General features: G+C 57.3%; 107 protein-coding genes and 1 pseudogene (2 of these 108 running past the window's edge). 54 read left to right on the forward strand and 54 right to left on the reverse strand.

Features of this window, described 5'->3' with window-relative positions:
• The 8 genes from BLT38_RS17340 to BLT38_RS17375 form a co-directional block, all read right to left on the reverse strand.
• Positions 1 to 1,597 carry the 5' portion of an acido-empty-quinoprotein group A gene (locus BLT38_RS17340; protein ID WP_083346311.1) on the reverse strand. It extends 65 nt beyond the left edge of the window, so 1,597 of the gene's 1,662 nt are visible here — the first part of the coding sequence; its start codon is at positions 1,595 to 1,597; its stop codon lies beyond the left edge, outside the window.
• A complete protein-coding gene (locus BLT38_RS17345) occupies positions 1,597 to 2,448 on the reverse strand; it encodes a c-type cytochrome (RefSeq protein ID WP_083346312.1) in 852 nt (283 codons plus the stop codon). The genes BLT38_RS17340 and BLT38_RS17345 overlap by 1 nt, the downstream gene beginning before the upstream one ends.
• Positions 2,449 to 2,497: 49 nt before the next feature.
• Positions 2,498 to 3,190 (reverse strand): 3-keto-disaccharide hydrolase, encoded by a 693-nt coding sequence (locus BLT38_RS17350; protein ID WP_231966588.1) that lies wholly within the window; start codon positions 3,188 to 3,190, stop codon positions 2,498 to 2,500.
• A 191-nt stretch (positions 3,191 to 3,381) separates the two neighbouring features.
• Positions 3,382 to 4,659, reverse strand: coding sequence for a sugar MFS transporter (locus BLT38_RS17355; RefSeq protein ID WP_047491574.1), 1,278 nt, complete (start codon positions 4,657 to 4,659; stop codon positions 3,382 to 3,384).
• 92 nt (positions 4,660 to 4,751) lie between these two features.
• A complete protein-coding gene (locus BLT38_RS17360) occupies positions 4,752 to 5,960 on the reverse strand; it encodes a M23 family metallopeptidase (RefSeq protein WP_083346313.1) in 1,209 nt (402 codons plus the stop codon).
• A 79-nt stretch (positions 5,961 to 6,039) separates the two neighbouring features.
• Positions 6,040 to 7,491, reverse strand: coding sequence for a DUF1214 domain-containing protein (locus tag BLT38_RS17365; protein WP_231966589.1), 1,452 nt, complete (start codon positions 7,489 to 7,491; stop codon positions 6,040 to 6,042).
• Positions 7,492 to 7,550: 59 nt separating this feature from the next.
• Positions 7,551 to 9,032, reverse strand: coding sequence for a DUF1254 domain-containing protein (locus BLT38_RS17370; RefSeq protein WP_083346314.1), 1,482 nt, complete (start codon positions 9,030 to 9,032; stop codon positions 7,551 to 7,553).
• Between the two features lie 147 nt (positions 9,033 to 9,179).
• Complete coding sequence (locus BLT38_RS17375) at positions 9,180 to 10,277, reverse strand: DUF1254 domain-containing protein (protein ID WP_083347165.1); 1,098 nt, start codon at positions 10,275 to 10,277, stop codon at positions 9,180 to 9,182.
• Positions 10,278 to 10,434: 157 nt separating this feature from the next.
• Here BLT38_RS17375 and BLT38_RS17380 point away from each other — a divergent pair, with 157 nt between their 5' ends.
• On the forward strand, positions 10,435 to 11,298 hold the full coding sequence (locus tag BLT38_RS17380; RefSeq protein WP_083346315.1) for a 5'-3' exonuclease: 864 nt from the start codon (positions 10,435 to 10,437) through the stop codon (positions 11,296 to 11,298).
• A 37-nt stretch (positions 11,299 to 11,335) separates the two neighbouring features.
• On the opposite strand, the gene BLT38_RS17385 is transcribed toward BLT38_RS17380, so the two are convergent.
• Positions 11,336 to 13,990: an ABC transporter permease gene (locus BLT38_RS17385; protein ID WP_083346316.1), complete on the reverse strand. Its 2,655-nt coding sequence runs from the start codon at positions 13,988 to 13,990 to the stop codon at positions 11,336 to 11,338.
• Positions 13,991 to 14,617: 627 nt separating this feature from the next.
• Between BLT38_RS17385 and BLT38_RS17390 the strand changes: the two genes are divergently transcribed.
• The 7 genes from BLT38_RS17390 (at position 14,618) to BLT38_RS17420 (ending at position 20,955) form a co-directional block, all read left to right on the forward strand.
• Positions 14,618 to 15,988: a bifunctional folylpolyglutamate synthase/dihydrofolate synthase gene (locus tag BLT38_RS17390; RefSeq protein WP_083346317.1), complete on the forward strand. Its 1,371-nt coding sequence runs from the start codon at positions 14,618 to 14,620 to the stop codon at positions 15,986 to 15,988.
• Positions 15,985 to 16,770, forward strand: a complete 786-nt coding sequence (locus tag BLT38_RS17395; RefSeq protein WP_083346318.1) for a lysophospholipid acyltransferase family protein — start codon at positions 15,985 to 15,987, stop codon at positions 16,768 to 16,770. The genes BLT38_RS17390 and BLT38_RS17395 overlap by 4 nt, the downstream gene beginning before the upstream one ends.
• A gap of 56 nt (positions 16,771 to 16,826) precedes the next feature.
• Entirely contained in the window at positions 16,827 to 17,570 is a 744-nt protein-coding gene (locus tag BLT38_RS17400; RefSeq protein ID WP_083347166.1) for a gamma-glutamyl-gamma-aminobutyrate hydrolase family protein, read from the forward strand.
• Between the two features lie 3 nt (positions 17,571 to 17,573).
• Positions 17,574 to 18,203, forward strand: coding sequence for a 16S rRNA (guanine(527)-N(7))-methyltransferase RsmG (rsmG, locus tag BLT38_RS17405; protein WP_083346319.1), 630 nt, complete (start codon positions 17,574 to 17,576; stop codon positions 18,201 to 18,203).
• 107 nt (positions 18,204 to 18,310) lie between these two features.
• The gene (locus tag BLT38_RS17410) at positions 18,311 to 19,141 is read left to right on the forward strand and encodes a ParA family protein (RefSeq protein ID WP_083346320.1); all 831 of its coding nucleotides are present in this window, start codon (positions 18,311 to 18,313) and stop codon (positions 19,139 to 19,141) included.
• Between the two features lie 37 nt (positions 19,142 to 19,178).
• Complete coding sequence (locus BLT38_RS17415) at positions 19,179 to 20,096, forward strand: ParB/RepB/Spo0J family partition protein (RefSeq protein WP_083346321.1); 918 nt, start codon at positions 19,179 to 19,181, stop codon at positions 20,094 to 20,096.
• An 85-nt stretch (positions 20,097 to 20,181) separates the two neighbouring features.
• On the forward strand, positions 20,182 to 20,955 hold the full coding sequence (locus tag BLT38_RS17420; RefSeq protein WP_083346322.1) for a methyltransferase family protein: 774 nt from the start codon (positions 20,182 to 20,184) through the stop codon (positions 20,953 to 20,955).
• Here BLT38_RS17420 and BLT38_RS17425 read toward each other — a convergent pair.
• Both BLT38_RS17425 and BLT38_RS17430 read right to left on the reverse strand, forming a co-directional pair.
• Positions 20,952 to 22,028, reverse strand: a complete 1,077-nt coding sequence (locus tag BLT38_RS17425) for a family 43 glycosylhydrolase (protein ID WP_083346323.1) — start codon at positions 22,026 to 22,028, stop codon at positions 20,952 to 20,954. The genes BLT38_RS17420 and BLT38_RS17425 overlap by 4 nt on opposite strands.
• Before the next feature lie 104 nt (positions 22,029 to 22,132).
• Positions 22,133 to 22,441 carry an HU family DNA-binding protein gene (locus tag BLT38_RS17430; RefSeq protein WP_083346324.1) on the reverse strand — a complete coding sequence of 103 codons (309 nt, stop codon included), beginning with the start codon at positions 22,439 to 22,441 and terminating at the stop codon, positions 22,133 to 22,135.
• A 355-nt stretch (positions 22,442 to 22,796) separates the two neighbouring features.
• On the opposite strand from BLT38_RS17430, the gene BLT38_RS17435 reads away from it, so the two are divergent.
• Together BLT38_RS17435 and BLT38_RS17440 are read left to right on the forward strand one after the other, a co-directional pair.
• Positions 22,797 to 23,183, forward strand: a complete 387-nt coding sequence (locus BLT38_RS17435) for a hypothetical protein (protein ID WP_083346325.1) — start codon at positions 22,797 to 22,799, stop codon at positions 23,181 to 23,183.
• 147 nt (positions 23,184 to 23,330) lie between these two features.
• Complete coding sequence (locus tag BLT38_RS17440; RefSeq protein WP_172838329.1) at positions 23,331 to 24,104, forward strand: TIGR03435 family protein; 774 nt, start codon at positions 23,331 to 23,333, stop codon at positions 24,102 to 24,104.
• A gap of 7 nt (positions 24,105 to 24,111) precedes the next feature.
• Here BLT38_RS17440 and BLT38_RS17445 read toward each other — a convergent pair whose 3' ends face one another.
• Positions 24,112 to 24,807, reverse strand: coding sequence for a DUF2461 domain-containing protein (locus BLT38_RS17445; RefSeq protein ID WP_083346327.1), 696 nt, complete (start codon positions 24,805 to 24,807; stop codon positions 24,112 to 24,114).
• 140 nt (positions 24,808 to 24,947) lie between these two features.
• Between BLT38_RS17445 and BLT38_RS17450 the strand changes: the two genes are divergently transcribed.
• The 4 genes from BLT38_RS17450 (at position 24,948) to BLT38_RS17465 (ending at position 28,441) form a co-directional block, all read left to right on the forward strand.
• Entirely contained in the window at positions 24,948 to 25,889 is a 942-nt protein-coding gene (locus BLT38_RS17450) for an SPFH domain-containing protein (RefSeq protein WP_083346328.1), read from the forward strand.
• Positions 25,890 to 25,983: 94 nt separating this feature from the next.
• Positions 25,984 to 26,838 (forward strand): SGNH/GDSL hydrolase family protein, encoded by an 855-nt coding sequence (locus BLT38_RS17455; RefSeq protein ID WP_083346329.1) that lies wholly within the window; start codon positions 25,984 to 25,986, stop codon positions 26,836 to 26,838.
• A gap of 13 nt (positions 26,839 to 26,851) precedes the next feature.
• Positions 26,852 to 27,235 (forward strand): gamma-glutamylcyclotransferase family protein, encoded by a 384-nt coding sequence (locus tag BLT38_RS17460; protein ID WP_083346330.1) that lies wholly within the window; start codon positions 26,852 to 26,854, stop codon positions 27,233 to 27,235.
• A 36-nt stretch (positions 27,236 to 27,271) separates the two neighbouring features.
• Positions 27,272 to 28,441 carry a cation:proton antiporter gene (locus BLT38_RS17465; protein WP_083346331.1) on the forward strand — a complete coding sequence of 390 codons (1,170 nt, stop codon included), beginning with the start codon at positions 27,272 to 27,274 and terminating at the stop codon, positions 28,439 to 28,441.
• Here BLT38_RS17465 and BLT38_RS17470 read toward each other — a convergent pair.
• The 3 genes from BLT38_RS17470 to BLT38_RS17480 form a co-directional block, all read right to left on the reverse strand.
• Entirely contained in the window at positions 28,431 to 29,384 is a 954-nt protein-coding gene (locus tag BLT38_RS17470; RefSeq protein WP_083346332.1) for a DUF2950 domain-containing protein, read from the reverse strand. The genes BLT38_RS17465 and BLT38_RS17470 overlap by 11 nt on opposite strands.
• 31 nt (positions 29,385 to 29,415) lie before the next feature.
• Complete coding sequence (locus BLT38_RS17475) at positions 29,416 to 30,831, reverse strand: DUF3300 domain-containing protein (RefSeq protein ID WP_083346333.1); 1,416 nt, start codon at positions 30,829 to 30,831, stop codon at positions 29,416 to 29,418.
• 181 nt (positions 30,832 to 31,012) lie between these two features.
• Entirely contained in the window at positions 31,013 to 32,083 is a 1,071-nt protein-coding gene (locus BLT38_RS17480; protein WP_197674903.1) for a GlxA family transcriptional regulator, read from the reverse strand.
• 82 nt (positions 32,084 to 32,165) lie between these two features.
• Here BLT38_RS17480 and BLT38_RS17485 point away from each other — a divergent pair, with 82 nt between their 5' ends.
• Positions 32,166 to 32,987 (forward strand): alpha/beta fold hydrolase, encoded by an 822-nt coding sequence (locus BLT38_RS17485; protein ID WP_083346334.1) that lies wholly within the window; start codon positions 32,166 to 32,168, stop codon positions 32,985 to 32,987.
• Positions 32,988 to 33,037: 50 nt separating this feature from the next.
• Here BLT38_RS17485 and BLT38_RS17490 read toward each other — a convergent pair whose 3' ends face one another.
• The gene (locus BLT38_RS17490) at positions 33,038 to 33,619 is read right to left on the reverse strand and encodes a hypothetical protein (RefSeq protein WP_172838330.1); all 582 of its coding nucleotides are present in this window, start codon (positions 33,617 to 33,619) and stop codon (positions 33,038 to 33,040) included.
• 769 nt (positions 33,620 to 34,388) lie between these two features.
• Between BLT38_RS17490 and dnaN the strand changes: the two genes are divergently transcribed.
• From dnaN to BLT38_RS17515, 4 genes are all read left to right on the forward strand, one after another.
• The gene (dnaN, locus tag BLT38_RS17500) at positions 34,389 to 35,555 is read left to right on the forward strand and encodes a DNA polymerase III subunit beta (RefSeq protein ID WP_083346337.1); all 1,167 of its coding nucleotides are present in this window, start codon (positions 34,389 to 34,391) and stop codon (positions 35,553 to 35,555) included.
• A 206-nt stretch (positions 35,556 to 35,761) separates the two neighbouring features.
• Positions 35,762 to 36,220 (forward strand): hypothetical protein, encoded by a 459-nt coding sequence (locus tag BLT38_RS17505; RefSeq protein ID WP_156785187.1) that lies wholly within the window; start codon positions 35,762 to 35,764, stop codon positions 36,218 to 36,220.
• A gap of 307 nt (positions 36,221 to 36,527) precedes the next feature.
• Positions 36,528 to 38,417, forward strand: coding sequence for a hypothetical protein (locus tag BLT38_RS17510; RefSeq protein WP_083346339.1), 1,890 nt, complete (start codon positions 36,528 to 36,530; stop codon positions 38,415 to 38,417).
• Between the two features lie 60 nt (positions 38,418 to 38,477).
• A complete protein-coding gene (locus BLT38_RS17515) occupies positions 38,478 to 40,535 on the forward strand; it encodes an alpha-galactosidase (RefSeq protein ID WP_083346340.1) in 2,058 nt (685 codons plus the stop codon).
• On the opposite strand, the gene BLT38_RS17520 is transcribed toward BLT38_RS17515, so the two are convergent.
• The gene (locus BLT38_RS17520; protein ID WP_083346341.1) at positions 40,536 to 41,096 is read right to left on the reverse strand and encodes a GDYXXLXY domain-containing protein; all 561 of its coding nucleotides are present in this window, start codon (positions 41,094 to 41,096) and stop codon (positions 40,536 to 40,538) included.
• Positions 41,093 to 42,355, reverse strand: coding sequence for a DUF2157 domain-containing protein (locus tag BLT38_RS17525; protein WP_156785188.1), 1,263 nt, complete (start codon positions 42,353 to 42,355; stop codon positions 41,093 to 41,095). Before BLT38_RS17525 ends, BLT38_RS17520 begins: the two co-directional genes overlap by 4 nt.
• A 36-nt stretch (positions 42,356 to 42,391) precedes the next feature.
• On the opposite strand from BLT38_RS17525, the gene accD reads away from it, so the two are divergent.
• From accD to BLT38_RS17560, 7 genes are all read left to right on the forward strand, one after another.
• A complete protein-coding gene (gene accD, locus BLT38_RS17530) occupies positions 42,392 to 43,231 on the forward strand; it encodes an acetyl-CoA carboxylase, carboxyltransferase subunit beta (RefSeq protein WP_083346343.1) in 840 nt (279 codons plus the stop codon).
• A 171-nt stretch (positions 43,232 to 43,402) separates the two neighbouring features.
• Complete coding sequence (locus tag BLT38_RS17535) at positions 43,403 to 46,840, forward strand: protease pro-enzyme activation domain-containing protein (protein ID WP_083346344.1); 3,438 nt, start codon at positions 43,403 to 43,405, stop codon at positions 46,838 to 46,840.
• Between the two features lie 209 nt (positions 46,841 to 47,049).
• Complete coding sequence (locus tag BLT38_RS17540) at positions 47,050 to 49,869, forward strand: S53 family peptidase (RefSeq protein ID WP_156785189.1); 2,820 nt, start codon at positions 47,050 to 47,052, stop codon at positions 49,867 to 49,869.
• Between the two features lie 79 nt (positions 49,870 to 49,948).
• On the forward strand, positions 49,949 to 50,806 hold the full coding sequence (locus BLT38_RS17545) for a class I SAM-dependent methyltransferase (protein ID WP_083346346.1): 858 nt from the start codon (positions 49,949 to 49,951) through the stop codon (positions 50,804 to 50,806).
• 28 nt (positions 50,807 to 50,834) lie between these two features.
• Positions 50,835 to 51,347: an SRPBCC family protein gene (locus BLT38_RS17550; RefSeq protein ID WP_083346347.1), complete on the forward strand. Its 513-nt coding sequence runs from the start codon at positions 50,835 to 50,837 to the stop codon at positions 51,345 to 51,347.
• 21 nt (positions 51,348 to 51,368) lie between these two features.
• Positions 51,369 to 52,292: an NADP-dependent oxidoreductase gene (locus BLT38_RS17555; RefSeq protein WP_083346348.1), complete on the forward strand. Its 924-nt coding sequence runs from the start codon at positions 51,369 to 51,371 to the stop codon at positions 52,290 to 52,292.
• Positions 52,293 to 52,328: 36 nt separating this feature from the next.
• Positions 52,329 to 53,447 carry a glycosyltransferase gene (locus BLT38_RS17560; RefSeq protein ID WP_197674904.1) on the forward strand — a complete coding sequence of 373 codons (1,119 nt, stop codon included), beginning with the start codon at positions 52,329 to 52,331 and terminating at the stop codon, positions 53,445 to 53,447.
• On the opposite strand, the gene BLT38_RS17565 is transcribed toward BLT38_RS17560, so the two are convergent.
• From BLT38_RS17565 to BLT38_RS17600, 8 genes are all read right to left on the reverse strand, one after another.
• A complete protein-coding gene (locus tag BLT38_RS17565) occupies positions 53,444 to 54,085 on the reverse strand; it encodes a hypothetical protein (RefSeq protein WP_083346349.1) in 642 nt (213 codons plus the stop codon). The genes BLT38_RS17560 and BLT38_RS17565 overlap by 4 nt on opposite strands.
• A gap of 167 nt (positions 54,086 to 54,252) precedes the next feature.
• Positions 54,253 to 55,698, reverse strand: coding sequence for a chromosomal replication initiator protein DnaA (dnaA, locus tag BLT38_RS17570; RefSeq protein WP_083346350.1), 1,446 nt, complete (start codon positions 55,696 to 55,698; stop codon positions 54,253 to 54,255).
• A gap of 462 nt (positions 55,699 to 56,160) precedes the next feature.
• Positions 56,161 to 56,613, reverse strand: coding sequence for a Holliday junction resolvase RuvX (gene ruvX / locus BLT38_RS17575; RefSeq protein ID WP_083346351.1), 453 nt, complete (start codon positions 56,611 to 56,613; stop codon positions 56,161 to 56,163).
• Between the two features lie 18 nt (positions 56,614 to 56,631).
• Positions 56,632 to 57,432, reverse strand: a complete 801-nt coding sequence (locus BLT38_RS17580) for a TIGR03435 family protein (RefSeq protein ID WP_083346352.1) — start codon at positions 57,430 to 57,432, stop codon at positions 56,632 to 56,634.
• Positions 57,432 to 58,223, reverse strand: a complete 792-nt coding sequence (locus tag BLT38_RS17585; RefSeq protein WP_172838332.1) for a TIGR03435 family protein — start codon at positions 58,221 to 58,223, stop codon at positions 57,432 to 57,434. Before BLT38_RS17585 ends, BLT38_RS17580 begins: the two co-directional genes overlap by 1 nt.
• Before the next feature lie 33 nt (positions 58,224 to 58,256).
• Complete coding sequence (locus BLT38_RS17590; protein ID WP_156785191.1) at positions 58,257 to 59,111, reverse strand: TIGR03435 family protein; 855 nt, start codon at positions 59,109 to 59,111, stop codon at positions 58,257 to 58,259.
• 71 nt (positions 59,112 to 59,182) lie between these two features.
• Positions 59,183 to 59,992: a TIGR03435 family protein gene (locus BLT38_RS17595; protein WP_231966591.1), complete on the reverse strand. Its 810-nt coding sequence runs from the start codon at positions 59,990 to 59,992 to the stop codon at positions 59,183 to 59,185.
• A 97-nt stretch (positions 59,993 to 60,089) separates the two neighbouring features.
• Positions 60,090 to 60,932, reverse strand: a complete 843-nt coding sequence (locus BLT38_RS17600; RefSeq protein ID WP_172838334.1) for a TIGR03435 family protein — start codon at positions 60,930 to 60,932, stop codon at positions 60,090 to 60,092.
• A gap of 148 nt (positions 60,933 to 61,080) precedes the next feature.
• Here BLT38_RS17600 and BLT38_RS17605 point away from each other — a divergent pair, with 148 nt between their 5' ends.
• The gene (locus BLT38_RS17605; RefSeq protein ID WP_083346356.1) at positions 61,081 to 62,664 is read left to right on the forward strand and encodes a DUF5060 domain-containing protein; all 1,584 of its coding nucleotides are present in this window, start codon (positions 61,081 to 61,083) and stop codon (positions 62,662 to 62,664) included.
• Between the two features lie 72 nt (positions 62,665 to 62,736).
• Here the strand turns inward: BLT38_RS17605 and BLT38_RS20820 are convergent, their stop codons facing one another.
• A complete protein-coding gene (locus BLT38_RS20820; RefSeq protein WP_197674905.1) occupies positions 62,737 to 63,360 on the reverse strand; it encodes a septal ring lytic transglycosylase RlpA family protein in 624 nt (207 codons plus the stop codon).
• Between the two features lie 475 nt (positions 63,361 to 63,835).
• Between BLT38_RS20820 and BLT38_RS17615 the strand changes: the two genes are divergently transcribed.
• The 5 genes from BLT38_RS17615 (at position 63,836) to BLT38_RS17635 (ending at position 69,707) form a co-directional block, all read left to right on the forward strand.
• A complete protein-coding gene (locus BLT38_RS17615) occupies positions 63,836 to 64,045 on the forward strand; it encodes a hypothetical protein (RefSeq protein ID WP_083346357.1) in 210 nt (69 codons plus the stop codon).
• Between the two features lie 4 nt (positions 64,046 to 64,049).
• Positions 64,050 to 65,186 (forward strand): Gfo/Idh/MocA family protein, encoded by a 1,137-nt coding sequence (locus BLT38_RS17620; protein WP_083346358.1) that lies wholly within the window; start codon positions 64,050 to 64,052, stop codon positions 65,184 to 65,186.
• 120 nt (positions 65,187 to 65,306) lie between these two features.
• Positions 65,307 to 65,579 (forward strand): DUF2164 domain-containing protein, encoded by a 273-nt coding sequence (locus tag BLT38_RS17625; RefSeq protein ID WP_083346359.1) that lies wholly within the window; start codon positions 65,307 to 65,309, stop codon positions 65,577 to 65,579.
• Between the two features lie 176 nt (positions 65,580 to 65,755).
• Complete coding sequence (locus BLT38_RS17630; protein ID WP_231966592.1) at positions 65,756 to 67,129, forward strand: hypothetical protein; 1,374 nt, start codon at positions 65,756 to 65,758, stop codon at positions 67,127 to 67,129.
• Between the two features lie 118 nt (positions 67,130 to 67,247).
• Entirely contained in the window at positions 67,248 to 69,707 is a 2,460-nt protein-coding gene (locus BLT38_RS17635; protein WP_083346361.1) for an ADOP family duplicated permease, read from the forward strand.
• A gap of 22 nt (positions 69,708 to 69,729) precedes the next feature.
• On the opposite strand, the gene BLT38_RS17640 is transcribed toward BLT38_RS17635, so the two are convergent.
• Positions 69,730 to 70,497, reverse strand: coding sequence for an SDR family NAD(P)-dependent oxidoreductase (locus tag BLT38_RS17640; RefSeq protein WP_083346362.1), 768 nt, complete (start codon positions 70,495 to 70,497; stop codon positions 69,730 to 69,732).
• 95 nt (positions 70,498 to 70,592) lie between these two features.
• Between BLT38_RS17640 and BLT38_RS17645 the strand changes: the two genes are divergently transcribed.
• Positions 70,593 to 71,117: a TetR/AcrR family transcriptional regulator gene (locus tag BLT38_RS17645; protein WP_083346363.1), complete on the forward strand. Its 525-nt coding sequence runs from the start codon at positions 70,593 to 70,595 to the stop codon at positions 71,115 to 71,117.
• Between the two features lie 40 nt (positions 71,118 to 71,157).
• On the opposite strand, the gene BLT38_RS17650 is transcribed toward BLT38_RS17645, so the two are convergent.
• Positions 71,158 to 71,511: a nuclear transport factor 2 family protein gene (locus tag BLT38_RS17650; protein ID WP_083346364.1), complete on the reverse strand. Its 354-nt coding sequence runs from the start codon at positions 71,509 to 71,511 to the stop codon at positions 71,158 to 71,160.
• Between the two features lie 71 nt (positions 71,512 to 71,582).
• Positions 71,583 to 72,767, reverse strand: a complete 1,185-nt coding sequence (locus tag BLT38_RS17655) for an FAD-dependent oxidoreductase (RefSeq protein ID WP_083346365.1) — start codon at positions 72,765 to 72,767, stop codon at positions 71,583 to 71,585.
• Between the two features lie 100 nt (positions 72,768 to 72,867).
• Between BLT38_RS17655 and BLT38_RS17660 the strand changes: the two genes are divergently transcribed.
• Entirely contained in the window at positions 72,868 to 73,575 is a 708-nt protein-coding gene (locus BLT38_RS17660; RefSeq protein WP_083346366.1) for a TetR/AcrR family transcriptional regulator, read from the forward strand.
• A gap of 265 nt (positions 73,576 to 73,840) precedes the next feature.
• On the opposite strand, the gene ruvA is transcribed toward BLT38_RS17660, so the two are convergent.
• Entirely contained in the window at positions 73,841 to 74,452 is a 612-nt protein-coding gene (gene ruvA / locus BLT38_RS17665) for a Holliday junction branch migration protein RuvA (protein WP_083346367.1), read from the reverse strand.
• On the reverse strand, positions 74,453 to 75,283 hold the full coding sequence (locus BLT38_RS17670) for a hypothetical protein (protein WP_083346368.1): 831 nt from the start codon (positions 75,281 to 75,283) through the stop codon (positions 74,453 to 74,455).
• Positions 75,284 to 75,322: 39 nt separating this feature from the next.
• On the opposite strand from BLT38_RS17670, the gene BLT38_RS17675 reads away from it, so the two are divergent.
• Positions 75,323 to 75,646 carry a hypothetical protein gene (locus BLT38_RS17675; protein ID WP_156785193.1) on the forward strand — a complete coding sequence of 108 codons (324 nt, stop codon included), beginning with the start codon at positions 75,323 to 75,325 and terminating at the stop codon, positions 75,644 to 75,646.
• 20 nt (positions 75,647 to 75,666) lie between these two features.
• Positions 75,667 to 76,974, forward strand: a complete 1,308-nt coding sequence (locus BLT38_RS17680; protein WP_083346370.1) for an MFS transporter — start codon at positions 75,667 to 75,669, stop codon at positions 76,972 to 76,974.
• A 55-nt stretch (positions 76,975 to 77,029) separates the two neighbouring features.
• On the opposite strand, the gene BLT38_RS17685 is transcribed toward BLT38_RS17680, so the two are convergent.
• The 4 genes from BLT38_RS17685 to BLT38_RS17700 all read right to left on the reverse strand — a co-directional run bounded on the left by BLT38_RS17685 (position 77,030) and on the right by BLT38_RS17700 (position 81,664).
• Entirely contained in the window at positions 77,030 to 77,818 is a 789-nt protein-coding gene (locus BLT38_RS17685; protein WP_083346371.1) for an SDR family NAD(P)-dependent oxidoreductase, read from the reverse strand.
• A gap of 308 nt (positions 77,819 to 78,126) precedes the next feature.
• On the reverse strand, positions 78,127 to 79,164 hold the full coding sequence (locus tag BLT38_RS17690; RefSeq protein ID WP_083346372.1) for a galactitol-1-phosphate 5-dehydrogenase: 1,038 nt from the start codon (positions 79,162 to 79,164) through the stop codon (positions 78,127 to 78,129).
• Between the two features lie 105 nt (positions 79,165 to 79,269).
• Complete coding sequence (locus tag BLT38_RS17695) at positions 79,270 to 80,391, reverse strand: Gfo/Idh/MocA family protein (RefSeq protein ID WP_083346373.1); 1,122 nt, start codon at positions 80,389 to 80,391, stop codon at positions 79,270 to 79,272.
• 148 nt (positions 80,392 to 80,539) lie between these two features.
• Entirely contained in the window at positions 80,540 to 81,664 is a 1,125-nt protein-coding gene (locus BLT38_RS17700; RefSeq protein ID WP_083346374.1) for a Gfo/Idh/MocA family protein, read from the reverse strand.
• Between the two features lie 180 nt (positions 81,665 to 81,844).
• Here BLT38_RS17700 and BLT38_RS17705 point away from each other — a divergent pair, with 180 nt between their 5' ends.
• Entirely contained in the window at positions 81,845 to 83,677 is a 1,833-nt protein-coding gene (locus BLT38_RS17705) for a M20/M25/M40 family metallo-hydrolase (protein WP_083346375.1), read from the forward strand.
• A gap of 65 nt (positions 83,678 to 83,742) precedes the next feature.
• On the opposite strand, the gene BLT38_RS17710 is transcribed toward BLT38_RS17705, so the two are convergent.
• From BLT38_RS17710 to rpmH, 6 genes are all read right to left on the reverse strand, one after another.
• Entirely contained in the window at positions 83,743 to 84,132 is a 390-nt protein-coding gene (locus tag BLT38_RS17710; RefSeq protein WP_083346376.1) for a VOC family protein, read from the reverse strand.
• Positions 84,133 to 84,396: 264 nt separating this feature from the next.
• Positions 84,397 to 85,026, reverse strand: coding sequence for a CatA-like O-acetyltransferase (locus tag BLT38_RS17715; protein WP_231966594.1), 630 nt, complete (start codon positions 85,024 to 85,026; stop codon positions 84,397 to 84,399).
• 5 nt (positions 85,027 to 85,031) lie between these two features.
• Positions 85,032 to 85,487, reverse strand: coding sequence for a GNAT family N-acetyltransferase (locus tag BLT38_RS17720; protein WP_083346378.1), 456 nt, complete (start codon positions 85,485 to 85,487; stop codon positions 85,032 to 85,034).
• Positions 85,488 to 85,538: 51 nt separating this feature from the next.
• Complete coding sequence (gene yidD, locus BLT38_RS17725) at positions 85,539 to 85,763, reverse strand: membrane protein insertion efficiency factor YidD (protein ID WP_083346379.1); 225 nt, start codon at positions 85,761 to 85,763, stop codon at positions 85,539 to 85,541.
• Between the two features lie 35 nt (positions 85,764 to 85,798).
• A complete protein-coding gene (gene rnpA, locus BLT38_RS17730) occupies positions 85,799 to 86,236 on the reverse strand; it encodes a ribonuclease P protein component (protein WP_083346380.1) in 438 nt (145 codons plus the stop codon).
• 64 nt (positions 86,237 to 86,300) lie between these two features.
• Positions 86,301 to 86,456 (reverse strand): 50S ribosomal protein L34, encoded by a 156-nt coding sequence (rpmH, locus tag BLT38_RS17735; protein ID WP_083346381.1) that lies wholly within the window; start codon positions 86,454 to 86,456, stop codon positions 86,301 to 86,303.
• A gap of 263 nt (positions 86,457 to 86,719) precedes the next feature.
• Between rpmH and BLT38_RS17740 the strand changes: the two genes are divergently transcribed.
• Positions 86,720 to 87,802 (forward strand): WD40/YVTN/BNR-like repeat-containing protein, encoded by a 1,083-nt coding sequence (locus BLT38_RS17740; RefSeq protein ID WP_083346382.1) that lies wholly within the window; start codon positions 86,720 to 86,722, stop codon positions 87,800 to 87,802.
• A 59-nt stretch (positions 87,803 to 87,861) separates the two neighbouring features.
• The gene (locus BLT38_RS17745) at positions 87,862 to 89,340 is read left to right on the forward strand and encodes a CehA/McbA family metallohydrolase (RefSeq protein ID WP_156785194.1); all 1,479 of its coding nucleotides are present in this window, start codon (positions 87,862 to 87,864) and stop codon (positions 89,338 to 89,340) included.
• Positions 89,341 to 89,345: 5 nt separating this feature from the next.
• Here the strand turns inward: BLT38_RS17745 and BLT38_RS17750 are convergent, their stop codons facing one another.
• The 3 genes from BLT38_RS17750 to thrS form a co-directional block, all read right to left on the reverse strand.
• The gene (locus BLT38_RS17750) at positions 89,346 to 89,849 is read right to left on the reverse strand and encodes a DUF2062 domain-containing protein (RefSeq protein ID WP_231966595.1); all 504 of its coding nucleotides are present in this window, start codon (positions 89,847 to 89,849) and stop codon (positions 89,346 to 89,348) included.
• Positions 89,850 to 89,924: 75 nt separating this feature from the next.
• Positions 89,925 to 91,892: a DUF2075 domain-containing protein gene (locus BLT38_RS17755; protein ID WP_197674906.1), complete on the reverse strand. Its 1,968-nt coding sequence runs from the start codon at positions 91,890 to 91,892 to the stop codon at positions 89,925 to 89,927.
• Between the two features lie 92 nt (positions 91,893 to 91,984).
• Complete coding sequence (thrS, locus tag BLT38_RS17760; protein ID WP_083347173.1) at positions 91,985 to 94,033, reverse strand: threonine--tRNA ligase; 2,049 nt, start codon at positions 94,031 to 94,033, stop codon at positions 91,985 to 91,987.
• A gap of 62 nt (positions 94,034 to 94,095) precedes the next feature.
• Between thrS and BLT38_RS17765 the strand changes: the two genes are divergently transcribed.
• The 3 genes from BLT38_RS17765 to BLT38_RS17775 all read left to right on the forward strand — a co-directional run bounded on the left by BLT38_RS17765 (position 94,096) and on the right by BLT38_RS17775 (position 96,129).
• Complete coding sequence (locus BLT38_RS17765) at positions 94,096 to 94,698, forward strand: class I SAM-dependent methyltransferase (protein ID WP_156785195.1); 603 nt, start codon at positions 94,096 to 94,098, stop codon at positions 94,696 to 94,698.
• 51 nt (positions 94,699 to 94,749) lie between these two features.
• Entirely contained in the window at positions 94,750 to 95,247 is a 498-nt protein-coding gene (locus BLT38_RS17770) for a cupin domain-containing protein (protein WP_231966597.1), read from the forward strand.
• 597 nt (positions 95,248 to 95,844) lie between these two features.
• Positions 95,845 to 96,129 (forward strand): hypothetical protein, encoded by a 285-nt coding sequence (locus BLT38_RS17775; RefSeq protein ID WP_083346385.1) that lies wholly within the window; start codon positions 95,845 to 95,847, stop codon positions 96,127 to 96,129.
• 15 nt (positions 96,130 to 96,144) lie between these two features.
• On the opposite strand, the pseudogene BLT38_RS21220 reads toward BLT38_RS17775, so the two are convergent.
• Together BLT38_RS21220 and BLT38_RS17790 are read right to left on the reverse strand one after the other, a co-directional pair.
• Positions 96,145 to 96,920 (reverse strand): annotated as a pseudogene (locus BLT38_RS21220) (TIGR03435 family protein).
• Positions 96,921 to 97,056: 136 nt separating this feature from the next.
• Positions 97,057 to 98,514, reverse strand: a complete 1,458-nt coding sequence (locus BLT38_RS17790) for a M20/M25/M40 family metallo-hydrolase (protein WP_083346388.1) — start codon at positions 98,512 to 98,514, stop codon at positions 97,057 to 97,059.
• 311 nt (positions 98,515 to 98,825) lie between these two features.
• Here BLT38_RS17790 and BLT38_RS17795 point away from each other — a divergent pair, with 311 nt between their 5' ends.
• The 6 genes from BLT38_RS17795 (at position 98,826) to BLT38_RS17820 (ending at position 103,202) form a co-directional block, all read left to right on the forward strand.
• A complete protein-coding gene (locus BLT38_RS17795; RefSeq protein WP_083346389.1) occupies positions 98,826 to 99,563 on the forward strand; it encodes an energy transducer TonB in 738 nt (245 codons plus the stop codon).
• 125 nt (positions 99,564 to 99,688) lie between these two features.
• The gene (locus tag BLT38_RS17800) at positions 99,689 to 100,444 is read left to right on the forward strand and encodes a MotA/TolQ/ExbB proton channel family protein (RefSeq protein WP_047494591.1); all 756 of its coding nucleotides are present in this window, start codon (positions 99,689 to 99,691) and stop codon (positions 100,442 to 100,444) included.
• A gap of 122 nt (positions 100,445 to 100,566) precedes the next feature.
• Complete coding sequence (locus BLT38_RS17805; RefSeq protein ID WP_047491391.1) at positions 100,567 to 100,989, forward strand: ExbD/TolR family protein; 423 nt, start codon at positions 100,567 to 100,569, stop codon at positions 100,987 to 100,989.
• A 116-nt stretch (positions 100,990 to 101,105) separates the two neighbouring features.
• A complete protein-coding gene (locus BLT38_RS17810) occupies positions 101,106 to 101,537 on the forward strand; it encodes an ExbD/TolR family protein (protein ID WP_083346390.1) in 432 nt (143 codons plus the stop codon).
• Positions 101,538 to 101,576: 39 nt separating this feature from the next.
• On the forward strand, positions 101,577 to 102,011 hold the full coding sequence (locus BLT38_RS17815) for a biopolymer transporter ExbD (protein WP_083346391.1): 435 nt from the start codon (positions 101,577 to 101,579) through the stop codon (positions 102,009 to 102,011).
• Positions 102,012 to 102,383: 372 nt separating this feature from the next.
• Positions 102,384 to 103,202: a tetratricopeptide repeat protein gene (locus BLT38_RS17820; RefSeq protein ID WP_083346392.1), complete on the forward strand. Its 819-nt coding sequence runs from the start codon at positions 102,384 to 102,386 to the stop codon at positions 103,200 to 103,202.
• Positions 103,203 to 103,281: 79 nt separating this feature from the next.
• Here BLT38_RS17820 and BLT38_RS17825 read toward each other — a convergent pair whose 3' ends face one another.
• From BLT38_RS17825 to BLT38_RS17855, 7 genes are all read right to left on the reverse strand, one after another.
• Complete coding sequence (locus BLT38_RS17825) at positions 103,282 to 103,842, reverse strand: AAA family ATPase (RefSeq protein ID WP_231966598.1); 561 nt, start codon at positions 103,840 to 103,842, stop codon at positions 103,282 to 103,284.
• Between the two features lie 67 nt (positions 103,843 to 103,909).
• Positions 103,910 to 104,476, reverse strand: coding sequence for a Maf family protein (locus BLT38_RS17830; RefSeq protein ID WP_083346393.1), 567 nt, complete (start codon positions 104,474 to 104,476; stop codon positions 103,910 to 103,912).
• Complete coding sequence (gene rpiA, locus BLT38_RS17835) at positions 104,473 to 105,186, reverse strand: ribose-5-phosphate isomerase RpiA (RefSeq protein ID WP_083346394.1); 714 nt, start codon at positions 105,184 to 105,186, stop codon at positions 104,473 to 104,475. The genes BLT38_RS17830 and rpiA overlap by 4 nt, the downstream gene beginning before the upstream one ends.
• A gap of 31 nt (positions 105,187 to 105,217) precedes the next feature.
• Entirely contained in the window at positions 105,218 to 107,113 is a 1,896-nt protein-coding gene (locus tag BLT38_RS17840; RefSeq protein ID WP_083346395.1) for a hypothetical protein, read from the reverse strand.
• A gap of 75 nt (positions 107,114 to 107,188) precedes the next feature.
• Positions 107,189 to 108,124 carry a D-hexose-6-phosphate mutarotase gene (locus BLT38_RS17845; protein WP_083346396.1) on the reverse strand — a complete coding sequence of 312 codons (936 nt, stop codon included), beginning with the start codon at positions 108,122 to 108,124 and terminating at the stop codon, positions 107,189 to 107,191.
• Positions 108,125 to 108,463: 339 nt separating this feature from the next.
• Entirely contained in the window at positions 108,464 to 109,228 is a 765-nt protein-coding gene (locus BLT38_RS17850; RefSeq protein WP_231966599.1) for a GAF domain-containing protein, read from the reverse strand.
• A 266-nt stretch (positions 109,229 to 109,494) separates the two neighbouring features.
• Entirely contained in the window at positions 109,495 to 110,490 is a 996-nt protein-coding gene (locus tag BLT38_RS17855; protein ID WP_083346398.1) for a CPBP family intramembrane glutamic endopeptidase, read from the reverse strand.
• A gap of 148 nt (positions 110,491 to 110,638) precedes the next feature.
• Between BLT38_RS17855 and BLT38_RS17860 the strand changes: the two genes are divergently transcribed.
• The 6 genes from BLT38_RS17860 to BLT38_RS17885 form a co-directional block, all read left to right on the forward strand.
• Positions 110,639 to 111,514 (forward strand): LysR family transcriptional regulator, encoded by an 876-nt coding sequence (locus BLT38_RS17860; protein ID WP_197674980.1) that lies wholly within the window; start codon positions 110,639 to 110,641, stop codon positions 111,512 to 111,514.
• Positions 111,515 to 111,695: 181 nt separating this feature from the next.
• Positions 111,696 to 112,418 (forward strand): SDR family NAD(P)-dependent oxidoreductase, encoded by a 723-nt coding sequence (locus BLT38_RS17865; protein WP_083347177.1) that lies wholly within the window; start codon positions 111,696 to 111,698, stop codon positions 112,416 to 112,418.
• 4 nt (positions 112,419 to 112,422) lie between these two features.
• Positions 112,423 to 112,902, forward strand: coding sequence for a RidA family protein (locus BLT38_RS17870; RefSeq protein ID WP_083347178.1), 480 nt, complete (start codon positions 112,423 to 112,425; stop codon positions 112,900 to 112,902).
• Positions 112,903 to 113,875: 973 nt separating this feature from the next.
• Positions 113,876 to 114,262 carry a PAS domain-containing protein gene (locus BLT38_RS17875; RefSeq protein WP_172838335.1) on the forward strand — a complete coding sequence of 129 codons (387 nt, stop codon included), beginning with the start codon at positions 113,876 to 113,878 and terminating at the stop codon, positions 114,260 to 114,262.
• Between the two features lie 9 nt (positions 114,263 to 114,271).
• Positions 114,272 to 114,820, forward strand: coding sequence for a GGDEF domain-containing protein (locus tag BLT38_RS17880; RefSeq protein WP_083346400.1), 549 nt, complete (start codon positions 114,272 to 114,274; stop codon positions 114,818 to 114,820).
• Positions 114,821 to 115,061: 241 nt separating this feature from the next.
• On the forward strand, positions 115,062 to 115,343 hold the start of the coding sequence (locus BLT38_RS17885; protein ID WP_156785197.1) for a family 16 glycoside hydrolase. It continues 897 nt past the right edge of the window; the window shows 282 of its 1,179 coding nt (coding positions 1-282); its start codon is at positions 115,062 to 115,064; its stop codon lies off the right edge, out of view.

Genomic DNA, 115,343 nt, shown 5'->3' on the forward strand with positions numbered 1-115,343 from the left:
GCACAAACGTCTGCGGTGCATTGGTGATGCTGCCAATGTGCGCGTGCCACAGCGGATTACCATTCGCCGTATCGAACGCCACCAGGTTGCCAGAGCCATCGCCGCTGAACAGCAGACCACCAGCCGTGGCCAGCAATCCACCGCCGCCCGTGCCCTGTCCATACAACGAGTGACGCCACCGCGCCTTGCCCGTCTTGTAGTCGATACCCGAGATGTAGTTCGAGTACGTACCGATGGAAAGCTCGTCCTTACCGCCCAATCCCATCGCACCACGCGGATCAGGATCAGTCAGGAACGCATCGGAGAATCCGTTGTTCTCATACTGGTACAGCAAGCCCGTCTGCGGCGAGTAAGCCGGAGGCTGCCAGTTCACGGTGCCGCCCGAAGCTGGCGAAATCAGGCTGCCACCAATCGAAGCATCCTTCTCCGGATCAGGGTACGGTCCACCACGCGGCGTCAGCTTGTTCGACCAGTTCGTCGTCTCGCCATACTTCGTCGTCAACAGATGCTCACCCGTCACGCGATCCACCACAAAGAAGTAGCCGTTACGAGCCGCAGTCACAGCCATCTTCCGCTTGCGTCCGTTGAACACACCGTCCACCAGCACCGGCGTCTGTGCCGAATCGTAATCGTGCGTGTCATGCGGCGAAGTGGACACGTACCACTTCAGCTTGCCGGTATCCACATCCAGCGCCACCAGCGAGCACGCGTACAGATTGTCGCCATCGCCACGGTTGCCGTTCGTCCAGCTCGGTGTGGGATTGCCCGTGCTCATGATGTAGTAGTTCGTTTCGGGATCGTATGCACCCGTCACCCAAGTACCGCCACCACCATGACGAGCAGCATCCAGGTTCTTCCACGAATCAAGACCCGGATCGCCAGGGTTCTGCGGCGTCACGTACCACGTCCACTGCAGCTCGCCCGTCTCCGGATCAAACGACTTCAGGAAGCTCGGCGCATCAATGTCGTTACCCACACCTGCAATCACATGGTTCTTGATCACAATCGGCGCTGGTGTGGCGAAGTATCCGCCCTCAACATCGGCCAGCTTCTTATGCCAGCGTTCCTTGCCCGTCTTCACTTCCAGCGACACAAGATAGTCATCCGGCGTCTCGAAGAAGAGATAGTCCTTATACAAAGCAACGCCGCGATTGCCAATGTGCGTACCGCCGCGCGTCTTCCAGTAGTAGTGCCACAGCACTTCACCACTGCGCGCATCCACGGCATACGTATTGTCCGGCTGCGTTACATAAAGAATGCCGTCGCGCTGCAGAATGGTGCCCTTGATACCACCAGCACCCAGTCCGCCCGCGCCTTCACCACCCGTGATCAGTGTAGGACGCACCTTGCTGTATCCGGTCAACGGCGCAAGCTGATCCCCCGGCGTCATCTTTGAAGTCCACGCCAGCGTCAGGTGCTTCACCGTCTGCTTGTTCACAGCGGTCAACGCACTGTAGCGACGCGCGGTGTAATCACCGTTGTACGTCAGCCACTCGTTCTGCAGGGGCTTTGCGAGATCCGCGTTGGTTACATTCTGCGCAGGCGCCAAAGGAGCCAGTAGCAGGGCAGCAGCAAAAGTTAGAAGTCGTCGCGCCATCACTTCAGGGTCACCAGGTAAGCCGTTATGTCGTGAATGTCTTTGTCCGTGTACTTGGGCAGCAGGTTGCGGTGCGCATCCAGCGGATCCTTCACCACCACCTTCGGCACCGCGCCGTTACGCTCAAACGTCTGCTGCGTGCCGTCATCCACCTTCAACGTCACCAGGAAGTCATCAATGTGAATCAGCGTTCCGTTTACCGCAGGCTTGCCGGGTTCCGTAACAGTCGCTGTCACCACAACCGGCGTCGCTCCCAGATAAGTACCGCGCAGCCACGCAGCCTGCATCAGCTTCGGCGAAGCTACCTTCTTGGCAAATCCCTTCAGATCGCCTTCCGCGGAGTGGCAGGAACCGCACGTCTTATCAAACGTGGCCTTACCCGTAGTCGCATCGCCCACCACAATGTTGGGCTGCTTCATCGCGTCATACGGCGCACGACCCTGGCTTCCAATCAGTGCCAGCATGCTGCGCACATAAGCACCCACCGCCAACGCATCTGCATTGGAGATGTCTACCTTATGCGATTGCATACCGGTCCACTGGCCCAGCATGATCGGCGTCAGATGATCGTTGCCATGATCGGTCAGCGCGGGCTGCGAACGCAGAATGTTCACGCCCGTATCCGTGCCGCGCAGATCGGCAGCGTGGCACGATGCGCACTTCTGCGCATAGACCTGCTTGCCGTGCTCCACAGCCTTCGGGTCTTCCGCAGGACGCTTGGGCGACTGGTTAAACGTGGACGTTTCGATATGCTGCGCTGCCGCATAAGGCGCGCACGCTGCAACCGTGAGAAGAAATGCACCCGCCACAGAAAGACGGTGAACACTTCGATTGAAATTCCATTTCCGCATTCAGAAAATCCTTGGCAAAGAAACAGTGTTGCTCGCGACCCCAGAGCAGTTAGCGCTTGGAAAGATCGCGAATCCAGATGTCCTTGAACTGCATGTTGCCCGCGCCGCCCGCATGAAGCTGCAGAGCAATCTTGCCATCTGGAGCGCCCGGCTTCGGATCGGTGAAGTCCACCATAGGGACGCCGTTCAAACGCGAACGATAGCGATTGCCGACCACTTCAACCAGGTAGTCGTTCCACTCGCCCTTGCGCACAACGCCCTCATTCTCCGGCGACGGCCAAACCACCCAGCCACGACCGTCCTCGGCATACACGCCAGCCGTGTGGTGCATCATCGTGCAGTCAATCTCAAACTGCATGCCCGTCTTCGCATCCACGCCGTCGAAGCTCGTGTGGAAGAACACGCCGCTGTTGCCATCGCCCACGCACTTAAAGCGCAGCGACAACTGAAAGTCCTTGTAGTCCTTATCCGTTTCCAGGTAGCCATAGGCCTTCGTCAGACCCTTGCCGTGCAAAAGGCCATCGCCTTCCACGGTCCAGCTCTCAGCGCCAATCGGAGTCCAACCGGTCAGGTCCTTCTCATTAAAGAGCTGGATCCAGTCATTGCCCGGCGTCTTTGGCTTAGGGGCAGCAGCACTCTGCGTCTGCGTAGTCGCTGTCATACCGGTGCACAACACAAGCGCACCCACACCCGCACAACGCACCGCCGCGCGCCGAACAGAAAAGCGAAGAGCAGAAACCAAGCCCACGGCCCTCACCCCAGGAAAAGGAATTAATTAAACGAGCAAAATAAGCATACATGCACGCTTATACGGCGCAATACCCTCGCCCATAAACTCTGTAAGCACAACGGCTGGCCGCGGCAATCTGTTCCGAAATCGAATCTCGCCGGGTACCCCCAGGTACGCGAAGTATCGAGAACGGTACGAAGTACCTAGACCCCAACCGGCGGCGCGACCTCCACCAATCCCTCGCTGCTCTTCCCCGGTTTGTGGCCATTCAGCGCAAAGAACAGCACATACGCATAGCAGACCAGCACCACCAGGAAGCTCGGCTGATAGCCATAATGGTCGGCCACCCAGCCCTGAATCTCCGGCACCACCGCGCCGCCCACAATCATCATCACCAGCAGACCCGAGGCCTGGCTCGTGTACTTGCCAAGTCCTTCAATCGACATGGGGAAGATGCAAGGCCACATCACCGAGTTATAAAGACCGCACGAAACCACCGCCCACATCGCAGGCGACCCATGCCCCAGAATCGCCAGCGTAATCGCCAGCACGCCAAACGCGCTCACAAACGCCAGCGCATGCGACTGCTTCACATGCCGCAGCGCAACAAACCCGATGAAACGCGCCACCATGGCGCCGCCCCAATACAGCGACACATACTTCGCCGCCTGCAGATGCGGCATGCTGCCCATCGAAGGCTGTCCCAGGTAGTTGATGATCAGGCTGCCCACCGTCACTTCGGCGCCGACGTAGAAGAAAATCCCCAGCATCCCAAACCGGAGCTGACGAAAATCCCACGCACTTCCCTGCAGCTTCTCGTGTGCCTCCGCCTGCGGAATCAGTTCCGGCAGATGCACCAGTCGCACCACCAGCGCCATGGCAAATGCCATCAGCCCCAGCACCACATACGGCATGCGAACACTGCGAGCCAACTCAGCGGTGGTCGCTCCAGCCGCCACAAAGATGAACATCGCGCCCACATGCGGAGCCAGCGTCCCGCCCAGCGAATTCAATCCACCCGCCAGGTTCAATCGCGAAGCAGCCTTCGAAGGATCACCCAGCGCACTGATGTACGGATTCACAGCCACCTGCAACAGCGCCAGCCCGCAACCCACCACAAACAGCGCAAACAAAAACAGCGGATACGTAATCAGCAACGACGCCGGCAGAAACAGCATCAATCCGCAGCCAATCACAGCCATCGCCGCAATCATGCCATTGCGATACCCAATGCGCCCAACGATCTTGCCCGAAGGAATCGCCAGCAGAAAGTACGCCCCGAAGAAGGCAAACTGCACCAGCAGCGCCTTCACATTCGTAAGCTGAAACAGATCCTTGAAGTGCGGCACCAGCACGTCATTCATCGCGGTGATGAAACCAATGCCGCCAAACAGCGCAACAATCAGCGCCAATTGAACCGTGTACTTGCCTTCCGCTGCTGCGGCCGAGGTGCGAACCTCACCGTGACTCGAAATCGCCAACGCCCCTCCAGGAGAAACCGTGCCTTAACAATGCGTGCTTGGTTCGCAGCTTACCTGAACACGCAACAGACACGAAATATCGCGGCGTAACGTCAGCGGTTCCCGCTCTTCGGCAAATCGGGAAACACAATAATGAGCTGGTCCAGAGGAAGATCCTTTTCGACTCGTCGAGGGTTGGGCAGCACGCGGTGAGAAATCGCAGTCCCCTTCGCCTCGGCTTCGTCAAAAGCCTCCGTGCTCGGTATCTGTCCGGTAACAGCAAACGAGTCGATCGCATAAGGCAGTCCGTTTGAAGCCAGCGACGACGGCTCGGCCATCAGCTGGAAATGAAGATGAGGCGCGACCGAGTTACCCGTATTGCCAACGAGCCCAAGAACCTCGCCAGGATGAACCTTCTCGCCTTCGTGGACGCGAATACTACGAGGCTGCATATGCGCGTACATCGCGAAGACATGCCCACCAAGCCGCGGATCATCAAGCCGCAGAATCACCGAGTTCCCATCCGCCTTATCCAGCGAGATTCCCTCGGGATACTTGCCAGGAGTCTGTTCCGGCAGATCATCCACAACAGAAACAACCGTAGCATCGGCAACGGCAAGCGCGGGCTTACCGAAGATCGTATAGCTCTTGAGAGTCTCACGCGGCCCGGAGTAGATCCTGCCCTGCGAATCCAACTGCTCCCAATCAACGGCGAAGCGCTGCGCCAACCACACATGATTGTTCACTCCCAGCGCAGCGCGCATGTGACGGCTCGAGTCGCAACACGAATCAGCCGAAACATAATTGCCACCAGCCAGCGGAGGATGAATCACCGCCACCGTTTGCCGAGACGGCACAGTTTCACCTCCGGCCATCACAAGGTGTTGAAACGCAGGTGGTGCCGCAGCAATGAACGTCGTAACGCGATGCGTAAGACGACGCGGAACAGCAGCCCCGCTGGGCAGCGTGATGTGAACAAACAGAAGCGCCTGCGAGCTTTTCGCCAACGTACCCGTTGAGTCGCGCAGCCCCACAGGCTGCAAACGCGTAGCAACCGCCTTGGCGTCCATCGTCTGAATGACCTTGCCGTCGCCGAGAATATCGACACTCTGCACAGCAATGTCACCGCTGGAGAAGTTCAACATCCATAGCTCGTACACAAGGTGCGTGTTGCCATCCGATCCAGCAAAGACCACCGGAGCATCCTGCACAGACAGAATGAGAGGTGTGGGCCTCTCAGCTGCATGAGCCGCAGTCAGTGCGAACGAAAGAGTGAGTGCAACACTCACAATGATCCGGCGAAGCAATGTGCAGAGACACATGCGATAGTTCTCCAGGCAACTCGTTCGCAGCTTACCTGAAAGCCCCTGCACCGCTTCTAAATTTCAACGCACCGTTGCTCTACATTTTTTCCGCATCAGGCAAAACCCAGGCTTTTTCGAACAAAGCCTGCGTAGGACCATACGCGCGGAACATCAGTTCAAACTTCCGGTTCGGATCTGTAGGAATCCAGTTGGAATCTTTACCGTCAGGTGCCTTCGGGCCGACATATAGATCAATCGAACCATCAGCATTCTTCTGCAGCTCGGGTATCTGAGAAGAGCGGCTGGCGCGATTCACTCCCTTGATCAGCGTGTGCAACTCGCGGTCATACGCAGTCAGCGACCAGTACTGCTTGACCGGCGCATTCGGTGGAACGGTCAGCTTATAGGTCTTCGATCCATCGAAAGCATTGCCGTCTTTGTCCTTGATGGAAATCAGATACATCTGTCCGGCGCCCAGGCGTTTAAGGCCGATGAAGGCGTAACTGTAAGCAACAGCGCGCTCGTCAACCGGGTAAGTATCAGGATCAACGTAAGAGTCCTGCGCCGCTTTCACGAGCGCGGGATAAGTCGGATACATCCAATGGCTGGTTGCAGAGAAGAAGGGCGGGAAGCCCTGATCGTATTTCGCGTAAAGGAAGTTGTGTGCGTCCTGCGCGGCAGAGTTGAGAGTTGATTTCAACTGATCCGTTGGCTGATAAGGCTTACCCTTCTCAATGCCGAGCGAGGCAAGAAGACTGATCATCACGCGGTCGCGATCAAGCCACTGTTCCGACTGAACGATGTTGTTCACGTGATCGAAGAAGCTCGCGTCGTACTTGATGGTCGAGTCGAAGTCGGTGTCCTTGACGTCTGTGAACACTGTCTCGGGCGGGTGCGCGGCATCTAGAAGCGCATAAACGTTCATACGCTTGCCATAGTCGATTGACGCCTGAACATCAGCGTCGGAGTGGCTCTTGAAATTTGAGCGCAGAAGTATGTAGCCACCGAGTGTGTCGGACTGCAGAGGGATGTACCCCGCCGGAATCTTCTCTTTGTAGCCGGGAGGAATCACGAGGTACTTACCGCCGCTGCCCTTGTCATAGCCCAGTAAGCCAGCGTCTTCCAAAGGCATCTGCCATACGGTGACAATGTTGCCGTTGAATGATCCCTTGTCGTTACCCGGCGGGAGATCAAGAACAACAGGGCCGTTCTTGGTGTTGAAGAACGCCATAAAGTACAGCGCATCAGGGTTCGGCGTCAGCGTCTGATTGTGCCAGTCAAGTGGTCGACCCCAATAAATAACCTGCCCCACTTTGCCAGGAGTTTTTGTAAGCATCTCCTGAAGCATCAGGTCATAGTTCACAGCAGGCATACTCCAAATCACAGTCTGCACCGCGCGCGCATGAAGTATGGCGGTGTTCACGTCACCGTTCGCACTCTGCGTTGACATCGCCGGCTCCTGATTCTTTTGTTGTTCGCATGCGATAAGCGAAAACACGATCAACGCCGCTGCTATGGGGAGAGCAATTTTGGTAAGCATCCGGCTCATGGACTTCCTCCAGCCTTGAGAGGCAGCTACAAACAACACCGCCTCTCAGTAAAGTTCGCTTACTTCACTTCCACAAAATCCGCAGGCTTCCAACTGCCATCAAACGCAGCCTGCTCCGGCCCATAAATGCGGAAGTAAGTGAACCATCCCTTACCCGGAATCGTCTTGATCCACTCGTTCTCATGACCCGCCGGCGCCGTCGGCCCAAAGTAAAGTTCCGTCGGCTGCGTCTTGGAAACGTTCTTCAACTCAAACATCGACCGCAGCGCTGCCTTCCCCTGATCCGTCGCCACCTGGCTACGCGTGTCCGTGTCATACACCGTCACCGACCAGAACAACTTCCCCGGCACCGGTTGCGGCACCACCAGCTTGTAGCTCTTGCCACCATCCAGCGTGTTGCCGTCGCTGTCCCGTTCGCCCAACCAATACAACGAACCCGCCGTGGGATCACGCTTGAACATCGCTGGCGACGCACCAATCGCCTGATAGAACCACTTATCCCGCGCTACCAGGTCGTTGTAAGTCGCTGTATTGAAATCGCCATCTTCATAACGCAGCGCCGCCCACTCCCACTTGCGATCCGGCCACACCACACGATCGGGCCTGCGGTCATTGAACGACTCCACCCGCATCTGCCCATTCGCAATCTTCGCCGCCTTCTCCAGAATGGCCGTCATGCGCGCATCCGGTTGGAACGGCTTACCCTTCTCAATCCCCAGCGCAGCCAATTGGCCATACCAGAAATGAAAGCGCTGATTCGGCACTTCCCCGTTGATCACCTCATACAACTGCTGCCAGTACTGAATGTTGCCTTCCCACGCCAGCGGCGTGGTGTCCTGCGGCATCGGCGTCAGGTCAAGCCACTGCAATTCAGGCCACCCCGGCGTCGGCTTCAACGGATGCACCTTCACCGTCTTGATCCGAGCAACCGCGGCAGGAACATCCCCACCCACCGGCAACGAACGAATACCCACCAGCATCAGGTTCGACGGAGAATTCGCCACACGATACCCCGCGGGCGGAGCCTCCTTATAACCCGGCGGCAGAAACACCACCTTGTCACCTTTGCCTTGCGCCGGTCCCGGCAATCCAAGATCCGCAATCCAAAGTTGATTCACATCCATGGCAATGCAGATCAGCGGCCCCGGCGGCAGTTCCACAACCATCGGACCAATCGAAAGATCGATCAACAGGGGCGCATACGGTGTATCGGAGTTGAGGGTGAATCCAACATGCTTTGGTTGTGAATCCAACGTGCCAAATACCTTATTCGGCACAATGCCAATCTTTGAGTTGCCAACAAAGATCGCGTGCCCCGACACCGTGGGATAGAAAAACTTGTAAGCCTCCACCGCACGATTCAGATCGTTATCGTCATAAGCCTTCGTCGCCGCATCCTGCGTAGCAAACCCGCGCTCAAACGTGTAAGGAGCATTTCCGTTTTGCACTGCCGTGGTCTCCGTCTTCTGCTGTTCGCATCCTGTAAAAGTCAGCGCCATCAAAGCCACTGCCGCCGTTAAGTAAAGCGCCGATCGTTGCATCGTCTTTCTCCTCACAACAGTTCAGAACGTTAACTACGTTGCGAAACGCATATCCATGGCGTGCGTGATCCCTCGTACCGCCAGCACCGCACCCGCAAAACACACTGCAATGCAAAATCCCGCACGCCTGGCCACAGGTGCGGCACTTCATGTCGCAGGCTGGACTTCGGGAAATTTCCATTTACCTGAGGTGATCTCCGTACGCGGACGGTACATGCGGATGGTGGCATTCCAGCCGGGAGTAATGGGAACGCAGTTGGGCGCTTTGTTCTCGCAGCCTCCAAACTGCACGGTGACAGAGTTATCTGCGTTTTTCTGTGCAGTGATGTTGTTTATGGAATAAGCATTCAGCGAGTTCTGCTCGAAGTAGCCCTTAGCGTTGTAGACGCTGATGGACCAGAAGCCATCCACAGGCACGTCTTTCACGGTGAGTTTGTAGACCTGCTTACCATCGTTGTTTGGCACCTTCATCTGCGCATACGTGGCATCCTTGTCAGGGTTGCCACCCCAGCCCGCAGCCGACCCAATGAGATAGTTCACCGGATCAACCTGTTGTTTGGTGCCGAATGCGTTTTTGAAATCAGTAATCGTGGAGCCGAGTGCTACGAGAGCTTCACGGATTTTGTCTTGACTGGCCTGATCCCACTTGGGCGCTTCGAAGGTGCCGGGCGCTTTTTGAGTGATGGTGACAGCGTCCTGAAGCTTGTGGACTTCGTCGAGATCCTGCGTGCTGTTCGGGTCGGCGAGAATTCGCAGGAGAACCGCAGCATAACGGGTACCAATCTTTTCTTTCGTTAGCGTGTACGCACCTTTGCTGTACACAACCATGGGGGTGTACTCGTCTTCGTTAACGATCTGCATAGAGAGAAAACGCTTGCCTGGGTCTGGGAGCGTGATGGTGACGGGACCGGCGTCGAGATCGAGGACCGCGGAGGAGTAAAGTGTGTCGCGATTCATGCGAACCACTTTCTGCTTGTCGATGGGTGTGGGTGTGCGGTTATTGATGAACTTGCCGAGTGCGCCGTCTTTGACGAAGTTGCCGAAGTAGAGATCGGTTTCAGCTCGCGGAAAGGTTTGCGGCGTAACCGTTACGCAGTCGCTGCATTTGGGTGGCTCGGGTTTTGCGGCTGCAGTCTGCGCGGCTGGTTCTGATGGTGCAGCTACCGGCTTAGGCTGTTCGCAGCCAAGAACTGCGAGTGCGACCGGTAGAGCAATGAAGATCAGGCGGAATTTGTTTCGGGCCATCATCCCTCTCTAGTTACTGCTGCGGTGCGTCGTCATGAATCGAGTTCATGACGGTCATTGATATACCCGCCCATCACACTCCAGAAACTGTGAAATCTAACAGCAGTACAAGGATTTCCCCGCAAGAAGACTCTTGCATGTACCCTGTAGCGGACACATGGAAGTCCATCTCATTGACGGCACGTACGAACTCTTTCGCCACTTCTACGCATGGCCCTCTATGCGCGATGCCAACGGCAACGAAATCGGCGCAGTGAAGGGTGTACTCGCATCCATCCTCGCCATGGTGAAAGAAGGAGCCACCCACATCGGCGTGGCCACCGATCACGTCATCGAATCCTTCCGCAACGACCTATGGCCTGGCTACAAAACCGGCGCAGGCATCGACCCCGATCTATGGAGTCAGTTCCCGCTACTCGAAGAAGCTCTGCAGGCAATGGGCATCGTCACCTGGGCTATGGAGAACGAAGAAGCAGACGACGCACTCGCCTCCGCAGCACACATCGCCGCACAGGACGCGCGTGTCACACGCGTTCTCATCTGCACGCCGGACAAAGATCTTTCGCAATGCGTGCAGGGCACCCGCGTGGTGCAGATGGATCGTCGCAAACGCGAAATCCGTGACGAAGCAGGAGTCATCGCAAAGTTCGGCGTTCCACCAGCCTCAATCCCCGACTATCTCGCCCTCGTAGGCGACACAGCAGACGGCTATCCCGGCCTCCGCGGTTGGGGGGCCAAAGGCACAGCCGCTGTCCTCGCAAAATTCAGCCATCTCGAAGCCATCCCGCAAGAAGCAGCAGATTGGCAACTAGCCATTGCCAACCCAAGAGGCATGAACGAAACCCTGCGCACCAACTGGGACAACGCCATCCTCTTCCGCACCCTGGCCCGACTCAAAACCGACCTGCCCCTCTTCACCAACGTCGACCAGCTCCACTGGACCGGCCCCACCGCAGCCTTCGAAGCCATAGGCACCCGCTTAGACAAAGCCAAGGTCACCAAGTCGCCAAAGCAACGGTAGGAAAATCGATTACTCTAGCCCGCGGTCTGTAGAAGGCTCACTCATGACGCAGCGTGCTTTGTGGGTCTGTCGCGGACGCTCGCCGAGCCGGAATCCAACAAGCGACTAACGCCACCAACATAAGAAACAGTGGCGTCAATGTGAAAGAGATGGCGTCATAGGCTGTTATTCCACTCTGCAGGCTTGCAGCGACCTTCGAAGCTGCGAGGGCCAACGGAAAGCCGATCGCCAACGCGATGACCGTACGCGCTATCCCATAACGAACGATCAAGCTCTGTATCTGGCCCATAGTCGCACCGAGCGCGAGACGAATCCCCATTTCCTTCGTCCGACGCTCAACGGAATAGCTCATCACACCGTAGAGTCCCACAGTAGCCAGCAACAGACCAGCCAAGCCAAACACTCCGAAGATGGTCGACTCCGCTCGTGGAATGATCAATGAATCCATCACCTGTTCCGCCATCTCTTTCTGATGGAAGATGGCAAGCGATGGGTCGACGGAGTGCACCTCAGCCTGGAGCGCATTCGCCATCTGCGCGCCGTTTCCCTGGTAGTGAACCATCAGAGAATAGCCAAGCAGTGGCGCCGCAGTGCCCATATTCTGCTCCAACGCTTCATACACAATGGGTGGGTTGTCTTCGAAATTCATCATCGTCGACTTGCTGTTTTTCACGACACCGATGATCTCGTAGCTGACGGGCGTTTGTGGGCTCGCATCCTTCTGTAGCGTCGGCGTCAAATACTGACCCACCGCACGGCGATCCTTGAACATCTGGTGTGCGAATGCTTCATTCACGATCATCTGTTTCGCAGCATTCGGCCCTGCACCGTTGAAGTTCCTGCCTTCTAACTGCTGGATGCCCATCGTGGCAAAGTATCCCGGCCCAACATCGTAAACATCTGCTTCAGGGTCAAGCCCAAGGTCTCCAGGTCGGCCCACGTGATGAAACTTCTTCGACTTCATGCCGATCGAAAGAGGCGTGGAGTCAGTCCATGCAGCCGATGCAACTTGAGGCATCGCCATCACACCGTCCAACACACGTTTCAAAACCAGCGGCACCTGCTCCGCTTTGTATCCGTTGTGGACTGGATCGATGGAAAGCACCCGCACCCCATCCATACGAAGTCCAGTATCGCCATTGGTCAGCTTGAGCAGGCTATGGAGATAAAGCGATGTCGTACACAGCAGAACCATGGTTGCAGCGATCTGCACCATCACAAGCACATCGCGCATGGCCCAGCGGCGTCCCGGCTTCTCCAAACTGCTTTCACCTTTCAATGCGTTTGGAACCGATGGTCGTGTAGCCGCAAGTGCCGGGCCCAATCCGCATAGCATCCCAGCCACCACGCTTAATCCAAAGGCGTACCAAAGCACCACCGTGGATATGTTCAGGGTGAGATCAATCGGTAGATCAACCGGCATGTGAAAGTACGTAAGCGCGCGCATCGCCAACACACTTGCACCAACGCCGACCGCACCACCGCCAAAGGACAAGACCAGGCTCTCCAGCAGCATTGGCTGTATCAGTTGCCACCGCGTCCCACCCAAGGCAATGCGTATGGCCATCTCCCTATGTCTCGCCATCGCTCGAGACAACTGCAGATTCGTAACATTGGAAACTGCAATTGCTAATACAAGCAGTGCTATCCCCATGACTGCCGCCACGAAGGCAGCGATGTGCACCCACGCCTCAGCAGGTAGGCTCCCTGCTTGCTCACATCGAAGTTGTCGTTCCTGCATCTCCGTCGGAAACGCAATCGCAAGGCGCTGCGACACAGCATTCAATTCCGCCTGGGCCGTTGCTCGGTCCGCTCCCGGAGCGAATCGGGCAATGACATTGACAAGCTCGCTATCCGTTTCTTGAAGAAATCCCAGGCTCGCTTGCTGGCTCAGCGGGATCCAGAAGTCCGCAACCTGCATTTGCAGGGTTCCACGAAATTTAGGCTTCGCTACGCCAATCACAGTGAACGGCTTTCCAGACAGAAACACCGTCTTGCCGATCACTCCATCGTCTGCATTGAAGTAAACCCTCCACAGGTCGTAGCTCAACACGATCACGGGAGAGTACACATCGCGGCGTCCAAATCCCCGACCGAGCGTCATCGGGACTTGAGTGACATCGAAGTAGTTCTGTGTCACGCTCTGGCCCCACGCCCGCCTTGGTTCGCCTCTGCCAGTAAGGGCCACCTGAATGTGTGACGTGAAGGCAGCCACATCCGAAAACGATTTAAGTTGTCCCTGCAGGCTCTCGAATACGTCCGCGTAAACGAGCTGTGCACGTTGCCCATGTTGATCGGTTGGATAAACACTCATGAGCTTTGCAGGATCTCCAACCGGAGGACCTTGCAGCGCAATTTTGTCCACGCCTGAGAAGACAAGCGCATTCGCGGCGATTCCAATTCCAAGCGAGAGCATCACCGTCAGTGCGGAGGAAGGCGCACTGATGAGCTTTCTCAGCACATAGCGCAGGTCTCTCCACATGTGCTCAATCCAAAGGAAACTACTTGCCCGCCAAACTTCTTCGCGTACGCGATTGACGCTTCCGAATTTCAGGTGTGCACGCCGCCGTGCTTCGTCCTTGTCCATGCCACGGGCAATGTTCGCGTCGATCTCTTCTTCCAGATACAGTTCGATCTCTTGTTGCAATTCCAGATCAGCCTGCTTACGCCGAAAGAATCTTTGCCATCTCATCGGTCACCCACCGTGCGCGCGTATGATTCGCCCATCATCAATCCGCAAGCCATCATGTCCCAGGTTCTCTTCAGCATCTCGCAGCTGGACGCTCTACCAACTTTCATTGCCTCTCCCCTAGAACTTCGATGGAAAACATCCTACACCAGTAGAACTTCTAGGGGAGAGCAAAATCGCCGACGGATGCTCGTCACGTCGAAGCGTGCTTTTGAAATCAAAAAGAGGAACTACCAGCACAACCAGCTTTTGAAGGACGCAGGAGATCGGTCTGCGGGACTTACCTGCGTAGCTCAAAGCAGCATCTGCGTTCTTCGCAGAAGCCTCATTTCCCCACGTTCCTACCGGATCCTGGCTGGCCACGGAAACCTGTCAAGCCCCTAAGCCAGCTAAGGCCAACAAACAAAAGCAAATAGAGTTGGCATGGTATTTCTTCCAAATCACTAAAATAGAAATAAAGAAGAACAAAGGGCCAATGCTCAAGGGATAACTTCTTTAGAAAGAAGATTTTGCCCCTAACCTCAATGGATAGACGATTTTAGCGTCACCCCAAAACCTAACCCCAATGAAATGACGATTTTGCGAAAACAGGGAGAGGGGGGAGGGGTATCCGTCTACAATGTCCAAGTCATGCAGTACGAGGAAGCAGTCAGTAAGCTGTACACCCTGAGCGGAGAGCTGGCACCAGCGGCTCCGGGAACGCCGCGCCGCAAGTTTGAACTGGACCACATGCGGACACTGGTCGCCGCACTCGGCAATCCCCAGAACAGTTTCCCGTCTGTACTGATCGCAGGTACCAACGGCAAAGGCTCCACAGCCGCAACGCTCGCCAGTATCCTCAGCGTCTCCGGCTACCGCACCGGCCTCTACACCTCGCCGCACCTGCTGCGACCCAACGAACGCATCCAGATCAGCGGCGTAACACCCGGCCAGAACTCCCTGGCCGAGATCGCCGACCAGGCTTTCGCCGATAGTTTTGAAAAGGTAGAAACAGCAGCGGCCCGGCTCGTAAACGAAGGCAAACTGCCGCACGCACCCAGCTTCTTTGAGGTCATCACAGCCATCGCCTTCGTCGCCTTCGCCGAAGCGAAGATAGACATCGCCGTTCTCGAAGTAGGACTCGGCGGCCGCCTCGACGCCACCAACATAGTCGAACCACTACTCTCCGTCATCACGGACATAGCACTCGACCACACAGAATGGCTCGGCAACACGCTGACGGAGATCGCCCGCGAGAAGGCCGGCATCCTCCGTCCAAAGGGACTGCTGGTAACTCTGCCGCAGCACCCTGAAGCCAACGCCGCCATCGGCGAAGTAGCCATGGCATTGGACGTGACCGGGGTGAACGCTGCCGCCTACTTGCCAGACCGCATCACCAACGATGAACCCTACCCCCTGGTCCTACAGGGACAGGCCATCACGGTAGCCAGCCCTCTACCGGGGGACCACCAGCGTCGCAACACCGCGCTAGCCATCGCTGTAGCAGAGCAACTTCTTACACAGCAATCATTTACAAAGATCACACCACAGTCCATTGAGTCCGGCATAAGAAGCACAAACTGGCCGGGAAGGCTGGAATCCACCACCATTCCGGGCACACAGATCACCCTGCTCATGGACGTAGCCCACAACCCCGCCGGGGCCTGGACACTACGCAGCCATCTCTCCCGCCAGATTGACGGCGACCACCTACCCGCCCCGCGCACACTAGTCTTCTCCGCTCTGAAAGACAAGTCCATCCGCGAAATGGCCCAAATTCTGTTTCCACTCTTCGACGGCCCGGAAGACCGCATCCTGCTGGCCCCTATCCAAAGCCCAAGAGCCGCCAGCGCTGAAGCCTTGGCCGAAGTAGCAGCAGACCTGGACACCGCAGCAGAAGTCTGCACATCTGTAGCCGACGCCATGGACAAAGCCGCAGATCGCACCGGAAGCATCGTCGTATCAGGTTCGGTATATCTGGTAGCTGAAGCCAAGACCTGGCTCAAGGAGCAACACGGATGAAACGGTTGTTGCCCTGGGCGTCCTACCTGATCTTCATCCCCCTGATGCTGTTCGTGACAGTCGCCTGCGGTTCACTCTCGCTGCTGGTCTCGCTGTGGGATAAGTCCGGTCGTCAACAACACGCCATTGCCCAACTCTGGGCAAAGCTAATGTTGGGCATAGCGCTGTCGCCCATGAAGGTGGTCAACCCGCAAAACCTGCATCTTGGCCGCGCCGCCGTCTTCGCTAGCAATCACCTCAGCTATATGGATACCCCGGCCCTATTCGGGTCGCTCCCATTCCAATTCCGTATCCTGGCGAATCACTACCTCTTCAAAATTCCGTTCATTGGCTGGCACCTCACCCGTTCCGGCCAGGTTCCCATCGACCAGTCCAGCATGCGCTCGATGGTGGCCGGACTTATGCGCGGCGTGGCAACGTTGAAATCCGGAATGCCGCTGCTCATCTTCCCTGATGGCGGGCGCTCCTCCGACGGCCATATCCATCAGTTCCTCCAAGGCGCAGCCTTTATGGCCATCAAGGCCCAGGTGCCGTTAGTGCCGCTGGCACTCGTAGGAACTTACGAACTGCTCCCGATGCACACCTACCACCTGGCCCCCCGACCACTGATGCTGGTAGCCTGCGATCCCATCGAGACCACTGGCATGACCACCAAAGACGCCGAGGCACTCACAAATCGTCTTATGGACGCAATCGCGGTGGAATATTATCGGCATTCGAAGCTCGTTCAGCCCGAATCTGTCCCGGAAAACCAGGCGAAAATCCCCAGCAGCCAGCTCTAGATGTTCCACGTGGAACACTGCGCGTGAAACAAACATGCGGCGCGTATCATCAGGAAATGAACCGCCCACGCATCCTGATCCCGATCCCTACCAGCTTCGACGAGTCCTATAACGCGAAGAGCTGGCCGGAATACGCGTCAGCGGTAGAAGCCGCAGGCGGCGAGCCGGTAAAGGTTACGTTGACGCACTCCGTGGCCGAATTGAAGGAGATGGCGCGCCAAGCCGACGGAATCCTGCTTCCAGGTAGTGGGGCCGACATTGACCCCGCCCTTTACGGGCACGACCGCGATCCCGCCTCCACTGCACCCGATCCCCTGCGCGATCAAACCGACCGAGCCCTATTTGAAGCCTCGCAAGAGACGAAGAAGCCGCTGCTGGGCATCTGTTTCGGAACTCAATCTATGAATGTCTTCTACGGCGGCACGCTCATCCAGGATTGCTCTCCTGTCCCAGTGAATCACCGGGCCGGACGCTCTGTAGCTGTGGCGCACGCCGTGCAATTCTCCCAAGACAGCCGCCTTGGGCAGATCCTTCAGCAATCCGGCGAATCCACGCCCATTGACGACGAATTCGCTCGTGTTCCCGTGAATAGCAGCCACCATCAGGCAATCGCATCTCCTGGCGACACCCTGCGAGTGGTCGCAAGATGTCCGGAAGATGCCATCATTGAGGCAGTTGAAGGTTCTGATCCAAAACATTGGCTAATAGGAGTACAGTGGCATCCGGAAAGAACGGTGGATAGCAGCGCAGCGTCGCGAGCCATCTTCACGGACTTTCTGAAAGCGGCAGCAGGAGTCTGAGCCATGCTCTACGTCCCATCCCGCGACCATATCGCTGCACTACTTGCGCCTTACACGGAACATCTCCCTGCCGAGACGCTGGAAAAGCTCGAAGTCTACCTGATGCTTCTGCTTCGCTGGAACCAGAAGACCAACCTAACCGCCGTCCGCGACCCAGAAATGTTGGTGCAACGACAGATCGGCGAAAGCCTTTTCGCAGCACGCCTTCTGAACGGTGCGGAAACGCTGTTGGATTTCGGATCCGGTGCCGGGTTCCCTGGGGTTCCCTTGAAACTGCATCATCCCGGCCTGAAAGTCACCCTCGCAGAATCGCAGGGCAAGAAAGCTTCGTTTCTCCGTGAAGCCGTTCGGACCCTCGGAATCGATGCGGAAGTCTGGTCCAACCGTGTGGAAGCCCTGCCTACGGAACGAACATTCGATATCGTCGCCCTGCGCGCCGTCGACCATACTGAAGCCATGCTGCCGATCGCGGAGACACGTGTAAAAAATGGCGGCACCATGCTGCGGTATCTCCCGTTGGAAGGCGCGGAATCTCATCCGGGATGGGCGCTGGAGTACTCCTTAGCTGTTCCGCTTTCACAAGGTTGTGTATCCCTGTGGAAACGCGTGGAAAGCACAAATTCCGGGCAATAACACCTGTTTCTGTGTTCCACGTGGAACGTTCTCCACAGCATCTCCTCAGGTGTTCCACGTGGAACAATACTCAGACGCCGCCTCCCCTGCTACTCTGGCGAAGCGCCATGGGCAAAGTCATAGCAGTCGTCAACCAGAAGGGTGGCGTGGGAAAAACCACGACCGCGATCAATCTTGCGGCAGCCGTTGCGTTCAATGGACTGTCGACTCTGCTGGTCGATTGCGACCCGCAGACCAACGCTTCCGGCGGCCTCGGTGTAGGTCGCGACCCCGACCGTAAGACTGTTTATGATTTGCTACTGGGCGAGGTCACCGCAGCAGAGATTACGGTGGACACCGGCATTGAGAACCTCCGCCTGATTCCCAGCTCCAAAGACCTTATCGGGGCCAACTTTGATCTGGCACAGCAGACTGAACGTGAGTTCCGGCTGCGCAAGGCGCTGGAAGATATCCGCGACTCCTATGACTTCATCTTTCTGGACTGCCCACCCGCGCTTGATCTGTTAACGCTGAACGCCTTGGTCGCGGCAGACACCCTGCTCGTCCCCATGCAGGCGGAATACTTCGCCCTTGAGGGCATCTCTGAATTAACGGGAACCCTTGACCGTGTCGCAGCAGCCTTTCAGCCCGAACTGGGGCTCGAAGGCGTTGTGCTCACCATGTACGATCCGCGCACCTCGCTCTCGCAGCAGGTAGCCGAAAACATCAAGGGTTTCTTCGGCGACAAGCTTTATACCACCACCATTCCTCGGAACGTACGCGTGGCAGAAGCGCCCAGCCACGGCCTCCCGGTTATCGCCTACGACGCGAAGTCTCGCGGCGCCGAAGCCTATCGCGATCTCGGTCGAGAATTGCTCGCCCGTAATGGCGTCTTCACCACCGAAGGCAATCCAGCAGGAACCGTAGTGCACGTACCCGACGAAGAATCTGAAGAGTAACGACTGCCCCTAGTGGGTAAAAGACAGGAACCACACAATGTCCGACGTAAAAACACAGGATCCAAAGCGCAGGGCCCTTGGACGAGGGCTGGAAGCGCTGCTCCCATCCCGGCAAACCGCCCCTGCGCCCACACCAGCCCCTGCCGCCCAAACACCCTCTGGCAAACCGCTGGAAGTAGACGTCACTGCCATCGTTCGCAACCCGTTCCAGACGCGTACCCGTTTCGACGAAGACGCGCTGAACGAACTGGCACAATCCGTTGCGGCCACAGGAGTAGTACAGCCCATCGTTGTGCGAGCGCTTCCTGGCGGCAAATACCAGCTCATCGCTGGAGAACGCCGCTGGCTGGCATCGCAGCGCGCAGGCAAGAAGACCATCCCCGTCATTGTTCGTGAAGTCTCTGACGAGCAGGCGATGGAGATGACCATCGTAGAAAACCTGCAGCGCGCCGACCTCAATCCCATGGAACAGGCTCGAGCTTATGACCGCCTGGGACGCGAATTCAAGATGACGCAGGAACAGATGGCGCAGCGAACCGGCAAGGAACGCGCCTCGGTGGCCAACTTCCTGCGGCTGCTGAAGCTTCCCCAGGCCGTGCAGGAAAAGGTAGAAGGTGGAGAACTCAGCTTCGGACACGCTCGCGCCCTGCTGGCCCTGGAATCTGAGGCGCAGATGCTTGCTGCAGCGCAGAAGATTGTGGCTCTAAGCCTTTCGGTTCGTGGCACGGAAAACTATGTGAAGGGACTCCTGGATCCCGAACGCAAACTCGGCAAGGTCAAGGCAGACGAGGAACCTGAAATTGATCCCAACGTGAAGGCAGCACAAGACAAGCTGCAGCGTTCGTTGGGATTGAAGGTTCGTATTGAAGACACCCGCGGCAAAGGGCGAGTGGTCATTGAATACAGCAACCTCGAAGATTTCGACACGCTGCTGACCATGCTCTCCGCAAACTAAGTTCACTATCAGCGATAGCCCGCGTTGTCTCCTAATCTTTTAGGAGACAACTCCTAAAAGATTAGGACTGAAAGCAAGTCACACCATGATGCAAGCCACCGCGTTCGAATACAAACATCGTTTTCTGATCCATGCGTTGATTTACACACTTTGTTTTGCAGCTCCATGGCCTGACTATCACAACGGCTTCCACGGCCTCACGCTTTGGAGCTTCATGCGCAATGGCAGCGCGTGGTTCCGCATCGCAAACAATCTTTCGCAGCCTCAGTACGTTCGCTTCGCAAGCTTCTGGAACGGCACATTGATTGTCATTCTGCTGTTCGCCTTCGCGGGTGCTTTGTTGCGTACGTGGGGTGCTTCTTATCTTGGCGCGTCCACCGTTAAGAACGGTGGCATGGAAGGCAATCGCGTCATTGCCGATGGACCATTTCGCTTCGTCCGCAATCCGTTGTATCTCGGAACCATTCTGCACACCGTTGCCCTTGCATTTCTCATGCGGCCAGAGGCTGCGGTTCTCTGCATCATCCTCATCACCATTGTTCAACTGCGTCTGATCGGCCGCGAAGAACCATACCTAATGGGCCACCTTGGCGAAACCTACCGCGCATATGTTGAAGAAGTCCCACGCATCATTCCGTCACTGAAGCCATGCACGGCTTCAGGCACCAACCGCCCGGACTGGAAGCAGGGCATCCTCAGCGAGTTCTACATGCTGGGCGCAGCCATCTCTTTCGCAGCATTGGGATGGGCTGATGGCTTTAACTGGGAGAACACGGTGCCGCACGTCATCCAAGGCATCCTCATCTCGCTCGGCATCTCCATCGTCCTCCGCGCGTTCATTCCAAAGTCCGAACTCTAGGCCATCGCCAGGGCGCGCTCTGCATCGCTGAAAGGCCGCGAGCGCGCAACGGAGATGCCACGCACTGAATTCTTCCGATTGCCACCCACGGCGCAGTAGAAGTGATACAGGTCGCCGTTGTGCATCACCACGGAAGGCTTGTGCGCGTAGATGCCATCCACCGATCCCGGCGCCCCCACATTCACCACTGGCTCTTCCTGCTTAGTTGCGTGGAAGAGATCAGGGCCGCTGGCCACCAGGTCGCGCGCCACACCTTTGTCATCCAGTCCAAAGTAGAAGAACGCCCATTCCCTGCCGTTCTTCAACACACACGGATCGCTCGCAAAGTGCGCGTCATAAGATCCCGCAGGCCCATTGCGCAGAATCGGATTGCCCTCGTAACGCGTCCACGTCTTCAGATCTTTTGACGTCGCCACACCCGTCTGCTCATGCCATGGTCCCGTGGTGTGGTCCTTCGCGTTGTAGAAGAGATAGAACGTATCACCCTCGCGCAGCAGACACGGTTTGTACAGCCCGCCTCGCTCCCACGCCGCGCCATCTTCCGAGCGCAGAATGATGTCGCCCGGCGTCCATGCAAGACCATCCTTGCTATGCGCCAAGCCGATCACCGCAGCGCCGCTCTCATAGCCCTGCGAAGGATACGCGTGATACGCGCCCACATAGCTGCCCTGCACGCGTTGAATGCGGCCCTGCGATGTCAGGTCGTTCTCGCGCAGAATCCAGTTCATGGCCACGTTGTATTTCAGTACAGGATTGTTGGGGTCGCGCCGCAGAATGCAGCCCACCTTCTTCCATCGCAACAGGTCTTCTGACGAAGCGAGGCCCGTCTGATAGCCAATGCCGTCAAAGGCAACAAACGTCATGTGCCAGAGATTGCCGTTGCGAAACACAAAAGGGCAGTCAACACTCTTGCTGTCATACGCGCCGGCTTCGTTTGACGGCCCCAGTACAAGCCGATCCAGCTTGAAGGGCGACAGCAGCGAACGCGGTTCTGCGCTCCGTGGCGCGGCATAGGCATGCGAAGCCGCAAATGCAGAGAGAGCAAGAAAGCGCCGGCGAGAGAGGGCATACATAGCGACTCCCTTATACGTCAGCACCAGGGCAAAGCAAAAGCCGCGACAGCGTATAGCCGTCGCGGCTCTGTATGCTTTTGCGAAGCGTCTGCCTCGCTGTGAAACTACTTCTTGGCGGCAGCCTTAACCGGAGCGATTGCGTCCTTAGCAGCCTTGGCCACGCGGAACTTCACAACGGTCTTTGCCTTGATCTTGATGGCTTCGCCGGTCTGGGGGTTGCGGCCCGTGCGTGCCTTGCGCTCTGCCTTCACCAGCTTGCCCAGTCCGGGGATGGTGAACTCGCCGTTCTTCTTGGTCTCCTTGACTGCGGTCGCGGCCAGCGTGTCAAAGAACAGGGCAACCTGCTTGTTGGGCAGTTCGAGCTGCTCTGCGATGGTGCGGATCAGTGCGGTCTTGGTCAGTCCCTTTGCCATTTGGTGTTACTCCTTCGTTTGAGAAAAATCTCTTGGATTGTGGGTTATGGTCCCGCTTGCAGAAATCGCCTGTGTTCATGCGGGTTCCACAACCGTTCCGCATATCACGATGGACTTTTGCGCACCGGTTGTCAATCGGTAAACATTGGTTTTTTAAGGTTTTCTTGGGTTTTTGTTGGCTTTTCTGTGGAAAGGTGCCCATCGGGGTACATTCAGCGTTCCAAAACTGTACATCTGGCCGTAAAAATCACTGAATTTTCTGAAACCAATCTCGCGTCCTGACCCGTCTTTAGGCTCAGACTCTGGCCGCTGCAATCTTCCGACCGGGGTATTGCTGATTGAAGAAAGAACCGCCATGAACATGACAACGATCCGCACCTTCGCCACACGCATGAGCGTCGTGGCTGTCTGTAGCGCAGCACTCTGTTCCACGCCGATGCAGGCCCAGGGCCGAGGCATGATGGCACCCGAACAGCGCGTGGAGGCCATCGACAAGGCCGTCACTCTCACCCCGGATCAGAAGACCAAGATCCTGGCGCTCTACACCGAAGACCAGAAGAAGATGCAGGCCCTTCGCGACGCGCAGGACCCCGACATGCGCACCAAGATGATGGACATGCGCAAAGACGAGAACACCAAGATTAAGGACATGCTCACCGACGAGCAGAAGCCCAAGTTCGATCAGTACGTCGCATCCATGCCCATGGGCCGCCCCGCTGGCGGACCGCCCCCTCAGCAGTAAAAAGTTTTCTCCGAAAGCGGCCCTCTCCGCTAAACGGGCAGGGAGTGGATGCTCCCTGCCCGGACTTTTTGCTGGAAGCAACATCCTGCCAAGACACGGCATGCCTTGCTGCATCTGGCAATCAGGACTAGGCTGTGTCCTGCGTCCATGCGAATCCCCTTTCAGCTTCGCTCCACCGTCGTGCTTCTTGCACTTCTGAATACAGCAGGCGCGCAGCAGAGCCCTAAAGCTGCAATCACATTCGAGACAGCAGCGATTCATCCCTCTCACGTAGCACCAGGATGCTCCAGCATCCCGCCACCAGGCAGCGGCCACTTTGACGCCACCTGCCTCACGTTACGGAACCTTGTGGAGATCGCTTTTAAGCCGGAATACCCTGACTCCATCGAAGGGCCACCGCACGCGCTCGATTCTCAGTACGACATTCGCGCAAGCCTTCCTGACGGCGTCACGTGGAACTATGACTCCCTGCGTCCCCTAATGCAGCAACTTCTCATCGAACGCTTCCACCTGGCCTATCACTTCGGAAGCAAGTTAGTCTCCGGCTACGAGATCACCACGGACAAGAGCGGCACCAAACTCACTTCTATCAGTCCCGATTCCGTGAAGTGGGGTATGAAGGCTGGAGAGCTCTCACAGAACTTCTTCGCTCCAGGTCACATTCAGAGTCGCGGAATCGATACAGACGGAATTGCAGGCATGCTGTCTCTCGCAGCTCGCACGCCTGTTGTGAATCACACTGGCCTCACCGGTCTTTACAACATGGATTTGCGTTACGCGCCCGATGAAAGCACGTCGTCCGATCTGCCGTCCTTGCCTATGGCAATTAAGGAACAACTGGGCCTTAATCTGAAGCCGGCAAAAGTTCCGGTGCAGACAATCGTCATCGACCATGTCGATGAAGTCCCCGTAGCGAATTAACAAACTTCTAGAAGAACGTTCGCCGTGGCGTCTTCACCAACAGCGGTGCATTCAGCAGCGCAACCAGCGGCGCCGCAGCGCGGAATCGCTTCACAATCTCATCGTGCAGCTTCGCGGTCGTGACCACCTCCGCGGGCAACGTCACAGACACTCCCCACTTCCGGTCCCGCAAATATTCTGCCGCCGGATCGTCCGCAGCAAAGCCCTTCGGCACACGCGTCAGCGGCATCGTCTCCAGGTCCGGCAACAGCTTGCGCAGCTTCTTGTCACCCATCAATGCGCGCATCTCTTCATGGTTCTGCTGCAGGTGCCTGCGAATGGCCAGCATCTGGTCTGGCTGCGGCATGAACGCACCCACGGCGACTACAACATCATCCGCACCAATGTGCGCATAGAACCCCGCGCCGCTCGTCTTCGACAACGACGATGGGGACCACCATGCACCCACATGCGTTTTGTACGGCTTCTTGTCACTGCTGAAACGCGTATCGCGATAGATGCGGAACATCGCCTTCGGCGCAGGCTTCACACACTCCGGAGCGAAGTCCACCATCGCGTGGTTGATCTCCTCAATCAACGCAAGCCACGGAGCCTTCACTTCCTGTTCAAAGACACTCTTGCGATCGTTGAACCAGTTGCGATCATTGTTGCGCTTCAGGCCTTTCAGAAAACGAATCGCGGCAGGAGAAAAGTGTGTCGGCATAACGATTTAGATTCTATGTCGCACCAAAAGAAGCAGCACGACGGCCTTGCGTTGTCTTATTCAAAAAGGAATATGCTTAGACATGGCCAGAACATCGGTCAGAAAGTCGTTGTGGAATCGGCCCGGAGGGGCCACTCTTCATGGAAGGCTCAGGTTTTCCGCTCGCAGGAATCATTCTCCTCGCAATTCTTGGTCTTATCGCCCTCGTCACATTGCTCAAAACTCTGTACACCGTCCGCACCTCGCAGGCCGGTGTTGTCGAACGCTTTGGCAAATTCCATCGCATCGTGCGCCCCGGCTTGCACGTTCTCATTCCGTACGCGGAACGCGTCTTCTTCGTTGATCTCCAGGTTCAACAGGTGCAGTTTTCGGTAGAGACCAAGACGCGCGACAACGTCTTCGTACAAATCCCCGTCAGTGTGCAGTATCAGGTCGTCGACGACAAAGTCTTCGATGCCGTCTATCGGCTCTCGCGTCCGCAGAAACAGATTGAAAGCTTCGTGTTCAACTCCATCCTCGGCCATGTACCCAAGCTCACGCTCGACGAAACGTTTGAGCAGATGAGCGGCATCTCCATCGCCGTAAAGACGGAGCTCGATCACACCATGCACGACTTCGGCTTCAACATCCTCACCGCGCTCGTCACGGACATCATTCCAGACAGCAAGGTGAAAGAAGCCATGAACGACATCAACGCCGCACAGCGCAGCCAGGTGGCTGCAATGGCGCGCGGTGAAGCCGACAAGATTCTGAAGGTGAAGCAGGCAGAAGCGGAAGCCGAAAGCAAAGCTCTGCAGGGCCGTGGTATCGCCGCAGAACGCCAGGCCATCATCGACGGCCTGCGCGCCTCCATCGAACACTTCCGCGAAGCCGTTCCCGGGGCCACCGCGGAAGACGTCATGGCGCTCGTCCTGCTTACGCAATACTTTGACACGCTGAAAGACATTGGCATTCGCAGCGGAACCAACACGCTGTTCCTGCCCAACAATCCCGGCGCTGCAAACGACTTCCTGCAACAGATCCTCGCCGGCCTTCGAGCAGGAACACATCGCGGCAGCATGGGTGAATCCGCCACAAAGTAATCGCCACATCGCAGTAACAACAGAGGGTTGCGACACATCGTCGCAACCCTCTTCTACTGCTCCTTATCGAACGACAGTTATACTTCGTTCGCATATGAAGACGGCCGCGCGACTGCTTGCTCTCCTGCTCTTTGTCCCTCTGCTTTGCCATGCGCAGAGCAAGCTATACACGCAGCTCTATGTCTTCGGCGACAGTTACTCCGACTCAGGCGCAGGCTACATCGATGGCAACGGGCCAACCGCCGTCGTCTACCTCGCGCAGCGCCTCGACATTCCCTTCACATATTTCGGCGACCCCAAAACACAAACCGAACACCCCATCCATGAAGGCCTCAACTTCGCTGTAAGCGGCGCACGCACAGGAGAAGGAAAAGGCAGCTACGGCCCACATCGAGAGTTGCTCGGACGAGGCATGTCGACTCAAGTCGATGACTTCGCCGCGCTAGTGAAATCAGGCGACGTGCACTTCGACGCAGAGCAGACCATGTTCTTCCTGCTCGGTGGCTTGAATGACCGCACGCTACCAGCGGGGCAAACACGCACCAACGAAGAAGCGCTCATCGACACGCTCTACGGTCTCGGAGCACGTCGTTTCATGGTCGCTTTGCTACCAGTGAAGATTCCGCAATTCGCCACCGCAGGCGAACGCGCAAACGCCGAACTCACTTCAGTACCTCAGGACATGAAAGCGAAGTACCCCGACATCCAGATCGCCCTTAGCAACTGGGGCTCCTTTTACGATCAGGCCATCACACATCCATCGCAATACGGCTTCACCAACACAACAGACAAGTGCGCTGGACGCGCTCTACGCAACGAAGACACAACCGAATGCGCCACACCGCAAACCTACTTCTTCTATCACGACGGTCATCCGTCAACCGCTGCACATAAAGTCGTAGGCGACATGTTGTATGACGAAGCAGTATCGAACAAATCATCGCAATGAGAAACTATGAGCCATGGCTCAGGAACCAAACGTATCTCTTTTCTCGTATGGAACATTGCAGTTGCTCTCGGTGCAGACAGCCCTGTTCAAAAGGCCACTCCAAGGCACTCCTGATGCAATGCCGGGATATCGGCAGACAATGATTGAGCTCACGGATCCTGACGTCATTGCCAAAAGCGGAACCGCATCACACCCCATGGTCATTCGCACCGGCGATCCCGCTGACAAGGTCGAAGGAACAGTATTCCTCATCACAGAAGATGAATTGGCCGCAGCAGACAAGTATGAGGTCTCTGATTACAAACGCATCCAAGTTCGTTTGCAATCGGGAACAGACGCGTGGGTATACGTAGAAGCCGGATCCCACAAGGCGATTCGTAGCCACACGAAAAAGTAGTATCCCTCAAAGCCAAGTCATAGTTACATAGCTGCTATGCACATACCAGCGCAAACGCTGACGTATCTGTTCATGATCTTCGGCCTGCTGGTTGTGCCCCGCGCACTCCAGCGCTTCCGAGTACCCGCGCCTCTCACCTGCTTCGCACTCGGCATCCTCGCAGCCATCTTTCTCAAGCAGCTCGTAGGCGATCCTGTTGGAACCGTCGTCGCCACCTTCGGAATCGCGGCGCTCTTTCTACTCGCCGGTCTCGAAGTCGACCTCGTAGAGATCCGTCACCAACTCCCGCAACTCAGCGGATACCTCGCCACGCGCGCCATATTCCTCGCCGCATTCGCATGGGTGGGCATTCGCTATTTCCATATGTCATGGCAGGCATCCACACTGCTCGCACTCGGCCTGTTGACTCCGTCCACCGGCTTCATCCTCGACACACTACCCAACTCCGGCCTCGACATCAGCGAACAGGGCGAAGTCAGCATCGACGCCATCGCCGGCGAAATCATGGCGCTGCTGTTGCTCTTCTTCGTCTCTCAGTCGGGCTCGATGGTTATTCTCGGATCGTCCGCGCTCATCCTTCTTCTGCTCATCGTCATCACGCCGTTTCTATTTCTTTTCTTCGGCAAATACGTCGTTCCTTACGCACCAGGCTCTGAGTTTTCACTCCTCCTCATGGTCGGCATCGTGTGCGCCGTCATCACGCAGAACATCGGTATCCATTACCTCATCGGCGCATTCATCGCAGGACTTATTGCAAGTCTGCTGAAAACGCGAATGGCAACTCTCGCCTCAAACGAGAACCTTCACGCCGTCCGCCTGTTCTCATCCTTCTTCATCCCCTTCTACTTCTTTCATGAAGGCATGGACGTTCCCGCAGGCGCACTCGTTCTCAAATCACTTCTCTATGGGGTGTTGCTCTCCGTTATCGTGATCCCTATCCGCATCTGCAAGAACTGGCTGCAGACACGCTATCTCTCGCGCCGCACAGCGCAGGCAGCGTTCCGCGTTGCTATCGCTCTTGAACCAACATTGATCTTCACGATCGTCATCGCGGGCGTCCTCCACGAAGCATTCCATATTCCCGATGCTCTCTACGGAGGCCTGCTCATCTACGCTGCAGTCACAACCATCCTGCCATCGCTGGTACTCCCCAGCCTGTCGATTCCGTCAGAGCCAGAGGTCTATGGCGTGGAAGCTACTGAATGATCTTCCAGTTCGAATCAGGGTCGAACGAATTCATTGCAGTAACAGTCTGGACTGTGTTCGTTCCCAGATCCTTTTCCAACAGCACGCCGTCCTGGTTCATCATGAAGGTCATCACGCCGGAGTTTCCGTACTCCGCCGGATAAGCAACAAAGGCAAAACCATTGGTCATCTTTCCATCGGCGAGGTAGCTCTTCGCACCACCCGGAGCTTTGTCTGTTTGGCTGTCGAGCATCTTGAACAGATAGCCGTGAAACGTAGTGTGCCCAGCCGGGTTTGCCTTGTAGCCCTCGGCGGTAGCAAAGGCAGCCAGCGGTCCAAGCGGACTCTGCGGTTGCCCCTCGCTGGCCTTCCAATAAAGTCCGTTCTGCTTGCCAGGATCGCTTAGAAACTTCGTCGCATATTGTTTTGCGGGCTGACCATCATGCGGTTCTGCAAAGTACTCCGCCTGCGCGTCGGCAATACCTCCGACGATATCGATGACGTCCAACTCGTTCTGCCCAACACGGCGCGACAGTACTTCTTCTTTTCCAGCAGCTGTATCAAAGAACCACTTTCCATCACCGCTTTTCCGTAGCGGGATGGGAAACGGATAGTTATCGGCGCCAATGATGAGCGACTCGCTGCCATCCTCCAACTTGCGCCAACGATGCATCTCCGCATAGCGAGCAATAAACTTCGTCGCAGCATTCTTGTCCTCAACAGCATCGCCAGAGTAGATAACCTGTTTCGTCTCCGGGCCAAAGATGCTCTGGATGGTGTCTTCATCTCCAGAATTAACAGCGGCCACCAGCGCACTTCCCGCGTCTTCTGGAGAAGCGAATGTCTTCGTGGAAGACTCTGCTGGCTTGTTGCCACTGGAGCGATTGCAGGCCGCCAGCGGAAGAAACAGTGTGAATGCCAGTATCCCGGTCGAAAGCGCAAGTTTGCGGTTTTGCATCGACATTTCCCTTCTCCAGAAGCTCTCTCGTAAAACGCTATCTGCGGCCTCTGAAGCCGCCACGACTCGCACCGCCACGCGCGCTCGCCTGTCTCGATTCCCAACCGCTGCCGCCACCACCAAACGCACCGCCACCACCGCGTTGCGCACCATACCCTCGATTGCCTGTATTGGTGTAGACATGGCCGTTCACATTGACGGCGCTGTTGCCATTCGCAGTCCGCACGGCTGACGCGCTGTTTCCGCGATATCCCGTTCCTGCAACAGCAGCACCACCGCGAGAATTCTCGGCTGCAGCAACTGTGCCGTTAGCAGTGGTCTCATGTTGCGTGTAGGTCGTCTGGCCATTTCGTGAGACAACAGAACTACCCGCGTTTCCATACGCATTCGCCACTTGGTGAGTAGAAGCGTAAGCACCCGTGCGAGCGTTGTATGCCTGGCCTGCTGCAGCTGCTCCATTCGGCCCAGCAACAGTCCCACCCCGAGCAGCTGTTCCGGTATAGGGGTTATAGGCCTGCCCAGCGGTTCGCGTTCCATAGGGCGTGGACACCGCAGCGCCTCGCGCATAGGTTCCGGTGGTTGGGTTATAAGCACGTCCGGCAGAGGCGGCACCGTAAGGACCATACGCAGTCACGCTCGAACCATAAGCCCCGCCGCGCCACGCCCTGTTTCCGTAATAAACATTGCTCCGATATACAACGGCACCACCGTGCCAGTTGCAGTTCCAGTAGCTGTAACCCCAACCGCAGCAGTTGTTGTTGATGGCCGCACCCACCGCAATGCCAACACCAAAAGCAAGCAGCGCTGTTCCCACAACTGCGGCGGTGCTATAGCCAGGCGTCTGCACCGGCGCGCCGTACACCACGGTCGGGTTGTACTGCGGAACGTACACCACCTGCGGATTCGTAGGCTGAATCACAATCACATCTGGCGACTGCTGCACTACCGTGATCTGCGAACCAGTCTTCAAATTGCCTGCGGCCTTAGCCTTTGCGCGCAGAGATTGAATCGCAGTCATCACCTGCGCCGCCTGCGTGTGATACGCCTCACCCAGTGACGACGTCCAGCTCAGGTTCTTCACCATGTTGTCCAGCACAGAAGGAAACTGCGTCAACGCCTTCACGCTTGGATCCCATTGCTGCTTGTCTACGGCCTGTGACAGCGCAATTCCTGTCAGCTTCTTGTTCTGCTCCAGCCAGTCATGTGCAGCCGTCACCTGGTCAGGAAAGGTCGCTGCTCCCAACACCTGCGCCACAAGAGCATCCGGATAAAGCGCAATCGGAGCAACAACCTGCTCCAATTCGGCAGCAGAAAGGGGAGCAGGCTGAGCAGTAGAATCAGCCGCTGGCGCAGGAGCCTGTTGCTGTGCAAGCGCGTGTAATTCGGATGCGGGGAAGACCAGCAGAAAACTCAAAACCACCGCGAAAAACTGCTTGAAACAGGTCCTGACCATCACGTTCCTCCCCTGAAGGAAAGACATTTGGCGATTGCGTGAGATTCAGGCAGTGCAACGCAACGCTAGGTCAGTACACAGATCGCGAGCGCGACTATCTACTGTGCATTTGAACAGGCAAGGGCACAGCCGAAACCAGGTACCACTGTTCGCATCGCAAACACAGCACGTTCATAACTTATTAAGTGTTTACGGGATAACTACGGACCGGCATTTGAATACTGCTCACTGCAGCAGGCGTTCTGAAACGCTTTCGATATTCCGAAGGTTGAAGTCCCACACTCTTCTGAAATATCTTGCGAAACGCGCCAACATCTTCATAACTAACATTCCGCGCAACTTCTTTAACGGAGAGTGCGGTCATCTCCAATAATTCACGCGCTTTCTGTACTCGGATTGACTGCGCATACTCCGTCGGCGTCAGGCCAGTGGCTTTTTGAAATCGACGTAAAAATGTTCTCTCGCCAAGTCGTGCAGTCGATGCCATCTCGCCAACGGTAACTGCCTCTGAGATTGAGCTTTCAATCGAGACCTGCACTCGCAGAATGGCATCATCGCCATGCTGCAATCGTGGAGAGAAATTTGCGTAATACCTCTGTTGTCGCGCAGCCGGATCAACAAGGAAAAACTGAGCCGTCTTGATCATCACCAAAGGCCCCAGGTATCGCTCCACCAACTTCAATCCCAGATCGAGCCACGCCATCATTCCTCCCGCTGTCATCACATCTCCCAGGTCAATGATCAAGTCATCGGACTGAACACATATCTCTGGGAACGTAATCGCCAACAGGTTCGCGTAACTCCAATGCGTTGTCGCAGGTCGACCATTCAACAGTCCTAACTGCGCCAGCAAGAAAGTGCCGCCGCACACAGAGCAAAGAGTCGCACCTGAAGCATGCTCTGCCTTCGCCCACGCAAGCAATCTTTGTGTGGATTCGGCATTCTGTTGAACCTCCAGCGTAGGCGGAAAAATAATGCAATCCGGGCTGCCATGCTTGCGCGGATGCGACTCATAACTCCGAATCAAGCCTGACGATGCAGTAGTCCCCCAGTGACTAACCATTACCTCCGCTCGCGCGGATGCCTCACCCTGTTCTGCGCTGATCCGGTTGGCAACTTCAAACAAGTCTGTCAATCCATGAACTACAGCGGGCCTGGCCCCTGAGTAGAGAACGATCGCAATCTCATGCATCGCATGCGCACGCAGAATGTCTGATTTGCCACGTCGTTTGGCAGCTACGCCTCTAGGCATACCAACCACCTCTCGCTTTACTGGGAGCACCACTGTACCGCATCGCGAATACCACTTCATCACGACAGGAAAGGTTGCACCCATGGGCACGATCAAGGTCAAAGACGGCACAGAGATCTTCTACAAAGACTGGGGCACCGGACAGCCTCTCTTCTTTCACCACGGCTGGCCACTCTCTGCCGACGACTGGGACAGCCAGATGATGTTCTTCCTGCATCATGGCTATCGCGTCATCGCGCACGACCGCCGAGGCCACGGTCGCTCCACACAAACCGCAAACGGCCATGACATGGATACCTACGCTGCCGACGTCGCAGAGCTCGTCGAATTTCTCGACCTCAAAGACTCCATCCACATCGGCCACTCCACCGGCGGAGGCGAAGTGACTCGGTTCGTCGCAAAACACGGAAAAGGACGCGTCGCAAAAGCAGTTCTCATCAGCGCCATCCCGCCTCTCTTTATGAAGACGGAAAAGAATCCCGACGGAGTTCCCAAAGAAGTGGTCGACGGCCTGCGCGACGGTACGGCGTATCACCGTGCGCAGTTCTATCAAGACATCACCATCCCGTTCTACGGCTTCAACCGCCCGGGAGCCAACGTCTCTGAAGGCATCCGCCAAAACTGGTGGCGACAGGAAATGATGGGCGCAGCCACCGCCCACTATGACTGCATCAAGGTTCTCTCAGAGACTGAGTTCTACGACGATCTAGCAGCTATCGATGTGCCAGTCCTGGTCATGCACGGCGAGGACGATCAGATCTGTCCCTTCCCAACCACCGGCGCACGTTCCTGGAAGCTCCTCAAGCATGGATCGCTCAAGTCATACCCCGGCTTGCCCCACGGCATGCCAGCCACTCACGCAGACATCATCAACGCCGACCTGCTCAAGTTCATCCAGTCCTGAAAGCTGCTGCCAAGGAGAGCGAGTACATAACTCGCTCTCCTCAAGCCGCACTACTTCGCCAGAGCCGCAGGAATCGGATTATCCGGCCGTTCCGTGTCCCAGTAAATCTGCACAACCCAATAACGAGTGCCGTCGTTCAACAGCTCCCAGCTATTCACACCGCGCGCCTGTGGCGTGGTGTCCGTAGGCGTATGGAAAATCGCGTACGACTCATACACATGCGTCAGGTGGCCAAAGCTCTGCTTCTCATACGCAATGGGCTTTTCATAGAACGTCTGGTTCCCAGCACGCGCCTGGTAGTCGTCCGTGGAGAGAATCGTCAGGTCCGCAGGCCCCGTCTTGCTATGGCGAACGATAATCATCCGTCCTGATCCCGGAACAAACAAACTCTTAAAACGATTCCAATCGCGTGGCTTGCCCACCTCACCAGAGATGGTGTCAGACAACGCCTGGATGATCGCCTCAGGACTCTTCACATCCTCCGGGTTCGCCTTCGGCCAGTCCGGATGCGATGCAATCACGCCCGGCGTAGGAGCCGGACGCGGAGTAGCGGCCACCTGCTGCTGCTGCGCTCCGCTGCTCTGCATCGCCACCAGCATCCCCACCGCCAGAACCATCGTTTTCATCGCCATCTTCCCCTCATGCACCATTTCCGATGCTCACCGTAACAAATTCTTCATATCTTCCCCAACCGCAAAAAACGTTTGGGACCGACAATCCACAGATTCTCGTAAACCCTGTGCAAACGGTGGACAAACCCGGTATTCCTCAGGCCAAACGTCGCGCCTGTGGATAGAAAAGACGTAGCAATCACCGCAATCAAGCGGTTCGGACCTCGGTTTCCACTTCCACACGCCTCCACGGTGCACATTGCCTGTGAGGAAACCTGTGGAAGACGTGTAAACCTAGCCACGCTATGCGGAATCTCCTCCCGGCGACACACATCTTCCGTTCTTCGCGGACACTTTTTCTGAATCTCGTCCACTATCTAACTCTCATCGCTGCAACAGTATGGGATGTTCTTCCACATTTCCTAACCAAACGATTACGACGGCTATTTCAATCTTTCCTTTTCACTCAGGTTCTTAAAAGCAGTCCTCGCATCAGCCTTGTCGTAGCTTGCGTGGAGCTGTGTCGCCGCTTTCCACGGTTTGGTCCGTGCCTTCCACATCCCCCGCCCGGCTAGGATGAGCCTTGTCAAAACCACCACGCACCAGCTTTGTAACCGGGGATAAAAACCAGCCTTGGGAAACGCAGCAGCGCGGTGATACGCTGAAATCCACTCAGGCTCCGGGCCCACAGTCGCTCTGTAAGCTGACTCAAACCGTTGCCGCCGCACACAAGATTTGTCCTGAACTCTTGGAGGTCTCCACCGTGTCCACCACTGCCTCGCTACCTTCGATGGAAACCAGCGGCGCCGCTCCCACCGGCAATCTCGATATCACGGTCACCCGTGCGGAACTGCTGCGTGAACTGACTGCCGCACAGTCCGTCGTGGAACGGAAGACGACGATCCCCATCCTGTCGAACTTCCTCTTTGAAGCCGATGGTGAACGGCTGACCATCACGGCTACCGACCTGGACCAGAGCCTGCGCACCTCTTGCCCTGCACGCGTGAAGAAGTCCGGCGCATGCACCGTCCCGGCGCGCAAGCTGTACGACTACATCCGCCTGTTGCCCGAAGGCGACATCTCCATCAAGCTGATGGACAACCACTGGGTGCAGATCCGCGCTGGCCGCTCCAACACCAAGATGGTGGGCATGGCGCGCGCGAACTTCCCCCAGGTGCCGGAATTCCCAACCACAGGCGCGGTTAAGATCGCAGCACCGTCGCTGAAGAGCCTCATTTCCAAGACCATCTTCGCCATCTCCAGTGAAGAATCGCGTTACACGCTGAACGGCGCGCTGCTCGTCCTCAAGGCTGAGTCCATGGCCATGGTCGCAACAGACGGTCATCGCTTGGCTCACGTTGAGCGCTTCGGCGAAACGCTTGAAGGCATCTCGGGTGAAAAGAAGACACTCATTCCGCGCAAGGCGCTCGGTGAACTCTCTTCCCTATTGGCCAACACGCCCACCAGTGAAGACAACGACTTCATCGAGTTTGCTGACGATGAAACCACGCTGTTCTTCCGCATCGGCGGTCGCGTGCTCACCAGCCGCAAACTCACCGGCCAGTTCCCCAACTACGAAGCCGTTCTGCCGCGCGACAACAACAAGTTCGTCATCGTCCGCAGCGAAGACCTCATGGGTGCTCTGCAGCGCGTGTCGCAGTTTGCTGACGAGCGTAGCGGCGCCATCAAGATTCGCCTGGAGCAGAACGAACTCCGCATCTCGTCTTCGTCCACGGACGCGGGTGAATCGGAAGACTCCATTGAAACGCCGTACAACTACGATCCGCTCGTAGTCGGTTTCAACTCGGCCTATCTCATTGACTTCTTGAAGGCCATTGGCAACACCGGCGAAGTCCGTCTCGAATTTAAGGACGCACAATCCGCAGGCCAGATGCGCCCTGAAGACGCAAACGAAGATCAGAAGTATCGCTACATCCTCATGCCCATGCGCATTTGAGGTGCGGCAATCAGCACCAAAGAAGCCCGGCCTCGCGCCGGGCTTTTCTATTTCCTGTAGAACGCAAAAAATTTCACGTACGCAAATCATTTGCTGGCATACTGGCAACGATCTTCCGTCACTCCAGAAACATCGTGATCCATCCGTCCGCGTATGCCTACGGGTAAGTAGTCGCAGCACCCATTTCTCATGAGGTGATGTTTGGTATGACAGGCCTGCAGATCTTTACTCTCATTCATGTACTCATAAGCCTCATCGGTATAGCCACGGGGTTTCTGGTTCTGTTCGGCTTTCTTCGTAATTCACAGAACCGTTCGATGAATCTGCTGTTTCTAAGCACAACGGCACTTACCAGCATCACTGGTTTCTTCTTCCCGTTTCATGGAATCACACCAGCGATAGTGGTTGGCATCATCTCGCTGGTGCTGTTTATCCCCGCTATCTGGGGCTATCAAAAGGGATACAGAAAGACTTACATCATCACCGCATCCATCCTGCAGTTCTTTAACGTGATGGTGCTCGTCATCCAGAGCTTTATGAAGATTCCGCCACTGCACCAGTTCGCGCCCACCGGCAAAGAACCCATCGTGGCCATCTTCCAGCTTTTAACTCTCCTGTTCATCGGCGCACTCGCAACGTTGGGCATTCGCCATCGCGAGCAGTGATGCCCATCCGCATCGCATAACGTGAAGTAAGGAAAGGCTCGTCTTATTAAGCGAGCCTTTTCCTATGCCTGTGATTCCGCAAACTGGCAGCGTCTTTGTTGTTCGAAATAGCAAGGATGGTTACGTAGATATTGCGCGTCTACGGAGTTTCTGACCCTCCCCAATGGGTGAAATCTACCCATTTTTACTGGGCTAAACTCAAATCATCTCTCCCCTTCTCCCCCGGTGTAGTCCAGGCCGATCGCGCAGAGATTCGTAAGAACGCGCAGCCGCCTAGGTAGATTTTTTGAATTAAGGAATACGAACCATGTCACATCGTCATGTGCACGCAGGCCTGCGTGGCCTGATGTCCCGCGTTATCTCCACTTTGAATCCAGAATCGAAGCATCGTGGCTGGCTGAGCATTTTGCTGATCGCAATGCTGCCGTCTGTTGCAGCCGCACAATCCCTGCAAATTACTTACGGCGCGAAGGGCATACAAACCCTTTCGTTTAACGGTCAAACCCTTGCAGATGTTGGAGCAAATCCCTCTGACAGCTTCCACATCTGGCACATGAAGGCCACTGACCTGGCGGGTAACACCAGCACCGATTCCCAATCCGGCTGGGGTGAAAGCAACAACGGCACCAGTTGGGACGCATCGTCCAACACGGAAACCTATTACTACAACTGGGGTTCCATCGCGACGCGGTTCGTACAGAAGGGCAACCAGTTGGACATGATCGTCACGGAGACAAACAACGCAAGCTCCGGACTGATCTTCGACGGCGCTGAGATCTACCCGTTGGTGCTGCACTTCCCGCAGGATCCGAAAAACTTCAACGGTTACACCCAGTACGCCATCACCACCACAGGGCCCGGCGTCAGCGTCGCAGACTTTGGTTCAGGTGTCGTTTCAGCAGTGTTACCAGACGAATCGCAACCGATGTATACCGGCTGGAAGCAGGCGGGCGCGAACGCGTACAGCCCGTTGATGACGTCCACTGCGCCTGACGGTCTTGCCACATTCCTGCCGCACAACGATCGTCCCGTGAAGCCCGGCACGAGCTTCACGTATACCGTGTCACTGCGCTTCGCCGCGGCCAGCACCACACCCAATGCGGCAGACGCGTATGCAAGTTTTGCTCAGACGTATCCCAGCCAGATGACATGGGCAGATCACCGTCTCATCGGAACCGCATACCTCGCCAGTTCGCCGCAAGGCAGCTCTGACAAGACTCAGCCCGGCGGCTTTCCAACCAATCCACGCCGATACTTCAACGACGCCTCCGTCGACGTCACCACGTCTGTCGGCCTGCAGGCATTCCAGAATCGCATGCTTGCCGTTGCGCAGGCCAACGTGGTCAACACACGCGCTATGAACGGCCAGGGTGTTATCACGTGGGATCTGGAGGGTGAGCAGTACCCGCAAGGCACCAGCTATGTTTGCTCGCCAGATCAGGTGGCAACGGTTGCTCCAGAGATGGAGTCGACTGTGCTTGATCCGCAATCGCCCTACCAGGGGCAGAGGCTTGACGATGCCTACTTCGGCATCATGACCGGCGCAGGTCTTCGGGTTGGCGTCTGTCTCCGTCCCCAGGTCTTCACCCTCAGCGGCAACGGCCAGGCCTCGCAGAACTTCCTCACATCCAACGATCAGATCATTGCGAACCTCGAGAAGAAGGCCGCATACGCCAATTCCCGGTGGGGCGTGACCATGTTCTATGTGGACTCCACCGTCGACACGAATGGCGGAACACTCGATCCGGCAATCTTTCAAAAGCTGATCACCGATTACCCATCATTCCTGTTCATTCCGGAAGAAAGCACGCCGCGTTACTACGCGTACACCGCGCCGTTCTACTCCTTCATCTTCCATACGGACATCGGCACAGATGCTTCCGTCTACAACTACTATCCAAAGGCCTTTGGCGTGAACCTGGTGAACGATGTGTCGCCAGCCACACTCAATAGCTATCTCCCCGCGCTGACACAACAGGTCAGTAAGGGCGACATCCTGATGGGGCTCGCCGACTACTGGCAAGACAACGATCCCATCCTGGCGTCGATCTATGCCTCTGCAGGCGTATCGGCTCCGCCCGTAACGACACCTCCCCCCGTAGTGGCTCCTCCTGTGTCCAACGATCCACCGGACACGTCTTCAGACGTTCCTCCGACCACCACCACACCGAAGCACCATCGTCGTTCGCGTAGTTAAGACAGCTGCAACCTTCAACACATTGCATAACGTAACAAGGCAAATCGCTCATGGCAGGCTATGCTGTCTGCCATGAGCTTCTGCCTCCATCGCACGTTGCGAAACCTGTTGCTCCTCGCTGCACCACTCGCAGCCGCCTCTGCATCTGCACAAACCGCCGCATTTCAGAACTGCTACGCGCGCTGGTCCGCAACAGAGTTGACCGTAGGCAACACACACTTCGAACGTCGCTGGCAGATTCGCAACGGCCATCTCTACGCCACATCCTTCCAGGACCGCGACGCAAAGAAAGAGTGGCTCGCAGCACCATCGCGTCTGTCATCGCCGCGCATTGCCGGACCGCAAGCTGATGCAACAGTAGCAATTCATGCAGAGACCGGCCGCACCAATCCAGTAGAAGCAGCATCACTGCAACTCCGCATCGACATCGGCTCGGACCAACATCTCCGCATGAAAATCTTCCCGGATGCCACCGGCATTGAAGAAGACTTCACCGCGCCCGCGAATACATCCACGCAGACAGACACACCACAAACCATCGCTACAGGCAAAGAAGCAGAAGCAAACAAAGCAAAGAAAGACAACGAGCCTGCACTCGACGAATTCTCTCTGCAGCCACAACATCTTCGCCTCACAGAAGTCACACTGCGCGACGTCACAGACACGCACAATCAACTCGTCAGCACACGCGAGTGGATGTTCATGAACAACGAAGAAGACATCCTGGCGCGCGGCAACATCGTGTACGTCGAAGATGTTCTCAGCGGCGCTGGATTGATCTTCCTCAAACAGTCGCCATTGCCTGACGCTCGCGCCCAACAATCGCTATTCGATCTCCGCATGATGGCATCGGATCGCACCGTACGACTCACCGGCGCAGGCTATCCCTTCGCAGTACTCGCATACTCTGGTGGTCGCAGCGGACGCATCCGCGCACTGCACACCTATCAACGCCAACTACGTGTCTATGAGCCACAGCGCGACGCGGCGTTCCTAAGCAACACCTGGGGCGATCGCAATCGCGACGCCCGCATCAACGCAGACTTCATCACGAAAGAAATCGAAGCAGGCGCAAAGCTCGGCGTAGACGCGGTGCAGATTGACGACGGCTGGCAGTACGGCAAATCCATGAACTCCGCCGTAAAAAGCGGCGGTGTATGGAGCGGCTTCTGGGCAAACTCATCGCACTTCTGGGACGTCGATCCCCAACGCTTCCCCCAGGGGTTAAAACCACTCGTACAACAGGCCGCAACACACCACATGAAGTTCGGCCTCTGGTACGCACCCGACTCTTCAGATGACTTCGCCAACTGGCAGCGCGATGCAAACCGAATCCTGGAGCTATGGCGCAACGAAGGCGTGCTGTACTTCAAGTTCGACAGCATCGTCATGAGCACACCCACTGCAGAGCAACACGTGCAACAGATGTTCGATCGCATCCTCGCGGAAAGCAAAGGCGCCATCACCATCGACCTCGATGTCACCGCAGGCCGTCGCCCCGGCTACTTCGGCATGATCGAAGGCGGCACCACATTTGTTGAAAATCGCTACACCGACTTCCATCGCTACTATCCGCACATGACACTGCGCAACCTCTGGCAGCTTTCGGAGTTTGTCGATCCCATCCGTCTACGTATGGAGTTCCTCAACAACACGCGCAACACGCAGCGCTACGCAGACGATCCACTCGCACCCGCGAACTACACGCCCGACGCACTCTTCGCCAGCGTCATGTTCTCCAGCCCGCTCGGCTGGTTCGAAACCTCAAGCCTGCCACCGGCATACATCGCATCCGCCGCACCAGTCATCGCCACATGGAAGCGCGAACGCGAGCGCCTCTTCCGCGGCAACATCCAACCCATCGGCAATGCACCAGACGGTGTCGCATGGACCGGCTTCGCTTCTACTGATGCAGACAACAAAGGCGGCTATCTACTGCTCTTCCGCGAAGCCAACAGCAACGCGCAATGGACAACGTCGTTACCCATTGGTATCGCTGCGAACACGAAGCTCACCGTGTTAGCAGGCACAGGTACTGCGACTGAACGCGACGGCGCAGCAGCAGTGACCATTGCAAAGCCGCTCGGCTATGTGTGGTTAAGGTTCGATAGCAAGTAGTTACAACTTCAGAACGTGCCAACCGGTGCTGTCCGAAACAGCAAGCTGAATCGGCCGCGGCGGCCCACTGGAAGGCACAGTAACCTCCACCCACAACGACGCATCACGCGACTGCGGCAAGGGCGAGGCTGCGTGTTCCGGCAGGAAGAAATTGACGCCCTGCTCCAGTGGAGCGTTATGGCAGTCCTGGCCCTCCCACAACGAGACAGCCTGCGAGTTGCCCGGTGAAAGTGTTGCGACAGCATGCACGGTTAAGTGGCCGTTCTCTGCACTCAGCGTCACAGGCCATACTCCCATCCTGCGCGTACTCGGCATGCCTCGAAACGCGCTGTAGGTGTTTGAGGGATCAATGCCGGACGCAGGGAGTGAACATCCATCCACGGCAAGCTGTAGTGCAAGGTAGCGGCCACGCAGCGGTGTAGAGGGATCAAACTGTTGCGTCCGCACCCACACGCGAGGCTTGGTGATGCGGTCAAGCGCATACGTTCCCGCAACGCTAAGCGCTATTGCCGACTGAATCAGCAGCAGAGTCACTGCAGCCTTTGTTCCAGAGAGTGTCATGCCGCCTCCTCTGTCATCTGCAACAGCAGCCTGCGGCGCAGACGCTCCAGTACGTAGCCACCGGCGAGAAACAACACGCCCAATCCGATCAGTCCCAGCGAGCGGTCCAGCTTGTCCATCAGGTCAGAGAAGTAGAACCACAGAACGACTACACCGAACGCAACCGTGGCATAGTTCACCACGCCACGCGCTTTGTGCCGAACACCCCACCACGCAAGCGCAGCAGCCGCCAACGCCAACAGCAGATAACTAAATACGGAAGGCTCCCAGGTCACATAGGGACGACTCCACGGATTGCCCAGATCAACGACGCCATGGCTTACGGGCCGTACCAGCCACGGCAACGCAATGCCCACAGCAACAGCTCCTGCAATCACCGGAAACGCTTCTCGGCTGCGAAGCCAGCCCCATGCCATCAGACCGATCACGAGCAATAGCCACAGTGCGCGATAGCGCAACGGTATAAAGCTGCTATAGCCCCGGGTGAAAAATACATAACGATACTGCCAGCCGTCAGCCAGAATGCCTACGGATACCGGTATTGCCAGTGCTTCCACGGCAAACAACCAGTTCCCCACCGCACGCACCGGCTCGGCCAGATACCGCAACAGGTAGACAGCTCCCACCAGCAACGCCAATCGCGACAGATAGACATTGCCGCCCTCGTACGGTTGCATGCGGTCACCCAACTCGCAGATAGCCCATGCAGGCACCAGCAGTAGCGTCAGCGTCTTCTGTGGCACGTCTCGCAGCAGCCACCATCCCGCAGCGGCACCCAGCGCCCACATCAAAATTGCGTTGGGCCAGTGCGCCTCGATATTGAAAATCTGTCCGGAAAGCGCAATCGCCCCACCCAGCGCAACGGTGCCAATGGCGTGCAGCGCCATCGCCAGCGCATCAAACCGTTCTCGCACAGCAATGGCCGCGCCGTGCAGCCCCACAAGCGCGCCCATAACCAGCAGCAGGCGGAATCCTGGTCCAATGTTGTCCCAGTGTGCCGCCACAAACAGCAAGATGCCCGCGCTAAGCAGCACGGCTCCAAAGATCAACGCCAGCCGCACCTGCCAGCGCTGCGCCTCAGGCCGCGGCGTGCGACTCGCATGTTCCTCTTCCCACGCACGAATGCGTTGGGCGGTTGCTGAGTCAATCACACCTGCTGCAGACCACTCCGCAAGCTTCGGTTCAATGTCCAGCATCATCGGTGCAGCAAGTGGAGCATTGCAGGAAAGATCCAGCAAGCGAAAAACAGGGGGTACCAACCCGCTTTTCCCAAAACAGATACACTAGGGAACGCGATGGCTTGGTTCAAACGGCAAGGCAATGAGATCGTCTCGGAGGCGGAGCGTACCGTCCGCACCGAAGGTTTGTGGGTTAAGTGCCCGGATTGCGGCAAGGCGATCTTCCGCGCGGAACTGGATGCAAACCTCCAGGTCTGCCCCTACTGCGGACATCACTTCAAGATGGACGCACGCCGCCGCATCGACCTCCTGCTGGAACCCGGCTATGAACTCGTCGATCTCGACCTCAAATCGACAGACCCGCTGAACTTCACCGACCTCAAGCCGTACAAGAAGCGCCTGGCCGAAGCGCAGGCCAAGACCGGCCTCAACGACGCCATCGTCAACGCCGTCGGCAAACTCGGTGAACACAACGTCGTCATCTCCGCCATGGAGTACAGCTTCATCGGCGGTTCCATGGGCGCCGTCGTGGGTGAAACCATCGCACGCGCTGTCGACCGCTCGCTGGATACGCGCAGCCCCCTGGTCATCATCTCCGCCAGCGGTGGCGCACGCATGATGGAGGGCATCGTCAGCCTCATGCAGCTCGCCAAAATCTCCACCGCGCTGGGCCGCCTGGCAGACGAGAAGATTCCCTACATCAGCCTCATGACCGACCCCACCACCGGCGGCGTCACGGCATCCTTCGCCATGCTCGGCGACCTCAACATCGCAGAGCCCGGAGCCCTCATCGGCTTCGCCGGCCCCCGCGTCATCGAGCAGACCATCCGTCAGAAGCTGCCCGAAGGCTTCCAGCGGTCTGAGTTCCTGTTAGAGCACGGCTTCCTCGACGCCGTAGTCTCCCGCAAGGACACCAAGGCCTACCTCGACCGCGCCTTCACCTGGATGACAGCCTAACCAGTTCCCAAACTGGTTCTGCTAAAACACATTTACGGTGTTCTGCGCGACAGAACGACCGTCCTCAGTGTTTACTTCTGACATAAGAACACAACATCCAACGACACAGACCGCAGGCCCTGCGGCCGTGTCGTTATTGACGTATATCGCCAAACGGAACGAAACCGCTCAATGACGCACATCGCATCCCCCCGTCGCCTTTTCTGTAGCGCACTTACCACCATCACCCTGCTCGTTTCAGTCGCTTTCCCGGCACTTGCAGGAAGCCAGGTAGCGCGCCGGTTGTATTCTCTGCCCTCGTCGTCTGATCCCCGCGTCTCCCTGCCAGATACACTTTCACCGCGTGTGAAGACCGCATCGGTCCTGGGCCACCTTGGCGGCGAAACGCAGCTCACAGGCATGTCGCTGGTACTGAAGCCGACGGATGCACAGTCCGTCGCGCTGCAACAGTTGCTGCTGGACCAGCAGAATCCGTCCTCGCCGCAGTACCACCAGTGGCTCACGCCGCAGACCTACGGCGAACGCTTCGGCCTCTCCGACGCTGATCTGAGCATCGTGAAGGACTGGCTCACCTCCAAAGGCTTCACCGTAGACGAGGTGGCGCCCAGTCGCAATCGCATTGTCTTTTCAGGCACCGCATCAGCAGTGGAGAGCGCCTTTACGACCACCCTGCAACGCTTCCACCGTGCCGACCAGGACTACTTTGAAAACAGCACCGCAATCAGCCTCCCGCAATCCTTAGCCGCGGTGGTCAGCGGCATCACCGGTGTCAGCAGTTACCACATCCAACCCCCCGTGCTAACGCCGCAGGTGGTTGCCCCGCAATACACCACGGGGACAGGTACGCACTATCTCGTGCCGTGGGACTTCCGCCAGATCTTCAGCATGAACACTCTTGTTTCTCAGGGCTATGACGGCACAGGAATCAAGATTGGCGTCATCGGTCAGTCTTCCGTTACCTCGGCTCAACTCACTTACTTCCAGCAACTCACCGGGCAGACACAGAAGCTGCCCACCATGGTGCTTGTGCCAAATACTGGCACCTCAGGCCAACTGTCCGTGAACGATGAGCAGGAGAGTGAGCTTGATCTTGAGTACGCCAGCGGCAGCGCTCCTGGCGCTCAGGTTCTGTTCATTTACACCGGTACGACACAGTCCAGCTCAAATAACGGCGTCTTCACTGCGCTCATTTACGCGGTCACCAACAACCTCGCGCCAATCCTCACGTTGAGTTACGGATCTTGTGAGAATCAAGCCGCCTCTTATGCCAACGCGGTGTTAGAGCTCGTGTTGGCACAGGCGAGCAGCCAGGGGCAGACCGTCCTCGTTTCCTCCGGTGACTGGGGCGCGACTTCATGCGAAACGCCTAACAGCAATGGCATCGTCACCAGCGCACAGGGCGGCCTCTCCGTCTCTTATCCGGCATCCTCGCCAAATGTAACGGCGGTCGGAGGCACCGCGCTAACGGGAACCAGCACCCAATACTGGAACGCGTCCAATAACAGCTATCGCGGCTCCGCTCTCGGATACATACCTGAGACTTCGTGGAATGATTCCTCCCCCACGCTAGGGCTATCTGCCAGCGGTGGCGGTGCGAGCAGTGTCTTCGGTAAACCTTCTTGGCAAGCCGGAGTAGGCGTCCCCTCGGACAGTCATCGTGACATCCCTGACGTCGCCTTTCCGTCCTCCCCTCAGACCATCGGATACCTTGTCTGCGTCGTTGGAACCTATCAGTGCACCAATGGTTCAACCTTCGGAGGATCTTCCGGAACATACGTCTTCGGAGGCACATCGGCTGCCGCGCCCAATTTTGCTGCAATGCTGGCCGTGGTGGAACAAGCCACTGGCAATGCCTCTGGCTTGGGAAACATCAACCCCAAGCTTTACTCCCTGGCAGGAGCAAGTAACGCCAGCAGCATCTTTCACGACATCACCGCTGGCAACAACATGGTGAACTGCGTCGTGGGAACGACGGGCTGTACATCTGGCGTCATGGGTTATAACGCGACGACAGGCTATGACCAGGTAACGGGCCTGGGCTCTGTCGATGCCAGCGGCCTCGTTGCCGGGTTAACATCTTCCGCTTCCAAGCTCACGCCAACCGTCAGCGTAACGGCTGCAAACCCCACACCATGGGGTGGAACCACTGACGTATTCACAGTGAAGGTGACTGGTAGCGGTGCAACGCCGACTGGAACAGTAACGTTGACCTTCAATGGCACTACTCCCAGCACGATCACGCTGGCGGCCGGCACAGGAACATACACCTATACTGCGCCCGGTTGTTCCAGCCTGTCGGCTTGTTCATACACCGTAGTTGCGAACTACAACGGTGATTCCACATACAACAATGCTCTCGCGACAATGACTCTGTCCGTTCCGGCTCCGGTAGCACCAACAGTTAACCTGACTGCTGCCACACTTACTCCCACGGGCGGTACCGCGGATGTGCTGACGGTCAATGTAACTGGCGTAAATTCCGCGCCCACCCCCACCGGCACGCTCACGCTCAGCGTGGACGGGACAGATGTGAAGAGCGTCACGGTCACGTCCGGCACGCTCACGTTTACCTATACGTACAACGTGCCAGCCTGCGCGTCCACCGGTTGCGTGCATCGGGTTGTTGCAGCGTATTACGGAGACACTGACTACACGACATCGGTCACCTCGATCAACCTTGTCGTGGGCACCATCACAAAGGCCACACCCACGGTGACACTGGGTGCCACTACGCTGACTCCACTGGCTGGCGCGACAGATACCCTGTCCGTAACGGTTGCAGGAACAGGAGCGCTCGGGAGTGGCATACCCACCGGCACGGTAACTGTGGTGGTGGATGGTTCACCCCTCGATACCAAGGCCGTCAACCTAGGCAGCTACTTCTACACAGTGCCTTCCTGCACTTCCGTCTGCACCCATACCGTAGTCGCGACGTACTCAGGTGATACAGCCTTCAACTCGGCTACGTCGAACACGCTGACGCTTACGGTAGGGTCCGCCCTTTCCATGACTCCCGCCAACTCCACCCTCACAGTCACTGCGGGTGCCACCGGCACAGACGTTATCAGCCTCGCGAATACCGCGTTTGCTGGAACGATTTCCTTCAAGGTGAGCACTACTTCAACGACCCTGACTGGCTGCTACACATTGCCCTCAGTCACGGCGACAGCAGGAACTCCAATCACCTCCACCTTCACCATCTACACCAATCTGGCGAACTGCTCCTCTTCCAGTGCCCAGTTCTTGCCTCGGAGCATTGCATCGGCCAGTCCAGGTAGTGGTAACGTTCCATGGCGGCGCGGAGGCATGACGATTTTCACCGCCGGTCTCATGGGATCCTTCTTCCTACGTCGTCGCATGCGGCCAGCCGCTCTGTTGCTCGTACTTCTCTCGGTAGCAGCCCTCGGCCTCTCCGGTTGCAGTGGCGGCGGTTCCAGCAGCGGCTCTACTGGAGGTACCGGTGGAACAGGCGGCACGGGAGGTACAGGCACAACCGGCACGTATACGGCGAAGGGCACCTATCCCCTCACCATCACCGCGACGGGAGTTCCCTCCAATGGAGCGACCAGCGTAACTGCAACCACCACAATCACCTTGGTGGTTCAGTAGCGTCGCGCACTCAATCGAGTGACAAGATATCCCCGGAAGCCATCAGCTACCGGGGATATCTTCTTCTCGCGTTTATTCGAAAAAGAGCATACGTTTGCAGGCAATGTTTCCTCTTAAAAGGAAACGCCGTCCAATGGCATGATCGCTGTCGTTTGGATTACACCCCCGATGTCCAATTTTTCTGCTTGCCATTTGAACCAAGGTTGCTCATGACGCACACATCTTCCCTCTCTCTGCGCAGTGCCGTTGCCGCCGCCGCCCTGTTGGCCGCCACCATGTTCCCTGCGTTTGCCGGAAGCCAGGTCGTCCGTCGGCTTTCCACTCTGCCTTCATCGTCGGAATCGCGTGTGAGCTTGCCAGACACGGTCTCGCCGCGCGTCAAGTCAGCATCCGTCACCGGCCATCTTTCCAGCGACACTCAGCTTTCGGGCATGTCGTTGATCTTTAATCTCACGGATGCGCAGAAGGCTGACCTAACGCAGCTCCTCGCAGATCAGCAGAACCCATCCTCTGCGCAGTATCACAAGTGGCTTACGCCGCAGACCTACGGACAGCGATTCGGCCTCTCTGACGCTGACCTCTCCATCGTGAAGGACTGGCTCACATCCAAGGGCTTCACCGTCGATGACGTTGCACCCAGCCGCAACCGCATCGTCTTCTCTGGCACCGCCGCAGCCGTAGAAGGTGCCTTCACCACGACGCTGCAGCGCTTCCACCGCGCCGACCAGGATTACTTCGAGAACAGCACCGCCATCAGCCTGCCGCAGTCGCTGGCGGGCGTGGTCAGCGGCATCACCGGTATCAGCAGTTACCACATCCAGCCGCCGGTCCATACGCCGCAGGCCATTGCCCCGCAGTACACCGACGGATCAGGCGCACACTATCTTGTGCCGTGGGACTTCCGCCAGATCTTCGGCATGAACACGCTGATCAACGCAGGGTTTAACGGTAGTGGCATCAAGATCGGCGTCATCGGCCAGAGCTCCGTTGATAGTAATCAGCTCACCTACTTTCAGCAGAAGACCGGCCAGACCGTAACCCTGCCCACATTGGTGCTGGTTCCAAACACCGGCAGCTCCGGCCAGTTGAGCAAGGGTGATGAAGGCGAAAGTGAACTCGATCTGGAGTACGCCAGTGGCAGCGCTCCCGGCGCGCAGGTGTTGTTCATCTACACCGGCACCAGCACAGCCACCACAAACAACGGCGTCTTCACCGCACTCATTTACGCGGTAACCAACAACCTGGCACCCATCCTCACGTTGAGCTACGGCGGTTGCGAATCATCGAACGCTTCGTACGCCTCCACTGTCATGGAGCCGGTTCTAGCGCAGGCCAGCAGCCAGGGTCAAACCATCCTCGTCTCCTCCGGCGATACCGGCCCGGCCGAATGCGAGCTATCCACGAACACCACCACCACGGCAACCCAGGGTCTCTCCGTTGCCTACCCGGCTTCCTCACCCAACGTCACGGCCGTCGGCGGAACGCAGCTCAACAGCGACGCCTCCACCTACTGGAGTTCTTCCAATAACAGCTACGGTGGTTCTGCCGTTGGCTACATGCCGGAAACATCCTGGAACGACACCGTCGCGTACAAATCTCTCTCGGCCAGCGGCGGCGGTTACAGCACCGTCTTTGGCAAGCCAAGCTGGCAAACCGGCACGGGTGTTCCCACAGACGGCCACCGCGACGTTCCTGACGTGGCGTTTCCCGCGGCGGTAGAGGAACACGCGTACATCATCTGTTCCGTCGACGCTCCCTGCACCACCACTGCCGGTTTCGGTAGCAGCGCCGGTGGTGGCGGTCTCATAGGCGGAACCTCCGCTTCTACGCCAAACTTCGCAGCCATGCTCGCCATCGTCGAGCAGGCGAATGGCGGCGGAGCCCTTGGCAACATCAACTCCAAGCTGTACACGTTGGCTGCAGGCAGCAGCGCCAGCAGCGTTTTCCATGACATCACCACCGGCAACAACATCGTTAATTGTTCTGGCGGTAGCTCCGGATGCTCTTCAACCACGTTGAACACGACTGGCACCATGGGCTACAGCGCAGGTACGGGCTATGACATGGTCACCGGCCTTGGTTCGCTCGACGCAAACGGCCTGTCGACGGCACTCAAAGCCTCTACCGGTACGGGCGGAAAGCTGACTCCCACGATTAGCCTCGGTGCTGCCACGACTACGCCCACCAGCGGAAGCACGGATCTGCTCACCGTCACAATCAGTGGCAGCGGCACCGCCCCAACTGGTTCAATCGTCCTCGCGGTGGACGGCACAACCGTCACGACCTTTGCATCGGCCAGCGCGTCCAATACCTACACCTATACAGTGCCCACCTGCACCATTACCACGGCCAACAACTGCGTACACTCTGTCACCGCTCTGTATGCCGGCGACACGAACTACTTCAGCGCCAGCGCCACCATCAACCTCTCCGTCCCCACAACCTCCACGGCTACCTCCGGCAGCATCGCGCTCACTCCTGCCGCCGCCACCCTCACCGTCACGAGCGGCAACACCGGCACAGACGTCATCACCATCGCCAGCACGGGCTTCGCAGGAACAGTGTCCTTCAAGGCCACCACCTCGGCCTCGCTGAACGCTTGTTACAACCTGCCGTCGGTCACTGTTGCCTCGAACGCTTCGGCTACGTCCACCTTCACCGTGTACACCGCCACATCCAACTGCACGTCTGCAAGCGCCCAATCGTTGGGTACAAAAATCGCGTCTTCGCAGCCCACACGCAGTCCATGGCAACGCGGCGGGGTAGCCGTTCTTGCTGCAGGCCTCGTGGGAGCATTCTTCCTGCGTAAACGCATGCGTCCCGCATCGCTCCTGCTGCTCGCACTGTTCTCCGTTGGAGCGTTCAGCCTCTCCGGTTGCGGTGGTAGCAGCAGTTCCACCAGCACCACCACGGGCGGTTCAACCACGGCAACGGGCACTTACCCCCTCACCATCACGGCAACCGGCGTTCCATCCAACGGTGCCACCAGCATCAGTGCGACCACCACGGTCACGCTGGTAGTGCAGTAACCCACTTCTCCCCGGTCACCCCGGCTCTGCTTCTTGCAGGGCCGGGCGTGTTTTATTTCCTTTGTGTTGCAATGGAAGTATGCGTGAAGGAACCCCCTCCCGCACGGCCTGGCGCGTGGCGCTCCGTCGTGCCGCTCACCAGATCTTTGATCAACCCTTGGTTTTTGACGATCCGCTGGCACTCCGCATCCTCGGACTGACCAGCCGCAGCAACTGGGATGCGGAAGGCCTACGCGCCCCCAACCGCCCTCACTCCATCAGCCTGCGAGCATTTCTCGTCGCGCGCAGCCGCTTCGCCGAAGACACCCTAACCGCCGCTGTTTACGAAGGCGCGAAGCAATACGTACTGCTCGGCGCTGGCCTCGATACCTTCGCCTATCGCAACCCGTTCCCGCAGGTACAGGTCTTCGAAGTCGACCACCCTGACACGCAGGCGTGGAAGCTCTGCCTCCTTGAGGATCACGACATCTCCATCCCGCAGCAGGCCCATCACGTGGCCGTCGACTTCCATCACGACGACCTCTCCGAGCGTCTGCGCAGCACGGGCTTTGATCCAACCCAGCCAGCCGTCTTCGCATGGCTCGGCGTCGTGCCCTATCTCACCGACGAAGGCTTCACCGCCACGCTGAAGTTCCTCTCCACCTGCGCGCCCGGCTCCGTCCTCGTCTTTGACTACGGCATGCCCCGGCAGGCTCTGCCACCGCTCGAACGCCTCGCGCTCGACTCCATGTCCGCGCGCGTCGCCGCTGCAGGCGAGCCTTTCCGCCTCTTCTTCATGCCTGATGAGATCCACCACCGCCTCAATCAATCTGGCTGGCAGTTACTGCACGACCTTGATCGCAACGCCATTAACACGCGTTACTTCAACGGCAGCAATCTGCACGTGCTCTCCAGCGGCGGCCATCTTCTGGCAGCCAAGCTGCAGCCACAGCAGTAAGCCAAACTCGTGCATCCCATAAAGGGCAATGCGCGATTGGACCGAACAGAACGGCGTCTTTACGCTGCAAATGAAAGAGACGGTCGATGCCCCCATCGACCGCTGTTTCCTGCTCACCTGTTCCATCGCTCTGGTGCAGGAAGAGTTAGGCATGGCGCCCGTCAGCGGACGCACCAGCGGCTTTGTACAGCCAGGGGACAAGGTGCGTTGGCATGGCTGGCAGTTAGGCATGCGTCATCATCACGTGTCTCTCATCAGCGGCTACGTTCGCCCCACATTCCTGCAAGACACCATGCTCTCCGGCCGTTTCCGCACCTTCCAGCATGACCATCACCTCACCGAGCTTCCCAATGGCGCCACGGAGCTTTACGACGAACTCCGTTTCAGCCTGCCGTTTGGACTCGCAGGCAAACTCGTCGCCCGATACATCCTCACACCGCACATCCTTCGCCTCATGCGCAGCCGATTCCATCGCTTGCGCCGCATCGCGACTACAGAGGCATGGAAACACTATCTCGTCCCCAATGGCGATAGCATCTGAACCAAAGACGGAGACCCAGCCATGAATGCAGTGCGCCTCTATGAGTACGGTCCGGCAAAGAACCTGCACTATGAAACCGACGTCCCAGACCCGCAAGTTGCGGACGACCAGGTACTCATCGCTACTGCAGCCACCAGCATCAATCCCATCGATTGGAAGATGCGTAGCGGCGCAGCGCAAGAGCGATACCCTCTGACCTTCCCCGCCATCCTCGGTCGCGACGTCAGTGGCATCGTGCGCGCCATAGGCAAAGACGTGCAGGGCGTCAGCGTAGGCGATCGCGTTATGGCCTTCAGTCCTGAGTCCGCCACTTACGCCTCCTTGGTCTCCATCAAGGCAGTCGACATCACTCACACACCCGACGGCCTCAACCCCATAGAAGCCGCCGCCCTGCCCCTCGTCGTACTCACCGGCGACCAGCTCGTCCGTGAAGGTTGCGCGCTGCAACCGGGGCAGTCCGTGATCGTGACAGGAGCGCTCGGTAGCGTAGGCCGCGCAGCCGTGCACAGCGCTCTCACGTTGGGTGCCAACGTCATCGCAGGTGTCCGCGCATCGCAGGTGGAAGAAGCAAAGGAACTCGGTGCACACGGGGTCCTCGCCATGGACGATGAAGAAGCGCGCAAATGCATGGGCACCGTCGACGCCATAGCAGACACCACCGGCGATAAGGCCACCACACCGCTGCTCACCCACATCCGCGAGGGCGGTGTCTGCGGCACAGTGGTCACTCCTGCACCCGACGTATCACTGCACCCCGGCGTCCGCCTCGCCCGCGTCAAGGCACATCCTGACCCGAAGCGTGTCCTCGCCTTTGCGCAGGATTACCGCGATGGCAAGTTCAAACTCCCCATCGTCCGTCGCTACGCCTTGCATGAAGCAGTGGAGGCACAAACCTTCGCAGAAAAAGGTGGCACCGGGGGCAAGGTTTTGTTGCTCGCGCTCTAGTCGCGCAGACGCACAAAACGGCGCACAATCAACTGTGTGCTGGTGCTTGCCTCCATCGTCGTTGCTGCCTGGGTCTACCTTGCCGTAGCGCACGGTTATTTCTGGCAGGCCGGGCCAGAGCTTCCGCATCATGTCACTCCGCAGATGGCACGCGTCGCCGTCGTCATGCCCGCGCGCGACGAGGCAGAGCACATCGAACACACCCTCTGCGCATTGCTGCGGCAGCACTATCCATGGCCTTTCCGCATCATCCTCGTCGACGACAACAGCACCGATCGCACCGGTGAAATTGCCCGCGACATCGCAGCAGAAGATCCGCGTCTCACGGTCGTTCAGGGACAGCCTCTACCCCCAGGCTGGACCGGCAAGATGTGGGCCGTATCGCAGGGCCTTGAGCACGCTGAAGACGCGGACTACGTGTTGCTGACCGACGCCGACATCGTGCATGCATCCAGCCATGTGGAGCAACTCGTCGCCGCCGCGCAGGCAGGCGAGTATGACCTCGTCTCAGAGATGGTGCGTCTCCGCTGCAAGACAGTCCCAGAACGCTTCGCCATCCCCGCATTCGTCTTCTTCTTCGCCATGCTCTATCCCTTCGCTCGCGTGGCAAACAAACGCAGCAAGGTAGCCGCAGCCGCTGGCGGCACCATGCTCGTCTCACAGGCTGCACTGCGCAGGATCGAAGGCGTCTCGCGCATCCGCGCTGAACTCATCGACGACTGCGCTCTCGCACGCGAAGTCAAACAAGGCGGCCACGCTATCTGGCTCGGCCACGCCACACGAGCCACCAGCCTCCGCCAGTACCCACACTTCAGAGACACATGGCAGATGATCGCCCGCACCGCCTACGTGCAGCTGCAGTATTCACCTCTAATGCTCTTGGGAACAGTGGTCGGCATGTTACTGCTCTACGCAGTGCCTCTAGCACTCGCACTGCACACACGCGGCATAACCATGTGGTGTGGAGCGGTGGCATGGGTGCTGATGGCCGCGCTCTTCCAGCCCATCCTGCGGCGCTATCAGCAGTCGCCCCTGTGGGGCATCGCACTGCCCGTCATCGCCATGTTCTACATGGCCGCCACCGTAGGCTCCGCCGTCCGCTTCTATCGCGGCAAAGGCGGCCAATGGAAGAACCGCACCTACCCTTCCGCTTAACAGGATTGCTTCAAGTTGCTTTCATTTTGAAAGTACGACGACGATGGCAGGTCATCCGGTTCGCGCCACTTGGCCAACATGTCCGACAAAACCCAGGCAGCCAGGCACCCACTCAACAAAATCGGCGCCCACTCGCCTGCTGGAAGTTGAAGATGTCCATGAAACTGCGCGTAACGAAGCACCAGGCAAAGCAGCACATAGAGCGGCACAGCCCACAGCAGAATCTTGCGTGCATCTCGCTTTGCCTGCACACGGATTGTTGCGCGCGCCTCCACATCCTCGTCCTTGCGCAGTGTCAGGATGTACGTTCCCACACGGTATCGCTCCAGCAGATCCTTTTGCTGCTCTGCATAGAGTTGCTCAAACAGCCTGCCGTAACGAAGATAAGCGCGCTCATCCAACGAAGAAACATACACTCTGCGTTCTCCGGGTTTGCGTGCTGCCAATCCTGAAGCCAGGGTCAGCATCCATACACTCAGCAGCACTGCCGGAGCCATGAAGCGTCCATTCCATCCGCCGCATACAAACGGCTGTACAAGAGCTGCTACGCAAGCCAACAGAAACCACAACACAGTGCTGCGCCGTTTCCGCTGCGTTTCTATGCGGAGAGATTGCCGGAAGAGATAGCTCAAGGCCATGCAGGTGCTTCACCTTCTGCTTCTTACCGACTATCCCTCTATTGCTTAAAGTTCGACAAGCGAAATCTTACGCAAGCAAAAAGCCCGGCTCGAGGCCGGGCTTCTTCAGCGTTATTAATTTGCAAGAATCACGTAGCAAAAGCGACGTCGAGAACCACACGAAGTGCCTAAGCGAGAGTTTCCATCAGCTTGTTGATCGTCGAGCTAAGCGCCTTATCCGTACGACGCTGCTCATCGATCTTCGCAATGGAGTGCATCACGGTCGTGTGGTGCTTGCCACCAAACTGGCGACCGATCTCCGGCAACGAAGCTTCCGTCATTTGCTTCGCCAGGTACATCGCAATCTGACGAGGCACCACAATCTGGCGCGAGTTGTTCTTCTGCTTCAACTCGCTGATCTTCATGCCAAACTGCTCTGCCGTGGCCTTCTGAATGGCTTCAATCGTGATCTTGCGCGTCTGCGTATCAATGAACTGTTTCAGGCACTGCTGCGCTGTTGCCAGCGTGATCTCCACGCCGTGCAACGACGACCAGGCAATCAAACGAATCAGTGCGCCCTCAAGTTCACGAACGTTCGTGCGCACATTGCTCGCAACAAACATCGCAACATCGGTCGGCAGCGTAACGCGTTCGCTCTCTGCCTTCTTCTGCAGAATCGCAACCTTCGTTTCCAGATCCGGCGGCTGAATGTCTACGATCAATCCCCACTCAAAACGCGAACGCAGACGATCATCCAACTCCGCCAATTCCTTCGGCGGACGATCACTCGTGATCACAATCTGCTTCATGCTCTCGTGCAGCGCATTGAACGTATGGAAGAACTCTTCCTGTGTACGCTCTTTACCGCTGATGAACTGAATATCGTCAATCAGCAGAACGTCCACCGTGCGATAACGATCACGGAAGCCCGTCATCTTGTCATAACGCACGCTGTTGATCATCTCGTTGGTGAACTTCTCACCCGAGACATACATGATGCTGGCGTGCGGATTGCGGCGCTTCACCTCATGCCCAATGGCATGCATCAGGTGGGTCTTGCCCATACCCACGCCGCCATACAGGAACAGCGGGTTGTAAGCCTTTGAAGGGCGCTCTGCCACGGCCTGCGCCGCTGCATGGGCAAACTGGTTGCCGCTGCCAATGACGAAGTTCTCAAACAGGTAGCGCTGGTTCAGTTGCGCTGCCGTGTTCCAGTCAAAGCGAGCCTGCTCTGCGCTGGGTGCCTGCGGAGCGCCGCCACGTCCCGGCGCCAACGACGACGAGTTCTGCGGCGCATTCGGCGAATGCGAAGGCAGCGGAGCAAAGCCGCCGTCCTCACGCGTCTTCGGCGTCGTGGGATCGTCCTCTACCGTTACAAAGCGGACGTCGTCCACTTCCAGGGTGAGGTTGTCGATCGCTTCCTGGATCAGGTCCGCGTAGCGGTCACCAATGTGCTGAAACTGTTGCGAGGGGATGCGAACGTAAAGCGTACGGCCGTTTGCATGCGAGAAGCGCGTGGGCTTCAACCATGTATGAAACGACTGCCGATTCACCTTCATCTCAAGCGCGCCTAGGATACGTGTCCAGGCGTTCTGCGGAGTGGTTACGGTCGATGCCGTGGGTCCAAATGACATCCGATTTCTTTCCTTGCCTTGCCGAACTAGCGTCCGGCGTTTCACTGTCAAACCTGGCTGCATCGCCTTGGGGGGAAGTGCAACCGCGAGCAAAATTTTGAAACAAAAACATCATCTCCGCTCTGCAATCCCGGCGGATGAGCATGTCTGTCTCTGTTCTGAAAACCGTCGGTAGAGCCTTGACAACTACCGATCGGTGATGTGAAGCAAATTCAAATCAAGCTGGGCGCGAAACCCTCTCTGCTTGAGGAACGAACCTGATGGTAGCACGATGAGAACCCCTCTCTGGAAGCCCTATGGCGCAAAAATTTTTACTAAAAAATCACTTGCACCAAAGCTGGTGAAAGGTGCCAGAACGGTAAGAAATACGTACATCGAAAGGTACGATTTCCCTTGCACCAGATTCTGTCAGGGTGTACACCGCGCTCTTTGTAAGAACCTGCAATCACTGCTTCTGAAGTGTTATGGCGCGTCGCTCTGTGCGATGTTCGTTCGGTTCTGCGCGTCCATCCAGTCCTGCAATATCACCATCGCCGCCACACGATCCAGCAAGCCCTTGCGCTCCGCTCCGCGAGCATAGCCACGCGCATCCAGCCACGCATCCGCTTCAGCGGAAGACAGTCGTTCATCCTGTAAATGAACCGGCATGGCAAAGTGTTCATGCAGCGCGGCCGCATACGCCTCACACTTCAGCGTTTGCCCACTCGCAGTGCCATCCATGTTCCGTGGATGCCCCACCACCATCGCAGTAACGTTGTGTTTGCGCACCAGCCGCGCAATGTTGCGCAACTCTTCCTTCTGATTCGAGCGCCCCACTGTGATCAAAGGCTTTGCCATGCCCAGCGCGTCGGTTACAGCAATGCCAACACGCCGTTCTCCCACATCAAAACCAAGCACGCGCGCCACATCGCTCATGCATTCAGCATAGAAGGTTTACTGTTGCTCGGGCTGCTCCATGGCATCAATCACCAGCAAAGGAACCATCGCTTTCGCAGAGGTCAGCCTCAGCCCTGCCTGCTCACGCAACGCCGTCACAATGCCCGGCGCGGCCGTCGCATCCAGGCCATTGTCATTGCCTGCGTTGGCGGAATTTTCTGGTGTCCATCGCACTTCAATGTCGTAAGCACCGGTCAGGCCCGTCTTGTCCATCACAACGCGTTCCACCAAAGGCGAAAGACCGTTTGCAAACTGCGCCATCGTGATGCGCTCGCACTGCGCCAGCCCCGCGGCAAAGGTCCATCCGCCAAAACCGCGCTTCGTTCCGTCGATATTTGCGGATGCTTTGAACTTTGGTCCCGCCGGCAGAACGCTCAATTCATACACGGGCTGCAGCTTCTCGCCAAAGTGATATCTCAGCCGGAACTGCTCCGTCAGTACGGTTTGCAACATCTGGCTGCGCTGCTCGCGCGTCAGGCTCTGCATCAGCTTCAGATCGCTGGCGGCAACTTTTGCATTTACATCCCACGTGCTCTTCGCAGCCCACGCAGGCAGACCATCGATGAGCCACTTCTTCACGCCAAAGGCCTGCGTCATCAGGAACGTCAACGGCACGTTGTTCGCTTCAAACGCCAGGCCGCCCCAATGAATGCCTCCATCCTGACTGACATCATGCGGATCATGCTGCCGCACCACAATGGCATCAAACTGTGGCGCGCTCTGTGACCACGCAGCAGGCCACGTCGCCAGCATCAACAGAAGCACACCCACAGAGCGCAGCGCCGTCTTAAGCAACATCAGTTCGCCTCAGGCTGCTCAATCTTGTCGACGACAACAGTAGGCACAGGCGCCTTATCCGTAGTCATCTTCAATCCAAGCTGTTGCTTCACAGCTTCAATGATCGTCGGTGGAGCATCACTATCCGCAGCACCATTGTCCGCGCCTTTCGTGCGCGACTCTGGCTGCCAATGAATTTCAAAGTCGTATTCGCCCGTAAGGCCGGTCTTATCCAGAACGGTGCGCTCCAAATGCGGCGACAGCATATCCGCCAGGAATGCCATCTTCACATACTTGGCCTGCACCACACCGTCGTTCATCAGAAACGAACCACGCCCAAACTTCGGCTCCGGCTCTCCCTTCGGCGGTGGCGGACTCTCCTTGAACTTCACACCATCCGGCATCATCGTCATCACAAACACCGGTTGCACCTTGGTTTCGTTGTGCTCCACCAGCCCAAACCGGTCATGGGCAATGCTTCCAATCAATGCGAGCCGCTCCTTCGTCGTGACCTTTTCAATCGGTTTCGTCTCTGGATCAGTCACCTTCGCCAGAATGTCCCATCGTGACGACACTGCCCAGGAAGGCAAACCGAACACCAGCCACGGCTGCACGCTGTTTGAGGTAGAGATCATCGTCTTCAGCGAGACGTTGGTCATCTCAATGCCGGTGCTCGTCCAGTGCCAGCCGCTCATGCCGCCGCTTTCCTTGTGCGGCTTCACCGTAATCACGTCGAACTGCACCGGCGTCTTCTCTTGCGACACTGCCACACAAGGCAACACCATCACCATCGCAATCATTGCCTTCGCCATCTTCATCTCGCAGTCCTTTCAGCAAGCAAAGAATCAGTTCTCTTCCGGCTGTGTAATCTTGTCGACGACAACCGTAGCCACAGGCGCTTTGTCCGCCGTCAGTTTCAACCCCAATTGTTCTTTCAGCGCCTCAAAGATCGCCGGTGGCGCATCGCCCGCACCGTTATCTGTTGTTGCATTGGCGCGGTCCTCTGGCGTCCACTTCATCTCGATGTCGTACTTCCCAGTGAGCCCCGTCTTGTCCACGATGGTGCGCTCCACAAAATACGACAGGCTATCCGCAATCTGTGTCATCCCCATTGAGGTCGCGGAGAGCGAACCCGGCGACATGCGCCACATCCCACGTGGCTTCGGCTTCTCGCCTTCAGGTGGAGGCGGTGGCTCGGGGCTTTCCTTAAACTTTGGCCCATCCGGCATCACCGACATCGCAAACACCGGCTGCACTTTTGTCTCCTGACGGATCACCAGGCCAAAACGTTCTTTCAAAATGCCGCCAATCATGGCCCGTCGCTGCTCGCCCGTCAGCTTGTCCATCACCTTCATGTCGGGCGCACTCACCTTCGCATCAATGTCCCAGTGCGAAGACTCAGCCCACGCGGGCAGGCCGAACACCAGCCACGCCTTCACGCCATAGACATTGGAGATCATGGCTTTCACCGTCATATTCTCTGCGTGATAATCCGTGCCGCCCCACCGGACGCGCATCATGTCTTCGCCGGGCTTGTGCGGCTTCACCGACATCACATCAAACTGCGGCAGCTCTCCCGTGTACCCTCCGGTGTCGGTTGGCAGCGAAGGTTTCGGCGTCTGGGCAGCACACAACGCGGAGCCCATGCCACAAAGGACAAGGGCCAGTGCAAACAGGCGACAACGATTCAGAGAGAGCATGGTTGTTGGTAGGACGCGAACGTCGTCACGATGGTATCCGCACAACCCGTCCTTACGGAACGCAGAAAGAATTAATTCGCATCCGGCATCTGCACATGGTCAATCACAATGGTCGGCACCTCGGCCTTTGCAGGCGTCAGCCTCAACCCCAGCTGATCCTTCACAGCCTCGAAGATCGGCGGCGGAGCCTCCTGCCCCGAGCCATTGTCGCCGCCGTTGTTCAGCGCCTCGGGCGTCCACGAGAGTTCCAGGTCATAGCCGTTCTCGCTATGCATATCCGTCTTATCGATGACCGTCCGTTCCACCCGATACGACAGGTTCTCCGCAAACGCCTTCATGGCGATGTGATGCGCCACCATGTGATTGTCTGAAGTGCTCATGCTCGCACCCGGATTTTTACCCGGCGTTCCATCATCATTCTTCGGTGGCGGCGCACTCTCCTTAAACTTCACGCCGTCCGGCATCGCCGTCATCTCAAACACCGGTTGCACCTTGCTATCCATGTGCAGTTGCAAACCAAAGCGCTCCTTCAGCAACGCCTTCACCATGTCATCGCGCTGCTGGCGTGAAAGATTCTTCATCGTCGCCGGGTCAGGATCACTCACCTTCGCAACAATGTCCCACTTTTGCGACTCCGCCCACGGAGGCAGCCCAAAGATCAGCCACGCCTTCACGTTGAAGTTGCCCGCAATCATCTCCTTCAACGAGATGTTGGTCGCCTGCAGGCTGGTCGGGCTGCGATTCACGTTGGTGTTCGTATCGCCCGGCTTATGCGGCTTAATCGTCACCACATCAAACACCGGCAACTGCCCCGTATACGGCGTCTGAGCATGGCACATCGCAGAGCCCACGCCACAAAGGACAAGAGCAAAAGCAAACACGCGGCAACGATTCAAAGTGAGCATAGTGGTGGATGAGGGCGCGAAACGCCGTCACGATGGTATCCGTATCAACCGCCGCATCAGAATGCAGAAACTCTCAGTTCGCATCCGGCTGCTGAATGTGCTCCACCACAACCGTCGGTACCTCAGCCTTACCCGGCACCATCTTCAATCCAAGCTGCTCGCGCACAGCCTCAAAAAATGGTGGAGGAGCATCGGTCCCACTGCCGTTGTCATTGCCCTTGTCGCGTTCCTCGGGTGTCCAGTGCAGATCAATGATGTAGCCGTATTCCGACTTCAGTCCGGTACGGTCCACAATGTTGCGCTCCACCCGATACGACAACGTGTCGGCCAGCGTCGTCATGGTCACGCCTCTGCCGCTGATCAAACCATCGTCCACCGTCATCTGGCTTCCCTGCGAAGGCTTCTCACCGCTCTCAGCACTCGAAGGTGCAGGCACAGCCTTAAATTTCACACCCTCCGGCAGAGCCGTCATCTCAAACACCGGCTGCACCTTCGATTCCTTATGCGCCACCAGTCCCACATGATCGCGCAGCAGGGTAATCAGCATGGCTCGCCGATCGTCGCGGCTCAACTTGCGCATCACCTTCATATCCGGCTCGCTTACCTTCGCTTCAATATCCCAGCGCTGCGAACCAACCCACGAAGGCACCCCAAAGATCAGCCACTCCTTCACGCCGTACGCCTGGCTGATCAACATCTTGAAGGTCACATTGCGCCCCGAGTAGATCGCGGGCGAGAAGCGCTCGCTCACGTCATCATCGCCCGGCTTGTGCGGCTTGATACTCACAACGTCCCACACCGGCAGCGCCCGCGTCTGTGCGGCTGCCACGGGTTCCTGCGCACGCAACGAAAAGCCAGCTACAGGGACAACAAGGAACACAACAAACAAAAGCGCGCGCATCAATCGTAGGCACATCGAATGAAAACTCCCGGGTGTTGGAACACAGAACCAAACATCAAAACGCGATGAAAGGGCGAGGGGTTCGGTTCCTTGGTGTTCCATACGCAGAAACTCCCGCCTCCGTTCCTGAATTTTTGTCTCGCAAACCAGATACGCTATTGCCGTGCGAAACCTCACTCGTCGCGATGCCTTGAAATTCAGCGGAGCCGCCGCTGCCCTGTTGCCCGCCACCCTCACCGCGCAACAACCAAAAGCGCGCCAGCAACACACGCCCATCCCGCAGTGGGAGATCTTCGAACTCACGCTGCAAGGCCCCGCCACCGGCAACCCATTCATGGAAGTCGATCTCTCTGCAGACTTCCGCCTCGGCTACCGCAGCGTTCATGTCCCGGGCTTTTACGACGGCGAAGGCAACTACAAAGTCCGCTTCATGCCTGACACCGTGGGCGAATGGACTTACACCACCGCCAGCAACAACGCATCGCTCACAGGCAAGACCGGCAGCTTCACCGTGACGAAGCCATTCCCAAACGCACACGGCCCCATCGTCGTTCACAACGCGCAGCACTTCTCATACGCCGACGGCACACCTTATTTCCCCTTCGGCACAACAAGCTACGCATGGATTCATCAAAGCGAGGCCCTGCAACAGCAAACGTTAGCCACGCTAATGTCCGCACCCTTCAACAAAATCCGTATGTGCATCTTCCCAAAGCACTACGAGTACAACCACAACGAACCGCCGTTCTACCCCTTCCCGCGCAACGGCACCACCAACGACTACACACGCTTCGATCCCCACTTCTTCGCGCATCTCGAACAGCGCATCCTCGATCTGCAAAAGCTCAACATCGAAGCCGACCTCATTCTGTTTCATCCCTACGACCGCTGGGGCTATCAATCCATGTCGCCAGAGACTGACGCGTTCTATCTGCGTTACGTCGTCGCGCGCCTCGGTGCCTATCGCAACGTGTGGTGGTCCATGGCCAACGAGTGGGACTTCATGAAACAAAAGACCCTTGCCGACTTCGATCGTCTCTTCCACGTTCTCGAAGCAGCCGACGCACACCATCACCTGCGCAGCATTCACCACGGCACCATCATGTACGACTACGGCCACCCATGGATCACACACGCCAGCCTGCAAACCGACGAGTTCGATAAAGCCCCGCAGTGGCTCGCCGCATACAAGAAGCCAGTCATCTTCGACGAATGTAAGTACGAAGGGAATCTCAACAGACGTTGGGGCAACATCAGCGCCGCAGAAATGACGCGCCGCTTCTGGCTCGGCGTCATCAACGGCTGCTACGTCACGCACGGCGAAACCTACCTGCCCGAAACAGAAGAAGCCTTCAACGAAGACACCACACCCACACTCTGGTGGTCACACGGCGGCACGCTGCACGGCGAAAGCTCCGCAGCCATCGCGCAGTTACGCAAACTCGTCGAAGAGTCCGCACCCATACCCAACGCGCGCATGGGCTTCTTCGCACAAGACAAGCCTTACTATCTCAACGCAACGGTCTACGGCGGCGCAGACGGCAAACAGGCGCAAACCATCCTCTACTTCATGGATGAACATCAACCCATCTGGTACGAGTTTCCATTACCGGAAGGAACCTTCACCGCAGAACTCATTGACCCACTCACCACGACCGCAACACCTGTACCCGGCACACACACAGGCAAAACAAAAATCCGCATGAAGGTAAAGTCCCGCCAGGCACTCCGCTTCCGTCGCGTGTAAGTAAAAGGCAAACGCACAAAGGGTCCGCGCAGCGCGGACCCTTTCGTGAAAGTCGTTCTCTCTGAGAAACGGTTAGGAAGCCTTCTTAATAATCTCCAGCTTCACCTTCGCCAATCCCTGCTCAATAATGCCAAGCTCTTTGGCTGCGGCAGACGACAGGTCAATCACGCGATCAGGAGCCAGTGTTCCACGATCATTAATCTTCACCACCACTGACTTCATGTTCTCCATGTCCGTCACGCGGACAATTGTGCCCAGCGGCAAAGTCTTGTGTGCGGCGGTCAGCTTGGTTTCATCAAAGGTTTCGCCACTGGCGGTAGTGCGTCCATTCCAGACCTCTCCATACCAGGAGGCCAGTCCGCGGAAAGCAGTCGCGCGGAAATTCAGAATCGGATGACGCTTCTTCGTCAGTTCCACCGGCGGAGCGGCGGGAGGCGCAGGTGCGGGTGCCAGAGGCTCAACACGTGTGTGTGAATCCACCTGATGCGTCACCACGGTAACCGTGGCGTAAGCGGCAGAAACAGCAGCACCGGTGGCCAATGCCAGTCCCAGGGCAAGCGAGTGACGCTTGCGGGCCAACCGCACAACGGCGCGGCTGCGTAACAGGGTGCGAGAAAGTGATACAAATCCGCGGGTAAATTTCGCGGGGTGGATCTGGAGAGTGTTGTCCGAACCGATTTCGGTTGAGTGGATCAATGAACTGCCTGCTAAACCAGGAGCAATGGGGCGGAGATAAATCAACGAGCGCGCGCGTGTTTCTGCTTGTGCTGGTCACAGGGTAGGTTCGCCGGCTTTCTTGCTGTCGCAAATCGCGACAGTTAAAAACGCACGACAATGTCCCTGAGCTCCGCTGTCTTCCTGTCTTCTTTCTTTGGGATTTGGCGATCTTGCCGTCGCCTTGGCACTTCTGCGCGACTGGAGCGGCACTGTGTGCCTGCGCCTCGCGCGGATTGGGCAGCAGGTGGACTGGTAAGCCCGAAACCTGTCAGCACTGTGGTTTTGGGGGATCGGCAGAACCCTCAAACCTGTGTCAGCCTACCAACTTCGACCGCAAAATACTAGTGTTTCGGCGTATTCTGTCGGGTTCCTCACCTGTAATCAACAACTTACAGATTGCTCAAAGCACACAAAAGGTTGCATCGGGTATCCTCAGAAACTGAGGAAACTGTCCATGGAACTGCCCATCCCCAGCGCTGCCCGCCGTACCGAAGACATCGCGCTCGATCTGCTGAAGTTCATTGCCTCCACCACCAATGTGGTCAAGTCCACCGGCGGCGGTACACCCGGATTCGCTGGCACCGCCACGCCCAAGTCCGACGATCAGGTTGCAGCTCTGCTTGAGCTTTACGGCCGTTGCCGCCAGGCTGTCGAAGCGAAGTAACCCCATGAGCCACATCGCTCCATCCGGCGCCACGGCCATCGCCGTTATCGGCGCCGGAGCCTTCGGGCGCAACCATCTCCGCGTCTATCGCGCGCTGGAACAGGCCGGTGCGGGCATCCGTCTCGCCGCCTGCGCAGACCCCAGCGAATCCGCCCGCGCCGCTGTCGCCACGGAATACGGCATCCCCGTCTTCGCCTCAGTCGACGATCTGCTCGCCGCCGGCCTCGGCATCGCCGCCGCCAGCGTCTGTACGCCCACCGTCCACCACGCCTCCGCAGCCATCGCGCTGCTTGAGGCCGGCATCGACGTCCTGATCGAAAAACCCATCGCCTCATCGCTCGCCGAGGCGGACAGCATCCTCGCCGCCGCCCGCGAACACGGCTGCATCGTGCAGGTAGGCCACCTCGAACGATTCAACCCGGCGGTCACAGCGGCCACCTCGCTCGTCCACCAGCCCATGTTTTTCGAGTCGCACCGGCTCAGCATCTTCACGCCGCGCTCGCTCGACGTGGATGTCGTGCTCGACCTCATGATCCACGACCTCGACATCGTGCTCACCCTCGCCGACTCCCCCGTCCGCGAAGTCCGCGCCGTCGGCCTGCCTGTCCTGTCGAAGAAGACCGACATCGCCAACGTCCGTGTCGAGTTCGAAAGCGGAGCCGTCGCCAACTTCACCGCCTCGCGCATCTCCACCGAGCGCGTCCGCAAGCTGCGTTTCTTCCAGCCGCACCAATACCTTTCGCTCGACTTCGCGCGGCAGGACCTGCTCATGATCGACGTCACAGCAGCCGCCTCCCTCACCGCCACGCAAATGCAGGCACTCTTCGCCGCATCCACCGGCCGCGACGAATCGCACACCGCAGAAGAAGTCGAAGCGCACCTCGCCTCCCTGCGAACCACGCAACAGGCAGCAGACTCACCCATCCCCACCGAGGAACATCCCTCCGCAGGCCTGTCCCTTCGCAAAATACCCACGGAACCCGGCGAACCCCTGCGCCTCGAAATCGAAGACTTCCTCAACGCCATCCGCACCCGGCAGGAACCCCGCGTCACCGGCCACAACGGCCGCAACGCCCTCGCCCTCGCGCTGGAAATCAACGCCGCCATCGCCGACCACCAGCAACGCGCCGGACTGGTTTAGCCGACAGCACGAACCAGCGAAGCTCATACGGTCAAAGACCGTCATCCTGAGCGAAACGAAGTGAAGCCGAAGGACCTGCATTCTTCTCTTCCAACTACGATTTCACTGGAAAGCAAACCCATGTCCATCGAACTCAATCGCCAGCAGCGCACCGACGCCATCGCATCCATCAAACGCTACTTCGAAGAGAACCTCCCCGAGCCCATCGGCGACCTCCCCGCAGGCATGCTTCTCGACTACCTCCTCGAAGAGATCGGCCCGCTCGTCTACAACCAGGCCATCAGCGACGCGCAGTCTCGCCTCACCTCTGTAGTCGCTGACCTCACCGGCGACCTCTACGAAAAGCCGCTCGCCTACTGGCCAACCCTCGACAGCAAACGCAAACGCCGCTGAGGAAACCCCTACAGAACAAAATGGCTGTGGCGTAACATTCGAGAGAAATCGGCTTCGTTTGTGCTTCCTGGGAGGTTCACATTCTTAGAACGATCCTCATCGCGCCCCTCGCCGCTCTCACTCTTCTAAGCGCTCAGGAACAGCACAATCACCCCGCGCCCGAAAAGCTGGGCAGCGTGTCGTTCGCAACGTTGTGCAAGCCTCAGGTGCAACCAGAATTCAATCGCGCCGTAGCGCTCCTGCACTCCTTCACCTACAAAGAGGCGGACGAAGGCTTCCATCACGTAGCCCATCAAGACCCCAACTGCGCCATCGCCCATTGGGGCAGTGCCATGACGCATTATCACCAGCTATGGGATATTCCCCCATCACCTGCGGATACCGCGGCGGCAAAGCAAGAGATCACCCAAGCCGCAGCGCTTCACGCCACAGAACGTGAGCGAGCATTCATCCAGGCCTTCAGCTTCATCGTCAGCGATACCTCAGTCCCATACAGCACAAGAGCATCGCGCTACGAAGAAGCCATGCAACAGATCGCGACAGCGAACCCTAATGACCCCGAAGCACAAGTCTTCTACGCACTGGCGCTCATCTCCAACGCCTCGCCGTTAGACAGAGAACATCGCAAACAGAAACAAGCAGCAGGAATCCTCGAACCGCTCTTTCGCAAATATCCCGATCACCCCGGAATCCCGCACTATCTCATCCACGCCTGCGACAACCAGGAGCTGGCTTCGCAAGGTCTCCCCGCCGCGCGAGTCTACGCAGGCATAGCTCCCTCAGCGCCGCATGCGCTACACATGCCGTCCCACATCTTCACGCGACTCGGCTTATGGAACGACTCCATCACATCCAATCTCGCCGCAAGAAAAGCCGCACAACAGCAGAACGACATCGGCGAAGAGCTGCACGCCATGGACTATCTGGTCTACGCCTACTTGCAAAACGGAGACGATCAAAAAGCCCTGCTCACAATTCAGCAACTCAAGGCAATGAACAACCTGCGCATGAACGACTTTAAGGTCGGCTACGCAGCCACAGCCATGCCCATCCGCTACATCGTCGAACGCCAGAAGTGGAACGAAGCGCAGCAGGTAACGAATCCATCTGACACGGCACCACCGCAAGTCACGGCCATCGCCGTATGGGCACGCGGACTCGGCCACGCACGCAGCGGTCATCCGCAGCAATCAGAGCAAGAAGCCAAAACGCTCCAATCACTCGAAGATCGTCTACAAGCAGCAGGCAACAGCTACTGGACCTCGCAGGTCCAGATCATGAAGCTTGAAATCATGGCATGGTCAGCGCAGGCTTCCCATCAACCCGCGCAAGCCGCAACCATCCTCCGCACCGCTGCCGACGAAGAAGACGGAATCGAAAAACTCCCGCTAACTCCAGGCCCAATCGTCCCAGCCCGCGAACAGTTAGGAGACCTCTTACTCCTACAGTCGAACTCAAAGGCAGCCTCCGAAGCCTTCGCAGCCGCACTGCAAAACGCTCCCGGAAGACGAGGCGCACTGCGAGGCGCCGCTCTCGCTTCACGTAACTGAGGACACCGAAAAACCGTTTATGCAAAAATTTCTTCGACGATTTGTCGAATCAGGGGCCGTTCGCTCGTCGAGCTAGTAAAGGCGGAACCCCCTGACCCGCCTGAACCGAGGTGCGAGGATGTCGTTCGTTCACGATTTGAAAGTAGCCGCACGTTCCCTGTCGCGCGTTCCTGCGCTGTGGATCACAGTCGCCCTTACGTTGGCTTTGGGCATCGGCGCCAATGCCGCCATCTTCAGCGTGGTGCGCGCCGTGCTGCTTCGCCCGCTGGCGAACCAGGACGAAGATCGGCTGCTCTATCTCCGCCAAAGCGCCCCAGGGCTCAACCAGGAAAACGCCACCTTCTCCGTCCCTGAGATCAAGGACATCGGCAGCAACCTCAAATCCATCAAGGAACTCGGCACATTCTCCGAGGTCGACTTCACCGTAGTAGGCCTCGGCACACCTCGCGAAATTCCGGCAGGCGTAGTCGATGGAAACTACTTCGAAGTCATGGGCCTTCACCCCGTCATCGGCCGTCTGCTCACTCCAGCCGACGACGGCCAGAATGCCGCCGGAGCCGTGGTGCTCACCTATAACTTCTGGCGGAACTCACTGCACTCCGATCCCAGCGTGCTCGGCAAAAACGTGCGGCTCGAAGGCCCCACCGGCGCACGCTCCGCTACCGTGGTTGGCGTTCTTGAACCATCCGTTCCTTATCCCGTCGCCACGGAGATCATCGCCAACCTCGTCACCAGCCCGCATCACCTCTCCGCCACCATGGTCACGGGCCGTGAACACCGCATGACCGAGGTCTTCGCGCGACTTTCTCCCAACGCAACTCTGGACAACGCACGCGCCGAAATTCGTAGCGTTTACGGTGCCATGGTCTCCGCGCACCCTGAGGTCTACAAGCCAGAGGACCACTACAAAATCGACGTAACCCGCATGCACGAACAGATCAATTCACGAGCCAACACCATCTTGTGGATTCTCTTCGCCGCATCCGGCCTTCTCTTCGTCATCGCCAGTTCCAACGTCGCCAATCTCGTTCTCGCACGAACCGTCCGCCGCGAATCTGAACTCGCCATACGCTCCGCGCTCGGCGCAAGCAACACCGCACTACGCCGGTCTCTATTAGCGGAAAGCCTCATCCTCTGCGGAAGTGGCGCAGTCGCGGCAGTGGCCTTGGCTATCCCTATGGTCGCCGTCCTCGGTCGTTATGCATCGCGCTTCTCCGTCCGTGCCAACGACCTCACACTCGACTTCAGCCTCGTGTGGTTCGGCGTTGGACTCGCGTTGATCGCCGCCATCTTCCTCGCATACATTCCGCGCCTCCCCTCAGCAGACTCACCACAGGGCGGCCTCTCCGGTCGTGGAGCGCGCGTAGCCGGCGGCAGCAGTCGTCGCCTCCGCATCTTCGCCGTCACGCAGATCGCAGCATCCTTCGTGTTGCTCGCCGGAGCATGCGTGCTCATGAAGACGCTGTTCGTGCTCGAGCAAACACGCCCGCCATTTGCCTCCAACAACGTCCTTGCCGTGAATCTTCCCCTCATGTCCTACGGCAAGACACCGCTGCAGGTCGACGCCTTCTATCAGGAAGTGCAACGTCGCGTCGCCGCACTGCCCGGAGTCGAGCGCGTCTCCTCGGGCTTTGGCACTCCCTGGCGCGATGACCGCGGCCTAAGTATCAGCTTTCAATTCGCCGCGGAAGGCGCCAAGCGTGACAACGGCCAGGACTTCCGCGCGAAGTTTCGTGTCGTATCGCCAGGCTTCTTCGATACCTTCGGCGTGCCCATTCAAGAAGGACGCGACTTTAAAGACAGCGACCGCGATCGCACCGAACGCGTCGTCATCATCAGCCAGAGCCTCGCCAAACTGCTCTACCCCGGCCAGGACGCGCTCAACCGCAAAGTGCAGTGGACTGACGGCGTCATCAAGTTCGTAGGCATCAGCCCTGAGCCAAGACGCATCATCGCCGTAGTCCCTGACTTCGACGACGAAAACATCATCCCCGCGCCAGCCATGACCATCTACGAGCCCGTCGAACAGGAACAGGGATGGACCGGCCGGCTCTTCGTTCGCTCCAACCAGGACGCGTATTCACTCGTCCCCACCATCACCAAAATCGTGCATGACCTCTCCGCAGACCAGCCCGTTGAAAAGGCCAGCACACTCGGCGACGTCCGCGCCGAGGTACTCACCCCGGACCGCCTCAACGCAATCGTCTTCGGCGGATTCGCCGCCGTTGCTCTCTTAATCTCTGTGGTGGGCGTGGCAGGCGTCCTCGCGTTCTCCGTCAGCGGCCGCACACGCGAATTCGGAATCCGCATGGCCATGGGCGCTCTCCCGCGCAACATCCTCACCATCGTCTTGGTCGAAGGTGTGGTGATGGCCGGCATCGGAGTCGCCGCAGGCGTAGCGATAGGCTTCGCAGTCTCCCGCATCGTCGCCAGCTACGTCACAGAGATTCATCAACCCGGCTCACTCGCATTCATCGCCTCCGCCGTAGCCATCCTGTGCGCAGCCGTCATCGCCTCCGCAGTTCCCGCAGTACGAGCCGCAAGGGTCGACGCAGTAGAAGCGCTACGCTCCGAATAACCCGCTGGCCAAAGCTCTCCCGTTAGCTGCGTCCAGCAGTAACACCACCGTCCACAGGCAACACCGCACCGGTGATCCACGAAGCCTCGTCTGAAGCCAGAAACAGAATCGCCTCGGCAACATCCTTCGGCTGACCGTTGCGCCCCAATGGATGAAACGCGTTGAACGTCGGCAGCGTCTTCGCCACCTGATCGTCAGACATGAATGTGTTGTACACAGGCGTCTCCACGACCGCAGGCGCAACAGCATTCACTCTGATCTTGTGCGGAGCCAGCTCAATCGCCAGGTTACGCACCATGGCATGAACACCCGCATTCGCAGCGGAATAAGCCGCAGAAGGAGTAGCGCCGATTGCCTGAATGGCCCACATCGATCCAGTCTGCACAATCGCTCCGCCATGCTCCTTCATCGCCTTCGCCGCAGCCTGCGCAGTAAAGAATTTCCCTTTCAGAATCGTGTCCAGGTACCAGTCATAATCGCCCTCGGTCAATTCAAGAAATGGCTTCGGGTTGAACACACCAGCGTTGTTCACCAACACATCCAATCGACCAAAGCGTTCCACCGCAAGATCAACCGCAGCCTGTCCCGTCGCGGGCAGGGCAATGTCTCCTGCTGAGATCGCAACATTCTTCCCCGTCGAGTCGATCTCGTTCGCCGCTGCCTCAAGCTTCGCTTTGTCTCTACCGTTGATCACAACCCGCGCGCCTTCGCTCACCAGCCGCTTCGCAGTTTCCTTACCAATGCCGGAACCCGCACCCGTCAGAACAGCCACCTTGCCTTTAAATCTCATCTCGCCTCCTTGAAATCTCCCGTCTATCTAGTGATAGATAGAGATTGAAAAGAGCATACCATGGGAAGGTAAGAACAGAGATTGCGAGCCCGAACATGAGTGACATGCGCGACGAATTGCTGGATGCGGCCGAACGTCAAATCCGATCAAGCGGCTACGACGCCTTCAGCTTTCGCGAGATTGCCAAAGAAGTAGGCATCAAGAGCTCAAGCGTCCACTACTATTTCCCAACCAAAGCCGATCTCGGCGTCGAGGTCGCGCGTCGATATACAGACCGCTTCTTTGAGTCATTGCCTGACTCTCCTCAGGACCGCACCAAGGCACTCGCAGACGCCTTTTCACAAGCCATCCGTCGCGATGACAAAGCCTGCCTCTGCGGCGTATTAGGCAGCGTTCACGGCTCGCTGCCATCGCCTGTAGGAGCCGAGGCAAAAAGATTCTTCGAACTCGCGATTGCTTACTTGCTGAACAAACAGCGTTCCACAACTACCAAGCGAGCAGAACGCGAATGGGCATTTCAAGTCGTAGCCCTGCTTGAAGGAGGCATGATCCTCGCCCTCGCCCTCGACGATAAAAACGCCTTCACCGCGCTAACACGCACACTGCCTTCAAGACCATAGTGAACGTGCGCATCACAACTCCTGACAGGCAACGACAGTGTTATGCCTGTGCGTCCGGAGTTTCACGAGGATAGTAAAAAGCCTGTATGCCTTTGATCTTTCCGTCTGGAATGTGGATGAGATCAAAGACGTGATCCACGCCGGCTATCGTCTCCATGTCGAACAGCGTTGCAACGTAATCACCCTCTACGATGTGCTGCTTCAACTCAATGCCCTTGACCATCGGCAGAATGCTCGACAGAAACCCTAACACCATCTGTCGACCTTGAAGCTTAGGCATGCGCGGGCCTTCAAACGTTACGTCATCTGCAAAGGCAATCTTTGAAGTGTCCTTCGTTGAGAAGCAATTCAAATACTCCTCAACCACCGCAATCATCTGCTCGCGTGACGACATAGATTCTCCTGGGGATCACAAAACCAACTTGCCGCTCGCATCCTGCTGGACCATTAAACAAGATGAACGAGTTAGCAGTTTTTAGTCGTCTGTTTAAACCGTGTCATTTCAGCATCACCAAACCTACGAAACAACGCCACCACACGATCAGCAGCATCCGGCGCATAGAACATCTCTGTATTCGTCATCGTGTCTGCCGTCATGTGCTGCATCCGGGCGAACATCTCCGCCTCATACTTTGCAATCGCCTCAGCAGATGACGCTTCATGAAGCAGAAGTCTGGACAGCACCAGCGCATCAAGCATCGCCATGTTCACGCCTTCCCCTGCATACGGTGGCATCACGTGGGCTGCGTCACCAATCAGCGTGACATTGGGTTTTGCATCCCAATGTTGATCAGCCGGGCAAACCAGCAGCGGACGCCACACCATCGACACAGCCTCCCGAAAGAGCGGTTCCCACAACGTACTCCATCCCTCAAAGTTCGCGTGGAACCATGCCACGCGTTGCGCCGGGGTGCTCGCTTCTTCAAGGCTCTCCCTCGCAGCAGTGTCCTGTGTCTTCAGCCCCACATAAACCAGCACACTGCCATCGGGCTTGGTTCCCATGCCAATCGTCCTTTCGCCACCCAGGGCGATCAACGCGGATCCACCAAGAAGCTCCCATAGCTCCGGTATCGTCTGCGCCCCCGCACGCACAAGGCACTCCACCAGCGACACGCCCACATACTCTGGCCGGATCGGAGTCACTAATTCACGTAAACGAGAGTTCGCACCGTCGCAGCCAATCGCGATATCGGCAACGGCTGTCCTCCCACCCGCAAAACGCAGCAGCACCTGTTCGCCCTGCATCTCTGCAGCTTCCAGCTTGCAATCCCATTGCACGGTGCCAGGTTGAAGTGAGTCGAGCAGAAGATCGCGCAACGGACCACGCTCAATCTCCGGACGCTTCCCGGCACCCGACATCTGGCGAGGATGGTCATGCAGAACCGTTCCCGCAGCATCGGTAAGGCGAAGTCGATCAAGGTCAGGCCGATGGTTCGCCCAGAACGCATCCATCAAACCGGCAGCTTCAAGCGCCGCCAACCCGGAGTTCTCATGCAGGTCCAGTGCGCTACCCTGCACACGCGCACTGCGGCTCTGGTCACGCTCATACACCAGCACCTGTGCGCCACCCTGCTGTAGTAATCGGGCCAGCGTCAGCCCACCCGGTCCACCACCAACAATCGCAATCTTCTTTCCATCCAGTCCACTCATACATCGAATCCTCAGGGCAGTTCCGTCCGATCAAAGCGCCAGTGGAACGCCGTTCCATTCATATTGGAACGCTGTTCCATTTCTGTGTCAAGATAAAGCCATGGTGAAGCAGCGAAAGGGCGGTCCAAGGCGTGAAGAATCCCTTTCACGCGAAAACATCATCCAGGCATCCATTGAGCTGCTGGATAGCGATGGTGAAGAAGGGCTGACATTCCGAGCGCTTGCTGAACGGCTGGCGACTGGTCCCGGTGCTCTCTATTGGCATATCGCCAACAAAAGCGATCTGCTCATTGCAGCCTGCGACAGCTTGGTCGCCCGAACAATGAGCCAGATTCCGGTTACCACCCCGAACGAAACGATTCGTGCCGTAGCGCTCGCCCTGTTTGACCTGATCGACGCGCACCCCTGGCTAGGCTCAGCCCTCACAAGCTCTCCGGGAGCGCTCCCTGTCGTGCGTGTTCTTGAGCCCATCGGCCAGCAGATTCAAGCGCTCGGAGTGCCTGACGATCAGCAATGGAATGCCACGGGAACATTGATGGCCTTCATCCTGGGCGTCAGCAGGCAGAACGCCGCCAACCGGCAACTCGCAAGAGCGAAAAATCTTGATCGCGCCCACTTCCTCGACGTGGTGGCCACCGCATGGTCACAGCTCGACCCGAAGGAACATCCGTTCGTGAGCACCGTCGTCGGACGGATACGAAACCACGATGATCGCGCAGACTTTCTCGCCGGAATCGATGTAATCCTCGCGGGCATTGCATCACTGCAATCCAATTCACGTCCTCCACTCAAACGTCAGCGTTCGTGAGTGAACCAAAGCACCGCCGCAACAGCACGCTGTCAAGCCCCTTGACCACTCAAGCCCAACAAATCAAAGCAAATAGAGCTGGCATGTTATTTCCCCGAACTCACTAAAATAGAAACAGAAGAGAAAAGGGCCACGCACGCGCGGCCCTAACTCCTTTAGAAAGACGATTTTGCCTCTAACCCCAATGGGCAGACGATTTTAGCGACATCCGCGCCGTAACCCCAATAGAAAGACGATTTTAGAAAAACAGGGGGGAGGGGGTACCCTACCGGATGGCCTGCATGCTGTAACGGAACAACGCATCGAAGTCCGTCCGAATCGTCAGTTCAGAGCTTTCGTGTTTCGCAATCGCCGTCTCCACGGCGCGCTGAGCGCTGTCGCGCTTGTAGCCCAGGTTCACCAGCGCAGACAGCACATCGTCCACCACAGGTCCGCCCTGGAATCCGGAAGTCTGCACAGGTGCAGCGGCCTGCAGATCGTCCAGCTTGTCCTTCAGCTCCAGCACCACGCGTTCGGCAGTCTTCTTGCCAATGCCCGGAATCTTCACCAGCATCGCAGTGTCGCCACCGCGAATAGCACTCACAAGACGCTCCGCCGAAAGTCCACTCAACACCGTGATCCCCAGCTTCGGCCCAATCCCGCTGACAGTGATCAGCCGCTCAAACAGGCGCTTCTCATCGCGGTCGGTAAAGCCGAACAGTGCAATCGCATCCTCACGCACCTGCGTGTTGATGTGCAGCGACACCTCAGCGCCTTCATCCGGCAACGAGGTGAACGTGGTCACGCTGATGGCCACGTCATAACCAACACCGCCGCAGTCCACAATGACAGCGTTGGGCGACTTGGAGAGCAAACGTCCGCGCAGGTGAGCAATCATCTAGCCGCGCCGCCGATACAGGATCTGGAACTGGTAACCGTCATTCGGCGGGAAGAGCCTGCTGATGGCGCGCAATCGTTCCGCCAGCGCGGGTGCAGCAAGCAACGGATACTCGCGCTCACGCAGGTCGCTGTAGTCGAAGTCCATGAATACGCTCAGCAGGTAGATCGCCAGCGAGTCGGCAAACGCCGCAGCATAGTAGCTGGTCCGAGCCTTCTCATCCACGGTGCCACGCGGTGCCGACCCCCGAGCCCGCGCATCCAGCTCGGTCACGGACACACCCAGCGCACCCGCCCGGTCCTCCCACGCATCAATGGACGTCTCACCGCGCACATTCGCAGTCACTTGCTTCCACAGCAGCTCACTGAAGCTTGGCGGAACGCCAATCGTGTCGGTGAAGTTATGCGCGATGTTGATAAAGAACTCGAATGCCAGCGCAAATCGGTCGGTGTGGAGGCGACTGCTGAGGAAGACCACTTCCTTACCGTCCACCTGCGCATTGCGGTGGCAGATAGCGCGATCGGCCAGCGCCAAACTGTATGCAGGCGCAATCAGCGTCCGGTCGATCAGCGGAAAGGCAGCGGTTTCGCCGCCCTCAAGTCGAGAGCCACTCAGCGCCAGTGGTACAAACACGTACCGAAAGCCAGTCAGGCCGTTGCTGATACCGGTTGGAACGGTTCCCACCAGCCGCGCAATCTCGTCCGCCGTCAGCGACGGCAGATCCAGACGCCCCAGCGTGGCGTACTGCAGGCCATTCGGTGCGGTCGTTGCCTGCGCCTGTTGCGTGGCCTCTTCCGGTGTTAGTAGATCGGTTGTCAGAGCCTCAGCCATTCAAGCGGTATTCTAATGGCTGAGGCAGCCGTAATTCACATGGCAGACACATCCGCATCCCGCCCGCAGATTGCACCCGGCTACACCGGCCCCCGTTTCCTGGGCGCGCCCGTAGGCGACTTCAGCGTCTTCCAGACGATTCTGCTGTCACTGGCCAGCGGCGCTGTGGCCTTCTTCGCGGGTACCTTCCTCGCCATCATGTCCATGCTGGTGATGACGATGTTCGGCCATAAGCCAGACTTCTCCATTGCCTACCGCTGGGTCGGCGCCCCGCTGGGCATCGCGGTCCTCGTGATCGCCGGGGTATTCCTCACCTCTGCACTCGTCAGCCGCATTCGTCGTTCGGCACAAGCACCGCGATAACTTACACTGGCCTCACCTTCATGGCTGGCGAAACCTACTACGCAGATACCTACGCACCCGCGGAACGCTACCGCTGGACCATCGGCGTGCTGCTTGGTGTGGGCGTGCTGGTCAACTACTTCGACCGCGTCAACCTGTCCGTATCGCACGATGCGCTGGTAGATAGCTTCGGCATCACGCCGCAGGTCTTCGGCCAACTCTCCGCGGCATACTCATGGACCTATGCCGCCTGCCAACTCCCCACCGGCGTAGTCCTGGACCTCTTCGGCGTCCGTAAGGTCACCCTATGGTCGGTGCTCATCTGGGGCATCGCATCGCTCGCCGCAGCCTTCGCGCCGGGAATCATATTCTTCTTCGCTGCGCGACTGTTGTTGGGTATTGGTGAAGCACCAACCTTCCCTGCCAACGCAAAGGCCGTTGGAGCGTGGTTTCCATCGCACGAGCGCTCCCTCGCAACAGCGCTGTTTGATGGATCTGCAAAGCTGGCGAATGCCATTGGTGTTCCGCTGCTTGGGTTGTTGCTGCTGGAAGTTGGCTGGCGTTGGTCGTTCGGCTTCACGGCGGTATTGTCGTTTGGATACATGGCGCTGTTCGCTATCCTCTACCGCGAGCCGGGACGATTCTCCATGCGCAACGTCATCCGTACGCCGTCGCTCGTTCCCGGTGGTGATGCAGCGCAGATCATTGCGCCTCCCATTCCACTCGGACAGTTGCTGCGTCAGCGGAAGATCATCGGTCTGGCGATTGGCTCCGGTGCTTACAACTACGTCTTCTATCTGCTGATCACATGGCTGCCAACGTATCTCGCACAGGCACAACACATCACCCTGCAACAGTCGTTCCTGTACACGGGTGTGCCTTGGTTGGTGGCGGCCGCTTGTGGCTTCCTCATCGGTGGCGTTTTGGTGGATGCGCTCATCCGGAATGGTTATAACGCCAGCACGGTGCGGCGTACGGTGCTGATTGGTGGAACCATCTGCGGGCTTGGGATTTTGGGTGCGGCCTTTGCGCATACCGTCAGTGGCGCGCTGATATGCATCACGCTATCGATCGGTGGATTGTCTGCAGCATCGCCGGTTATCTGGAGTCTTCCATCGCTGCTGGTGCCGAATACAAGCACTGGTAAGGTTGGTGGGATCGTTAACTTCGCGAACCAGATCTCTGCGATCCTTGCGCCTATCGTTACGGGGTATACCGTGGGGGCAACGCATAGCTACACGCTGGCCTTCGCTATTCCTGCGATCTATATCGTGATCGGGATTGCTTCGTACTTCGTGCTGCTGGGGCGCATTGAGCCCATTGATGTGCGTGAAGCTCTCCAAGGCTAGGAACGTCCACAAGAGTCTTACTCTTGCGGACGTTGCATACGCTTTGTGAACTCTCTTACTTCTTCACCAGTGCGCGCGTTGCGCCTACTGAGATGCCGCCGTCGATCAGGATGGTCTGTCCTGTGACGTAGCGGGATGCTTCACTGGCTAGGAAGACTACTGCTCCGTCCAGATCGTTGGGTGCGCCGGGACGCTTCATCGGGATGCGTTCGACCAGATACTCAACCCAGCCTTCATCCTCATACATGGCCTTGTTCTGGTTGGTCTTGAACCATCCGGGCGCGAGGACGTTGACGGTGATGCCGTGCTCGCCCCAATCGTCTGCGAGTGACATGGTGAGTTGCTTGATGCCGCCGCGGCTTGCGCCATATGGTCCAAGTCCAGCGGAGCCACGCACGCTGGTTACGGAACCCACATTGATGATGCGACCGTAACCCTGTGCGATCATGTGTCGTGCAATGGCTTGTGCCACAAAGAAGGGGCCACGCAGATTCGTGTCGAGGATGGCGTTCCAGTCATCCCATGTGACTTCCAGCGCGCGCTTGCGGATGTTCATGCCTGCGTTGTTGACCAGGATGTCGACCTTGCCGAACTGCTTTGGTGCGGCTTCTGCGAATGCCTTAATGCTGGCTTCATCGCGTACATCGAGCACGAGAGCCTTTGCTTCGATGTTCATCGCTGCAAGCTCTGCAATGAACGCATCGCAATCGCCGGCCTTGCGCGATGTGACGATCAGCTTCGCTCCAGCACGACCGAGAGCGCGTGAGAAGTATTGTCCTAGACCGCGGGATGCGCCCGTCACAACGGCCACTTGGCCGGTTAGATCAAACAAGTTTTCTGCCATCTTTTCTCTCTCGCCTGCAGGTGCCGGGCGGGGGTACCCCCCTCCCCCTGTTTTTGCAAAATCGTCTTTCTAAACGGGTTACGGTTTTAGTGTCTGTAAAATCGTCTATCTATTGACGTTAGAGGCAAAATCGTCTTTCTAAAGGGGTTAGAAGCAGCGAGTCAGCAGGTCAGCGAGTGAGCTAGTTCGTTCGCTACTTCTATTTTAGTGATTGAGCGGAAATAGCATGCCAATTCTATTTCTTTTGATTTGTTGGGTTTGAGTGGCTTTGGGGCTTGACAGGATTGTATGGACCCCTCGCCTGCGACCTATTCGTTTGGAGCCACCACGACCTTCAGCAAACCCGCCTCACGCGCGTGCAGGCGATCGAAGTAGTTCGCTGCATTTTCGAGTGATGAAACTGCTGAGATGAGCGGCTTCACTGTGATTGCGCCGCTTGCCATCAGGCGGATTGCTTCGGGATATTCGCCAGCGGAAGCGCATGATCCCTGGAGACGAACTTCGCGTGTGACGACACGTTGCAAGGGCAGCGGTACTTCCGGCTGAATGTTGCCGATGAGTGTGACTGTGCCGCCGCGGCGTACGCATTCGATGGATGCGACGACAGTTTCACCGCGACCGACTGCTTCGAGCACAACGTCAACACCTTCGCCGCCGGTGCGCTTCAGTACTTCGTCGATCAGTTCTTTGCCGCTCATGTGAAGCGTGTCGGGGATGCCTACTTCTTCGGCCATCTTCAGGCGTGCCGCATCGACGTCTGCAATCATCACGGACCTGCATCCCTTAGCGCGTGCAGCCTGTGCGGTGAGCAGACCGATCATGCCTGCACCGATGACGAGAGCGGATTCTCCGCCCTTCATCTTGGTTACATTCACGCCGTGCAATGCGATGGAGACAGCTTCCAGCATCGCGGCTTCTTCCATGGGGAAGTCTTCGGGCAGGCGATAGAGAATGCGCGCGGGAACGCTGACGTATTCGGCAAACGCACCGTGGCGGCGGAACTCATTGCATGACACGCCGACGACCTGGCGGTTGTTGCAGAGATTCACTTCGCCACGCTGACAGTAGTCGCACTTGCCGCAGTAGACGGTGGAGTCAAAAGTGACGCGGTCGCCGGGCTTCCACTCCGTTACGTCAGCGCCAACCTTTTCGATCACGCCTGCGGCTTCGTGGCCCATGATGATGGGAGGAATGCGGCGTCCGCTGCTGCCGTCGTAACCGTGTACGTCGCTGCCGCAGATGCCACACGCACCCACGCGGATAAGAACCTCTTCCGAGCCAATCTCAGGCACCGGAACATCCTTGACCTGCAGCTTTGAATACTCTTCCAGCATCAGCGCTTTCATCGCAAAACCCTCGCGAATTAGCTTACTGCGGAAGGTATACAAAACACGAACGCAGCGCCTTCGGCTATTCACCGTGGGCGCTGCGTTCTGTATTTCGTTTGCTGCTTACTGCGGAAGCGGCTTCAGTGTGATGGTCTTGCCTTCCTTGATGGAGGTGCGCGCTGCATCCAGAATCTGCACTACAACCATGTTCGTTTCCAGTGACGACAGGTCGCCCTTGGGGTCGATCTGGTGATGCAGTACGGCGGCAAGGTAGTCCAGTGAATTGCTTTGGTTCTGCGGAAGATTCGGTGCGGGATAGATGGCGGATTCCACCTTCTGGCCCTTGTAGCGCGAGATGATGTTGCCCGGTCCAACGGTGAACATGGTGCCGCCGTTGCCGTAGACCTCCATGTTCTTCACGGCGAAGCTCCAATCCCAGCTTGGCATCAGAATGGCCTGCATTTCGGGATAGGCGACGATCACAGTGGCATCGTCTTCGGTGCGTGTGTAGATGTCGGGCTTGTGTGTCTGCGCGAAGGCGGTGACGGATTGCGGCGTTGCGCCTTTGTTGATGACAGTGGCCAAGTCAGCACCGTAGCAGCCGAAATCAAACAGCGCACCTGCGCCGTTCTGCTTGGGGTCGGTGATCCAGGGCAGCCACTCCGGGCCTACACCAATCTCCTTGGGACCTTCGTGGCCATCGCGCACCAACACCTTGCGCACGGTGCCCAGTTTGCCAGCCTGAATCTCCTTCAGCGCTTCGGCGTTGCTGTTGTACCAGGTGGTTTCGTAGTTCACGAGCACCTGCACGTTGTTCTTGCGCGCGGCATCGCGGATGGCTAACGCATCTTCCACGGTGGTGGTGAGCGGCTTCTCGACCATGCTGTTGATGTGGTGCTTCGCAGCAATTTCAATGACCTTGCGATGTTCCAGGATCGTGCCGTAGCCAAGCACCGCATCGGGATGTGTCTTCTCGATCATGGTTTCTTCGTCGGTGTAGAAGAGCGCGGGATCAAGCTTGTACTGATCGCGATATTGCTTTGCGAGAGCGGCGTCGGATTCGACAATCGCGACGAGCTTTGCGCTCTGACTGGTGGGCAGGTTATGCAGAAAACCCTTCACATGGCCGTGTGTGAGGCCCACGATGGCGACACGGATGGGCGTGGCGGCCTGCTGGGCTTGAACGGCTACGGTCAAGAAGAACAGAACAGCAAACACATACGAAAGACGCATGAGGCGAAGCATAGAGGGACCTTTCAAAACGCAGGATCGTCAGAAGCGGGAACCACAGCATGTTAGTCCGCTGATATATCAACCGTCATGACGAATGAGAGACAAAAATAAAGGAGGCGCAAGTTGGCCTTGCGCCGCCTCTATTTGGTTTGGATCTGATTTACGGCAGCGGCTTCAGCTCCACGGTCTTGCCGGTTTTCACGCTCTCTCGTGCGGCGTCCATGATCTGTACGGCCACCATGTTCGTGTCGAGTGAACCGGGGAGCCAGTGGTCGTCAACCTGATTGCGTAGTACGGCGACCAGGTAATCCAACGAGCTGTCGCGATTCGGATTCACAGCCGGTGCCGCGGACTGCGTTGCCGTCTTGTCTCCCTTCAGCTGCACGGACACATCCTCGTGGCCGACGGTCTTGACCTGTCCCTCTTCGCCGAACAGCTCGAGGTCCTTACGTGTGGATGAGAAGCTCCACTCCCAACTGGGCAGCAGGACGGCCTGGAATTTTGGATAGCGGATGATGATGGTCGCGTCGTCATCGACCTTGGGATAGTTCTTTTCGTTGTCGGTTTGCGCAACGGCGGTTACGCTGATGGGCATTTGGCCTTTCAGCATGAAGGTCACGAGATCGGCGCCGTAGCAGCCGAAGTCATAGAGCGCGCCTGCGCCGTTCTGTTCCGGGTCGGTAAGCCATGCGACAAATTCCGGTGCGGAGTGCAGCGGTCCGGCGTGGCCTGCGTAAAACACCATCTTGTGCAGGGTGCCCAGCTTGCCGTCCTGAGCCATGGCAATCGCAGCGTTGTTGCTGGGGAAATAGCTGGTGTCGTAGTTGGTGAGGATGTGCACGTTGTATTGCTGCGCGGCTTTGCGCATGGCCAGTGCCTCGGGCACGGAGATGGCCATTGGCTTTTCCATGATGCTGCTTACATGATGCTTCGCGGCTGCGATCGCGACTTTTGGGTGCTCGCTGTTCCGGATGTACATGAGAATCGCATCCGGCTTTTCCTTGTTGAGCATCGTCTCCAGGTCGCTGTATGTGGGGATCGACTCGAGGTGAAAGCGATCCACATATTTCTTTGTGAGCGCGGTGTCCGGTTCTTCAATGGCTACGAGCTGAACATTGGGATTGGGGTTGGTTACGAATCCATTCAAAGTGCCGCTTACATGGCCGTGCACCAGGCCGACGATGGCCACGCGGATCGGCTTTCCTGCAGAGGCGGTTTGTGCTCGTACGGAGGGCGCGAGCGCTGTGAGCAGAACAAGAGAAAGCAGTCGGAGAGCGGAACGCATACAGGACCTCGGCAGGAAATTCGCCACAAAGGCATGGATTTGTGGGTGCGTCCGCCAGCATAGCTGGTTCGTATTACCGAGAGGCGACAGATACGTGCCAAATGGCGCGGCTGCTACCGTGTAATAACATCTTTTTCACACAGAAATTGTTTTCACCCTGTTTTGGAGGCACCACCCGCTATGTCCCGTACTTTTTCGGCACTGCGTCGCGGCATTTGTACCGCCACGCTGCTGTCTACTGTTGCTGTTTCGTCCATGCCCGCGGCCTTCGCGCAGAAGAATAAGTCTGCTGCCGCTGCTACTGAAGAGAAGAAGACCGTTCCCAGCTATTACGGCGCGCAGCCTGCTACGGAAAACGTTGATCTGGGCATCTATGCGCAGATTCGCAATGAAGGTCTGCTGCACTCGCACGTAATGGAGTACATGGAAGGTCTGTCCGACGGCATTGGCCCGCGCCTGACTGGTTCGCCCAACATGAAGAAGGCGAACGAGTGGACGCGTGATCGGATGACCGATGCTGGCCTGGTCAACGCGCATCTGGAAGACTGGGGCGAGTTTGGCATGGGCTGGAAGCAGATCAATAGCTGGGCGCGCATGATCACGCCGGACACCGAGCCGGTGTGGATTCAGGCGACACCGTGGTCGCCTGCTACTAAGGGTTCTGTAACTGCCGATGCGGTTCTGGTGGAGTTCAACACGCAGGCTGATCTGGCGAAGTACAAGGGCAAGCTGGCGGGCAAGATTGTTCTGCTGGGCGCGCCGCACGCGATTGTGGATCTGACGGAGCCTTTGTTCTCGCGCTACACCGACGCTGAGCTGAAGGAAATGGAAGGCCCGGAGACTCCGCGTGGTCGTGGTGGCGTGAATGTTCAGCAGGCGCTTGCGGATCGTGCGCGTCTGGCGCAGCTTCGCGGTGCGGCATTGAAGATGATGACGGAAGAAGGCGTTGCGGCGATCATCACGCCTTCGCGCGATGGCGGCAAGGGCGGCGGTACGGGCATCATCTTTGACGACAACGGCGCGAACCTGGTCCGCGGCGCACAGGTCAAGGAAACGGCTGTCACCATTCCGAATGCAGTGACGACTGTTGAGAACTACGGTCGCATCTTCCGCTTGCTGCAGCACCACGTTCCGGTGCAGATGGAAGTGAACATCCAGACGGAGTTCACGGGCGATCACGAGCACGGCTTCAACACCGTTGCTGAAATCCCCGGCACCGATCCGAAGCTGAAGGAACAGGTCGTGATGGTAGGCGGCCACCTGGATAGCTGGATCTCCGGCACGGGCGCCACGGACAACGCTGCTGGTTCGGTTGTTGCGATGGAAGCTGTGCGCATTCTGAAGGCACTGAACATCAAGCCGCGCCGCACCATCCGCATTGCTCTGTGGAGCGGTGAGGAGCAGGGGCTGTACGGTTCGCGTGGATACGTGAAGCAGCACTTTGGCGAGATCACCACGCCTCCGGGTGGACCTGCACCGGGTTCGGATGCAGCCATGATGGCTGCGCTGGGCATGGGCGGACGCAATGCTCGTCGTGGACCGTTGAAGACTACCAAGGAGTGGGAGACGCTGGACGCGTACTACAACCTGGACAATGGCACCGGCAAGGTTCGCGGCGTGTACACGCAGCAGAACTTTGCTATTGGTCCCATCTTCGCGCAGTGGATTGCACCGTTGAAGGACCTGGGCGTTACGACCATCACCAACCGCAACACGGGTGGAACGGATCACCTGTCGTTTGATTCGCTCGGTCTGCCTGGCTTCCAGTTCATTCAGGACGATATGGATTACGAGACGCGCAGTCACCACTCCAACATGGACACGGTGGAGCGCATCCACGAAGACGACCTGAAGCAGGCTGCAGTGGTGGAAGCAATCTTCCTCTACAACACCAGCGAGCGTGAGGCGATGATGCCGCGTAAGCCGTATCCGCATCCTGAAGAGGACTCGGATCGCAACGCACCGTTGAAGAACCTGTATCCCACGGCAGTTTCGGGCGCAGATAAGCAGTAACGCAATCCGCAAGAACTGAACGGGTGAGCAGAGATACTCTGCTCACCCGTTCTGCGTTTGTGGCTTTAGATTGGATTGCTCAGGTTCATGGTGCTGACTTCCACGGTGACTCCACCGGGTGCATTGACGTAGAAGCCGTACGTCGGTGGGCCGCCGCGTTGCAGCATGGCCGGTTCGGGTGCGGCGAGGCCTTCCTGCGCGATTGCGGTATGGCGCTCGTCCACCGCACGCGGTGTGTCCTGCAGAAAGCCCACGTGGAAGAAGCCGGGACAGCCGTGTTCGGGTGTCATGTTCTTGTCGAACATCAGCGCCAGCAGAAAGCCTTGTGCATCCTGCAAAATGGCAAATTTCCCGGCGCGAGTTTCCAGCGTGCGCAGTCCGAAGATGCGCTCCAGAAAAGCCTGCAGAGCGGGAACGTCATACGTGGTCAGGTTGGCGTGATTGAGTGTGTGCATGGTGCGAAACCTCCGTTAGCGGGTGGGTTGTCGCATGAATCCGATGAGCGCCACGGGGACACATGCGACAGAAAAGCAAGTGCATGCGTGCACTGCTGCTTGTCGCCGTGGGTCCCTTCCCCGATTTCTCCCGGGGGTGACATTACCGCAACGTCAGGTGTTGCGGCGAGCCGGGCTTACCAAGCCGGCTCCGCGTTTTTCGGCAATCTTAAGATGCGAATGATTTTGAGCGGGGTTCAGATTTTTGTTGCTTTTGGAGCTGGTTCAGAAAGAGTTGAAACGCAGTTGCAAGAGATCGACGAACTCGCCAAGGTGCGATCCATCCACCAGCCCATGGTGTACGTGGATAGAGACGGGTAGTGTTTTGCGGCATCCGCTCTCGGTGATCTTGCCGAAGGTGATGCGTGGTGCCGAATCTTCTACCTCGTAGTTGCGCGCGTGTGAGAGCGATGTGAAGTCCAGCCACGGCAGCGAGGAGAAGCGAATCAGATTCTGCGCCGGCGGACGTTCCAGGTCAGTACGGCTTCTGCTTTCTTCAATGGCCAGGGAGCCAACGCGCACGAACTCGTGCAGGTCTTCGTTATACGGATAGTGCGCGAAACCGATGGTGCCGTTCGGACGACCAATGGCACAACCGGCATTGATCCGTTCAAACTCCCATGGCTCGCCGTCCAGAATGCGTGTGCGGAAGTTCTGTACATGTTGCGCTGCTGTCAAAGCACAATGCACCTGCGTGAGGAAGATGGACAGGTTCTTCGCCTTGGCATAAGCGAAGGATTCCGTGCAGTCCATCCGGATGCACACGCTATGGAACGGCTCGCTGAACTTTTGAAAGAAGTGAAACAGGTCAGTTCGCGGCCAGGTTGTGAGGTCAATCTTTCGGCAGGCTTCCAAGATGATTAATCCAATCTTTTCTCAAAGACCTCAGAGGTCTTTATGTGTACATAGCCGTCGCGCAGATAGAACCGATGTGCGTCCTGCCGTTTGATTTGAGAACGAACGCGCACTCGCGGTATTTGCTGCTGTAAAGCCCACTCCTCAACCGCTTCACACAAACGCCGACCAATACCCAGTCCGCGATGGCCTTCCTGCACAACCAGTCCGCCCAGTTCGACGACCTCTGGAGACTGCAGATGACGTTCGATGCTGGCATCTGCCCATCCCACAACGGCGTTTTCAAAGACCGCAACGAAGGCGATACGGTCGCGCGACTTCGCGAGTTGATGGATTCGTCCGCGCATCGTTTCTGCATCGGAGGGATAGCCGAGCTGTGTGCTGAGAGAGACTACCGCCTCGGCGTCTTCGATGGTGAGAGGGCGAACACTGAGCAGTGAGGGTCGGTTATCCGCTGTCATATCTGTCGATTGCTTTCTATAGCCATCGTATCTGTGTTGCCGCGGGAGGCACTACTGCAGAGGTACGTTGTCCAGTCCGCCCTTGCTGAAAGGATGGCATCGAGCGATACGCCACATGGCAAGCCATGTGCCCCGCCAGGGGCCAAAGCGGGCTATGGCTACCTCTGCATACTCTGAGCACGTGGGCGTGTAACGGCAGCCGCTGATGCCGGTGCTGTGCAGCATGGGCGAGAGCAGACGGCGATAGACGCGGATTGCTGCGAGTGCGATGTTCATGGAATGGTGGTGCGGAGAGCGTGCCGTTGAAAGAATTATCGCTCTGTCTGCGTGGCGTACTGCTTGCGGACGGCACGGAAGACGTTGGCCACCTCACGCTGCAGCTTGTCCCACTCCAGCAGGAGTACGGTGCGGCGCGGGTGCAGGATCACGTCCACCGGCAGGTCGGCGAGTAAGGCTGCGTGCATCGCGACTGCAGCGCGCATACGGCGTTTGATGCGATTGCGGTCATGCGCCTTGCCCATGACTTTGCCCACGGTGAGACCGATGCGGGGACCGGAGTGCGGCTGACCATACAGAAGTTCTGAGGGATGCAGGCGTCGTTCCGGCATGGCATCGCGATGGGCGCAGAACCACGTAACCTCGCGCGAGTGCTGCTTCCGCGATGCTGCGTACGCACGCTGATAATCCGCGTGTTTCCGCAGGCGTAGCTCAGCGAACGAGATCTTCGGTTTGGGGATGGAAACGTTCATTGCCTGCAATGCAAAGGGGCGCGACTGGCGCGCCCCTTGCAGAAACGGAAATGCGACAGAAAAACTAGTCGCGGAAGCCGGCAGAGACGGCGATCTTATGACGGCCCTTGGCACGACGACGGCTGAGGACGGTCTGACCGGCCTTGGTCTTCATGCGGGTGAGGAAGCCGTGCGTCTTGGCGCGGCGGCGGCGGTTCGGCTGAAAAGTGCGCTTCGGCATGCTGTTACGTCTCCTGCGCTAAGCGTGCAGAGCTCTCCGTCAGGGGAGAAAAGCAGCAGCGCTGAGCTTGAAAAGTGTTTTGTCCTGTCCGGCGAGCCTGAATGAAAGCACCCTGCCAGCACAAACGCGCAACGCTAGGGCGGCGCACTGCGGACAACATCGCTTATATTACCGCATTTCCCACAGGAGGGAAAGCCCTTGTTACAGATTCCTTGGAGCGCCGCCGAATGCCTGCAATCCATCGAGATACACTCAGATGCACCATGCGACCTCTTGTTTCGCTGATTTTTCTTGCGTTTACGGCGCACGCGCAGTTTGTGCTGCAAAAGAGCCCTTCGCCTGCCAGTCTGCGGGGCGTAGCGAATATAGATGGCCGCGTCGCATGGGCCAGCGGTGCTTCCGGCACCGTTTTGCGGACGCTGGATGGCGGTGGAACATGGCAGCAGTGCACCGTTCCGGATGGAGCTGAGAAGCTCGATTTTCGGGCGGTTCAGGCCTTCGATGCGCAAACAGCGATTGTGATGAGCGTGGGATCGGGCGATGCCAGCCGTCTCTATCGCACCACGGACGGTTGCCGCACGTGGAAGTTGGTCTTCACCAACCCGGACGCTCCGGGCGGGTTCTTTGATGCGCTGTATGTCCCGCAACATGGAGAGGGATGGCTGCTGGGTGATCCAGTAAAGGGCGGCTTCTACGTGGCGGTGTCGCGCGACGGAGGCTTGTCCTGGGCGAAAGTGCCGGTGCCCATACAGTCCGAGACGGAAAAGGGCGGTGCATTCGCAGCCAGCAATCAATCGCTAGCGATGGGTGTTGCAGGGCCTATCTTTGGCGGCGGTGGCGGGTTGCTGTATCGCGGCGAGCAGGATCGCTGCCCCGATCCCATTCAATACAACGACCCCAATGCCTGCGCGACGCATGTTCGGTTTCGCAAAATGACGACGGATGTGGGTGGTGTTGGTGCGTCGTCGGGCATCTTCGCCCTGGCTGCCAATGACAAGGCGATGGTGGCGGTGGGCGGCGATTACATGCATCCGGAGTTGGCGGCGCACACTGCTGCGTTCAGCGTGAATGGCGGCATGGGATGGCAACCTGCGGAGACCATGCCGCGCGGTTATCGCAGCACCGTGGCCTATGACTCTGCAACGAAGACGTGGATCGCGACGGGACCGACGGGCACCGATGTCTCCACAGACGATGGCCGTAACTGGAAGCCATTGTTGCCGGATGTGAAGGCTGGTGATGTTGCCGACGCGGATCGCAACTGGAATGCATTGTCATTGCCGTTCGTCGTGGGGCCGAAGGGACGTATCGGACGGCTGCGCGATGGCGTGCTTAACAAAAAGTAAGTTCGCGATTCGCGCGGGCGTCATGCAGGCTCTGCTTCCCTCCTGATAGAAGGGATGGGATGAAGGTTTCAGGATTGCAGAGGTTGCTGGCCGTGTGGCTGGCGTTGGTTGTGGGTGCGGCGTGTGCGCAGGAGCCGCAGTTGACGCTGCATGGCGAGGTGCGTCGCGCGCAGTTTATGTCGTACCAGGAAGTGCCGTTTGATGTGCCGGAGGGCGTGTCGCGGCTTACGGTGGAGTTCACGTACACCGGGCATGATCACGGCACGAATCTTGATATGGGTGTGATTGATCCGCAGCGTTTTCGCGGATGGAGTGGCGGCAACAAACACACGTTTACTGTGAGCGAATCGGATGCGACGCCTTCGTATCTGCCGGGGCCCGTTGTTGCGGGGCGTTGGCGGTTGTTGGTTGGCGTGCCTGCCATTCGTGAGGGTTCTGTTGCGCAGTACACAGTGAAGGTGTGGTGGCAGAAGGTTGGTACGGATGCTGCGTCTGGCTCCACGTTTTCGCAGAAGCCGATACGTGAAGGCGCTGCTTGGTATCGCGGCGATCTGCATATGCACACGGGACATAGCGATGGATCGTGTGCGAGCGAGAGTGGTGCGCGGATTCCCTGCCCTGTGTTTCTGACTGCGCAGGCTGCAGTGGCGCGTGGGCTGGACTTCATTGCTATCACCGATCACAACACCACATCGCACTACGATGCGATGCGGGAATTGCAGCCGTACTTCGATAAGCTGCTGCTGATTCCGGGACGCGAAATCACCACGTTTTATGGACACGCGAACGTGTTTGGTACAACGCAGTTCATTGATTTTCGGCTTGGCACGAAACCTGTTCCCACGATGAAGGTGCTATTGGATGAAGTGGATGCTGCGCATGGATTGCTTGCGTTGAATCATCCGGGTGTTCCTTCCGGCGAGCAGTGCATGGGGTGCGGATGGACTGCTCCAAACACAGACTTCGCGCGCATTCACGTGATGGAAGCAGTGAATGGAGCGGATGCGGATGGGGAGAAGTCCGGTGTGCCGGTGTGGCAGCAGCAGCTAGATCGCGGTCTGCGCATCACGGCGATTGGTGGCAGTGACAATCACAACGCGTTGATCAAACCGGGGCAGAACAATGCGATTGGTTCGCCTACGACGGTGGTTTATTCGACGTCGTTGTCTGAGAGTGCGATTCTTGCGGGGATTCGTGCAGGACATGTGTTCATTGATACTGATGGCACGAAGGGCCGGTCTTTGATCCTGTCTGCTGTTTCGGGCAATGAACATGCGTTGATGGGCGATGTGATGCATGTTGCCGCTGACGTGACGGTGACATTCACTGTGGAAGCGAACGATGTCGCGGGAATGCATGGTGAGGTCATCACTGATGGAAAGCACAGCATGCTGGAAGGCAGTATCTTCGCGCCGGGCAAACAGGTAAGAACATTCACCTTTGCGAGTGATGGCAAGCCACATACTGTTCGCGTGGAGATTCGCGATGCTGCTGGAAAGCTGAAGCTGCTGGCGAATCCCGTATATCTGAATCGGTAGGACACTCAGTGTGTTGCGGGTGGCGTATGCATCAGGGTGGGATGGCGTCGCATGAGTAGCACCAGCGCGCGTCGCAGATAGATCGCGAGCAGCGGTGTGAGGATAACGGCGATTGCGCCCCAAACAATCAGCGCATGCCACTCCCATTGCCAGATGTTGCGCACCATCAGGATGGGGTGGTGGCTTAGGTGGTGAAGCTGTTGCCGCGTGAAGGGCAGGCGGCGTGTGCGGAAGAGGTGCACGCCCGCCTGAATGAATGGCAGGAACAACAGAACATGTAGCGGCGCAACGATGTGCGAACCAATCTGCGAAGCAGTCTGGCTAAGCCGAAACAGCCACGCGATGAGAATCAGCAGCACCGTGGTCACGCCAACGGTGGGATTGATGCCGATCATCATTCCCAGAGCGAGGCTCCATGCAAGGCGGCGCGGTGTGACACCTCCGCGAAGTAGTCGCAGCAATGGCCGCAGCACCTTGCAGCGCAGAAACTCACGTACGGATTGTGGCACGCCGAACATACAGAAGAGTTCGACGCTTGGCGGCGCTTGTAGGTTGATTCTTCTTAAGAAAACTCGGCGGACCCGCTAGATTGCATCCGGATTCAGGTCCGGTATGCCACATGCACGCAGAAATTGATATGTTCCATCATAAAAAACTGGAAGTCTCGTGTCGTCCGCGGCATTGCCCCAGGGTACAAAAATCACCATACCTTGTCGCGCGCGTGTGAGGATGACTCGATAGGCGTTCTTGAGATAGAGCTTCCGGTTGGCATCTTTCACGCTTTGCCATTTGGTTCCTTTAAATGAGCGTGTGTTCCAGTGGGCATTGGAGTAGTAGAAATCCCCATCCCAGCCAACCGCTGCCCAATCAAGTTCGAGACCCTGCACATCGAATTCGCTTGCCACTTCTTCTAGATGGCTTGAAGAGCGCACGTCTTCACTTGAGTTTAGAAACCAGCAAGCAGGGTCAACCTTAGCCTTGATATATATGCCTTCTGGACGGAGTCGTTGGGCGCCAGAAGACGCGACGATTCCGTAACGCTCTGTGCCACGCGCTCTTGCTTTGAGCCACTTGCGTGCGTCGGCAAGATTACGTGTGAGATAGATTGGATAGTTTGTTTGGATGCTCTGGTAAGCAGACTTAGCTGCGTCGAGGTCTCCATCGAGAACGTGTGCCACGAAGTCTGAGAGCTTTTCGGCTCGAAATGAGCGCATGGATACTGCGAGATGGAGGCGTCTATCAGAGTGCGTACGAGGTGAAGCGAGGAAAGACTCGACTGTCTTCTGCAAGCCATACTCTGGCAGCGCGATTTGGGGTGAAACGAAACATTGCCAATCGGGAAAGTGATTGCTGAGTGCTTCAATCCATTCCGACATACCCGCTTCGCCTGTGTTGATCTCTTGTCCACCACCGATGAGGCACACAATCACGCACCAGTCCTTGTGGCGATTCATGACGCCGATCAAGAATTCTGGTTCCGAGTGCTGGAAGTTCGCTCGACCACGCTTCTGTTCCATGAACTTGGCTAGTTGATCGCGGGTCCAGGCACGTTGCGATTCATCAAAGACCACGACTTTTTCGCTGGTCGGATCCTGACTCTTCAATGCTTCATCGCGGAAGTGCCGAATATTCTGAATGAACTGTTCGACTTCGCGCGCATTCTTCTCACCCTTACGTTTCGCCTTATCGCGGTTGAGCGCGGTGCGAAGGACATTGACGAGAGGGTCATTGCCTGACAGAAAAACAGCATGCTCGTCATGGTATTCGAGGGAGCGTTGCGTAGCGATATTAAGGCCGGCGAGCGTCTTTCCGGAACCAGGAACTCCCGTAACAAAACAGATTGCCTTGAAGTTTTGCTGTCGTGCACGGCTAACGATTTCGTCGACACCGGCGGCTGTCTCTTGTAGGTTTAGAGCTCCTGCGTCGCTGCGTGAAATGTCTTCGACACTGTGACCTTGATAGAGAACCCGAGCCGCTTCAATGATGGTGGGTGTGGGGCGATATCCAGTTGATTCCCATCGTTCAATTTGGATCGGCGTGTAGTTTGACTTCGTTGTGATTTCCTCTAGTAGCTCGCCGAGTCCATTTGCATTGACCTTTAGAGGGCATGCGACCTGGTCAGCACTGAAGATGGGTTCGCTGTTCCCGGCTGCTAGTGCTGCGGTGGCAACGAGTACGGGAATTATTGGTACGTTATGGCTGCCTTCATGGAAGTTCTTTAGGTCGAGCGCGTAGTCCTCAGCCTGATCAAGAGCGTACTTGTCGTAGGTTTTTGCACCCACTTTAAATTCGATAACAAAGGCGATCCCCTCTGTGAGTAGCAGTGCATCAACTCGCTTTCCCATCCGCGGTATGAAAAATTCGAGGTAGATTTTGCTAGCGTGCCTGTCGACTAACGATTGCCTCAAAATTTCAATTTGTCGTAACCAGGCTTCGCGCTGGGACTCTTCGAGGGTATGGTGATGCTCCATTGTCAATACTGCTAGGATGTCGTTCTCATTCTGGGTAAGAAACTCCGCCACCAGGGCGGAGTAATACGCTTTGACTCCCACGTCGTCTCCAAATGGCTGTATGGCTAAGCTTAGCGCCAACAATGAAAGAAGCCTCTCTGCAGAGAGGCTTCTTTTCGTAATCAATCTTCAACCTACAAGGTAGGGGATCGATGAGTGAGTAGGTCCTTTGCGCGTGCGATGAAGTCGGCTAGTGGGGTGCTGCCTTCGTCGCCTTTGCCCCTGGTGCGGACGCTTACGGCTTCGTTTGCGGCCTCCTTGTCGCCCATGATGAGGACGAACGGGATCTTCTCGTTGGCGAAGTCGCGGATCTTGGCCTTCATCATTTCGTTGCGCTCGTCGAGGTCTACGCGGAGGCCGATCTTTTCGAGTTCGGCTTTCACCTTGCGGGCGTAGTCGATGTGCTTTTCGCTGATGGGGACGAGGCCTACCTGCACCGGCGCGAGCCATAGCGGGAACGCTCCGGCGTAGTGTTCGATGAGGACGCCGAAGAAACGTTCGACGGAGCCGAAGAGTGCGCGGTGAACCATTACGGGCTGGTGCTTTTCACCGTCTTCGCCGGTGTATTCGAGTTCGAAGCGACGTGGCAGGTTGAAGTCGAACTGCACGGTAGAGAGCTGCCAGAGGCGGCCAAGGACGTCGACGAGTTTGACGTCGATCTTGGGGCCGTAGAAGGCTGCTTCACCGGGGAACTCCTGGAACTTGAGGCCACGCTTTGTGAGCACGTCACGCAGTGCGCCTTCGGAGTAGGCCCAGTCTTCAGCGGTACCGAAGAATTCGCCTTCCTTCTTCGGGTCGCGCGTGGAGAGTTCGACGCGGTACTCGGCAAAGCCGAAGTTCTGCAGTACAGCTTCTGCGAAGTCGAGGCAGGCTTCTACTTCGCCGCTGATCTGGTCGGGCGTGCAGAAGATGTGCGCGTCGTCCTGCGTAAAGCCACGCACGCGCAGCAAGCCGTGCATGGTGCCGCTGCGTTCGTAGCGATACACGTTGCCAAACTCGGCGTAACGCTGCGGAAGATCGCGGTAGCTCTTGGGCGAGTTTTTGTAGATGAGGATGTGGCCCGGGCAGTTCATGGGCTTGGCGCGATACTCCGCGTCGTCCAGCTCCATGGCGGGGAACATGTCCTTGCTGTACACACCGTCGTGGCCGCTGACCTTCCACAGATCGCGCTTCATGATGTGTGGCGTATAGACGAGCGAGTAGCCGCGACGCAGGCACTCGTCGCGCATCCAGTTCTCCATCTCCTTACGGATGAGCGCGCCCTTGGGGTGCCAGAAGATCAGGCCGGGGCCTGCGATCTCTTGAATGGAGAACAGGTCAAGTTGCTTGCCGAGGACGCGGTGGTCACGCGCCTTGATCTCTTCCAAGTGTTTGAAGTGCGCGTCGAGCTCCTTCTGCGTGTAGAAGGCGGTGCCGTAGATGCGCTGCAGTTGCGGGTTCTTTTCATCGCCCAGCCAGTACGCACCAGCAATGCTCATGACCTTGAATGCCTTCACGCGGCCTGTGGAGGGCACGTGCGGTCCGCGGCAGAAGTCGAGGAACTCGCCGTTGCGATAGAAGCTGACGCCTTCACCGCTCTTGGTGAACTTCTCAATGAAGTGGACCTTCATGAAGTCGCCCTGTTGTAGATAACCAACGAGAGCTTCGTCGCGCGCGATGTATTCGTGGCGGAAGGGTTCGTTGCGCGCGACCACTTCGGCCATCTTTGCTTCGATGGCGGCGAGGTCTTCGGGTGTGAAGGGCTGTTCACGCAGGATGTCGTAGAAGAAGCCGCTGTCGGTGGCAGGGCCGTGGCCAAGCTTTACTTCCGGATACAGCTCGGTGATGGCCGTGGCCATGACGTGTGCGGCGGAATGGCGCACGACGCGCAGGGATTCGGGATCGTTCTCCTTGAGCAGCCACAGTGCGACGTCCTCGTTCAAAGGCTCAGCGAGATCAACGATGCGCTCTGCTGTGGCGACGTCACTGTACATGCTCTCTTCGGTCTGCGCGCCGTTGTGGCCTGCGTCGGACTGTTCTTCGGCGCCGTCGGTGGTTTTGCCGGTAGTGGTGCGAATCTTCGCAACAACAACTGCGTCGGCAAGGCGCGGAGAGATGCTATGGGCAATGGCGTAGGGCGTGGTGCCGCGCGGAACTTCGCGCACGCTGCCATCGGGAAGGGTGACTTTGATCTGGTCGCTCACAATAAACAGGATACTGCGAACGGTTCCGGCCGCGGCTGCACGAACGCTATACTTCGGCACGAATGGACCACTCCAACGGATACGAGGCGATCTCAGCCGAATGGCTCAGAGGTCGTGGCAGCGACGCCGGCCGCGCCCGGGCAATCGGCGTGGACGAGGTGCGACGTTGGGCGCGGACGCTTCCCGCGGGCAGCAGCGTGATCGATATTGGGTGTGGCCCCGGCTTTCCTCTGACTGCCGTATTGGTCGAAGAAGGACTCCGGGTTTATGGTCTGGACGCCGCTCCGTCGTTCGTTGCGGCATTTCAACGGAACCTGCCTGGAGTTCCGATCACATGTGCGTCCGTGCTGGAGTCGGATTGTTTTGGCCGCAAGTTCGATGCGGTGCTTGCTGTCGGCTTGATTTTCCTGATGACCGTCGACGAACAGGCACGTCTGCTGCGGAAGTTCGCCGAGATTCTGAACCCGGACGGACACCTGTTGTTCACCGCGCCTTTGCCCGCATGCACGTGGATCGATCAGATGACTGGGCTCTCATCGGTTTCATTGGGTGGGGAAGAATATCGAAGGCAACTCGCATTAGCCGGGCTCTCTGTGGTGGCGGAGTTTGAGGATGTGGGAGAAAACCACTATTACGAGGTGCGGAAGACGGCGACTGCTCTGTAACGCCGCGTTCAAACTTCCTTGCGCCCTGCATAACGGCGTATGCTTTCGCGCATGAATTCCACACGCCGCGATCTGTGCCTGAGTTTGCCCGCCCTTGCTTTCTTTGCCGAACTGTCTGGTGTTGCACAGCAGGCAGCGCCTGCCGCTGCGACTGAATCCAAGCCCGATCCTGCGAAGATTGCTGCCGGAACAAAGATTTTTTCAGACAACCATATCTTCAACGCTCGCGAACTTCCCATTCACAGTGGGAAGACCGGATCATCGCAGGCGGTTTGCCAGGGTGTGCTGCCTACAGGCGAAGGCGTGGAGATGCACAACACGGTATTGCTGCCGGGCATGGCGCCACATCCGCCGCATCAGCACATGCATTCTGAGTGGTTGTTCCTGCGCGAAGGCAAAGTGGAGTGGCTGATTGATGGCAAGTGGGAACCGGCAGAAGCAGGCGACATTCTGTACGCGAGCAGCATGAAACTGCACGGTCTGAAGAATGTTGGCACGGTTCCAGCGAAGTATTTCGTAATGGCGGTCGGGCCGAATCTAAAAGGTTGATTCCTCGCAACGACGACTAGAATTTTTCGTCGGAGGGCTACTCGGATCGCCGGGTGGCGCGATCTGGCGCGCGCGATGTCGCAGTTTTGGACATGTTGATCCGCGAACGTGGCAGGAGACTGCTCGAAGGTTGTAGAGACCCCGTTCCGTATGGGGCATGTGCATGTGCTGTTCCGAGGCCTAGCCTGAATTTCAGGCAGCCACTCGTGGCACTTCTCCCAGGCTGTCTCTGAATTTGTTTCGGAGCACTACGACCATGCCGATTGCATGTCGCCCGTCAAACCTCAGCAGCGATGTACGCTGCACGGTTTGCGGTCAAGGATTTCTCCTCTACGGAGACCGCCTTATCTCGCAAGAGCGAGTGGCGGTTCGTGAGTCAGTTCAACGGATGCTGCGCCGTCAGCACGAGGACTCGCAATACACCGCTGAAGGGTTTGATTTTGACTGGGTTGCAGAACCCCGGACGCACTGAGTGGCAACAGACGATGTTCGTCGGCCGGAGTGATACCCGCGTTGTTTCATGGGGTCACATCTACGGCCGTCCACGTAACAGGTCCACCGCGAAATGAGTGGACCGAAACAGAAAAGAGTCATGAAATGCATATTCCTTGCATTGCTACAGAGACCGCCTTTGACGTCCAATGCCCGGTTTGCGGACGCGGATTTCTCCTGTTGACGGAACCCACCCTCAGTCTGCAACGCGGATCCATGCGGCGACATGCTCGCCGCGCACTTGCTGCGCAACATGATCAGCCCCTGGCATCCAGCGGCAACGTGCACTCAGACGAAGTCTTCGACTTGCCCGGATGGGACGGAGAGCCGGAAGGCTCCAGCGTGGCGCTTGATTTCACAGCAACGCTACGGTTGCAGACCACTCACTAATCTTCGACTCAATTGCTAGTTGTCTTCTGGCTTTTGCACGTGGTCAATCACGGGCAAAGCAACCACGGCGCGGTCCGGTTTTAAACGGATACCGAGTTGTTCCCGCACGGCTTCCAACGCGGGAGAACCTAACTGCGTATCCTCACCAGGTACTTTGACGGGAGGTAGCAGGGTGAAATCCCACAGCCCGGTTAATCCGGTCTTGTCCACCACGTGCCGACTAATTTCGCCAGAGTTTCCGGCGAGACTTGCCAGGAAATTGCCTAGAAGATCCATGGTGGTCGCACGTGAACCGTTGATCCAGGCATTGTCTTTCTCTGGGCGTGCGGCATAGGTGTAGCACTGGTCCGGAAACGTTGACGGCACAGGTTTCTCATCACAAGGCTGTCCCTTTTCATGCGGAATCAGCCTGGGGCCGGGCACGCCTGGCTTCACCAGAATCATTGCCAGTACCGGTCGTTCCTTCTTCTCAAATGCAGCTTCAGACCGAACCGCTCTGCGAGAAGCGTCTGCATCATTTGCCTGTACTGGTCTTTCGTGGCGTTTTCGGGGGCGGTGGCCTCAATGTCGAAACGCTGCTTCTCTACCCACTCTGGCAATGCACCGATCATCTCTTTGCGTTCGTTATTCGTGAGCCAGATTTTGTATGCGAACTGGATGTATACGGGCAGCGCAAAATCCGCGTGAAAGCGGCCCTTCGGATCACGAAACGAATCGTCGGCACTCATCGCAAACGAAGGGCTTTTGAATGGGCCGTCATCTGGATGGATTGATGCGACTTCAAATCGCATTGCATGGCCAGAGGCCGCCTTCTCCGACTGCGCGTGTGCAGCGAGAAGTGGTGCTATACACAACAGCAATGCAATCGAGAAAGAACGGGTCACGATAGTCCCCTATGTATGTAGGAGACAACATAGCACCGCGCTGCTACCGCGGCAATGGTGCAGCAGCAGGGCTGCAATGGCCTTTTCCATCGCAGCTTCGGATGGCGAGGATGACGTTGTCCTTGGATACAGGCAATGTCATGGTTTTCGCGTTGCCGTCGGCGGTGAGTTGGAAAGATGCAACTGGTGCGCTGAACTGCCAATCGGGCGCGCTGGTTTCGCGCCACAACACTTCGTCATGCGCGTCCGCAGTGGAAGTCCACGTGATGGTGGTGTCGTTGTTCAGGCCACCTGCCTTGAACTGTACTTTCTGCGGAATCGGCGGTGCGGAAGCGAGTGTGGCCAACGTTGCCGCATTCAGACGAGCGACACGCGCCATGTAAGGGAAATCGTCAAACTGGATCAGGTCACCGAACTGCGTTCCGTTCTCCACGCGAACTACTTGATGCTGATGGTCAAAGTTCTCGCGCCACTCCGTGAAACGAACACCGGTGAAGCCTTCGCGATTAAACGAAGAGTGATCTCCGCCGCGGCCATAACGATCGAGTCGAAAGACCAACGTTGGCTTCAGTGCGTCCGCTGCTTTTGGCGGAGCGGGTTCGGTGTATGTGCGTGCGACATCCGCGACAGAGCGTGCAAGCTGACGCGATGACGAATCACTTTCGTACCCTGCAGTGAGAATCTTCTGTGTCTCTTCAGGCGTTGCAGCCAGCGAGATTCCTTCGGAGAAGACACGGACGCGGTGCTTGTCTTCATTGGCCAGATCAGCCGGTGTGGTGTCGCCGCCCACGATGTCGTTGTTCAGAACGGCCTCAAGATCCCAACCTACCTTCTTGGCCGTCTGTGCAAGATGGCGACTGCCGAGCAAGCCCTGCTCTTCACCGGTCACCGTTGCGAAGACGATGGTGGCTGGAAAGCGATGCTTTGTGAGCACGCGTGCGCATTCCAATGAGACGGCAGTGCCGCTCGCATCGTCGTTGGCACCTGGAGCTTCGTCGCGTACATTCTGCATGTCGCGTGTGAAGAAGCTGTCGTAATGACCCGTGACCAGAACGCGTCGATCGGGATCGCTGGTGCCCTTCATCACGGCGTAAATGCTCTTCAATGGCGTGGGCTTGATGATGCGTCCGCGCGGGCCGGGCTGAGCAGGTTGCGTGTAAACGTCCTCATGAATTTCCAGACAATTTCCGCAGTCCTTGCTGATGGCTTCGAAGCGTTCGCGAATCCACGCTGCCGCTGCGTCCACGCCGACATGGGGAGGCAGTGTGGTGTCACCGCCGCCGGCAGTATTGCGATTGTGAAAGCTAACCAACGCTTCAATGGTCTTGCGCATCTCCACAGGCGACACGTCGCGTAGCGCTGCGGCAATCTGCGGGTCAATGGGTTGCTTCGCCAGAGGCTTGCCGTGTTGCTGAAAATCGACTCCTGCGGGCTGCCTGGTTTGTGCAGCAAGCGAAAGACTTAGCAGGGAGACAGCAGCGATCGTAAGACGCAGGTGCATTCAGGAGGCCCCGGACCTTCAGCAGAATTGAAAACGATGCATCAGACGATACCTCAGAACCGTCGGCAACGCGAAACGGGTGTACGAAACGATTTGTTGCATGCACCGTTCCTGTAGCAGTGCAGGTTCTGTGGATTTGCCAGATGTAATTCCTGCGGGTTAGTATCCAATTCTCGCTGGCAGATCGCACTGTTTTCTTTGGAAGTGGTGACTTGGTCTGCGTCTGAAAAAAGTTTTTGGACACCGGGAACAAAACAGAAACATGCGGTGTCTACAGTCGCAGCTTTACCTCTCGTAGATCGGGGTTGCATATGTTTGAAGATTCTTTGGTGGAGTCATCCGGCAAGCTGAAGTCGAAGTCTGGCCGTTGGATGTGGGTAACGGCAGGCTTCAACCTGGCCATTGTCCTGGTGATGATTCTGATCCCGCTCCTCTACCCGGAAGCGCTGCCGAAGACCGCCATGACGGCGATGCTGACGGCTCCTCCGCCACCGCCTCCTCCTCCGCCACCACCGCCACCAGCACAGGTGGTGAAGGTGACCAAGGTTGTGCAGGCTCTGGACGCGTTCACCGCGCCCACCAAGATTCCTAAGAAGATCGACATGACCCATGAAGATCCGCCGCCGCCGGCTAACGTCGCTGGTGTTGCAGGTGCAGGCATGGGTTCCGGTTCGGGTTCCGCTGGTGGCATCATGGGCGGTCTCGGTCTGGGCGCTGCTCCCACCCCGGTGGTGAAGGCTGCTCCGCCGAAGCCGACGGGTCCTGCCAAGATCTCTTCCGGTGTTATGGCCGGTCAGATCCTGGTGAAGACGCAGCCGGTTTACCCGCCGATCGCTAAGGCGGCTCACGTTTCCGGTTCGGTTGTGCTGCACGCCATCATTTCGAAGACAGGTGCCGTGGAGCAGCTCTCCGTGGTTTCCGGTCCTGAAATGCTTCGCGCCAACGCGATCTCCGCTGTGCAGCAGTGGAAGTACAAGCCCTATCTTCTGAACGGCGAGCCCACGGAAGTGGACACGACGATCACTGTGAACTTCACCTTCGGCGGATAAATTATCCGGGAGGACGTAGTCAGCGGCATCGCTACTACGTCCTACGAAGGAAACTTTGATTCGCGGTGCCCCTATGGGCTCTGCCAAACCTTTTTACGCAGTACGAACCAGGAGGACTGAATCTCGTGATTCTCGCTCACGCAGCAGCAGCATTCGCTCATGTACCCGCCACCCTCGGCATGTTCTTCCAGGAAGAAGGCGGCGCAGCAGCCGGCGGCTTCTCCGTTCTCTCCATGCTTAAGAGCATGGGTTGGATCGATCTTGTTGTGGTCGGCCTGCTCTTCATCATGTCCATCTGGTCGCTGGCCGTTATGATCGACCGCGCTCTCTACTTCTCGGCAGCCAAGAGCCAGTCGCGTGAATTCGCGCCCAAGGTTGCTGGTGCTCTGAAGGACGGACGTCTGGACGAAGCAATCAAGGTTGCTGACCGTTCGAAGAAGTCGCACCTCGCTGAAGTTGTTACCGCTGGTCTGCAGGAGTTCCGCTCCTACGGTTCGGGTGGCGCAATCTCCGACGAGCAGATCGAGTCCTCCAAGCGCGCTCTGGAGCGTTCGGAAGCTATCGTTCACGCTAAGCTGAAGCGCGGTCTGGGTTCGCTGGCAACCATCGGTTCCACCGCACCGTTCATCGGTCTGTTCGGCACCGTCGTCGGCATTCTGCACGCCTTCCAGCAGATCGCTACGCAGAAGACCTCGGGTATCGGCGCAGTCGCCGGCGGTATCTCGGAAGCTCTTGTTACGACCGCTTTCGGTCTGCTTGTAGCTATCCCTGCCGTTATGGCCTTCAACTACTTCACGAACAAGGTTGAGTCCTTCGACGTGGAGATGGACAACAGCTCCTCCGAGCTCGTCGACTACTTCATCAAGCAGTCGCAGCGCTAGTCCGGAGCGTCGACGCGAGATCGATACGAGACCGGTGGAGGGCTGAAATCCTCCACCGGCGACTCCGGGATCTCGGTCGCTCTACAACGATTTTCTTCAGCCGATAGGACGGAGTTGCTGCTATGGCAATGGCAACGCGGGATGAGGGCAAGAAGGTAAATTCAGACATCAACGTAACTCCCATGGTGGACGTTATGCTGGTGCTCCTGATCATCTTCATGGTCGTCACGCCCATGCTGAACAACAAGGTCAACGTGGAACTGCCGCCGTCAACGGCCGCAGTTGTCATGGAAGACGCTAACAAGGAAGACTCAATTGTGGTTGCGGTAACCCGTGACGGCAAGACCTTCCTGGGCGGCGACCAGGTACAGTCCGCTGACCTTGGACCCAAGATTACGGAAAAGATCGAAAACAAGACCGACAAGCGCGTTTACTTCCGCGGCGACATCCGCGCGAACTACGGCAAGGTCATGGAAGCGATCGACGGCATCCGTGCGGCTGGTGTAAGCCAGCTGGGCATGATCGCTGAAAAGCCGCTGATCTAACCACAACGACTTTCAACCCGGCCTTCGTGACCGGCTCGTAACACCCACATCCGCCTCTCGCACGGCACCGAACGAAGTACACCGGCCGCACAATTGCGGCGAGCGAGGGTAGTGATATGGCAATGGCATCGGGCGAAGGCAAGGGAGCTCGTTCCGCGATCAATGTGACTCCGTTGATCGATGTTCTTCTGGTTCTGCTGATCATCTTTATGGTGATTCAGCCTAACCTTCAACGAGGTCTTGAGGCGCTTGCACCGCAGCCGCCGAAAGATCCCGGTGAAGAGACAAACCCCAGGACCGTCGTCGTTCAGATACTTCCCGACGGCAAGGGTGGAACGGCATACAGCATTAATGAGGATGCAGTTCAGCTTGCGGATCTTGAGCCGAAGCTGAACGGTATCTTCAAAGCCCGGAACGACAGAGTCATGTTCGTGAAGGGTGACAAAGATCTCGACTTCGGGGCAGTTTTCCCGGTGATCGACGGCGGCCGCAAGGCAGGTGTCGACAACATCGGTATCATTACCCCGGGAGTCGAACGGGAACCGTAAATCAACCGGTCGCTTCGGCGGCCACACAGGAGATTCACCATGGGCATGGGAGGCGGAGGCGGTTCGGGCGCACGTTCTGATATCAACGTGACGCCGCTGATCGACGTTCTTCTGGTGCTGTTGATCATCTTCATGGTCATCCAGCCCAACACAGTACGCGGCCTGGACACACTTGTGCCCCAGCCGCCGAAGAAGGAAGACATGAATAAGGAAGTGGATCAGCGCACCATTGTGGTGCAGGTCCAGGCCGCAGGTGGCCAGCCTTCCTACAAGATCAACGAGGATCAGGTGGCGCTGGATCAGCTCACCGCTCGTCTGACGGACATCTTCTCGGCTCGTAATGACAAGGTGATGTTCGTGAAGGGTGACAAGGACCTCGACTTCGGCCAGGTGCTTCCGGTGATTAACGACGGCCACGCAGCCGGCGTTGACAACATCGGTATCATCACCCCGGCGGTTGAATCCGGTAAGTAGTGTGAAATTCGACAGAGGGCGATGAGACTTTCATCGCCCTCTGCTCGTTTTCTGATATATACCTGAGTACCGCCTGTGTTTTCGTTGTCCTCCGGACAGGGAATATTTCGCCCCTTAAGAAAGCGAGATTCCCGGCCTGGTCAATCGTTTTAAGTTTTCTCTTGCTCCCTTGGCTCCGCAAGGCTGTGTGACAGAAGCAAAAGGAATTTGTCGCGTGTCATGGCGTTTTCTTGTGACCGAAATTCGTTCCTCTCATCTGGCCAGTAGTCTTTCTCTGCGGGTACAATCACTCCACGCGTTGCCCCTTCGGCTCCTGCGTCTTTACCGACTCACTTTGCTCGTATGCGGCATTTGAAGGAGATCATTCGCTCAATGAAAGCTAACGCACGTGTATCCGCCACGGCCGCTCTTCTGCTGTCGCTTGGAATGCTGACTGGCTGCGCCAAGCTGAAGGCTCGCGACCAACTTACCAAGGGCGTCGCGGCGTTCAAGAATGCGCAGTATGAGCAGGCGACCAACGCATTTGAAAAGGCCATCGAGTACGATCCGACATACGACACCGCCAAGCTGTACCTGGCGACCGCGTATTCCTACCAGGTTGTGCCGAATCTGTTGGACGACAACAACATGAAGATTGCCAACAAGGCGATCGACGGTTTCAAGGCTTATCTGAACGATCATCCGGGAGACAAGGTTTCCCTGCAGCAGCTTGCTTCCATCTATCGCAACATCAAGAAGTATCCGGAAGCAAAGCAATACGAAAAGGATGTCATCCAGGTTGACCCGAAGGACGCCGAGGCGCATTACACCATCGGTTTCGTGGACTGGGTTGAAGCCTATGACAATGCTCGCCAGTTGCTCGCTGCTGACGGTCTGACTGACGATGGCGCCGGCAACCCGAAGATGAGCAAGGCCACCTGCGAGAAGATCAAGGCGAAGAACACGGACCTTGTGAACGACGGCCTGGATCATCTGAAGCAGGCCATTGCAATCAATCCGACGTACGATGATGCTTTCCAGTACCTGAACCTGGTGTATCGCCGTCAGGCCGACATTCTTTGCGGTGATCCTGCTGCGGTGAAGGCTGCTGTGGCGAATGCCGAAAAGGCCAGCCAGGACGCGATGGGCGCACGCAAGATCAACGAGCAGAAGAAGGAAGAGAAGCTCCGCGGCGGCGTGACGATGAACTAATCATCATCACCGAATCAAGCAAAGAGCCTCCGGAAACGGAGGCTCTTTCGTTTCTAGCGATATTGCATTGGCCTTAGATCTATGAGGTGGAGTCATCTGCATGACGCGGTGTGCGCTCTAGTCCCCACTCTTGATAGCACTTATTCAGGTCGCGAGTGGATGGCAGATAGAGCTTCGGCAAAACGAGTTGCCGATACACCTCCGCATAGCGCTTTCGGTTTCCGGGTGTGACGACTGCGATGTGATGCAGCATGGCCAACTTGATGCTGTCTTGCCCACCAGCCAACGCACCGATTCGGCTACGTTCAAAGATTGTTCTGCGGAGATAGCGAAACAGGCTTGTCAGTGTGGAGATATCCAAAAGAATTACGCCTGTTGCACGTTGAAAGCGTTGGGGAAAGAGCTTCGAGTAGTTTCCGTCGATCACCCATCGTTCACCCGTGATCGCTTCGTCATGTAACGCGACGAACTCCTTCGCGGGTCGAGGCACCCAATTTGTATTCGGGAGATGGTGAAGCTGATCCAGATGGATCGCCTTCGAGCCGGACCTGCGTGCAATCGCGTCAGCGAGCGTGGATTTGCCGCTGTTCGACGGCCCCAGAATGCAGATGCGTTCTCCAAGTTCTGACAGATGCATCATGCAGATTCGAACCTCCATCATGCGATACGCATGAGGCAAGGCGATCGCCCAGTCTTGTCACAAACTTTTACTTCGCTTTTCGCAACAGACTGGCAAGGGCCGCGAGTGGCAGACCCACAACATTGAAATAGTCGCCTTCAATGCGAGGTATCCATTGCGCGGCGATGCCCTGAATCGCATACGCTCCAGCCTTGTCCATCGGTTCCCCGCTGGCGATGTATCCGGCAATTTGCTCAGCAGTGATCGCGGTAAAGGTGACGCGCGTTGTTTCTACTGCGGTCAGCGTTTCTTCTGTTGTGAGCACAGCAATGCTTGTAGTGACCTCGTGTGTGTTGTCTTGCAGCAGAGTCAGCATACGTTTTGCATCTTCTGCGTCGCGTGGCTTGCCAAGAAGTTCACCATGCAAAGTAACGGTCGTGTCAGCGCCGATGACAATGCTGTCCGGATGATTCACAAGTACAGCGCGTGCTTTTTCTTCGGCCAGTCGAAGCGTGTAGGTGCGATGGTCTTCGCTGGGCAGCGGTGTCTCGTCGATATCCGCAGTGATCACAGTGAAGTCGACCCCGATCTGGGTCAGCAACTCACGGCGACGTGGTGATGCACTGGCAAGGATGATTGGCTTCGTCGTGCTCATGCGGCGGGGTAGTCTTCCACGGTGAGTTCGCGGACGCTGCCGTCGGCACCTGCGAGCAGAACACGTTCTGCCATGTTGAGGAACAAGCCATGTTCCACCACGCCGATGATGCTGCGGATCTCTGCGGCTGTCACTTCAGGATCAGCGATACCGCTGGAGGAGCAGTCGAGGAGGATGTTGCCTTCGTCGGTGATGTAGGGGCCGTTGCCGGATTTGTCCTGTCGGATCTTCGGTGTGAATCCTAGATCGCTCAGTTTTTCTGTCACCAGCGGAACGGCCATGGGGATGACCTCCACGGGTAGAGGGAATGCGCCGAGCTGCTTCACAAGCTTGCTGTCGTCGGCCACGATAATGAAACGCTTGCAGGCACTGGCGACGATCTTCTCGCGCAGCAGCTTGCCGCCTCCGCCCTTGATCAGTGCAAGGCCTGGGGCTACTTCGTCGGCTCCGTCCACAGCGACGTCGATGGTGCTGTGGTGATCGAAGTCGGTGATGGGAATGCCGAGCTTGCGGCCCAGCACTTCACTGTCTTCCGAGGATGCGATGCCCTTGATGTCGAGGCCCTGCTGCACCTTCTCACCCAGCAACTGGATGAAGAGGGTTGCGGTGGAGCCGGAACCCAGGCCTACGACCATGCCGGGTTCGATGAAGCGGAGAGCGGCCTTGGCGGCTGCAAGTTTGGCGGCCTGTTGTGCTTGTGCGTCGGGCATGCGAGTCCTCAACGGTTATCGTATCGCGGCCTTAGTGGTCGATGTGCGCATTCGCGGCGCGACGGCATTCCTTGCTCATGCATCCAGCGGCTAGCGCTCGCAGTTTGTCTGGCGATAGCTTCCAGACGGTGGCATTGTGCAGGCTGCTCATCAGGTCGCGCTCTGTGGCGCGGGCTTCACCTGCTTCGGTGCGCCAGTCTCTGGTGGCCTCCACCTCTGAAGCGCGTGGTGCCCATGCCTTGCGAAGATCAGTGAGCCGTTTCTCAATCAATGCTTCATCTGTCGCTTCGCCATGATTCGCTAACTGATAAGCGAGACTACGTTGTTCTCCCATTACCGACGTGGCGGTGAGGTGTTGGCGGAGCCATGCCAGTACCTGGGGTGGGTAGGGTTGGTGGAGTGCGTTGTAGATGGTCTCTGCCGGGTAGAAGGGGAGGCTGTTTGGGTTGGTGGTATGGTCCAGCATGGTGACGGCTTCGGCAGGGGCCATGCGCATCAGCACGGCAATCATGGTGCCGTCCTGGGCGTTGGCATTCCATCCAGCCTTGATCTGGGGCAGGATGGGCGGAGTGGCGTAGCGAGCGGCAAGGACAGCCTTGGCATTCCAGAGGGCGCCGCGGTTCCCCGGTGATGACTTCAGCTGCTCGGCGAGGCAGGTGTCTACTTCCTGCAGGCGGTCACCGTGCCATGCTGCGAGTGACGTGAGTTGGAGGGGATATCCGGGCGCGCATATGGCGTGCACGAGTATCTGCTTCTGCTCGTCACCGGCGGTGAGTTCCAGTGCGGCGATGACGGGTTCGCGGTCTGCCGGTGTCTTGTCCAGCGTGGCCTTCAGTGCGGGGATCAGGCGCGGGTCGCGCAGAGGTGGGTGCGCTGTCTGGAGGAGCATGCCCTGCATGATGTTGTTCATGTGGGGGAACTCTTCCACGGCGTATTCGTGTGCCTGCTGCTTCTCCGCCTCCGTCAGGCCGGGGAACTCCAGTAGGTAATAGGCTCCAGTGGTGCGGCTTTCTCCGGTGCGTTGCGGCATGGAGGTTAGCAAGTCTTCCATGTCGCGGTTATGGGCGGCTATGAGTTGCTGCTCCGCTTCGGTGGGCTTCCTGGGCATCACGACCATCTGCCAGCCTTGCAGTGGCAGGTTGGCGATGAGGCGGCGGGTTTCGTCCATGGCTGAGGGTTCGTCCCAACGCGGTGGATTAGCAGGGTTGCGCCATGCAGCCTGCAGCAGTTCCAGTTGGTGTGGCAGGTTGCTTGTGGTGGCCATAGCGACGGGCATGAAGCTGCGGAAGTCCTCGTCTTCCGCCACGATCAGGCGCACCTTCTCTGTCAGTGCATCGTCACCCTGCAGTGCGGCGAGGCGGGCGAAGGCGGCCTGACGGATACGCTGTCCCATTACGCCTGCCGGGGCGTTGGCGACCTCGTTCTGTACCTGGCGGACGATGTCGGCTTCCATGCCTTTCGGCATTTCGTCCACGTCGATCTCCACGCCGTTGGTGAGCGTGGGGGGAATGGTGGTGGACTTCCCCATGGTGCCGCCGCTGACGCGGTCCGCTGTGACGCGGATGGTGTAATGGCCGGGCTTGCGGAAGACGTAGCCGTCGTTGACGCGGATGGGGACGCGTTCGGCATGGCTGGTTAGCGTCTGCACACTGGCATAGTCGTGGCCGCTTTGGCCTCGCCACTGTATCCAGCCTTCGGCGGGCGTGATGCTTACCTTGTCCGACAAGTCGCCATAGTCCGTCCCGTTAAGCATCATGGGAGTTCCGCTGTTGTTGCGGTAGACCACATCGAGACGGATGGGTTCGCCAAGGTAGAAGTGGGTTTTTCCGTCGTGCGGTTCCAGCGTGACTTCCGGCATGGGAACGGTTTGTGCTGCGGCTGTGATTCCGATCGTGCAGAACAATGCGGCTGTCAGCGTAAAACGCATACAGGCGAAGTCTCCCTTGGTGTGAGAAGAGACTTCGCCTGTGAGTGGTTTGTTATCCGTGCGGAAGATGAAAATTTACAGCGATGTGACGGAGATGGCCATGGCCATGCCGTGGGTGGCACCGGGTTCCAAGGTGATGCGGTCGTCGGCTGCGTTCACTACCTCTACGCAGGCGAAGTGCTCCCAGCTATCCTCGGCCAGATCCGGGAAGTTGGGCGTGAGTACCGTCCAGGGATTCCACACCACGGTGCTGTGCGAACCGGTCTTGAGGATGTGGATGGCGCGGTGGTTTGCGGGATCCTGCAGGATGAGCGGCTCGCTGGTGTTCACGTGGAGCTGGTCCACGTCGCGGCTGAAGGCCAGTTCCGTCTCACGCTGCACCTTGCGGGTGAGGTTGTCGCGCTTGTCGATGTATGTGCTGCCGCGCAGGCCCAGCACGCGTACTGCGTGGATGTTGCCGATGGCGAAGTAGGTGTGGAAGCCCTCTTCGAACGGCACGGCTTCCTTGCTGCGGTTGGTGACGGAGAGCGTCATGTGCAACTCCTTACCGATGCGGAACTCCAGCGTGGCGTGGAAGTCGGGAAAGCCGAATGCCTTTGCCTGCTCGTCTTCGGGCAGCGAGAGGGTGACCTCTACTTCGCCGGTGGGATCGAGGTGGACGCGATCGACGGTCCAGACTGTGGTGCGGGCGAAGCCGTGCATGGGCGAGGTGGTGCCGTGTGCCGCGTCGTATTCGGAGGCGTTCCAGCGCGGTCCGAACCACGGGAAGAGGACAGGAATGCCACCACGGATAGGCTTGCCTGCTGTGAGAGGCGACTTGGGCGACAAGTACAGCACGGGATTGCCGCCACGCGGTGTCCACTGCGTGAGGTGTGCGCCGTAGAGATAGAGCGTGGCGTCCGAAGCGGCTGTGGCGATGCGCATCTTCGGCAGGCCGGGCTCGTCTTCAGTGAAGGTGATGTGATCGCGGATGGCGAATTTCGAGTTCAGTTCAGCAATGGTCTGCGGCATGGTGTGGGTGACCCCTCCCCCTATCATTTCGCAAAATCGTCTTATTGTGGGAGTTACGGTTGGGGTATCCCCTAAAATCGTCTTCTGATTGGGGTTAGGGGCAAAATCGTCTTTCTAAAGGAGTTAGGGCCACACTGAGCGTGGCCCTAACCGGCACTACTTCTATTTTAGTGATTTGGCGGAAATACCATGCCAACTGTATTTCTTTTGGTTTCTTGTGGTTACGTGGTTTGGGGGCTTGACAGCGACTTTCTGGCGCTGTTTCCTGGATGCCATTGAACCTGATCTTCGGATGCGATCCGGTTGATAGGAATTGGTACGCCTGTCGAAAGCGATTGCTCAACCCGGATGGGACGTTCCCAGAGGAAGGGAGAGAAGTTCCTTCACCAGACCCGAGAGACGCTGGATGTCGTTGGAGAGCCCCTCGCCCAGAGCTTTTTGATCGCAGTCCGATGAGCCGTTCGCGATTAGAAACGCGGCGTTGGTCATGCTCTGCAGCGGGTTGTTGATCTTATGGGCAAGCTCATTGGCAACATATGCGGCTGCTGCTGCTCTCTCCTGCGCAATCAGTCGTGCCTGTTGCTTTTGGTGCCGATAACCCATGGCCGCGAAGTCAGCGAGCATGGTCATCAAGCGCGCATCCGTCTCATCGAACGCTTCAGTTCGACCGTGCGCCATGACGAAGATCGTTCCTCTTGTATCTTCCGTAGTCCATGGAAGAAGGATGCCATCCGTTACAAGCGGAGCTTCCACGCCAAGGATGTCGAAGAACTTCTTCGATACCGTGAAGTGTTGGGCGTGACCGCGCTTGAGACAGAGACCACATGCGCTTGGTTCGCGCGGCAAGATCGCGTTCAGAAAGCCTGAATAGGCACCGGCGGTGGCGATCCAATGCCAATATGCCAGATCGCTGCCATCTTCTCTCTGAATGCTGATACCAGCGCTGTCTGCACCGCAAAGGTCGACTGCGGAACTCACTAGTTCCTGCAGGATGGTTTCCGGATGATCGACCAGGGCTTTGGAGAGGCGTTGAAGACCAGCCATCTGCGCTTCAATGTCACGAGTATTCAGGTGCCTGGAGGCAAATGCTTTGTCGGTCCTCAAGTCGAGGACCTCTAGTCCGGTTTCCTCGACGGTTATTTCCATGCAAATGATTATGGACCCACACGATGTGGGCGCGATGGAATTATTGGTATGGAACCGCAGCTCGCTTTTTGGATATGGCAAGCTCCATCGTTCCAGCAAAACTCTCGCGGCGCATTGCATTCCATCGAGTGGTAAAACTCCCAAACGGCTTCCATCAGATTTACCTCTGCGTGGTGCGATTCAGATTGAGTGGTTTCAACGAAGGCAGCGCTGTGTGGCGACAGTCACGTCTGGTGGGTTGAGCTTCGCTTTCGTATCGTCCATTCAAGACCAATCGCTACCACCAACAAGACAATAGAGAGCGTAGTCATAGCGGCGAAGTGCTGTGCCGCGACTACGTATAGCGCGCCCACAAAGGCGAGAAGCATGCACGAAGCGAGAGGCGGATTGCCGAAGATTCGTTTGACCACTTGAAGACCCGTTCGAGAGAAGATCAACAAACCCACTGCGAATATGGCCAGCAGAGCAATTTGGTATTTGGGCGTGAGAGGTACGTTGATGATTGCGTGGGCAATCATGGATGGGATCAATGACCGTGTGTATGCGAAAACAACTCCGAGCCCGATAGCAAGGCACAACAGACTGAGCACCATTCCTACGTTGTAAGCATTCGGAATGAGGTACTGCTTATGTGCAAAGACAAATAGGCAGGACGTACCCAGGATGGCTGGAGCGTTGCCCCAATCTTCCGCAAGACGTCGCTGGTAGTAGCCCCGGAAGAGCAGCTCCTCCAGAACCGGGACCACTGCGTAACTGGATATGCCGGCGAACAGCCAAAATTGCCATCGTTGCCATGAGGTGTCGAAGAAGGCTTGTCGCCAGGGAGCCATGGCGCCGAGAGGGTGAACGACATCGACCAACGACAGGATGAGTACTGGCCATTCACAAAGACACGCTGTGGCGAGGCCCGCAACAATGAGCCACTTCATGGAGTGACCGGCTCGCGTGAGTCCGTACGCCGTGGGGCCGCGACGTCGATACCACCAGTTCAACGGGACGATGAGCGCGAAGTACGATCCGTATTGGAGAAGCCAGATGAGCAGTAAGCGGCGGCTGGCGAGCAAGAGATCGGCGTTCGTGGTGTGGTTGGTGAGCAGTGCGAAGGGATTCGAAATGGAAACTATGTGGAAACGGGTGAGCAGGTCGATCAGGCGATCTTCAAGCGCGCCTGCCGCAAGGTAGACCCCGAGTACTTCGAGCAGAGCAGCGATCCGTTTCAAGCGCTTCGCCCCCGACCAGCTGACTATAGCAAGACAACGTCACTTTCTTGTGGAGACATTGTTCTGGTTCGCGTTTGACGATATGCCGCGCGACACGACGCAGGTGTTGCTCCGAGGATTATCCTTGCAACGGGAGCGTGGCGAGCGAGTGGATATCGATGATCTAAGGATATTGAACTCTGTTGCGAAGCACGGAAGTATGAATCGTGCGGCTGCTGCGCTTCACATGGTTCAGTCGAGTGTGACGGCGCGTATACGTCAGCTGGAAGATGAGCTGGGTGTATCTCTCTTTGTGCGTCATAGTCGCGGCGTTAGATTGAGCGAGGCGGGAGAGCGTCTGCTTTCGTACTCGGGCCGCATTGATGCTCTGTTTCAAGAGGCTGTTGCGGCTGTGAAGGAAGACGGTGTTCCTAAAGGAACGTTGCGCATCGGTTCGACGGAGCCTACTGTTTCATTTCGTTTGCCGTCGGTGCTTGCTGCTTATGCCAAGCGATATCCTGCGGTTTCATTAACTGTGACGACGGGTAACAGTTCGGAGTTGATACGGCAGGTGGTCGATCAGAGTTTGGATGGAGCGTTTGTTGCTGGGCCTGTGGCAAACCCGTTGCTCACCGAGGAGCCTATGTTTCGTGAGGAGTTGGCGCTGGTCACTCAAGCGTCTACGCGAAGCATTGACGATCTTCGTAGCGCGCAGGAGGTTAAGGCGATTGTGCTTGCTGAGGGTTGTTCCTATGGTGAGTTGATCAACAACGTACTCAGTGGCTATGGCATCAAGCATCAGGTGCTTCCGCTGGCTTCGTTCGATGCGATTCGTAGCTTTGTGCAATCGGGTATCGGCATCACCGTACTGCCGAAGGAAATTCTTGCTGCATCGTGGAAGGATGCGGCTGTGGCTGTGCATGAGCTTCCAGCAGCAATGGCGCAGGTGGAAACGGTTTTCATTCGCAGGGCTGATAGTTCCAATCGCAGTGCGCTTGAGGCGTTTCTGTTGCTTAGTCGCGCTTCTTCGAACCTTGATGGATAGCCGCAGGAGCTATCGTGTTTTTCGATAGTAGCTCTCAGAAAATCTCGTGACGCGCTACTGCCCTGTTCTCTCATCTAGTGTCCAGTACGAACGCTGCAAGCGCTTCGGATGACTGAACGATGTGTGAGTCTCCATGAATCGCTGCTGTGTCCGCACGCAAATGCACTCACAGGAGTTGATCATGGCAAGCAAAGGAACAGTTATCGTGACGGGAGGCTCGCAGGGTATTGGAGCAGCTGTCGTTCATTCATTTTTGAAGCAGGGCTATAACGTTGTGGCGACGTCGCGGAATGTGAGCCAGGCTGGCTTTGCGCCGTCAGAGAATCTGGCGCTCGTTGATGGGGATATTGCTCAGGAAGCAACCGCTAAGGCTGTGGTGGAAACGGCGGTTTCGCGCTTCGGTTCAGTGGATCATCTTGTGGCTAACGCTGGCATCTTTATCTCGAAGCCCTTTGTCGATTACACCGCTGAAGACTTTAAGTCGCTGGTGTCGACCAATGTTGAAGGCTTCCTCTACGTTACGCAGTTTGCAGTGAAGCAGATGCTGGCTCAGGGTAAGGGCGGTAGCGTCACTGGTATCACTACTTCTATGGTTGCTAACCCGAATGCGGCGATCGGCGCTTCTGTGGCGATGATTACGAAGGGCGGCGTGACCGCAGCGCTGCTGAACCTAGCAAGCGAATACGCGAAGCAGCATATTCGTTTCAACGCTGTTGCTCCCGGCATTGTGGATACGCCCATGCACGCGAACAATCCGAAGGACTTTCTCAAGACGCTGTCGCCGATGGGGACGATTTCTTCCTCGCAGGATATTGCAGATGCTGTTGTGTATCTGACCGAGGCGAAGAACGTTACGGGCGAAGTTCTGCATGTTGATGGCGGTTCGCACGTTGGAAGCTGGTAATCGTATGAACGCCGAGATCGTTTCAGCGGAAAAGAGAATCGTTGAACTTGGGATCGATATGCCTCCAGCGCCGCAACCGCTGGGGGCCTACACCGAAACCGTTCAGAGCGGACGCCTGGTTTATGTGACAGGAACGCTTCCCGTTGTTGCAGGAAAGCTGCAGTACACCGGCACGCTTGGTAAGGAGATTGACCTTATCGATGGACGGAAGGCTGCGAGGCTTGCGGCGTTGAATTCCCTTGCGGCGGTTCGTGAGCATCTTGGATCTTTGGATCGTATTGTGAGGGTTCTGAAAACCGAGGTTTACCTTGCTACGACGGATGAGTTCGTGGCGATGCAGCCGAGGATTGCGGATGGAGCATCGCAATTGCTGCTGGATGTCTTTGGAGACAAGGGGCTTTCCGTGCGAAAGATCATGGGCGTTGCAAGCATGCCGCTGCACGCGCCGGTGATGGTGGAGTTGTTGTTTGAGGTGGATGGCTAGTTCTTCAAGTTGGGACTTCTCCAAGCGATAGAAGTCGTTTGGGCTGATTTCCCGCAACGGCGTTTCTATGAACTTGCGTGAATCCGTTGAGACGACGTTCCAGGTTCGTTCCATTCAGCATCTCGAACCCCAAAATCTGGTCGTCTCAGTGCATTCCGATCGTTGGTGCATTTCCGATTGGCCTACACTATGCTGACCCTTCTCGTCTCTAGTCCATTCGGGTTTCTCCTCTAGACGAACGTGGAGTTGTACGACAGTTCGTCTGGTGTGAGAATGTTCAAACGCTAAAGCAAACGAGCGCTGTTTCGGAACGTTCCGAAATATCGATATGAGGTGAGAACCATGCTTCTGCTTCAATCGTGTCGAGGACGGAACATGCCCCCTCACGTTTCGGTGACCTCACAGGGGCCTGAAGATGTCAGATCACTGGACCTATGACGATGTCACTCCCGTCTTCAACGCTTCAGGAAAAGATTCCACTCATTCGTGTTGATGTCATTGCGTTCCAAACGGATAGCCGGTTTCGTATGGAAGTGCCATCTCGGTGTTGGGCGCTTCAGTTCTCCTCGTCTAAGTCAATGCTCAGGTATGCACGGGGGCGGCTGCGTAAAACTTCACTGGTTGACTTGCGTCGCGGCCTTGAACAGGGTAGCTCGTTCGCTATCAACATAAGCTTCGAGCAAGCTACATCGCTCGGAATACCTGTCCGCGAACGTGCCAGGCCCAAGAGGATGTTCTTTAAGTACACCTGGGCATTCCAGGACTGGCGATACAGTTTGAGAAGATTTCTACGCAAGAGATTCCACTTCAGCCGTTCGCCAAGAGAGCGTGTCCGATAGGTAGACGGAGCCTATGGCGTTCCGTTTCGGGACCTACCGCTTAACAAAGACATCGGCATTTCTCAGGACTCGTCGTACCTCTCCGTGAATTTCTCCGTGCCATGGTGTTACAGTGCTTCGTATCGAGACGTCTGATGACTGATTACGAAGAGCAATCCTTCAAGTTCCTCACTGAGAACAGCGCGGACATGATCTTCCGCTGCGACTTCACACCGAAGTTTACGTACGTCTCGCCTTCTTCCATTCGTTTGCTTGGCAAAGCACCGGAAGAGTTCATTGGCCTGCATCCTTCGTCTGCAGTGTTCGCCGACGATCTGGTCATTGTCCGCAAACACATTGAAGAGCTGAGCAAGCCGGGTGCGGAACCTTCCAATGTGGCGGTGCGCTTCTTTCATAAGAATGGTTCGCTGATGTGGATGGAGGTCAGCGCACGAATGATCGAAGATCCTGAAACGGGCCAACCGAAGGAAATGATCCTGATCGCTCGAGATCTCACCGAACGGAAGAAGCTTGAGGACTAGCTTCTTGCTATGGCGATGACGGACGGTCTGACCGGCCTCTCCAATCGGCGTGCCTTTGATGCCGAGCTTGAACGGCAGTGGAGCCGTGTTCTTGCAGAGAGCTCGCAGTTCTCTCTGGTGTTGCTCGACATCGACCACTTCAAGAAATTCAATGACGAGTACGGCCATCTGGCTGGCGATGACTGTTTGCGCGTGGTCGGCGCTGCGGTAAAGTCTGCGGTTCGAGACGGCGATGTGGTCGCGCGTTATGGCGGTGAAGAGATTGCGATCATCTTGCCCTCTACCGATTCTCAAGAAGCAGTGATCGTCGCGGAAGCAGTGCGAAACGCCATCGAGAACCTGGGTATCGAGCACGGAGGCAATCCCGAAGGAGGCAGCAAGGTTACGGCAAGCTTCGGCGTCGCCACTGCGCTTGCACGCGCAGGAGGTGCGATCCGAATGCCCGAATCGCTTCTACTCTCTGCCGACAAAGCCCTCTATATGGCCAAGTCTGAAGGGCGAAACTGTGTGCGCAAAGTCATGATGATGGCGGCGCCACAGAAGCCGTCGGAAGCATAGAGCGGCCCCTGATAAAGTTGGCTTTCGCAAGTATTCTCAGCTTCCGAGAATCGCGTCTATCGTTCTCAATTCTTGAACGTCTCTCTTCTCAGAAATTGATCGGGAATAAAGTGCGGCAATTCTGGTTATCTCCAGAGGGAGGCACTATGTCTGGTCCATCTTGTGCGAGAAGTACTGCTTGCTTTACATGGGAACTCCACTCTGCCTCTACTCCTAAATTTTTGCTTTTAGAGGTTCATTCATGCATTTCAGAGCAACCCAAGGCCGACCAAGTTACTGGTCCTACGTCATCGAAGCCGTAATTTTAGTTGGATGTTTCATCTCTGCTTTACACGCTCAATCCATTGCAATCCCAACCACTCCGGCGAGCTTTGAGATTGATGCCGCACAGTCGGGATCGTCCGAGAAGGGTGCTCAGTTTGGAGATTTTCTTGGGCGTCGCGCAGTTTTTCTTCCCTCAGGATTTCTAAACGTCCGAGGAGTGTCGTTCCGCGATGGGACATTTGAGTTTGATATGGCGACC

This window comes from Terriglobus roseus (assembly GCF_900102185.1).
GTDB lineage: Bacteria > Acidobacteriota > Terriglobia > Terriglobales > Acidobacteriaceae > Terriglobus > Terriglobus roseus_A.

Bases quoted from the DNA above. Each gene is read 5' to 3' on its own strand.
- BLT38_RS17440 (WP_172838329.1), top strand. From the start codon at position 23,331: ATGCGAATCCCCTTTCAGCTTCGCTCCACCGTCGTGCTTCTTGCACTT.
- BLT38_RS17390 (WP_083346317.1), top strand. From the start codon at position 14,618: ATGCAGTACGAGGAAGCAGTCAGTAAGCTGTACACCCTGAGCGGAGAG.
- accD (WP_083346343.1), top strand. From the start codon at position 42,392: ATGGCTTGGTTCAAACGGCAAGGCAATGAGATCGTCTCGGAGGCGGAG.
- BLT38_RS17870 (WP_083347178.1), top strand. From the start codon at position 112,423: ATGAACGCCGAGATCGTTTCAGCGGAAAAGAGAATCGTTGAACTTGGG.
- BLT38_RS17865 (WP_083347177.1), top strand. From the start codon at position 111,696: ATGGCAAGCAAAGGAACAGTTATCGTGACGGGAGGCTCGCAGGGTATT.
- BLT38_RS17375 (WP_083347165.1), bottom strand. From the start codon at position 10,277: ATGGCCCGAAACAAATTCCGCCTGATCTTCATTGCTCTACCGGTCGCA.
- BLT38_RS17480 (WP_197674903.1), bottom strand. From the start codon at position 32,083: ATGCCTAGAGGCGTAGCTGCCAAACGACGTGGCAAATCAGACATTCTG.
- BLT38_RS17505 (WP_156785187.1), top strand. From the start codon at position 35,762: ATGACAGGCCTGCAGATCTTTACTCTCATTCATGTACTCATAAGCCTC.
- BLT38_RS17490 (WP_172838330.1), bottom strand. From the start codon at position 33,619: ATGGCGATGAAAACGATGGTTCTGGCGGTGGGGATGCTGGTGGCGATG.
- BLT38_RS17705 (WP_083346375.1), top strand. From the start codon at position 81,845: ATGTCCCGTACTTTTTCGGCACTGCGTCGCGGCATTTGTACCGCCACG.
- BLT38_RS17360 (WP_083346313.1), bottom strand. From the start codon at position 5,960: ATGTGTCTCTGCACATTGCTTCGCCGGATCATTGTGAGTGTTGCACTC.
- BLT38_RS17795 (WP_083346389.1), top strand. From the start codon at position 98,826: ATGTTTGAAGATTCTTTGGTGGAGTCATCCGGCAAGCTGAAGTCGAAG.
- BLT38_RS17830 (WP_083346393.1), bottom strand. From the start codon at position 104,476: ATGAGCACGACGAAGCCAATCATCCTTGCCAGTGCATCACCACGTCGC.
- BLT38_RS17430 (WP_083346324.1), bottom strand. From the start codon at position 22,441: ATGGCAAAGGGACTGACCAAGACCGCACTGATCCGCACCATCGCAGAG.
- rpmH (WP_083346381.1), bottom strand. From the start codon at position 86,456: ATGCCGAAGCGCACTTTTCAGCCGAACCGCCGCCGCCGCGCCAAGACG.
- BLT38_RS17535 (WP_083346344.1), top strand. From the start codon at position 43,403: ATGACGCACATCGCATCCCCCCGTCGCCTTTTCTGTAGCGCACTTACC.
- BLT38_RS17670 (WP_083346368.1), bottom strand. From the start codon at position 75,283: ATGGCTGAGGCTCTGACAACCGATCTACTAACACCGGAAGAGGCCACG.
- BLT38_RS17875 (WP_172838335.1), top strand. From the start codon at position 113,876: ATGACTGATTACGAAGAGCAATCCTTCAAGTTCCTCACTGAGAACAGC.
- BLT38_RS17465 (WP_083346331.1), top strand. From the start codon at position 27,272: ATGCACATACCAGCGCAAACGCTGACGTATCTGTTCATGATCTTCGGC.
- BLT38_RS17710 (WP_083346376.1), bottom strand. From the start codon at position 84,132: ATGCACACACTCAATCACGCCAACCTGACCACGTATGACGTTCCCGCT.
- BLT38_RS17720 (WP_083346378.1), bottom strand. From the start codon at position 85,487: ATGACAGCGGATAACCGACCCTCACTGCTCAGTGTTCGCCCTCTCACC.
- BLT38_RS17660 (WP_083346366.1), top strand. From the start codon at position 72,868: ATGGTGAAGCAGCGAAAGGGCGGTCCAAGGCGTGAAGAATCCCTTTCA.
- BLT38_RS17790 (WP_083346388.1), bottom strand. From the start codon at position 98,514: ATGCACCTGCGTCTTACGATCGCTGCTGTCTCCCTGCTAAGTCTTTCG.
- BLT38_RS17580 (WP_083346352.1), bottom strand. From the start codon at position 57,432: ATGTTGCTTAAGACGGCGCTGCGCTCTGTGGGTGTGCTTCTGTTGATG.
- BLT38_RS17585 (WP_172838332.1), bottom strand. From the start codon at position 58,223: ATGGCGAAGGCAATGATTGCGATGGTGATGGTGTTGCCTTGTGTGGCA.
- BLT38_RS17445 (WP_083346327.1), bottom strand. From the start codon at position 24,807: ATGCCGACACACTTTTCTCCTGCCGCGATTCGTTTTCTGAAAGGCCTG.
- BLT38_RS17540 (WP_156785189.1), top strand. From the start codon at position 47,050: ATGACGCACACATCTTCCCTCTCTCTGCGCAGTGCCGTTGCCGCCGCC.
- BLT38_RS17840 (WP_083346395.1), bottom strand. From the start codon at position 107,113: ATGCGTTTTACGCTGACAGCCGCATTGTTCTGCACGATCGGAATCACA.
- BLT38_RS17510 (WP_083346339.1), top strand. From the start codon at position 36,528: ATGTCACATCGTCATGTGCACGCAGGCCTGCGTGGCCTGATGTCCCGC.
- BLT38_RS17685 (WP_083346371.1), bottom strand. From the start codon at position 77,818: ATGGCAGAAAACTTGTTTGATCTAACCGGCCAAGTGGCCGTTGTGACG.
- BLT38_RS17590 (WP_156785191.1), bottom strand. From the start codon at position 59,111: ATGCTCTCTCTGAATCGTTGTCGCCTGTTTGCACTGGCCCTTGTCCTT.
- ruvX (WP_083346351.1), bottom strand. From the start codon at position 56,613: ATGAGCGATGTGGCGCGCGTGCTTGGTTTTGATGTGGGAGAACGGCGT.
- BLT38_RS17805 (WP_047491391.1), top strand. From the start codon at position 100,567: ATGGCAATGGCAACGCGGGATGAGGGCAAGAAGGTAAATTCAGACATC.
- BLT38_RS17420 (WP_083346322.1), top strand. From the start codon at position 20,182: ATGATGCAAGCCACCGCGTTCGAATACAAACATCGTTTTCTGATCCAT.
- BLT38_RS17825 (WP_231966598.1), bottom strand. From the start codon at position 103,842: ATGATGCATCTGTCAGAACTTGGAGAACGCATCTGCATTCTGGGGCCG.
- BLT38_RS17695 (WP_083346373.1), bottom strand. From the start codon at position 80,391: ATGCTTCGCCTCATGCGTCTTTCGTATGTGTTTGCTGTTCTGTTCTTC.
- BLT38_RS17810 (WP_083346390.1), top strand. From the start codon at position 101,106: ATGGCAATGGCATCGGGCGAAGGCAAGGGAGCTCGTTCCGCGATCAAT.
- BLT38_RS17555 (WP_083346348.1), top strand. From the start codon at position 51,369: ATGAATGCAGTGCGCCTCTATGAGTACGGTCCGGCAAAGAACCTGCAC.
- BLT38_RS17775 (WP_083346385.1), top strand. From the start codon at position 95,845: ATGCATATTCCTTGCATTGCTACAGAGACCGCCTTTGACGTCCAATGC.
- BLT38_RS17650 (WP_083346364.1), bottom strand. From the start codon at position 71,511: ATGTCGTCACGCGAGCAGATGATTGCGGTGGTTGAGGAGTATTTGAAT.
- BLT38_RS17820 (WP_083346392.1), top strand. From the start codon at position 102,384: ATGAAAGCTAACGCACGTGTATCCGCCACGGCCGCTCTTCTGCTGTCG.
- BLT38_RS17380 (WP_083346315.1), top strand. From the start codon at position 10,435: ATGGAAGTCCATCTCATTGACGGCACGTACGAACTCTTTCGCCACTTC.
- BLT38_RS17640 (WP_083346362.1), bottom strand. From the start codon at position 70,497: ATGAGATTTAAAGGCAAGGTGGCTGTTCTGACGGGTGCGGGTTCCGGC.
- BLT38_RS17400 (WP_083347166.1), top strand. From the start codon at position 16,827: ATGAACCGCCCACGCATCCTGATCCCGATCCCTACCAGCTTCGACGAG.
- BLT38_RS17740 (WP_083346382.1), top strand. From the start codon at position 86,720: ATGCGACCTCTTGTTTCGCTGATTTTTCTTGCGTTTACGGCGCACGCG.
- BLT38_RS17645 (WP_083346363.1), top strand. From the start codon at position 70,593: ATGAGTGACATGCGCGACGAATTGCTGGATGCGGCCGAACGTCAAATC.
- BLT38_RS17485 (WP_083346334.1), top strand. From the start codon at position 32,166: ATGGGCACGATCAAGGTCAAAGACGGCACAGAGATCTTCTACAAAGAC.
- BLT38_RS17365 (WP_231966589.1), bottom strand. From the start codon at position 7,491: ATGAGCCGGATGCTTACCAAAATTGCTCTCCCCATAGCAGCGGCGTTG.
- BLT38_RS17520 (WP_083346341.1), bottom strand. From the start codon at position 41,096: ATGACACTCTCTGGAACAAAGGCTGCAGTGACTCTGCTGCTGATTCAG.
- BLT38_RS17395 (WP_083346318.1), top strand. From the start codon at position 15,985: ATGAAACGGTTGTTGCCCTGGGCGTCCTACCTGATCTTCATCCCCCTG.
- BLT38_RS17770 (WP_231966597.1), top strand. From the start codon at position 94,750: ATGAATTCCACACGCCGCGATCTGTGCCTGAGTTTGCCCGCCCTTGCT.
- BLT38_RS17565 (WP_083346349.1), bottom strand. From the start codon at position 54,085: ATGGCCTTGAGCTATCTCTTCCGGCAATCTCTCCGCATAGAAACGCAG.
- BLT38_RS17370 (WP_083346314.1), bottom strand. From the start codon at position 9,032: ATGCAACGATCGGCGCTTTACTTAACGGCGGCAGTGGCTTTGATGGCG.
- BLT38_RS17655 (WP_083346365.1), bottom strand. From the start codon at position 72,767: ATGAGTGGACTGGATGGAAAGAAGATTGCGATTGTTGGTGGTGGACCG.
- dnaA (WP_083346350.1), bottom strand. From the start codon at position 55,698: ATGTCATTTGGACCCACGGCATCGACCGTAACCACTCCGCAGAACGCC.
- BLT38_RS17545 (WP_083346346.1), top strand. From the start codon at position 49,949: ATGCGTGAAGGAACCCCCTCCCGCACGGCCTGGCGCGTGGCGCTCCGT.
- BLT38_RS17880 (WP_083346400.1), top strand. From the start codon at position 114,272: ATGGCGATGACGGACGGTCTGACCGGCCTCTCCAATCGGCGTGCCTTT.
- ruvA (WP_083346367.1), bottom strand. From the start codon at position 74,452: ATGATTGCTCACCTGCGCGGACGTTTGCTCTCCAAGTCGCCCAACGCT.
- BLT38_RS17470 (WP_083346332.1), bottom strand. From the start codon at position 29,384: ATGTCGATGCAAAACCGCAAACTTGCGCTTTCGACCGGGATACTGGCA.
- BLT38_RS17620 (WP_083346358.1), top strand. From the start codon at position 64,050: ATGAGCCACATCGCTCCATCCGGCGCCACGGCCATCGCCGTTATCGGC.
- BLT38_RS17425 (WP_083346323.1), bottom strand. From the start codon at position 22,028: ATGTATGCCCTCTCTCGCCGGCGCTTTCTTGCTCTCTCTGCATTTGCG.
- BLT38_RS17765 (WP_156785195.1), top strand. From the start codon at position 94,096: ATGGACCACTCCAACGGATACGAGGCGATCTCAGCCGAATGGCTCAGA.
- BLT38_RS17600 (WP_172838334.1), bottom strand. From the start codon at position 60,932: ATGTGCCTACGATTGATGCGCGCGCTTTTGTTTGTTGTGTTCCTTGTT.
- BLT38_RS17450 (WP_083346328.1), top strand. From the start codon at position 24,948: ATGGAAGGCTCAGGTTTTCCGCTCGCAGGAATCATTCTCCTCGCAATT.
- dnaN (WP_083346337.1), top strand. From the start codon at position 34,389: ATGGAAACCAGCGGCGCCGCTCCCACCGGCAATCTCGATATCACGGTC.
- BLT38_RS17815 (WP_083346391.1), top strand. From the start codon at position 101,577: ATGGGCATGGGAGGCGGAGGCGGTTCGGGCGCACGTTCTGATATCAAC.
- BLT38_RS17690 (WP_083346372.1), bottom strand. From the start codon at position 79,164: ATGAAAGCGCTGATGCTGGAAGAGTATTCAAAGCTGCAGGTCAAGGAT.
- rsmG (WP_083346319.1), top strand. From the start codon at position 17,574: ATGCTCTACGTCCCATCCCGCGACCATATCGCTGCACTACTTGCGCCT.
- BLT38_RS17410 (WP_083346320.1), top strand. From the start codon at position 18,311: ATGGGCAAAGTCATAGCAGTCGTCAACCAGAAGGGTGGCGTGGGAAAA.
- BLT38_RS17615 (WP_083346357.1), top strand. From the start codon at position 63,836: ATGGAACTGCCCATCCCCAGCGCTGCCCGCCGTACCGAAGACATCGCG.
- BLT38_RS17635 (WP_083346361.1), top strand. From the start codon at position 67,248: ATGTCGTTCGTTCACGATTTGAAAGTAGCCGCACGTTCCCTGTCGCGC.
- BLT38_RS17435 (WP_083346325.1), top strand. From the start codon at position 22,797: ATGAACATGACAACGATCCGCACCTTCGCCACACGCATGAGCGTCGTG.
- BLT38_RS17845 (WP_083346396.1), bottom strand. From the start codon at position 108,124: ATGCCGCAGACCATTGCTGAACTGAACTCGAAATTCGCCATCCGCGAT.
- BLT38_RS17550 (WP_083346347.1), top strand. From the start codon at position 50,835: ATGCGCGATTGGACCGAACAGAACGGCGTCTTTACGCTGCAAATGAAA.
- BLT38_RS17675 (WP_156785193.1), top strand. From the start codon at position 75,323: ATGGCAGACACATCCGCATCCCGCCCGCAGATTGCACCCGGCTACACC.
- BLT38_RS17415 (WP_083346321.1), top strand. From the start codon at position 19,179: ATGTCCGACGTAAAAACACAGGATCCAAAGCGCAGGGCCCTTGGACGA.
- BLT38_RS17515 (WP_083346340.1), top strand. From the start codon at position 38,478: ATGCTGTCTGCCATGAGCTTCTGCCTCCATCGCACGTTGCGAAACCTG.
- rnpA (WP_083346380.1), bottom strand. From the start codon at position 86,236: ATGAACGTTTCCATCCCCAAACCGAAGATCTCGTTCGCTGAGCTACGC.
- BLT38_RS17700 (WP_083346374.1), bottom strand. From the start codon at position 81,664: ATGCGTTCCGCTCTCCGACTGCTTTCTCTTGTTCTGCTCACAGCGCTC.
- BLT38_RS17455 (WP_083346329.1), top strand. From the start codon at position 25,984: ATGAAGACGGCCGCGCGACTGCTTGCTCTCCTGCTCTTTGTCCCTCTG.
- BLT38_RS17385 (WP_083346316.1), bottom strand. From the start codon at position 13,990: ATGAGATGGCAAAGATTCTTTCGGCGTAAGCAGGCTGATCTGGAATTG.
- BLT38_RS17460 (WP_083346330.1), top strand. From the start codon at position 26,852: ATGGCTCAGGAACCAAACGTATCTCTTTTCTCGTATGGAACATTGCAG.
- BLT38_RS17625 (WP_083346359.1), top strand. From the start codon at position 65,307: ATGTCCATCGAACTCAATCGCCAGCAGCGCACCGACGCCATCGCATCC.
- BLT38_RS17680 (WP_083346370.1), top strand. From the start codon at position 75,667: ATGGCTGGCGAAACCTACTACGCAGATACCTACGCACCCGCGGAACGC.
- yidD (WP_083346379.1), bottom strand. From the start codon at position 85,763: ATGAACATCGCACTCGCAGCAATCCGCGTCTATCGCCGTCTGCTCTCG.
- BLT38_RS17345 (WP_083346312.1), bottom strand. From the start codon at position 2,448: ATGCGGAAATGGAATTTCAATCGAAGTGTTCACCGTCTTTCTGTGGCG.
- rpiA (WP_083346394.1), bottom strand. From the start codon at position 105,186: ATGCCCGACGCACAAGCACAACAGGCCGCCAAACTTGCAGCCGCCAAG.
- BLT38_RS17745 (WP_156785194.1), top strand. From the start codon at position 87,862: ATGAAGGTTTCAGGATTGCAGAGGTTGCTGGCCGTGTGGCTGGCGTTG.
- BLT38_RS17475 (WP_083346333.1), bottom strand. From the start codon at position 30,831: ATGGTCAGGACCTGTTTCAAGCAGTTTTTCGCGGTGGTTTTGAGTTTT.